Here is a 102,578-nt window from a genome sequence, read left to right on the forward strand (position 1 = left end):
CTATCTTGGCTAAAAGTTCTATGAGCTTTCTGTCCGACGACGCAACTACCCTTTGGTGGTTCATTAACTTGAACCCCGTAGTCCGTGCCGTAGCGGTTGAGCCCTATTTGCACCCAAGAACCCATCTTGTTATTAGCAGCGCTAGAGGCTACCGAACTGACCTTGGTATCAGTGTATGACCGAATGATTTGACATAGACTTGCGTATGTTGCACTGGTAGCACAGTTTACTCCAACAGCACTATTTAGGTCACTTCCGCCCGAATTTGGCGAAGATGTTACTGAGCCGCCACCGTTACGCATACCCTCACTATCATCGTGATTAGTCATAACTGGTGGTGTATAGACCGAGGTATAGATTTCATCGTAACTCTTAAGGTCATTGGTTGTGATGGATGTTGCTTTCTTCTCTATTTCTAAACCCAATTTATCATAGGTTTGGTCAAGTCCACCTAAAGTCACGGCTTGAGCTGTCACACTAATACCTAGACCCAAAGTAAAGTATGCTATTTTAGCTACGCTTGCACTGCGTGACATGTGAAACATGGTTTAATTCTCCAATAGTGTATTGAATTTATGAACTACTACGACAGTAAATATACATCATATTATTATGATTAACATTGACTTTATTGTAAAAGTTTTCATATTTTAGTTGTAGTCATACTTCAAATGCAACGAAAAGCCATCCTAATAATAGGATGGCCTAGTCAGTTGCATTAAAATTAAATATTGCAAGAACGCTATTTGATTTCACTCATAATCAGCTCAATGAACGTTTTCTTGGTATTCCAAGTGGATTTGTCATGACCAAAAGCTTCCAGAGCAGGGATATAACGTGCTCTATTGTTATAGATGTACGCAGAGATTGTTTCCACCGCTCGAACTTCGAGGAACTGCTCAAGAGTGAACTTATCGTCTACGGTTTCTGTCGTGTTGGTGTAGTGAATGGTCCTATGACCTTGCTTATCTCTTTCGAGATCTACCCTATCAATATTGGCGCAGATATTAGTTACTAATGTCGTTGAGCCCTGTATATCTTTTAGCACGTAGTCTTTAAGTGCGTTTCTATCCCTGTCGCACACCCATTCAGTACTATCCAAGTGAAAATCCAGTTTGAGCTTGTTGTGCAACTGCCCCCACTTTTTTTGAAAAACTTCAAGAGCCAGAGATGCCAAGTAATCGGAATCTAGCGATTCGCGTACTGCGTTATTTCTTCCGCGTGTTTCCTTTTGAGTATCAATGCGCACCTTTTCTCTAGTGCGTTTCTTCGGCTCAGTAGATTTCTGTTGTGACGAAGGCAATACGGCAAACTCGGGTTTAACCGTATCACACCACTCAAACCACTTAGCGACATGTGGTCTTCCTACCAATGGCTTGTTTTTACGAGATAGAGGTGACGTATTGATAAACGTGTCAAACTGCTGAAAACCGTAGCGCTGTTCGACATCGATAGTGTCTCTTTTCATTACAGTTTTAGTGTCAGTAACAGGGTCAATCAGCGTCCATTGGCATTCACTATTTAGTACTTCTAACGTCACATCGTCAAAAAGTGCAAATATCTCATGGATATCTTTCTTGTTTGTACTCAGAACATTGCAAATGTATACGTCATCAGCATCGCCAAACGTTAGCGCGTCGAATGGTGCAACCCCACCCTTTTTGAAAAACTGAGGGAACGCATTATTGGCTGTAATATTGGCCGCACAGAAATAGGTCCATTGCTCGTCGGTTTTGCTCTTGATGCGATAGTACGGCGTGGAAATGCGAACGTTACCTTTACTGGTAATCAAGTTTCCCCAAGGCTTACTCAAAGAGATGAGCAGACATTTCCCGTCAACCTCTACTAGCGACTTTCTAGGGCTTAATGTAAAAGCCGCGATTTGTTCTTGCGTTAATTCATTTTTGGCCACTATGTCAAACTGAAACTCGTGCTCTATCATCGTATCGATGAGCCAATTCAGGTAGTTAATGCTGTTCTTGTTGAAACGAATCTCTTTGTATTTGTCGTAGTTGGCGTGCGTAATCATCTCTGCTTGTGACAGATTGTGTAAAGTAGCCACTCCAATACCAAACACTGCATTAATGGCGTGCTGAGTCAGACCATTCGATAAGATTTTCGGATTGTAGTAAGTAATTTTGGATATCAGCTCTTGGTATTCTTGGTAATAGTAGTCTTGCTTTCTATCAGAGATGCTCACCCAATTCCCTGCGGATGGGTCAATACGCCATACCTGTAGGTCAGATTTGCTCTTAGTTCCAAGAAAGCGTTTTACTTCATTCAATGACTTTTGAGCATTTAGCAAAGCTTCTACTGCCGTATATTTGTTCTCAGTAAACAACACACCTTTGTTATTCTCGGTTACATGGTCACATTTATCTGTGACCATGTATAGGTAATCAACTGAGTTACGCTTAGCGTCCTTTTCAGGACTAAACTTTAATATCTGCATTCATCGACCTAATGATATAAATTATTCTGAAATTTCGTTGTCATTGCTGCTGGTTAGTTGGTCTACATCATCTAGAATGGTTTCATCGACCTTTAGGGTCATTCCCTTGGCTCTCATAACTGAGTAGATGTATGTTGCCGAATAGTCGCTAAGGCTATTAAATCCTAAGCTATCCAAACCAATCGCAATGTTGATTCGCATCAGCGTGTCGTTGTACAAAAACGAATTTTTCAATGTTTGGGCTCGTACGTATACACCAGTGGCCAAAGTCGTTTCATCACGAGTCCACGTCATGGCCTGAGTTAAACGATATGGAGCAAAGACCGCTAATCCGCACCCAGTAGCCAGCGCTTTAAATACATTCGCGTAGTTGCCATCTTCGTGGTTATGTTCATACGCCCTAACGATTGTCACTGCTTTGACAAGGGCATATAGAACAAGAAACACGCTTGCAATCCAAGTTACAGTTTGCCAACGGCTCATGTCAGAAAACCATTTACCCACGCTTAACCAAACCAAATCGGCGTGTAGTTTTTGAAGGTCAGTAACTGCCCAACCTAGAATATGATGCAACTCAATCCCAGCTGCCATAAAGTAAAGAAGCGGAGCCGCGACAATGGCAATTCGCAGTGCCTTTTTCGTTGTTGTCGTACTCATGATCGCCTCCTTACTGGCGGTTTTTCAGAAAAACGTTACGCAAATAATGCCATAAGCGCTGCTTTTTTGTTTTCCATCATATCGTTATTGAGCGGTGTAGCAACGCTGTGCTTCTTCAAATAGAGATTTCTGAGTGTATCACAGCGTGAGATATCAAGCGTCTTAATCGCACGGGTTAAGGCGACATATAGCAGGTTTACTTCCTGTAAACGTTCGTTATTTTTACTCTTACAAAAAATAGAATCAAAGTCATCAGCTAGTACCACATGATCGTGTTCTATACCTTTACAGGCATGAGCGGTAGTAAAGACTTTACCCGCATTGTCGATGGTGTGGTGTTGTGATTGTTCAAGTACTGTTTTCATCAGCTTGAACCCATAGGACTGAATTGCTCTATATAGGTTCTTCAAACTGCCACCCTGCGTGTTTACATAGTCAATGAACTCATTCCAACTATCAAAAGCCGAGAAGGTACCATGCATAACACGTTGTCCGTTGAATAAGCGCTCTGCATCGTTTAGCAGCATCAGTTGCTCTTTGGTTCCCTTTAACACTAAACACTTTTGTCCCTGCGAGTAATAGTCCATGACACTGGCCATAAGAGATGTATTGGTACGAAAGATATGCAGCTCTTGCTCGTGCTTAACATGACTTAGGTTGTCGCTGTAAATGACACTGCTTTTATTTGCATTGCCTTTGAACTCAGGGTTTTCATTGTAGTACTGCTCAATCAAATCGTTAGATAGTTCGGCAATCTCTTGGCCATAGCGATAGCACGTTGTTAGCCTTGCTGTTTTATGACCAGCACTGATTAGCGTTTGCATGACATTGATGGCACCGCGCCATTCGTAGATGGACTGAAATTTGTCGCCCACAGAGATTTTCTTTGCTTTCACATAGTCAAAAAACTGCTTTACCACAGGAGCACTGTCTTGAGCTTCATCAAGTACCAATACATCCAGATTGAGAGCCAATTGACCAGTAACTACCTTCAGAACAAATTCCTTCAGATATACATCATGCATCACTGGTAATGTCGAATGTCGGTCCGTCATTTCATCCCAAAGCAGCTTAGTATAGTGGACAAGCTGCAAGGTAATGGCGTCAGTGTGTCCTAGTTGTTCCACGTATGTCTCGATGCAGTTCTCATCAGAGATAGCGTAATCACTTAACGTTTGAAGGAGCATTGAGGCAAATTGGTTCGCACTCAGCCCAATAATACTCATAGGCAATTTCAGGACGCTAATAACAGCCTTTTTTGTTAATGGTCGCTCAAGGCGTGTCGATGAGTATGCAGGTAGCATAGAGCGAGCATACGCATGGCTGGTGGACACTAGCACGTTGCTAGGAAACTCATCGGCCATTTTTTTTGCAATAATGTTGTTGTACACAAGAACAAGCACGTTCTCATTCTTTGTGCAAAGACTGACAATCGCATTACTCGTAAACGTCTTTGCAGCCCCTGCCCCAGCATCAATGACCAGTGTCTCTTGCGGTCCCATGTCACGAAACAGACCTACAGTGGCTTTTTGTTCATTGCTTAGAATGCGTCCATTAAACAACATATCTCTATCCCCTACCTGCTACCACTTAACCTGAAAAAACTTCTGGATCTACGTTTGACACGACACTGTTGATGGTGTTGTAAATGTGCTGAACTTGACCAACTTGCGCTTTATTCAGATTCAAACTGCCCAGTGATTTTACTATGCTAATAATTTCCTGTTTTAGCTCTTCGATGCGATCTTTCCTGCCTAAAGATTGCGCTTCTATCATTTGGTCTTGGATGGACAAACACTTATCTATCACCTGCTTCCCTGTCATCTTTACCGCAGGCTCTATCAACGGTACGTCCAACTCCAAACCTTTTGTCGTCTCAACAGTGCTACTGAGCGGCTGTGTTTCTGATTTGTCGCTCTTAGAAACGGTGTTATTAGTCGTCGTTATTACACTGTGGGTCACGACACTTTTCTCGGCGAAAAGGTCTTCGTTATCCTGCATGTCCATACCATTGATGTAATGAAACAATTCGCCATAACACAAATCACGCAATGCGAGGTATTCCACTCGTTTGCTGGGCATTGTCACCCATGTAAAGTTCATGCGCTGCGTGTAGTCAATGTCAGAGAGCATGATTCGCTTTTCTAGTGGTGACTTTTCATTGTTAATGAAACTGACCGTAACTTTAATTCCTAAACCATCTTCTTGCTCTTTGGTCCACTTCGGCACGTACCATTTTGCACCATCGGATTGAGCGCGAGCATCACCGACGGGTGCCGTAGGTCCTGCGGCAATGGTGTATTGCCCATCAACCAATGACCAATCACCAATCTGCTTAATGGATAGTGAACGAATCTCATTGTGATTTTGCAAAATCAATTTGTAGAGTTTGCCAGTGTGAGCAAGCCCCCCAAACTGGTCTTTGAATGTGCTACCTAACACAGTGTCAGGGTGCACGCCCCACGCATCAGACTTCACGATAAGAGCTGTGATGGTAGCCTTATCACTGCGGATGTCTTCACTGACCAATTGGGAGTTATAAAACAGATTCGCTAAACGCTCCACATGGTCCATATACTCTTTATCGAACCACTTACTGCGATTTGCTGCATTCATTCTTGCGTCTCCTCAAGTAAAGATTCAAATGAAGGTAGCATCGATGCTTTGTCTTCAGATTGACTCTCAATAGCCGCTTGATTCATCTCTGCTTGAGCCTCTTGTACGCTGTATTTCGCATTTAAATTTGCTAGCAGCTGCAATTCGCTGGTGGCTTGGAAATACGCCAACCCTACCTCTTCCATGTCATCATCATCTTTGAAGATGCCTGTCTCTTCCCAGTGTTCGATATTGAGTAGCGCTGCATCCATAAGATCGCTGCCGCGGTCAATGTCATTTTCTCTAAGAGGGAAACATTTCACCTTAATTGGGCGTACTTCATCTTCACCCAACTTAGACGCGTTTTTTACTACAAAAATTAGGTAGAATTTAAGTAGCTCCTGAGCACCGCCTTCAGCGTTGGCCATGACCTTATTAAAACCGCGCTTTTGCATAGCGTTCTTAATGTGCAGTTTCTTGCGAGCTAATACGCTCGGCAATGAATCTAGTGTGTTTACAAAATGCACGCTCGTAATGATGTTTAGACTTAAGTTAACAATGTCCAATCGCTCTTTACATAAGATTTGATGTGAGCCATCACCTAACGATGGATGTTCTACCGTCTCATTCCAGTACATGTTTGCAAGGTAAATATTGCCCTGCGCAGTCAATAGTTTGCCAGCTTTTTCATGCTGCATTACGTGGTCAACAATTTGTTGAGCATGGTTATATTTTTTCTGCGAAACCATCTCTTTGCGATCTAAAAGCGCAGAGGCTTTCTCTTCTTCAATCAGAGCCGATTTTAGAATTGCAGACCCTTCATAAACGCTTTCTACCATTCTTAGTACATCAATGACGCTGTACGTGTCATCAGCACCTTTTTTATTGCCAACATTGCTGATTTTATTGAAGAAGCGTTCTGGTTTGACCGCAATTGCATCACTAAGCTGAGGTACGCGATGGTTTGCCTTTAACTCTTTATAGAGCTCTTCTGTTGATAGCTTAAGATCATAGGTGTAATGCTGGTTGTTGTCCTTCACGCTGTTCTTGTATTCTGTGATACAGCGGTTTTGCTCTGCTTTAGTCACGAACTCAATGATACGAGACGGACAGGTTTGTTTGATTGTGGCCAGACGCATATCGTCAGATAGCCCAAGAAACCCTACACGTAAAACGTCCATCACCGTATTCAAATGCTGAGCTTTTTTTGCGCTGTCTAACTTATAGAACGCATTCTTTTGTTTTTCGCCCTCAAAAAGTTTGTGCAATAAAGGACTAACCACATCCAGAATCTTGACGACTGTTTCCTTCAGAGTGGACGCTGGTAGCGCAGTATCTATCGGTTGAAAGTACGTGCTCATGAATTCTTCAACGAGCTTTTTCATGTTGCGGTCACTAATCTTCGCTGTTTGAAAATCACGAGGCAGGGTGCTGTAGGTGACATCCCCTGCGTCTTTGACTTCTGTTTTGGCTTCCGCATTTGCTTTTGTTGCCGCGTCTTTGAGTAGCTGCGCTAACAGCGTAACGTTCTTATTGTGCTCCACCACAAAGTCTTTTAACTGTGTAACGTCTTGGAAGTACAAAGGGTTCGCGTGGTGCAATGCATCAAAATCAGTTTCGACAACATATCGCTTATTATCCTGACCTTGCTCTAGCAGTAGATGGCGCAGCAACTTGTTGTCTTCTTTTTCCGTTGTAGGAGCGCTTTGACCTTTACCATTAACAGCGTAAAACTCAAAATCTTCGCCACCAGATAGAGCGGTGGTTACTTGGAAAAGATCTACCCCTTGAACTCGGTAATATTCACCATGCGATTGGCTGATTGCACCATGTGCATTGGCAACAATTGGGGTTGCCTGTAGTTCAAGTGCTGACACGGTTTGTCGATTGATGATAGTCATAACGATATCCTTGAATTTAATTAACTGACATAATCATAATAATTATATAATGAGATTTTGACAAGTAATTTGTTTTATTCTTGGTCGTTAACGATGTCGATGGTGTAGTAAACCTCTTGCCTGCATGGTTTTATGGGGGGATTTTTGTTGAATTATGGTGTTCGATTGATTAGATTGTAATATGCAGTAACCTGTTGTTTTATAATAATTATATTCCGGCGGGAAAGTAGATATTAATTAATAACATTCTTTGATTGTTTTATATTGTCAGAAGAATCGTTTTTGAGGTATTCAGGTTGTCAGTCACTCAATTTTCTAACAAACGTCGCGCTCAGCTTGAAGCTGAAGCTAGCTTAATTGCTCGGGTGGCTTGCCGTCTTGCTGAAGAGTATATGGGCATAAAGGCACACTCTTTTTCAGAAAAAGTACACGTTGAAAGCCTTTGGTCAGATGTGAGTGAGAGTGTGACGCGCTATTTTGATAATGGCCATGTCACCATATCTTTAGCTCTGCACGAGCTTTTTGCTTACGAGAAAGATGGGGAGTATTTCTATGCGGAGTCCATTAAAGGTGCTAGCGGTATGTTTCCAGCACAACACCTTCCCCCAGAGGGTGCTTATGCGCTCTCATCGCTCATGAAGTCTCTCATGGAGCAATCTTCTATGTCGCAAAAGGTGGTAAATCACTTGGAGATGCGCATGGAAAGCAGTGGTTAGAGTTGACTGCTTTTTTGAGAACGCAGCTGAATCTGGTTTTTAATTTCTCTGCAAGTCGCCACAAAGATAGCTTCATTTGCTCAAATCACGATGTGTTTAATTTCTCGTGGCCACTCGTTAGTTCGTACGTTACGCATTATTCCGCATTACTGCGATCCAAAGGCAAGCCCTTTACCTCGTTGGCAATATTTCAAATGTTTGAGCGGCTGGTGGAGGGGTTAATCAAAAACGATGCTTCGGAAGGCTTATTCTTACTATCGAGGTATATGTTCACGAAAAAAGCTAGCGAAAAAGGCGAAATCTAGAAAGGGGCAAGGCCGAATAACTAGGTTAATTCGGCCTTGCATGTGCGTTCGGTTTGATTCAAAGAATGTCAGTTAATTAAATCAAGGTTCACTTCATCAGGAGCAACAATAGGAGGCTCTTAGACAAATCCGAAACAACACATGCCAAGAACAATATTATAACTTTGTCATAAATTCAAACACATTTCCGCATTAGCTTCTTGAATGAGTAAAATCTAAACGATTCCTCTCATACCACAATGCGCCACACAGGTTAATCCAGTTGCTGTAACCAATCTTTGGAATGATGGTTTTTTAACGATTACTGTAGGGTGGTAAATTATGTTGCGCTATAATTAATGCGCATTTCTCGGGGTTTGACTACTATTTTGATGCTCACCTCTCTATGGTTGTAGTCAAATTGCGGAGGCTGCTTTAACGGTGTAGTGCTACAGCTGGATGCTGCACATAAAAAAGTTAGAGCACTCGCCCTAACTTTAATGATGCGTATCGCGTCCACTGAATCAGTGAGGTGCGTTAATGTCTGTATTCACAGAGTGTTCAACTTTCGGCTCATTTCGGCTCACCAATTTATCTAAAACTCGGCTCACCTGCGTCTGAAACTCAATAGAACTTGTGTCAACACCTTCTCTAGTCAGTGCGCTGTTTATCTTGCTGGTGGTTTGCAGCATAACGACCCCTTGTGAATTTTCTGTATCAATGCCTAGCGATTTTAGATTATCAACCGCCGTCATTAATGTCTCGAATTCATTGGGAATGGCCACATCATTTTTCAGAGCATCTGTTTTGATCGCGTTAAGCATCGGCATGTTAAATGTGTCGTTGCTCAACTCTGACTGATATCGCTCTAAGAACTGAGGGTTCTGTGTTGAAGTCATTAAGGCTTCTTGAAGTTTGACCAACCCTCCCATTGTCACCGCAATCTCATTTTGCAGCTGATTTTGCTGCTGAATTTGCTCAGTGACACGAGCAGCTAACAGCTCATTGAATTTAGGCGCATTTATTTCTGGCGTCCCTTCTTTCAATGTATAATCTACCATTGCAGAAGAAAGCGTCATGTTGACTGCGTTAGAAAGATCCCATTGCACTTGCTTCTGGATGTTTTCAGATGAAGGCGTGTTGAATACGGGATTGACTGCCAAATCCGTCAAGGATTGATGACAGCTCTTAGCGATATCTTCCACTCGCTTACTGAACTGTTCATTATTAAACGGATTATTATTGGCTATTACACCCAGTCCGTTTATTTGGTGTCCGAATTCATTTTCTTGCAGATTCTGATTGGTTGGGTTATTTAGCGAATCCAACACCAATTTCCTTGCTTCTTGAGCAATGAAATCCGAGTAAGAACCCACAACAAAACGGGTATCCTTTCGTGTGTCTACCATGTTAACTTGGTTCATTAACAACCTCTAATACCGCATACGAAAAATAGCGTATGCTCTTTGTTGCAATACTAACAATATTTACAATGTTATTATAGATCATGTGGCCTATTTAGCTGGTTTAAAACCATTAATCGCGTTCCAATTTGCCATATTTTTATCATTTAATAAGTTTTTCAGAAAAACTTTCAGCAGATACTACATCAGTACTCACTAAGTAAATAAGCATTTATTAGTGTTATCACTCTAGCATTGGCTTGGTTAAGTGCTGGTTAATTGTGATGTACTTACGTTATTTACAATCCAATGTTAACAAGAATATCATTTTTGCGTGTCACTGTTTTGTAAATTTCAGTAAATTCTGATAGGGCGAGAGGATAAGAATGCAAGTACCCTTGCTGAATATTACCTCCGATTTTAGCTAAGTATTCAGACTCTTGCTTCGTCTCCACCCCTTCCATGACGGCTTCAATTCCATGTCTTTTAGTAAACATTAGGAAATGTTGCACCATGTCTTGTTTCATTGGATCTTGATGTATCCGTTCAATAAATACTCTGTCTACTTTGATTTGCGAAATGGGTAATTCCAGTAAACGGCTCGCGTTCTGGTGGCCCACGCCATAGTCATCAAGTGATAGCTTTATTCCCATACGCTGAAGAGTGATGGCGTTGTCCAGAATTGCTCTTTTGCAATGCTGCGGGAATGGATCTTCTGTGATTTCCAGAGTAATTAAATGGGCTGGATAGCCCTTATCTTCAATTATTCGCTTTAGGAGCGGAATAGTGTCTTCATGCCCAAGTTGAACAGGAGACAGGTTAAAGTTTAATGGAAACAAAGGTGCACAATGCCCACAAGCTTGTTCAAGTACAGATAGGCTAATCTTATGCCCCACTTTTATTCGGTCTGCGTGCAGAAACATGTCATTTGCAGACATCTCTTTCCAGCGAGCGAGCACTTCCGCGCTATGAAGCTGGTTAGTGCGTACATCTATGATGGGCTGCACGACAGGATAGAACTGCTTATCCTCAATTGCGCTGTATATCCTGCTCACTAACGAGTTGTCTGTATTATCCATGTTTATTTGTGTTATATATAATCACGAAGATACAATAGAGAATATATTAAATAGTGGTGAATTTCTAGACAAAGGATATCTGTACGTTCATAATTTTCATCAATGAGACGCTATAACGTTTTCTAATGAGGGGAGTGCTAGCACATGAGTTTTAGTGTATTGGGTAAGTCAGTACCCTTTTTTCTGACATTTTCAGGCGGTTGCGCATTCTTAATTGCGTTCTTAGTGGCGTTGTTTTTTATTTACCACTACGCATTATCAGCAAAAGGTGCAATTTGCTTGAGTCTACTTACATGGGCAATATTAGTTGTACCTGATGGTCGGCTTCACATTTTAGAGTGGGCACAAAGCGGCTATATGATTTTTATGGGAACACTATTTGCTTTTACATTGCATGGATTCGCTGGAAGTCTACTTCGGAGCGCGGTATTTGGTATTGCTAAAGCATCGGGAGTCTTCCGCTGGATTTTTTCGTGAGAAACCTAAGCTCTACTCCCTTATTGCTTTTTTAGAAAAACACGGACGTTTATTTCTTCTTAGATTCCTGCAACCTAGCCACTAAATCGCGAGGACTTATCCCAGCCTCGTTCATTTCAGTTAGAATTTTCTCTACCTTTTTCTGTTTCTCTTCTTCTAATTTTGCCGCTTTTACTTCCGCGTTATAAATTTCTTGTCTCAGCACCGTTAAGTGTTGGATGGATTTATCAACCTCTGCGCTTGTAAACTGATGTATTTTCAGGTAATTGCGCAACATCGTGATACTAGTGAACAACTTCTTTGGTGCATGTTGCATGATTGATTTATGCCGTAAATAAAAGTTATTAATTAATAAGTCTTCATTTTGTTCCATTTTCCGATGAAAAATCAAACAGTATATGTGAGTTTGATTGACAGTTCTCAATTAATCTCTTTTTTGGATGCCCGTTTTACTTTTATAAACAATTCAGACATTTGTATTCGCTGTTTAAATATGTTCGGGTATAGTGATATTTTTTAACGATTATTACTTGATTACTGCACAAAATAATAATATTATAACCGTGTCAGTTAATTAATTGCGGTGAGTTGCTTATGCTAAATACCACTACCGCGTTCACTACGAATTGTTTGTAAAGGGAACACAATCATGAAAAAACTTGCAGTGGCTATGTTGTCTATTCTGGCTACCTCTCACTACGCCCACGCTGTACGATTAGGCAGCGCTGTATCAGATGCGAACTACAAAGATTATATTGTTCGTTTTGAAGTTAAAAGTACCGATGGTCTTACCTATACATGCGGTGGCTTGTTGCTTAAAGGGCAATATGTATTAACAGCTGGTCACTGTGTCGGGACTGAATACTCCACTACTACCACGCCTGACGGTTATACAACCACTGAATACCAAAAATGGATTGATAATGGTGCTAGTAACGCCATTACGCTCTATCAATCGGTTGATTATTACGGTAACGCAACCACAACAACATATAGCGTCATTGAGTTGGTGAATGATGGTTATAGCAAGGCACGTACTGAAGCCGTTGATGAGTTGGATTACGTACGATCACAATACAGCAGTGCGGATTGGTCTACCTACGCCACTACATCTGACCTGCAAAGTTTTGTTGGTGTTGGCCATCATGACCTTGCGCTCATCAAACTGAATACAGTGCTAAGTCAAAAGCACTCAGCTCGTTTAACGCCGATCTATGATACTGCGTCCAATACTTTCAATGTGAATTTAGGCGATAGTTTGACATTTCGTGGTTGGGGTGTAGACGAAACCGATACCTACCCAAGCGTTATGCAACAAACTACCTTGGCATTAAACTACTCAACGATGGAATATAACCCGCTATCGCCAACGAATACAGGTGATATGACTGCTTGTGAAAATAGTGCCTCTGATTTCTGTAATTATTCTCTAGCAGACTACTTTAAAATGTACCCTACCACTTTAACATCTCTTCCAGATAAAGGTGATTCGGGTACGCCTGTTGTGTCTTCATCAGATCAGGTTTTCTCTGTGGCGAAATCAGTAAACCGCCCTACTTACACCTATGCATCGTTCACAAATATTGGCTGGTATCTTCCTTACATTATTGACTCAATCGATTCATTAAGCGCACCTAAGAAAGTAACGCTTAATTCAGCGCACAAAACGACATCGTTTTGGATTCAGAACCTACGTGCTAGCTCAGAAACTATTAATCCAACAGTGGGTGATAATTCAGCGAACACTTTCAGCATTAGCGGCTGTGCCAGTGTCACTTTAGCGTCAATGGAATCATGTCAGGTTACTTTGACTTATTCGGGTAGTACAGAAGGTGAAACAGCGCGAATCTATTTGGCTGATTCACTATCTACCAATATTTCGTTGAGCTACTCTAACCCAAGCAGTTCTACTGGTGGTGGTGAAGGTGAAGGTGGCGGCGGCGGAGCTGTTGGTCCTTGGGGTATGCTTCTAATGATGGCATTTGCATTTATTCGCCGTCGTTACGCATAACAACCTGCTTATACTTTCCAAACGCCGCTTTAAGTGGCGTTTTTACTTTTTCAGAAAAACATCGTCCTTCAGATGTGCCTAAAGTGTCCTCTGCTTTCACTCAGACGTTTACTTATCAGTGCGTTTGTATTTATAATCCGATTTGTTTATATTTTTGTGAGTTAAAATCGGAGTTCTCATATTGAAACTAACAGACTACATTGACTCTCGGTATGGCACAGAACGAGGTGCCACTGCGGAATTTCTGCGAGATAACCCCCACATACGCCCTCAAACATTGACGCGATACAAGAAGTCTCACAAAATTAACCTAATAACGGGTGAGATATACGTACCAAGTGAAACGCTAAAGATCATCAAACTCGAAGCGCCTAGCAATTAATTGTACTTATAATCAAATATGTTTATAATCGCAAAATAGTAATGCACATGTCATATGTCGAGGTTAGTTTGATGGTGAAATACAGCGCTTTAATGATTAGGTTTGGTGGAGTGCTGCTCCTTGGTCTAATTACATCTCATTTTGTAAAAGATTCAATGGACCCTGCTGTTGTTCTTGGCTTGTTTACCAGTATTGCTGCTGGTTCAGTGGCTCATGGTATGGGAATTAGCGTAACGCTCGGTTTGAAACATCTTTTGCTGGTGGTTTTATTCTGTTTGCCGTTTGGTTTCATCGGTCTTCTATTGGGGCGACTTTTTTATACCCATCTAGCTATGTAACCTCATCCAACTGACTAGCGTCGTTTATTGCAGAGTGCTGAGACTTATGCGAATCGAAGTATCCCACCCATCCACTTGCCGAAAAGAACCTATGCCTATTACCGCGCTCATTCTTGATAAGTTGACCAGTGTTGGTGTTTCAGTTCCATTATTGGAAATTGACGGCAACGACGATAACCTGTTTATTACTGAAGATAATACGTCAGCCTACCGCCATGTTTACTTACGCATTCGCTTTGATGATGAATTCTATAACAATGACCCCGTTTATTTTGTTGAAGCGTTTATTCGCCAGCATAGCGGTGGTGACATTTCATATCAGGGTAATAGGTTGGAATTTCCCCCAGAAGATATCCCCAATGTCATTGGCATAATTGCACATCGTTTCATGGGTTATGTTGCGAATGCTTGCTAAATATGAACGTACGGTACAACTCCCGCTAAAGCGCAGCTGGTTAATACCGGCTATCGCAAATCTACTGTAATCTTGAGGTTAAAATGGAATTTAGGACCGCGCACGACAATATTACCCTTTCTACAGTCCAAGGTATCGTACTTGCACAATCGTCGAGTGATAACACTCATATGGCAGCTACATTCGTGGGTAATGGTTTTGCTGGTGGTACTCAGGTTTCTACTAAAACCATCAATCATCGCCAAGTCTGGATTAGAGCTAGCGATGGGCGTGAGGTGTGCTTTGACTTCATTAACTCTGATTTGAACTTTCACGTTGGACATGATTTAAAAGTATTGGTTGGGGTTGTTGGATCATCCGGTTATCAGTTTGTAGTAGGAGCAAAGAACGTGACTACTGGACAGGTTGCAAGTCTATGGGAAGTCTCGCAATACCCGTCTCACTCTCAGTTCAACAAGCCGTGGCTTGGCCTGCTTTCACTCGTTGTTATCGGAGGGGTTAGTGGCCAGCTTGTCACTTGGGCGGTAAATAAGATTGACATAGCGATTCCCTATGCGGAAGTTGTTAGCCTCTGTGGTTATGTTGTCCCTGTATGTCTCGCTCTGCTGCTGAATTTAAACCTCTACCGAAAAGCTACGCACTGCAAAACCTTTTTGCGAAACGCTGTAGTTTCAATTTAAGTCGTCATTAACTTTTTTAGAAAAATCGCTGCATTATTAAGTAGATTGCAATCACTTGAGGGAATACATCATGACCGATATTTTTATCAATTTGGATGAACCAGTGTTCGCGCCCACTATGGACATGACACTGCTAGAAATGTTTATTGCGGCTAACTATACGTGGTTCGATGATGTGACATGTATAACGCAAGAAAGTGATGGTGAGATTATTCACTGGACAGCAACAGCAGTGGAAGTTCAAGCAGCGCGATTAGCCGCCAATGTGGAGACGGGCTTAATACCTGTTGTGGGTTTTGAGTACACGGTGCACTCCGAGTACTATGATATTGAAGATGTCGCGTATGTGGCCAATGATTGGCGCACAGCGGTGGTCACTAAAGCGCAGTTTGAAAACGCGACGAAAGGGGGATCTAATGGTTCTAATGAATCATCTTCAATCTAATGGCGTGGATGGCTATGGTGGTTGGCGTTGGCGCGGCAATCGTATTGTTCACAACAAAGCGTGGTAACGAGCACGCTATTACGGAAGAAAATACTCGCATTTTGCTCACGTTTTTCTCATTATCTTGGGTGTTCTTGGTTCAGTCTATATCTTCTAAGTCATTACTCCGTAACCACCTGCTTGCTGATGCATTGGATAACCTTGGCCGTCGCAACGGCATCAGCATCCGCAGTGTGTGCTTGTCCTTCAAATTCAATCCCGCAATGATTCACTGTATTGGCAAGTGATATCGTCCCGTGTCGATTGGTCGATCCAAATACAGGCACGGCAATCTTCTTCATTACGCATGGCGCTTTTCTGTCCAGCCACTCTAACCATTGAGGCACGACGTTCTTTGCACTGTTTCTCATGCAGGCTTCATCAAAGTCTCGATTAAATGCCGTCCATTGTTTGTCTTTCATGATGTGCGAAATTTCTTTGGCCACAATGTCAAATGTCGGTGCGTCTTTCAAATCTTCATTCGTGATCCCGTGCTTTTCAAATGCACCTTCTGCGATAGGCTCATCGGTGTGGACCAATGAGTGATAAAGAACGGTCGCTGTCGTGGCATCAACTAAGGCTATTTCAATCACCGCCCCATAAAGGTCGGTTGTTTCTGTATCGATGACAACGCAGTGTGTCTCAACCATATCCTTGGCCAACAATGCAGCTTGGTTAGCTGGACTGCGCAATCGGGTTTGTTTTACAAGGGCTTCTGTCGCCGCGATTTGCGCTTTAGTGCGGGGTTTACCAGACAGGGCTTTCATCGGTGTACATTGCGCAATGGTGAAACACTCCACCTGACCTCGGCCATATGGATTCGGATACTTATAATGACTGATGCTGTCTTTGTGTGGTTTCATGCGGAACACTTCTTTCAGTGACGTTCTGGTGTGTTGCTTATCGGTCAAACCTTTCTGCTCGACAGCGCTTCGACGTTCTTCAAAGCTCATATCCTGAAATCCATCAATCTTGCTGCAATAAAACTCAAGTGTTGTTTCCATTTGACCGACCCTGCTGCTTTTTTCAATCTCAGAATGTGCCGCAATTACGCTTCATAACGACAATCATTCTATCCTACCAAGCTCAATATAACCTGTACAGATGCACACCTGTTGTTCACTATTAATACATTTACCATACATCACAAAATTAACATACTTATGACTTAACCGCTGGCATCCCAGCCCCCTTCGCACAATCCTCGTGCAAAGCTGCTTTTTTATTTTTTCTTTTTTTATTTTTTACGCGCCAGCGCGGGTCGAGTAGGAACCGAGGCGCGAAGCGCCGAGGGATGGTCGGATAGAATATTTTGTGATGTATGGTAAATCAGAGAGGTAAGGCAAAAAACCTCTCGGTTGGAGGTTTGGCTTGTTTGTGAATGATTGGGATTGACTCATGGATAACGAGACTTGGTTTCTGAAATACCGCAGATTTTCTTGATGGCGTTGTCTGCAATTTCACAGGCTTTGGCGCAATCCCATGATGGGTAATCTGGGTCGCACCATGTCGTAGTACCATAATTGATGATGCTGCCATCCGCTTTTTGGTATTCCTCACCATCAGGCGACAACAAGACTTTACCAAACCTTGCTGCTTTCAATCGGTTTTTGCTCATGCCATCACCTCACTTCCAACTGGACACCAACGATCGGGCTTCAGACTCGGATAGTTCAATAAATCCGATCAGTCCCACCATCAAAAAGTAGGTACCGCATTTTGATTGACTTAAGGTGACTTCATCGAAACTGCATTCAATGTCCATTCCTTGAGAACTAAAATGCACGCGGTTGTCTTTCAAGCGGTACATGCATACCCCGCTTTCCAGCTGCACCGCATTTTGTTGCTTTTGGGCAGTTGGCAGTAATGTTTTTAAAAAGTTATCCGCGATTTGATGCGATTCATTAAAACATTGGTTGATGTGAGAGAAGTATTCGCGTTCACTCATTTTTTCAACAAGTGGCGTCAGTTCATATGGGGTGTTTTCATCAGTCTTCACGCGACTTCCCCCATTCTTTCGTTAACCGCGTTAAGTACCGATTCATACCAATCTTGGGAATAGTCACCAGTGGTTAGTAACGTAATAAGCCCATCATGCAACGTTCTTCGACGAGCAAATAACAATACCCAATCCGTTAATGAATGCTTGTTTTCGAAGGTGTCATCAATGAAGTTCAAGTCTTCTGCCGTCAACTCGCGACCTTTAATCGTCAACTTACGCAATTGATTAATTTTTGCATCAAGGTACATGGCCAACGACTCAATATGCATGTTCGATTTATCACTGAGCCTAGTTAGGAAGTTGGATTTTTCATCATAGACTGAAAACTGCATCGGTGGACTATTTTCACCATCAACAAAAAAGTCTATGTGGTACTTGTTCACTGATAACGGAAAATCTAAATTGGTCGGCATCTTGCGCACCAATGATGATTGCAGAGCAAAAATAGGACTCAATGCGTCACTCAATTTGTTCTTCATGGTTGGAGCTCGTTGCTTCTCAGCTGTGATGTCACAACAGGCCAAGAACTCTTTTACATGCAAACGCACTTGAAGCTTATTGTCTCTTTCTGTCCACACGATGTGAAAACCATAGAGATTGAACAGAATTTCATGCTTGTTCTTGTCTATGTCTTTCAACACCGACTGACCATTTTGATACTTACGTGTGCTTTTTAGTTCGTTAACTAAACTGTTTCGGAACATCGCAAACGTTTCGTTGTTTCCCATTGACTGATGAAGCGTAGTCAATGCCAGTGAAAACTCTCTATATGGCACACTGGTATCACGAGGAATTTTGGCCAAACTGCGAAGTTTCAAATACAAACCAAACAAGATTGGTGGCAATCCTAAAACGCTACGTGGTAACACATACAAGGACCCGTCTTTCTTAAGAGAGTCAAACACATTTTCTTGGAGCTCAACGATGTAGATCGTTGCGTTTTCCCCAAAGTGAAGTTCGTCTCCGTCAATAACCGACTCTTCTGTTGTGAAAGGCGTAAGTTGATTAACCATTTTCGCCGTATTTTTTGTGAAGCCCATTGCTTCAACATCCATAATCTGTTCCATACCCGTATCGATGATTTCAAAAATAGTGTCACCGATGGCTTGGAATGCGCCGCGCACACGGCTACGGTCTTTACCAGAGAAGCGGAAATTCTTTCTATGTGGGTAGATTAGTTTCAGAACATCATCAATATGAAAAGGAGTTCTATTGATTGGTTCTTTGAGATCACTGTAATTTCTTACCACAATCTCGTGATAGTGATACACGAGTGTCACAACGGCACAATACACTTTGAAATCGTACATATCGGCTATTCTCGATGTCGATTTCACGAGAGCATTGACTTTTCGACCACTGAAACTGAATGTTTTGACTAGCTGTTTCTTTCTGGTGGTGCTGACATCGATCAGCTGTTCGATAATGTGATTATTGGTCGGCGTTACAATACGGAGTTCCGCGCCTTGCGGCATCGTGACATCATGAAATTCAGCTTTGAATTTCTCACTTGCTTTCATTAGACGCGCATCATAGCCAGTGGTTGTAGGTTTTACTTCCACGACTATCTCTTGGAAAATGGGTTTACTTAACGTGAGTTCCCACACTTTTACTTTACGGGTGACATTGCTATGGGCGTATTGAAATGGACGTGATTGGAGCAAACCCATATTCACAAGTGCTTTTATGCGTTGTTTCATCGTATCTTCAGATATATTGAGATGATCGCGCACTTCAGCGATGGTTATGGTCATTTCCTCATTCGCATGTTCACGACTTTCCAATATCCCCGTTAGAGTATGGATTTGCGCAGCAGTGAGAGTAAGTGAATTGGTGAAATCATTTAGGCTATACGGTTTCTTTGTTGGATCAAAGAAAACCATACTCCCTTCAGAGATGGTCCGTGTTTTTATGATCAACGGTTCTATTTCTTCTGTACCTAAATTCATTTGTTTTTTGAGATCTACTAGCCATTGGGCTCAAATCTACTACGGGTTTTTCTGAAAAACAAATAAAAAGATTTTTATTATTTTTGTTTGATCATTGCGAATGTGTTTTAGCGATCGAGCGCGTCAAATAGGTAATAAAGATCTTTTCTGTTATCTATATTATCTATTTATCTATGGAATAGCGTGTAATTGCAAATAGTTGTTTTTATTATATTTTTAACTTATACACCTTAAAGTGAAATCTCAGTTTTGCTTAAGTGAAACCTCACTAATCTCAAAGTGAAATCGCAAGATCCTTTAAGTGAAATCTCAGGTTGTTATTTGGTTATACACAGGTTAATAACAGGTTACTCCTGATCAATGTTGATAAATTGATTGATTTTTGACCCAAAAAATAATTCATCTTTTGAGATCTCGATCTCTTTAGATGCGACTACTTCGTTTCCGTTTTGAGTGCCACCCTTCCTCTAGCCACCATACTTACCGTTGTTCTGGCGAGTATTCTCGCTACTTTTTTAAACTCAGCGTGACGATAGTGTGATTTCTATTCAGCTTCCCAACCATGTTCTCAGTGTTTTTTCACATTTTGCTCTGGATCTTTATTTCATCAGGTACGTCTTATGGGTTCTTTTGAGAGTGTTGTTTTGTATGTCATTGTTTTTATTAACACTAACCTTAAGTGAAATCTCAGTTTCTCTTAAGTGAAGTGCTCATTCTACCTTTAGTTATCCTTACCAAAGAACGAACGTTTACCTATGTTATTGATTTTTATGGCATCTCTTTAAAGTGAAATCTCAGTTATTGCTTAAGTGAAGCCTTAATCGAAAGCTCGCCTCAGCATCCTAAACATTCGATTGAGACGCTAACATACAGCAGTTCGATTATCTATTTTATTATCTCATTGTTTATAAACACTATTTTCTAAAGTGAAATCTCAGTTTTCCTTAAGTGAAATCTCACTAAATAGTTGATCGTTGCTTGCTTGTGTTTTTAAATGGGTGCGATATGCTGTGCGCATATACAGTTCGTTTGCGTTTTGAGTGCTATGTTTTCAGGTGCCGTCCGTTTTAAATACCATAATTCCAGTAATACGATAGCCAGTGATGGTCGGGTATTGTCTGGGCGAGCAATTACACACAATTGCGTAGCTGCCTTATTGAAGGATGGTTCACGGCACTTGGCCCCTTTTGGCGGATTTCTATCTTATCCTCAGTTAAGAAAACTTCAGTTGGTTAAACTGGTTGATATCTTCCAATTTACCTTAGAAGACTTACCTGAACTGGCTAAATGGCAGGACATACCCATAGGATCTTTATGCTTAGGGGCTTATTTGAACGAGCATTACTATTTAATGCTAGATCAGAACTTCTCTCCCTTATTGATAGAGCCACCAGCTAAGGACGAATCTAAATCAAATGTGAACAATGTATTTGAATTAAAGCCTCTAAAATAACAAAACCCCATCGATTGACGGGGCTTGTAGGATTGCAGTAGTTGTCTACTTTTCGCTAGTCGTGTCGTTCTCTCGTGCCTTCTTTTTGATTGCCCTTTTTGCGCAACGCGTTAATGTTTCTCTTGCCCAATCACTGACCGAACCATGCTCTTGCGATGCTTCTGCCCACAGCTTCTTGTGGTCTGTTGAACACCGTATTTCTAGCTTTTCATCAAGCGGCTCATCCAGTGTAGGACGCCCTCGTTTGGTATTGTTTTTCTCTCTCATTCCTACATTTTCTGTCATGACAAAAAACATGTCAATAGATTGTACTCTCGCCTGATGTCTATTATAATTATTGTCATGACAATAAATGGATATTTTGTTGTGTGTATAACGTCCAACAGCCGATTGAATGCGAGGTTTTATGTCAGTAATAAATCATACTATGAATGCAAATGAACAAGCTTTCTTGAGTAAACATCCTTACCTCTCGATATTGCGTGGTGAGCAGATGCAAGCAGTGTTTGTGACTCTGCAAATTGAGGATGAAGAACACGTTACTGATTTCGTTATTCAAAACGTCGATGTGCATAGCCCGAATTTCGGTAACTGTGTATTGTTCGACAAGAGCGGCACCATAAACTATTACGTGCCTGAAATTGCGGAAGGGATTGTGCCAGCAACGCTATTAGAATGCTGTCAGCGCATCTCAGATAACGCGGATACTGTGGTAGCGGATTTATGGCCCAACGCTCATCGTAAGGTCAATTAAATGGTTATTGATGGTATTGATGTAGTTAAGGGCTTAATCATCAGACAACCGTGGCTAGAATTGATTTTATCTGGTGATAAAGTATGGGAAATGCGGTCCTATTGCGTATTCCGGTGATTCCGGACACCGGCTCCGGTTTAACCGGACGCCTCATATCCCTAACTTTTCTCTAACCCTATTTTTACTCTACCTGTCCGGATTGCGCCAGTTTTCTCATTGATTCTCCTCCGAGTTCTATTCGGTGACTGTTGTGGATTAACCTATCCAATAAGGCGTCAGCAACCGTGGCATTGCCTATCATGTTGTACCATTCTTTAACCGGAAGCTGGCTTATCATAATGGTGCTGCTGGTTTGATAACGATCCTCCAGAAGCTCCAGCAAGTGACCCGCATGATCCGGACTCAACTTTTCCATTCCCCAGTCATCCAAGATCAGAAGTTGTTTTCTCGACAGAGCCAGAAGTTGCTTTTGGTAAGTCCCGTCAAGGCGACCTGAACTCAGGTCATCAAGTAAACGGCTGAGCCTGTGATAACGGACACTGTAGAGCTGGTCGCAAGCTTGAGCTGCAAGCGCACAGGCAACGTAGGTTTTTCCTGCTCCCGTCGGTCCGGTGATCAGAACGTTTTGTTTTTTGTGCAAGTAGCTCCCGGTTAATAGCTCACTCATTTGAGTACGCTTAAGTCCTCGTCCTTCTTTGTAGATAATCTGACTTGGCAGAGCATCGACCCGGAGTTTAGCTTGCCACTTCAGGCGTTGGATTTTGGCCTGATTTCGTCCCAACACTTCGCTTTCAAGCAGTAGGCTTAACCGCTCTTCGAAGCTCAGCTCTGCATAGGTCGATAACTGCTCTTGTTGTTGCTCCAGAGCCGAGGCGGCATGGCTCAGACGCAGTGATTTGAGTTGTTCGCTTATTGTGTTCATCATTCTCTCCTAGTGATAACTGTTGGGTCCGCGCACATTGCTGTGTTGGATGTCAGGGGTGGATTCCGGAGTCGAAGACAACAGGCCTTCCCGGTGATTTTCAAGCAAGTTTCTGATGAACCTGAGATAGGGTTTGTTCACCATCAGAGCATCTTTACATGCCTGCTCTAAGCGAGCGTCACCGTATTTTTTCGTCAGGTTGAGAAGCCCAAGGCAACTGCGATTGGCTTGCGCAGGATGCGCTTTCGACATGAGTAATCGGTTGACCACTTCTTGTGTCGCTGCGCCGATCCGGCCTCCCCAGTTAAGTAACCGCTCTGGTGACCATTTTTGATATTGATGATTGCTGGGCATATGCTCCGGATAAGTACTGATCCCATGCTCTTTTTTACTGGCTGGGTGCTGAGAGATCAGATTACCCTGATGGTATATCTGTATCAGCCTGGAAGTGGCTTCAAGCTCAACGTATTGGCCCACTAACTGATGGGGAACAGAGTAATAATGCCTTTTGTATTCGATGTGATAATCCGGCCCCACTTTGGCGCGTTTGATTTCTGTGTAGAGATAACGTTGTACGGGGAGAGGTTTTAGTGCCGGCTTATCCAGAGTATCGAACAGCTCCTTTCGGCTGGCTCCCAGTTGTTTCATCTGTCTTTGGTTCAGTGAGTCCATTAACTCCCGGATAGAGAGGTTTAGCTCTTTGAAGGTATGGAAGGTTCGGTGACGAAGCCGCATCATGATCCAACGCTCAACGATAAGGACGGCATTCTCAGCCTTGGCTTTATCTTTGGGTTTATAAGGGCGTGCTGGCATAACGGCCGTGCGGTAATGGTACGCCAACTTGCGGTAACTATCGTTGAGCTTGGGTTCGTAGCGGTCCGTTTTGGTCACCGCGGATTTTAGGTTATCAGGTACAAGCAACGCCGGAACGCCGCCGAAGTGTTCAAAGGCATTGGCATGAGCTTCCAGCCAGTGCTCAAGTCGCTGGCTTTCACAGGCTTCAACATAGGTGTAGTTGGACGCACCTAACGTCGCCACGAAGATCTGAGCGTTGCGGATTTCTCCGGTTTCAGGGTTTACCACCGGGATGGTTGGTCCACAGTAGTCGATGAACAGTTTGTCACCGGCCAGGTGGCTCTGACGCATACTGCGTTTCTGCTTCTTTAACCAACGAGTGTAATGCTCGCAGAACTGGCTGTAACGATAAGCTCTCTCCTGATATTCAGCCAGATACTCTTCCCACAGCAGATGTTTGCTCATGCCCTTACGTTTCAGTTCGACAAAGCACTGGGCGAAGTCCGGCATCACCTTTGTGTCGCTGATTGTTTTGTCACGATAGAGAGTCTGAGCCAGTTCAGTATCAGAGCAGCTTTCAGGGAGAGGCCAACTCATTGCGCTTTGCTCAAAACGGGTCAGTATTTCTGAGATGGTTGAACGACTGACTTTCGTGCAGGAAGCGATCTTTCTGGTCGACAGATGGCACTCATATTTAAGGCGTAATACCTCTTTGATGTTTGTCATAGATGTTCTCTTTTTCGGCATTATCACTTCCTTGCTACGTTAATATGCATAACAAGAATAGTGAGTGATTGATTTAAAAGAGAAAAGAGGGATATTCCGGAGTAACCGGACAGGGTTTCCGCTTAACCGGACAGTGATTCCGGAGTTAGTGGAAAAATGGCTGGTTTATGCCGGAAATAGTGTCCGGATTAAAACGGAATGGGTGTCCGGGGAATCCCGGAAACGGTGGCTGGATTGCTCCGGAATACGCACCTATGAGGCTAAACATCGTGGACCGATAGCTCTGATACAGCAAGGTACCAATCTTATTGTAGGCGTGGCCAATATGACGGATGTACTGCCTCAGATGTCAATTGACGCACTCATGGCACTTAAAGACAAACACAAAATTGATTATCCCAATACGCCAGAGGCTGCTAAGTGGCTTACGCCTTGGGTCATTGAAGATGTGAAACGGATTACCCCAATCACTTACGATAGAAAGAGCGGTCCTGTTGTGTGGGTTTGCCTTTAGAAACTGCCTCTATCTTGCGCTCGCTAATTATATGGAAGAACAATGAACAAGTTGCCAATCAAAACATACAATCAACTCTCTCAACAATGTGAGCTCATTAATGGCCATAGAGCGGTTTGTCATTCGCTTGCCAGCGAACTTAGCGAACGCCTTACAAATGTGTTAGTCGAGTTCTTAGAAGAAAATAGTTCCACGTTACAAGACCTTGAAGAAAATATTCGTCTTGGTCACGAAGCGATGGTCGATATGATTGCACCAGCAATTGAGCAAACACAGGAGTACATTGATGCGAGGTCAGAACGCTGGCGTGATAGCGATAAAGCCGTAAAGGTCGAAGATTGGTTGTACGATTTGGGTTTATTCAAAGATGAATTAGAACGCGATTCTTACTTTGCTTTTGATGTAAACGTTAGCCTAAGTGATTTAAAGTTAGAACCTCTTGTATTACCTAAGCAAAGCTCTGACTAAGTGAAGAGGTCCACACTCTTCACTTCAGTGCAATCGGTTGTTTTCGCCCAGTTGATCTTTAGCTTCAAAGTTTCGGTATACTTTGTTATTCATAATAAACTGTATAACCCACTTTAATTGTTCCACCTCCATCACTTGGCATTGTTCTATTTCATTGTTATCAATTGCCATCGAAAAAACGGTTTTAAACAGCGCTAACTCCATTGGAAGGTATGAAGCATTTTCATGAGGTAGGTTTTTGACTCTTTCATCAAATTCCGCTAATTCTTGTGGTGTAGTCACGAACGTTACTCTTGTAATTTGTCTGCCATGTTTTCTAGACGTTGGGCTACTTTCTTGCACTCTTCAAGAAAGATTTCCCATTCTTCTTCGGTCATATCGTGATCTTCAAACCCTGAGCCTTCTTCGCCCATGCTGCCTATCATTTGCGCAGCCGTTTGGGGGCTAGAACTTAGTTTGATAATGAATGGCACCTAACCCATTGGTTTTCAGTAGCCAAAAATCAAACTTACTGAAATGTAGTTTCGCACGGACGCTTCGCTTGTTGTTCAACCAAGTCATATATTAAGTAAAGTTGTATACCGCGCAGGTAGAAAGCGTTAACTATTTATTAGAAAGCGCTATTTCAACTTGATACTTAACCATCTCAGCTTCTTGATCTGACATAAGCTTTTCCCCACAAAATGGACAGAATCTAAAACAGACCCCCCTAGAAAACTTTCCAGACTTTATATAAATCCTGTTCCCATAACTACCTTTCAAGTTTGAGGTAATCTGATTAAACAAGCCGAGTTCATTAGAATCGTTTTTGACATACTGACCAGCCACAGCAGCTCTCAACTCATCGCATAAATAGACAGCAGTATGAATGTCATTGTTGATATCTACCTTGCACTTCGTAGTGCTAGAAGCAGTGCTCCTAGCTGCTACAGCTACCTTTTGACTTGAGTTCATAGCCTTTATCCTTCAATCCAATCAATCATTTTTTCGCGATATCAAACCTATTACACAACACCGTTGTGATGGCTGCGATACGCATGTATCGCCTTAGTTCACTTATTATGGAAAGAAAGGGTTTTGAACCCAAGTTGCGATAATGGCACTCTGAGTTTGATCAAGAGTACGAACGGCAGTGATTAGATCAAATCCAAACTGGTTTTCATTGCGCCAAACACCAACTACAAAACGCGCCATTATTTGCTGACCATGTGATGCGACACCTAGATAACTTTCTAGAACATCCGGCTTATAAGCAGGCTTTGACCAATCGAAAATGTGCTCTAGATATGGCATTTTCTCGCTAACCCAAAGTGCAAACTTGGCCTGTTCAGGTGATAAATTCGAATTAATTTCCATGTTCTACACTACCTCTTAAATATCCAAATAGATTTCGCGGTCTGGTTCTACAACTTCAGGCACTATTCCAAATTCTTTACAAACAAATTCACCTATATGCCTTGGCACTGTTACTTGCTCCATGAATTGCTCCTTTGGGTTAGTGAATACCATAGTGCCGTTTGACAAAGACACTACTCGAATACCATCCAGTGATAAATTAGCTGTAGCCGAAGCATCTTCTTTGGCTTGGATGGAAAATAGAATCGAATCAACATAATCAATGCGCTGCTTAGTGCTATGCCACACAACTGAATGCTGCTTTTTAGACCCAAAGCGTATAGTCTTGATGTTTAGAATGTCATCTACTGTTAGTTCCATCAAATTCCCCCATTTAGGCTTATTTGCTAAATTGCTTGTTAAGTTTGTTTAACTCCTGACCGATCATTATGTAATGATCTCCTGTTAATTTGTCAGTCAGCTTAGGGAAGTAACAAAAAGGCGAAGAGGTTCCGTTTATTTGGTCAAAAGTACCAAAATTAGTGCCATTAACTACCACTTTGAATCCACCTATTTATCGTCTATCAGTTCTAAAATCATATACTCCTCTTTCTCGTTTCTTGTTGCCAGTGTTCATGACCGAACTTAACCCTAGAAGGTAAGTAGTCCAGTAACATCGACCAGTGCAAATACCCAAAGCCTTAGATCTGATTCTCTACTCTTTTTTGAATTCCGACTCAGAAAGTACTTTTCCTGTGAATGCACTATCAAGTTTCCCATGTTAAAGCTTGTATCTTCTCTCGAAAGCGATTAGTTCTTTGAGTGCCTTATCTCGATCATTTACGCAAGCCTTGTTTAACTCATTGTGTGTTTCAACAAACGAGGTGTAGGTGGTGCATTTTACGTACTCTCTCAACTCATGCTGCTGCATATCTGTCATCAGTGAGGTAAACCACATTGGTAAGGAATCAGCCCAACCAAACGAAGTAACATTCGTAAAGTGGACTCTACCATCTAATGGTTCGACATCATGTGCCAGTAGAATGTCTAAGATATATGGGTTTGAAATATAGAGGTGAAATAGGATGCTTTCGACAAGCGAACCGTTTTCAATGCCTTTATGCGGATCAAAAGCAGCCAATAAGTAGCTTAAAAGAAAAGCAGGATCAGTAAAAGATTGGTCGCTTTTCTTACAGTGCAGAATAAATCTTCTACAGTATTCCTCTGTCTTTTCAGGCTTTTTACCTAGTAAGTAAAGAGCGCCTATCCAAAAGCGTTTCCCTCCCCATCCCGCTCGCGCTTAACAAATGCCTCCCACTCTCTAGCGAGTGTTAGTGGTTCACTTGGCGGTCTATTTAGGCATATAGCTTCTGGCACAAAGCCTTCGTCTATCATCATTCGACAGCTTCTTTCTGCATTAGCTATATGTGCAGCATACATACTCGCATCAGTGGGATTTAGCCGGAAACGTTGACCTTGTATTCGGATCTCAACAGTGTCAGCATCTATCGCCTCAGCGTATGGGTTAGGTTCTTGTTGCGCCATTATCTGTTTCCCACATTAAGATTCACTGTAAATTTCAATAGTTCGCCCCTTGAACTTTGGCACGCTCTTAATACTTTTTACCATCTTTTCAAGGTCTGAGTAGTTAGTATTTTTGATGAGAATTTCCCACCGTTTAAACGACATCCTACGCCCTAGATTATTCAGCAAGTTTTCTGGATACAATGTGGTTGAATCGTAAAACCTGATAGAAATCTGGTTTCCATAGTTTGGCTGCATGTATTGATAAAGATGTAGCACAATATCGAAGCAGAATTTATCTGGAACCTCTTCGCCCATTTCAACGTAGGCGTAAGTACTTCCAATAGCTTCGTCAAAGTCATCCCAAATATTCATGCTCAGAGTTCCTATAGCATCAAAATCGAACTCGCTTTCCAATTTAGCTTGGTTCTGACTATATTCCTCATGCCATGATTTGATAAGGTCAGCGAAATTAAGCTGGGACTCTTTGGTTGCTTGTCTTTTGGCTTCTTCTGCTTTCTTCTTACTTATAAGCATTTGTATTTTCCTACGTTCGATTGTTAAGAAAAGACTCAAGCTTTGTTAAATTTTTTTCCCAACGTTCGAGCCTGATTTGTGCGTCTCTTGCTCTAGTTGGTGAACTTGATTGTATTTCTCGTGAGAGTTGAGCAATCGTAGAATTTACTAGGTGTTGATAGTCATTCAGTTCTTCACGCGATAGCTCATCAAGATTTTTTTCGTTATAGGTTGGCATTGTTCCCTCTTTTCCATTTGCCCGATGTGTCACTCAAAGAACGCTATGATCGCCAACTTTGCACGATACCAACGGGAAGGCTTGAGTCTATAATGAGCATTACATTCATCATCACAAGCGAGAGCATATAGGGCATTATCAAATCGTTTATGCAACATACTTCTTCCTCCTTCTCTTGCTTAGTAGATGTTTCCCGCAATAGTCGTTGTGTATGGTGAAGGAAGTTCATCGAAGATATTTCTTTCACTGGCTGAAGCAACAATTTGTTCAACAGTACGTGTTTTCCTATACATCTTACACTCTACTTATTAGGACCTTTTTTTAAAGCCAACCATATTGCGCCAGTAGCAAAGAATGCTGCTATATAGCCCCATAGGGATACATATACACTTCGCTCGTTAATGATGCCCAATTCATATATCACGCGAGCAACCATCATCAATGATATGAATGCTGCGAACGTAAAATAATTACTTCTACTAAACACGTTTATTTCCCTTTGGTTGTTTCATTTGTTCTCGATACAGTTTCATTGCAGCACGACCATTGACTGCATCTACACGCCATACATGTTTAGTAAATCCATAAGGAGCTTGGTCATCATGCACATGACTTGCAGGCACTGTCGCTTGAGTTGCAGTTAACTGACCATCGTCATTTGCCCAAACATCGATATCCATTTTTATTTCCTGTTGAAAGTTATTGCCACGACACTCTTCATCTATCAGTCACAACCTATGCATAAATGCGTATCGTGCCACCAGCTTTTTCTGAAAAAGTTGTAGACATTGATTGGCGTTATCGCTTCTCTAGATACGGTAGACCATGCAACATGTCTAAATGAGCTTGTGCCTTCTTGTGGTTTGTTTCTACTTCGACTGCTATTTGATGTATGCGCGTGGGTGTAACACTCCACCGCTTAGCAAGCGTTATTACAGTCCAACCGCGCTTGATGAACTCATCTTTGTATTGTTGTCTGTCCAACGTATATCACCTTGTTTTTTGACAGGTACTATGGGTGCATTAAAACTATCTTTAAGTAAATCTAATGGCCAACTTAAAGACATAGACCCAGCATGACTAATCGTAGCTTCAAACACGCTTCCTCGTCAATAGACGGTTGTTAAATATAGTTTATCATTGATGTAGTGTTTTGGTCTTGTTGATTAATAATAATATAGCGCGATTTTAGAACAATAATGAGTATTTATATCAGAATTTATCTAATGTAAGTCGATTTATTATTCTCTTCTTTCGCATGATTGATAGCTACTTTTTGATAAATATACTTTACTATTAATGCTGTTGTGCGTATTATTTTTTCAGGTCAATTATTTATCACTAATGTGGGTATTTCAGAGTGAGCAAGAATTTATCAACCGAGCGCGAGCCACAAACAGAACGCTTTGAACGTTTCGTTTCTCTAGAAGCTGGCGAATACTGGAAAGCTATTGCTGTAGACGATAGCAATAGTCTTATTGACGTTGGTGAGATTTTGCTAATCAGCAACATTGACTATGTTGATAACCAAGCCCACACAATTACAGTGAGAATACACCCTAGCAAACAATCCCGCTCATACTCTAAAACTGAGAAGTTTCGCGTTGACCGTTTTCTTACGAACTTTGAACATGTTGAACCTGTTGTTGCTGAAAAGGACCGCAAAGATTCTCTTGATGAAATTCAAGGGCGCGTTTCTGCGGCTCAACTAGAACTCACTCAAGCATCTTCTGACACAAACGTACTCGATGCCTTTGTTCTGCGAGATTCACCTAAAGAAGTCAATAGTACTCACCTTCCCATCATTCGCGAGGCGCTTCCCAATGGTGTGATAGGCGCAATTAAATCGCAGAAAGTTACCGCTTTAATGACCAAAGGCTTGACCGATACAGGCGTTGAACAAATCAAATCCGCTATGCAACACCAAGTAGAAGTGATTGATAAGAGAGCGAAGTGGTTAACAAACAAAACAGGCAAGCTTTCTTCAATCATTGGAGAGATGACCCCTTACTTTGAAGAGCAGGCGGCAGTGGCGTTGGCTGAAACCTCATCCATGCGTGACCATATTGATAAACTGATGAAAGGGATTGCTTCACTCGATCTGTATACGCTCAAGGACGTCGAGATATTCACTATCAAAGAAGGCCCAAGTGCGCCGTCAGATGTGAAGCTATCTATTACTCAATCAGTACTTTATATGGACGAAGAAATGGCGGTCTACGCTCCTGTCAGCGCTGATTTTGACTGCAACAATCGCCATGAGTTTTTTGACGCATTGGGTAAGTACCCTGATTTAGTTAACCAGATTTTCCCAACAGAGCGGTGTATTGTAGGTATCGCCACCACTCGCCATCAAAGAGACTACAGCGCTTATCATTACAAAGTTGCTGAGCGAATGAGAAGAGAAAACGAACTTGTATTCTTTGTTATCCGCGATGGCGATAACCTCTATGGGGTTGTGTCGAGCGAGGTCATGCACCAGTTTACCGATCGTTTGTTCCCCAGCTGGGATGAAATGCATAAGCCGTTTCGTGGCGTAAATGGTGAAGACATTACCTATGAGAGCATCCAGTACACGTCTTCTCTTAATGCGTTTGAATCCATGTCTCTTGCCTATAAGCGCATATTGATTTTGCTGTGTGGACTTGACCACAACCGTAAAATCTTTGGTGACTTCTATACCGAAAGTGCGTCACTCAATTTCGTCACGCAGGGTTTCCAAGAACGCTACATGAATTTCATCTATGACGAAGATGGAACAAACATGCTGCAAAAGGGTTCGGATAAGAAACCTACCATTGAGCAGTGGCTTGCTGACGTAAATACGACCATCACTTCGGGGTCACGCGTTCTCATCAAATGGAATGACTGTTTTACCACTGAAACCATTCCATCAGCTTATGAACGTGAATCACGTTGGCACTCACGCGATAACACGCGTCGTCTCTTGTATTAACCTGCCCACTCATCGAGAGCTGGATTTATTGAAGCCGTGGTCGAAATGGCCAATGGCGAAATGTTTGTGATGATCCCTTTACGGGGTCGCAACAATCGGTATGAGCAACGCGAGTTTAATGGTCGCTTATCTCTCGATCTTGCTCTTCATTGCATTGAGAATGACTTTTCTATCATCTGCCTTGATCGCGTCAATGTGGATGACCTTAAGTTCTACTTACACAATCGCAATGCGCGAACGTTGAATGTGCCAGCTATCAAAGCCATCAAAGAGGCTATTGCCATCAAAGAAGCTGAGTATGTGGAAGAGCTACCGATTCGAACACGATTGTACGCAGCTCTTCAGGCTGGAAATGTGGCTACTGGAACCGATGCGCTAAAACTCATATCAGATGCCGTGGCAGTGTTTCGCTGCGCTAATAAGGGCGCAAAACTCACTATCGTTAATGGTGATACGAACAAATACAATCAATTATTAGATCAGTTGTTTGTGCTTTCTGGTAAGGCTGGGGATGCGACGCAAGACGTGCGTTTAGCTGAAGAGCAATTAGGTAGGACTGTCATTCGAATTACCGTGGATACCAAAGGTGTGTATGTTGCCTACAGTACAGCATTAGCCCATGAGCGCGATGATCGCTTAACAAGCTTTAAATGGGTTGCCCGTACTCGCTATCGATTAGCTGCAAAGGGACCAAAGGCTCTGAAAACTACGTTTGCTAAGCTGCACGCTCGACCAGCGAACGAATCAATTCAATATGAAATCGATAACTACGATGACTACGTGTTTCCTGCGGATCACCCGTGGAATACTCCAAATGCGAAATCCAAGCAGTTTGAGTACCCCGTAACACCAAGTAAGCAACTCGCATCAATAGAAGACGCTAGAGCCAGTGACCAGACTTTTGAATCCTTACTCTCTAACTATTCTTGCGTTCGCGAGTCACATTCTCGTAGTCAGGTTGAAGAGCCTGTTTGTCTTATTCCGTTGGCGACGGTTCTTAGTAAAAACAGTTCATTAGGCACGCTTTGCCTTATTGTTCATTCAGTTCCATTGCTTACCTACCTCGCTAATGGTTGTGACCACCGATTAGCTCAGGCACGTCATGTGTACTCGGATTTCTATCAACAGTCAGTCCGTGCTAGTGAGAAATTTACTGAAGCCATTGAGAAGCATAAAAACATGTCTTTGGTTGAAATGTCCGAGTTAAGACTTGTCGATGATGCAAGCGTATTTACCTCTGATGGTCTTTGGGTTCCCAATGGTCATTGGCGTAGAGTTGAGAGATGTGAGGGAAAACTGTACTCCATTCAAGAAATTTTAGATAGAAGAACTCAAAGTTATAAGTTACTTGATGGCATTGATGGTTCCGTGGATCACTTCTTGAAGATCACTCCCCCAGCAGACTTTAGTCCATGTGCGATTAAGCACTTTGATGGATTTCGGTCTGAATGGAACGGCTATGCTTTGTTCGAACTTACCGACGATTTACTCAAAGCGGTTAACAGCAGAGAAGTCAGTATGAGCCACATCTTTGATACGCGTAGAGAGGCCGAGGATTTCATGGTTAATCACTTCGTGAAAGAAATGCGGCATGAGGGTTTTACTGAGGTTCCTTACGTTGAATCCACAACGCTACCTTCTGATATTACCATTCGCGGAGGCGCTAGTTTTAAACCAATCAAGGCTTGGCGGCAATCTAATAGAGACTAATCGTTTTTGTGAAAAAGCTGGTGCGCAATGAGTTTTTTTCATCCACCAGCTTACACTCATTTGCTCAATCTAATGCCTTAAGTGAAATCTCAGTTTTTGCTAAGTGAAAGTCTATTTTTAGGCGTTTACGCCCAAATAGGTGGTTTTTTATCCAGCTTTAGGCGGCGCGAGCCCTAAATTGACCGTTTTTACCGTCTTTTTTGCTCTTAAAAGTCATTTCGTTCGTAAATTGCGATTCCCAGTTTACCGTTCAGATAATTTTATATGGTCGTTTTAATCATACCCTACCAAGTTGTTCTCAGCAGGGTATGGATTACGTTTACTGATATGGGTAACGAGAATAGTGTTCTATGCGGGGGAATGGTTGCGCTTTTACTGGGCTACGTCATTGTGCGAGCTATTGATTCGATGTTGCTTGCTGCAAAGCTTCACAATAGCGACCTTCTTCTAGCAACACGTCGAGCTTCTTAAGTCTATTCTTAGCCTGTTGCTTTTGGGCTTCAGTTAATCCCATGTTTGTATCAGACAAAAACCGAATTGCATCCACTGCGGGTACGGCTTGACGCTTACATTCGCTTTGGTCTGATTGTGCGAGAGCTGGCCATGACAACACAACGCAACTTATTAGCATTACGATTTTTTTCATGTTCGTTTCCTTTTATTTAGATTACTTGAAAAACCACTGTCTTATTAAAGATATACGAATCTATCTTACTGGCTCTATTATCTCCAATATAGATGACTATCTGATGATTGGTTGACTAGAGTAGTTATGCATTTCGTCGAAAATTACCACAGGTTTTCCAGCTTCTTTACCGATAAAATATCGGCCCCTTGGTAGAGTGTCATTACGATTCAGTTTGTGTTGCCACTCTCTGAATGCAGCCGTTTTCAGTCTGCGCTTTTGTTCTCTTGTGATTCCGTCTTGAAGCTTTTCCAAATCAAAATCTTCAGGTAGTGATTGTGTTACTAACATTCGTATTCTCCATTAGTCTATCTAATCTTTCTATTCGCCTGAATCAACAGGCTCAAACATTTCACAGTTATCGTATGGATTCGGGTCTTCATCCACCGCGCAGGTACCATCGTTCTCAATAGAGAATCCATAGCAGCTATTTTTGTAATTAAGCTCCCCATGTTCTTCTTGCGAATACAGAGTGCAACAATCACACTGATCTTTGTAAATACAAGCCATATTTTCCCTATATTTTACTTTTCAGCGTTTTGACCATCTTGGTTAACGTTTGCGAATGCGAGGGTGAATTGCCTAATGAATTGCTCTGCACTTTCGCAATCTGCATCATGCCAATTTATAGAGTCAAACAGTTTAAAAAATTCTTCATCGGTAGATATGCTATTTTCATGGCAGAACTGAACAATAGCGCTGATTACTGGCGGTACATTTTGGTTATACATATGTTTTCTACTCTAACTCAAGCTGTTGGCTTTCGAGCGTTTGACCGACCCTATTACAATAATGAATAGCCTTAATTTGGTGCATAGATTCAAGCAAGCCTAGTTCTTTGAGCGTTTCTAACACATCGGATTTAGACTCAGCATGTATCGTCGCAAAGCACAGTTTTAATTTGCTTTTTTCAAGGCATTCTAAGGCCATGTCTCTATTGCGCAATTCCTCATAAAGAGCTGCTTCGGTATTAAATTGCTTCATAGTCGTTTGTGCTAATGTAAGCTTGCCGCTGGCAACACCTCCAGCGAAAATAAATAATCCCGTTTGTGGGGCGTTGTCTTCGATACTTGAAGGAAAAGATAGAGAGAGTGATACCCCATTTTCTTTAGATTTTATGCGTATTTCATTCATTCGATATCTCCAATGTTGGTTATCTGTGGGTTATAGCTGCTCCTAGCGATTTGCCACCCTCTAATCGTGCAACGACACGATTTAAGCCTGTGGCTTGCAAGAACTTGCACCGTCCCTCGGCTTAAGGTATGGCAATGTATTTAAATGACTTCAGACCTAAACGCTTGGCGTTTTCTCGCGCCGCAACTTTGCTCTCGAACGGATAGACTCCATGCACTTCAAGTCGGCTTAACGCCTCTTCCACCGAGTCCACCAGCCACACATTGTCTACACATGGTGGTGTACCACTCACTTGTACATGGTTAAGTTGACCTTGTTCATCAATGGATGAAATCGTCTTGCTTTCGGCGTAATTAAGATCCAGCTGAACAATCGAACCATCTGATTTGTAGAAATGTGGATATTTGTGCACCGTTGTAAGTAGGTATCTCATCATGCTCGCTCCATTACTTCACTTTGTAGGTTTTGGGTTTAGCCTCTCCATCTTTGCTACCGCCTACAATCTGCGGAGCGATGTACAATGGCTTATGGTGAACATTATCGCCAGAACCATACTGCTGATTGCGCAAGTGGCCACGTCTGAAGTGTCTGGATTTTGTTCTCGCAGCGCCTTCATTTGAATAGCCGGATTGAGAAAACTCACGGATGTTGCTCGCAATGGTGATCACGTCAGCTTTGCCGTGCACTTTCTTCATGGCCTTGCTTTGATTCGCTGGAATTTTAGCCTTTGCGATACTTTCAGCCACGCTACGCACCTTCGTCTCTGTCCTGCGAAACTCTGCGAAATTCAAATATGATAGAAAGTTTACGGCAGTACGTACCAACTGCATGTTGTGTGCAACGTCTACCTTAGAAGTGTCTACCAAGTTGCTGGTAACATCGTACTCCTTCAGGTCGTCGGTATTATCATTAAACTCCCCGTTGTACCACTTAAGCGTATTGTTAATCACGTCATCAATGGTAATTCCGTCTTGGAGGTACAACTCAATACGATACAACGTGTCATTTAGTACTCTATCTTTCGGTTTGCCAACAAACACTAACGTCATAAGACGCATTGGTTTGCTGTCATCCAATTTCATGCTTTTAAGGGCTGTGACAGACAGTGTGCGTTGTGTTTCCGTTACTTCAGAGACATAGAAACCGTCTAACTCATGCAATCCGCTTTCAGGATCGTGCACAGTGATGTCGCTTTTAGCTAGGTCAAAGTACGACAGCTCACATGGAGCGCGAAGGTAGGTCGAGTCAATGCCTTTTGCGATATCGAGTTGATAGGCTTCCTCACAGGCGCTCTCTTGCATGTGAAAAATAGGCGCTTTACGCAATATAGTGGCTAGCGGAATGTACTGGGTGAAAAATGAAGCGATACCTATATTGTCTAGCAGCTCGGCAAACGGAGCCCCTTGTTCTGGGTGAAAGCGTTTAATGAACACAATCACGTCTTCAATGTCGGTCACAGAGTATCGCTTAGGATCAGCTAACATACCAAACATGGAGGCTGCATAATTGTCACTCATCATTGCCATTGACAACGCTAGGTTGTAGTAATCAAACAACCTGACAGGATGTGGTACATCCAATTCGTTTTTGGAGAGAGCAACTGTTGCTACGACATTTCTATCGTTGCGCTGTAGCATCTTTTCCCATAGCGCTTCACTGGATGGAAGATAGCCCTGCACTGCCCACTGTTGAATGATTTGGTTGCCTTTTTCTACAACAGACGGACTGATGCTTTCCATGTATTTGCTAAGCGTGTGTGCTTTGTTCTCTATGTAGACGTATTTAGACATTTTCACCTTCTTGTTTTGGCTCTTTCTCGAACAGCCCATATTCTTCAATGATTGGGGTGCGTTGGGCAGTCTTTGCACCTACTGTTTTTCTCACGACTCCCCGATAATCATTGAGTTCGGGATACCGCCGCCTTGGGGATGGTTCAATCATCAACAGCGGGATTGATGCGCGAATAGAGGTCCTTTCACCGCTAAGATATACAAGCTCCATATTGGGATTGAGTTTGGTTGGGCGAATCCAATAGAGCTTGTTTTTGTTGGCACATTTCAGCCTTTCGGTGTCCATGCGGAGTAAATCATCCATTTTCAGTCTCGGGTTCTTCCTGACTTTCGCATCGACACGAGTACGCACCAGACTTAAGGCTGTCTCGTATTCGATTTTATCTTCGCTGTAGCCATTTTTTACCCAACTAAAGGACACGCGTTGCAAAGGTTCCACCGCTATCGGAATTTGACGGAACACACTTAACATGAGGTATCCACTAAAGTGTTGTTGATAGAACTTCGCCCTTTCGTAATAGTCAGGGATCGCATCAACGATATTCTTCTCCAATGCTTTCTTGGCTGCATTAATTTCAAGGACTTTGTTTAAGATTTCCTGACCGCGTTCTTGCGTCACGGCAAGGTGAATAATGCCTACTGTTCGACGACCCGCTTTATTGGAATAGTCGAAAGATTTTGAATGCAGTTCAATGGCATCAAGGTACTGATTGATAGCTTCGTGTTCCTCGTATCGCTGAAGCTCCCAGTACTCAATATCATCAAATACTGTGTCATGCCCATCTTTTTGGACTTCAGCAATTGGCAGTTTGGCCACTGATGCATGATAGAAAGAGCTGCTACTCACCAGTGCGGCCAGTTCTTTAATGCCATCTTTAATTTCGTCAAACAAATCCAAAGATTGCTCACTCAGCTTATCATTCACGTAGTTACCCCTCTGCGCTGTATGTAAAGTTGATTGCAGTGCTTTCACACCATTTCATCCAGTAGTAATGCCCACACTCCGCTCTAAATGACAGGTGCATTGGATGCATGGGGTGCAGCAAGTAATGCCCAAATGATTCGCGCCCATACTTCCTTTTAGCCAGAGTTACTTTGGCTCTGTGTGCATCGGTAATGGAATAGACATCTTTTGGGGTTACGTCTATATCAGATTCACCCGCTATAAAAGAACCAATCAATGACATGTTGTGCGTCGTTAAGTCGAAGGGCTTCCACTCTCCTTGAACGGTTAAACCTTCAATCTCTAGTGCTCTTATTGTTTTGATGGCTTCTGCATTCGCTATCACGTCCTTACGTTCGCCAAACAGCTGCGCAAGCACTGGCTTTTTGCCTTCCGCTTCTTGTAGCTGCTTATACACTTTGCCTAATGTCTCAGGGAACGCTAGAGCCAGAACTTCTGCTAAGCCGTAGCTTGTTGGCATCGACTTATGAGTAAAGTACACCCAATCATTATTCACTTTGGCACGCAGCAATGGATCTTTAATATTCACGCCATTGTGACCCGCTCGGGCTGGCTCGGTGGTTTGTTGTCTGCGTTTGGCATTGTGGCGAAGAATGTAATCGCTCTTTTTCGTAATGTATGAATGACCTCTTTGCTCGACGTTAATGCGCTCAACACTAAAACCACCAGCGTCAATATGATCCTTGCCCACTTTGGCATAAGCATCATCGAGAGGCGGGACAGGGTTTTCATGCGTACTAATGGTGTACATGCCATTACAATAGTCATTACACACATTGGTTAGGTACGCGATGGAAGCTGCATTGTATTTGGTCGCGGATTTCTTTGTTCCCTTCGTTTTGGTTGGGTTGCTGTTGATATAACGAATATTGAATGGTGCCACGCCAACAATGCCTGCCAAACATTCACCGTGAGCGGTCACATTTGCCCATGCAAACTTTTTCTGAAAAAGCTCTCTGAGCTCTGCGTGCTCTTTGGTGTAGTAGTCATTGTTTAGCGTTTCGTTATATTGCATCCACACTGGGCGGTGTGCCTTTCGAGATTCAATGCAATCAATCAACCATACTGATGATTTTTCTGATGCAAGGTGCTTCTGTGCTGTTTCTGTTCTACCAATTTCCAAGGCCATACTAGCGTTAATGCAGGTAGCAAAGACCGCAAATTTTGCCTTGTCTGGATGCGTATCTCTTGCAGTGATTAGGTAGACTTTTGTCAGTCTATTGTCCTTTTGGTCAGGAAATGCGCCTAAACCTTTTACGTCTGCTATTAGGATGTTCATCGGTTTACCGTCTCTAATTCGAATAGCTTAATTATAGCGCAAACAGACAGCATTGGCAAAATTTGTTAGTGAGTTTTCTCTATAATTAGTACTTGGTGAAATTGCTTTTAAGCAGGATTATGGTGAGAGCTATTTAGAGTGTGCGCGAACTTCTTATTCCTTGTTGCAAGGAGTAAGAATGGTGCTCTTATTCGTTGGTGTTAGGCAGCTTCAGGCTGAATATGGAAACCGTTGAGCGATAGTCGGCTGAATCCAGCTCAATTCTCTCAAACTTATTGATTTCTCGTACAGCACGTTGTGATAGCTTTGGGGTTCTTGCCCTCGCCCACCGATCACATTCCTTTGATTGGCTCAGTAGTTGGATACATTTTCCGTTGTCCATAAATCGATCTGTTGCCGTGATTTCGTAAGTTGCACGACCAATTTTAAGCTGAATGTAGGAGTCCGTCATTTTCGTGGTCCCGTTCCTTAAATGTCTTTTCTTCCATTACGCGATTTGATTTATAACGCCAAGCTTTCTGAGGTTAAAAGTCGATGCCATAACGAATTATCATTGACCTTATCTATATATGATTTTGCATCCATACTTCGCTCACCGTCAGTGATTTCAAAGATCCCGTTACGCAAAGCAAGTAAAAGAGGATGTATGTCATACTCGTTTGAAGCATTAATTCTTGTGTAGCGTTTTAAAAATCCCTTTTTCACCAGTTTTGTAACAAGTGCGGATATTGTTCTCTTATTCATACCCATTTGGACAGATAGTTGACGAAGAGTTACATTTAAAATTGGCTTATTGCTGTACATATGTCTCATCAGGTTAAAGATCAAAAAAAGTTCAGATTGTGTTATTCCTAAGTCACTCTGCCTATCTAAAAGCATGTTAGGAATGATAGTTGAACCAAAAATAGACAGAGAATCCCCATACCTGCATCCAATTTCTTTTCTTATTTCACAGTCACCGTCCGAGGGGTAACTTTCCAATACGCTCATTGGTTTTGCAATCTTTTCTAGATATGTAATCAATGGTGAAAGGTTATATTGATTAGTCATATTACTTCCGTTGGTGCAGCGTCTTTCTATACGTTCAATAAACCCTAGTTCATGTAACTTTGCTGTATACCAATTTACAGTTCTAGGCCGAAAGCCTGTAGACTTAGATATGACTCTATTTGAAGGACACGGTAACGTGTTAGGATTTGTCCAATGACGCCAAATGTTAATATATACAACAAGCTCTGATGGTGTTAGCCCCAAAGTCGAATAGTGATCAAACAAGGCATTTGGCAAGAACGTTACCCCATCGCCAAAATTAAACAAATCGAGTTCTATTGTTGTCTGTTTCATAATTTCAATCGGGTTAATCATTCCTTTTTCAAACACACCCTATTTCAGATGCCACTTTTTTACAAAGTTGGATGAGGGACCAATGTCGTTATTACAATACACTTGCTTTAGTTGAGTGGCTGACTATTTGAAAGTCTTTCAAAAAATATACCTATTGAATTATTTCCAACCACTCAACGAAAACATTGACATTGATGAAGGGAGAGAATGGCGCTTTGTGGTTGTTAATGTCAGTTAGCAAGTCACAGTTCACACGAGAGTCACGAGTACACATGATGCGCCATTCTCTGTTCACATATTGTATATTGGTTATAGAGCAAGACCAAAATTTTCGCACTTTTTTAGCTTAGTGTTTTCGCCTATTTTTTATAACTCTATTTGTTTACTATTAGTGCACAGTATGTATTTTTTATCAATACTTAATTCGTTGTTTTTGTAATCACATGTAATTATAATAAATACCACTGTTATTAGTTTGGAGTCACGACGATGGAAGAAGAAAAGAAACAATTGTTAGAGCAGTTTGTCGCAGGGTGTCAGGCATTGAATCTGTCTATGGAAGAGTGTGTTCAGTTGGCCGCTCACAACCTGATAGGCGCAGTTTCAGCTTATGGTCAAACCTACGCCAAGGTAGAGATTCCAGATGTGGGTGTTGTAGAGGTACAGTGCTAATCTTGCCGCACCATTTGACCACCAGCTAAAGAATTGAAACCCAATTCGTTCACGGTGGTTTTAATCCACATTATTGAAAGGACCTTGGAATGAAAACAGGTGAATTTGAGCAAGCTTTGGCGAATGATGCGGCGACATCATTTTGGTTTCGAGAGCAGGTTGAGAACACTAAGCAACGCGATCCAATTGACGCCTTAAGAGATGCTGAGACTTTGGTTTCAGTGTTGAAGGAGCGAGTCAGGTTACTCGTTGGCGACCAAGCTATGAATTCTTCTGAGCATGAAGTACGCTCTTAACGCTACCATCATGAGAGGAAGTTGCATTGCATGTCTATTGTCACTCGCCATCAGTAAGCATTGGCTGATTTGAAGTATATTGAGCAGCATTATGGATTCATGAATGACAAAGATGACGCCCTCAAGGATGAACTCGATTACCTTGTCGCTAACCCGAGTCGTAGTAATGCGTTCAATATCATTTATGCTCAGCTTATCAATTTGTATAAGTTAGGCTATGTAGCATCGGTCGGTACACTTGGTCGTGTTGTTATTAAACCTTTACCACTTACGGACCCAAAAATCATCGAGATTCAAGACCGTTGGGATTTGCCACAACCTAACCACACTAGCCCATAGTCATTCTTAAGGACAGATTTTGAACCTTGCAGATTTGAAAGAGTATTTGATTGAAAACGGTTGGTCTGAAATGCCATCATTTGCCGATCATTTTGCAAAAGAGTCAACAAAAGGAATCGTTGCCATTGACTTTGTGGCCAATCAAGCCTTTACCCTAGAATATGTAGGATCTATTCCTTGGTGTCTAATCTCTAGCATCGAACAGTTCGAGTGTGACTTGGCTCATTTGCAGCACGAAAGCCTTACTTTTCACTAGACTTAGACTGTTACTAATGCATTACTCGCATTGAGCTCTGCCAGTACAACATTTAGTGTGTAGTGCTGATTACCGGCACACAAGATAGGCGATTGTACCTTCAGTTTAAATAGCACTGCGTGCTAGTGTTGTCGCGTTAAGAAAGATGCATATCAATAGTACTTTTTCGGAAAAACCTTCCCTTTAAAGTGTTCTTTCAATGCTGCGTTAAGCAGGTTGTGGGCGTTCACCTCTTCTTCAGTTTTCGCAAGGCTAAACCCCTCTACAGGTTCACATTCGATTGCTAACGTATCAGCGAAAATACCTCGCTCTTTGTAGTCATCAGTCGTCGCTATTGCGATGAACTGTTCATCTAGGAATGAGTGCCCTGTCTTTCTAAACTCGGCTCTGCTTGACCAACTGACTACTTGGAGTTGATCAGCGTCGTTCTTCACAATTGCAAATATTTTGGCCATTTACGTCACTTCTTTTATAGCGAAATCATCAAATATTGTTTTACCCAAACCCTATCGGTTTCTTTGTTTTCCCAATGGTTCACCTTAGTTTTATTGTGATGCTTGTCGCATTTCAAAACATCAGTTTTATCATTACAGATACGTAAGATAAATATGATACACATGAGACAAAAATCAGCTAGAACGCCCGAATTTACTGGGTTTATTCTGTTGTTTAGTCATGCTTATACTAACGCAAATCTTCAGTATCTAAGAGCAATGTATGAGCACTGTTATTTCCCAAACCAGACGCGTAGGGCGACCTCGTAAAGACCCAGCACCATCAGAGCACTCAGTGCTGGCACAGAATATAGAACTGCGCATGACGGAGTTAGGTATTACTAGCCTTGTAGCTCTGTCTAATGAAAGCACAGTCTCACGCACTGTGCTGACCAATATTTTTAAGCAGCCTAAAAAATCTATCACCGTGATGTCAGGCATAAAACTCGCGTCAGCGCTAAATTGTCGCGTTGAGTGGCTAGTGACAGGCAACGGGGTTGTATCTGACGGTGGTAGAGCTCACGCCCCTGTCCTTGATTTAAAGACGATTGATTCACCTAGTTTAGCCGAACATATTGATGCTGAGCGAAAACGTGCAGACACGGTGTTTCAACCTAGTCCAATCGGTCTTAGCCCTTATTGTTTTGCGCTAACGGTTGTTGGTAACTTTAGACCAGAGCGTTGTCGTCGATTCGACTTTATGCAAAGTGGTGGATTTGTTTTCTTCGATTGTCATGCGGTCCCATCATCTGGTTCTATTGTCATTGTGTGCTCACCTGACAGGCAGTATCGAGTGGTCGAATTCATCGAGACACCCGTGGGAAAATTTACAAAAGAGCTGGATGACTCGATACCTAATGATTATGCGTTTATGCCGATTTGGGAGGATGCAGTTGTGGCAAGTTGTGTTGGCTACACATCGTTGAACGTCTGAGTGTAGCCTGTGTTATACCGTCAAAGAGATATGACTGAAGCTTATGCAATGTCCTTTAGCTGTCCCAGATTACTCAGCTAAAGAATCGTTCATTTTAGTTGCTATAGCCGTCTACTTCTACCAGCAATAATGCAATTGCTAGTGTTATAGCGGGATTTTAGTATGCCCTACGCTGAAAGTTTATCGACTACATAGTGCCACGTAGGTGAGTTGAACCAGTTGACTGGATCAATTGCTCTTTCAGGGGTCAACCAATGTTCACCATCTTCTAATGCGTCTTCACTTAACGCATACATGTTGCTGGCTAAATCCTTTTCAAAATTTGAAAGAAGTTCAGTAACGGAGCTTGCAAGCTTTAATGCCACATTGTTTTCTTGATCAACAAGAATCACTTGTCCGTAATCACCTTCTTCTGAAGGACCTAAATCAACGCAAATTAGACATGTTCCGAAATCATCAGCAATAGGAACTCGCTTTTTACCAAGCGTATAAGACTTATCTATCCCTACATCGGCATATCGCAATTCATTTCCATCACCTGCCTCGGTGTAGCTCTCTACAAGATCTGTCGTCTGTGAGATAGTGATCCAAGTGACGCCGTATGCAAAATTAGCAACCTTGTTTGGATCTTGCCCTTTCGACGATTTATACAGCTCAATCAGTGGTTGTGGCAGTTCTCCCACCACATTTAGACTCAGTAGCTGAACTTCCTCTGCTGTTGCTGGCTCTAAGAATGCAGTTGCAATTTTAGGCGCTTTAACCATCAGTTGTTTTATGATTTCTTCTAGCATGACATTCCCTTCACCACGATTACTCAGAGCCCAACTTACTTATACTTACAATCTGATTCTTTAAGGCTTCTTGTGTCATATAAAAAACAGCTTCATTGATACCAGACTCATCATAGACAGCGCCATTAAATCTTTGCCCATGTAACTGAGCAAGGACTTCCTCTTCGCTTGAGGCATAAACAAGTAGAGTTGGCTCGTTTTCTATTTTTACCTGATATTTAGAGTTTTTGGTCAGTAATAGATGAACGTAGCGTTCATTGTAGGAAAGAGAAACTTTCTCGCTTAAAGGGAGTCTTATTGATTTAATGATTCGCGGCCCCGCCCAACCACCCTCGCTTGTTTTGGTTAGGGAAGATAAATCTACTCTATACGTAGATTTATCTTCAGAACCTTTACGCAACAAGGCATCAATCATTTCGTTCTCAACAGTATAGGCAGCACTAAAACCATCAAGCCCGCTATCGCTTTCAAAGTTAAAGTAGCGAGTTATTGAGCTTCCATTTAGAGTTTCTGATTCGATTTCTAGCGTTACTTTTGCCATGACTAAATTGGGCAAAGCCAATGCAATAGCAGCAATTATTCCAACTGTTTTCATATAAAATTCCTATACTAAGCTGTCCCAATCAAAATCCAAATATTGCACATCTTTGGAAGGGGTTATTGTAAAATTTTGGCCTACTCTAATACCCAACAAGTCGTACATTGTTGATACGTGTGCATCATCAAAAGCTTCCGACCATTTAATGTTATGTTCGAGCTGAATGTTACGGATAATGTCCTTTTCTACTTTACCTGAAGCGATCAACCTATTCATTTCTATAGGGCTAATAATTGCGTTAGTATCTAATGAAATTAGATTTTGCACTTCAGCTTCACCCAGTTCATTCTCCAACTCGTATAATGCATAACCATACTGATGTTGACCAAGCCATGCTTGGGCAATTTCCAATGGCTCTGCGCACACTTTATCAATTAAAGCGTTCGGGCTCTTTACGGAAATCCGTTGGTAACACGTATCAAAATCGGGGTCGTAAGCTCTGATTTCTGTTCTGAAGCAATCATCAGGATTGAGGTTTTGCAACTGACGATTTAAAAGACGTAGAAAATCCTCACCAGCATAGTCAGAGTAGATATTGTGACTCACGATGTAATCTTGACTTACTACAGACAAGTAAGGATAGACTTGGACATCATCTGAATCACGAAAGCGACTACGTGCACCTATACTTTCATCTAAGTACGGTTCAAGGTTCTGCTTCATTCTCTTTATATACGGTGCCAAATCTCTCCTCGCATCAATGGCTAGAGTGTTCCCGTTCGGCACATCATAGTATTCCAGTAGCTTAGGCATAATGCTCCCATGTTGCGTTTGAAAATCCTTTTTAAGCGCAACTGGATGAAGCGATTTGATATCCCGTTTGTCTTCTTCCGACATTTCAGACATCCAGAGGCTAGGGTGATTACGCTCCATTAAAAATTGTCCAAGCCGTTTTGAACCCCACACGCTTACTTGAATGAACATATTGTATTAATTCCCTTATGCTTATGCTTATGTTTTTCTGAAAAACGTGTTAGCTGTATCGTCGTGCTATTTCTGCAATGACGGGGCTAATCACTAGGTGCACACCCGCTGCTGATATTTCAATTAGGTCTTTTTTTACCAGTGAATCAACAGATCTTTTGATTGAGCTAGGCGCTAAATCCATCGCCTTACAAGCGTCCTTAGACGTGATTTTTTCAGTCACACCTCTTGCGATTGCCGATAGAACTTTCTTGTCATTAGTACTTAAACTCAAAATGAGATTTTTTTCCTCGCGCTCAGCCATGTCTACCACTTCCTTCCAAACAGCATTCACATCGTCTAGGTTAGGTAAACTTTCGTTCAACCATAAATCGCTGCAAATGACATTGGTGTAGTAAGGATGGCATTCAGAGTACTCAAGTATTTTATTGATCACTTGGTCATCCAGCGTACTACCCCACTCACTTTGCGCGAGTCGATTGAAATGTTTTTTGTAGTGTTCAGGGGCAATTCTACTCAAAGGGAACATTTTCGTGTGATTGTAAAGTGGTCTTTTTGCATCGGTCATCGATTGGTGCATAAGCGCACGTTCTGACCCACAGAAAACAAAAGTGATGGCCTTCGCTTTCTCCAATCGATCTCGAATAGCTGATTCTATTTCTATACCGCCCTCCGCTTTGGAGCACTCTTGGAATTCATCGATGATGAACACTACTCTGACATCGGATTCTTCCGCGTATTCGTCTAGTTGTTCCAACGCTTCTCGCAAAGCATCCAGACTGAGGTGGCTGTCGTTTTTGTCAAATGTTATGCTCGGTAGGCCACGCTCTAACCGCACGTTCAAATTGCGCTTGCTGAACTTTTCTTTGATGTAGTTCAGTATCGTGTCTGCGGTTGTGTGACCACTTTTTTTGCTTGCTGGCTAGCTATGTCACCCATCAAGCGAGCTGCTGATTTAAGCAGTTGCTTAATAATGCTTTCACTACCACTGTTAAACAACACATGACAGCGCTCAAGCGCAACATCATACCCCTCAGATTTAAGGTCTTCGCCGACTTGCTCAAGTAAACTGCTTTTCCCGTGTCGTCTATGTGCTTGCAACCAAATATGAGTTCCACGAAGTACAAGCTTACTAAGCTTCTTTCGCTCTGTTTCACGGTTACAAAACCCGAGCCCAGTAACGATTCGACGAGGAAATGGATCACTTTTCATTTTTCTATCCTTTTGTGTTGCAATCCGTGCATATTATCACGCATACTGTGAAACGCAACTTGTGAAACGCAATCTGTGAAACGCATGTTATGAAGCAAAGGTTATTTAAGGTGAATAAGATGGAACAATTAACAGATGATGAACGTAAGTGGCTTGAGTCATTACAACGCTGTCTCAAAAAGAAACCTGATTCCGTAGAGGTTTTAGTGCATGAAATGAGCAATACAGACAGCGGTTGTCAGTCACAATTTCACCTGTTTAAAAAAGGAGTCATCCACGAATCACAACGCGAGTGTGACGATTTGATGGCTTACACCCCGTCAGATTACTCATTGACTTACATTACTGCTAAGGACGTTGCGGCAAACAACCACGGCTACTAACTTGCGATAAAGAGCATGGTTTCATGTCGCTAGCAAAAGAAAAAAAGCCCGTGCAATGCATGGGCTTAATTGTTTCAGCAACGTCTATCTTGCGTAGGAATAAAGTACTTCTACTAGTTCCGATAGGTTTGGTACTTCTTCCTTATTTATTTTGTCTCGAACTGACAGATACTTGTGGTAGTTACTGTAATTCTGAATGAGATAGCTATCCAATAGCAGCAACTCAAACGGGCGTCCTTCGTTAGAACATTCCGCAGTTTTTTCTACTTTGGCTTGGACATACTCGTAAAGCGTTTGTCCTCTACCGTCATCGTGTTGCTTAGGTCGAGCCACCAGCAAGGCATCCGTTACATTCGCAAACCCCTCACTCTCTATCGTACTAATGCCTATGGCGCTTCCACATTCTTTCTCAAGCACATTCTTGTACCAGTTAACTTGCTGTGCTAATTCTGGTGACTGCGAATCCGTACTGATAATATAGCCGTCTACAGCAGGGTCATTGGCCACAGCTTTCATAGATATAGACAATGCCACCAGCATTATCATACGGTTTAGCTTCATGTACATGGCTTCCTATTTTTCTGAAAAACATTGGTTGATTGCTTATTAGCTCAGTTCTGGGCTAAATCCCAAATTTGCTAGTGCATACTCAAAAGATTTCACGGATGTTTTCTTAGTGAACGATGCATTCACTAGCGACGAAGGAAATGTTTCGATTGAGGTATTGTGCACCGCCACATTGCTATTGAACATGCGAATCGCTGCCGCCACATTTTCCTCTTGTTCAGCAATTTCGTTCGCCAGCTGTAGATACATGGTGTTTGCTTTAAGCTCTGGATACGCTTCAACCGCCACCTTTAGACCTTTGCTCAACGCGTCAGAGGCAGTGTGAATATTATGGATCTTGTCCACATCGCCTTCTTTGCCCTTACCTGCCACGTCAATAGCTTCACGAAGCTTTGTTACTTTTTGAAGTAAATCTTGCTCAAACTCCTTGTACTCTTTTGCTAGTTGCTCAACCTTTGGAATGATGTTTGTTTTAGCACGCTCTTGCGTCAACACATCAGCCCAAGCCTGCTTCACTCGGTTATAGTTCTTAATGATACCGTTGTGGATTGCTACTGCAATCAGGCCAACGAATGCGAGAACGGCTAACAGGATGTAAAAATTGTTCATTGTGCTATTTCCTTTTCTAAAGATTGATCTGTTTTTGGTGCTTTAAAGTTGTTGTCTGAATGACGTGTGAGTGTTTTGTAAAAATGGAGTACCGCTGTCAGTTTTGGCAGCTTGTTTGTCCCTTGAAGTTCTTCAAAGAACAGCGCAGGTTTGTTTAATCGGTGCTGAGTTTTCGGCGTAACAATGTCTTGGTCGCCAAAGCTGATACACATTAGCCCATCGGCATTAATTTCAACGTTTAGGCTTTGAAGCGTATTTTTGAAGTCAATGAAAGCTTCAACCACCGCAGGTTTCAAGAATCGACTTAGTTGCGTATCATCGGCGCAGCGCATTTTGAACAATCGGTTAAATTCAATCGACGCAGGTTCGTATTGCGCTTTTCTGCCGCCAGATACCAGCGCCCTACCGATGGCTATGCTTTTGTAATAGTCAAACTGCAACATAAGGCCATAGCGATAATACGTTGTGTAAACAGTTTTTGTCTGTGTTCTACCTTTTGAATCCGTGGTCACTTCTGTGCGCTTATCGACATACTCAAACGTATAGACAGTAAATGGCTGCTCAGCGTGAGCGTTAGTTTTGTAGGCTTTGGTGAAACGGCGAGAGTGGTTTCCTCGGCTAAACTCGCGAAAGGACTTTTGCACGCTCTTGAGTTCCGATAAACCCGCGCCGCTCGGGTCAATATTGTGGTCCAGCAATGCATCTGCTTTTGCTATCTTGTTTGACACACGGCTCATCAATCCGTGGCGAAAGAGAATAAGCAAAGGAATGAAAACGGTGATTATTGCTGTGACCATACCCACGTAAGACATTGGATCTTCAACATGATAGTTTGCGCCATAACCATAGATTTCATCGCGAGCATCAGGCGACCAGTATGTAAACCAGACATAGAAGGTAAATAGACTTGTCGCGAGTAAAATTTGCCACTCAGTTTTGTGTTTGTAGTTGAAGTCATTCCCCATGTCGAACGCTGGGCGCATCGCTTCCACGAGTTCAGGGTGACTCGTAGCAGCTTCCGTTTTCTTCTCAATATCTTTCAAGATTTGACTGATTTTCTGGTTGTGCTTCATTGCCTGTCCTTGATTTTTCTGAAAAACCTGAGTGTTGTCGGCTGCTTGGAAGGAGACTAACCCACTCGTTGTTTATAATAATGAATTCACTATGGAAAGTATTGGATTTTGTGCGTTCTCATTGAGCCTCGCAGGAATTCTTTCGACATGCGCTTTAGATGCTCTAGAGGGCTGTCTTTGTTTTCAGGGTGATAGTGCAGCACTAACTCGCAAACGGCGGCATCACGCGTCTTGTGCTTTCCAAATTCCACTACAGGAATCGCCACCAGCGGATATTCACCTGTCGTCGGGTGCTTGGGTTGAGTTCGGTCTGCCCTCAGCTGACAAACTACCCACATTTTTGTACTCTCAAAGTAATCTGATTAGGCGCGTTCTCAAGGTCATCCTCATCAAACAAGGGGCTTGCTTGCCAATGTGACATTACGCGTTCAGGGATAGAGATTGCTTGCTCCAAACTCAATGACATGTTCGGATATTCTGCATTGAGTACCGCAGCTATGTGGTCTTGCAACGCAGGCTCGATACTTACGATTTTCACTTCTCTTTTGTCGGAAGCATTGAACAACGCCAACATTTTACGGGTTCTTGTCATTGCACTTGGGCAACGATGAAACTCTAGATTAAACTCATCCATCGCTATATATCCTTCGAAGGTTGAACGCGAATTCGACGACATAGCGTGCGAGCCAAAATTTTCTCTGAGCCGCGAACCATTTTGAATTTAACGGTACCCTTCTCATCATCCACCACTTTCGTTACCGCACCCGCATCTAGCCACACCTTGTCAGTCATGTCATACAGGGGCAATTTATTCAGTGCTTCTATTTTTGAAAAGTCGATGAGCACATTCTTGGCATTGAACTCTATCCCTTGGTCTTCAGCATCCATGAGCGCTTCATCCACGGCTTGCTCTACTATTGACTTAGCGACCCAAGCCACAGCTTTAGCGAAAATAAACTTGGTAAACATCGCATCGTCTTTGTTGACCTTCGCTATATGCTCCATTGGACAAAGGTTAAAGAAGCTTTCCACTACAGGTCCGTAACGCTCAAATAGCTCATGCTCTAAATCTGGTTGTTTCTTCAATAGTTTGTTGATGGTCGCAGCGGTCTTCCCTAGTGCTGTACCAATAAAGTCCAGTAGCTGATTGAGCATCAAAATGCTTTCTGGTTTCGCTTTACCAGTGGTACTGATGAAGCTGCGCACAGTTGTGCCATGTGTCTCGATATTTAAGAATCGATCCAACATCTTTCTGTACGGTTGGCTCGAATCAAAATAGAGATTCAATGACGTCGTTGGCTTAGCGAGATTAAAGTGCAGATCACTAAAGGTTTGCTTAGCTAATGTTCCATGAGCTTCTAAACTGACATCATCCACGCAAACAAATTTCACATTCACTGTTTCCTCTGCACGCCAAGGCTGTTGATTTATGATGTGAGCATAGAGATTTCGGCGATTTTGGCCATCACCAATCAATCTGTCGGCATCGTGTGGTAGCTCGGCCACCACCATTTTTCGGTTGCCTACCATGATTTCTTCTTCATGCGTAAGGTGTGAGACAAAGATGATAAGCGAAGGCAGAATCGTGTCTTCACGGTCTTCAAAGTATTTAATGAGCTTAGTAGCTCTCGTCTTTTCCAGATCGCGTTGTCTCTTCATATAGTCAGGATACAAGCTTGACGGTTTTTCAATGTCAAAGTATTCAGCCAGTTCTCGCCCTGTTAGCACCCCTTCGAACACTCGGGCACCAGTTTTGACGATCCCTTCATTACCCACAAACAATGTTAAAGGAAGTGATTTTTCGTTTGGTGCATGAATCGGTTGATAGTTTTCCATTGTTAAAGCTCCGTTCAAATTTCTTATTAATACATTAACCTTGTCAGTCTATTGAGTCAAACATTTTAAACATATTTCTACGATATGTTTATTTTTCTATTATGTATATTGCTCTTTTTGTACTGATAGTGCACACTACTAACAGGTAAATATAAGGAACAGAGTTATGGACGCAGTTCAGGTAATAGAAGTGAATGACATTGTTGAATCAGAAATCTATCAGCAGCATAAGCGCGTAATTGATGGGTTTTGGTCAATGGTGGCTGAGTTCCAATCATTGCTATTGGCTGATGAACGTTGTGTGTGTTTTATCCCTATTTCATTTGGGAAAGATTCAAAACTTGTGTCTTTGGCTGGGCTAGAAGCTTACCGCTCTCTTATTGCATCTGGGCAATTAGAAGCAAGCAGACCGCTGATTATGATCACGGTTGATACCGTGGCAGAGTCACTGCCTATGATAATGTACCCTCATTATTGTGCTCCTCGCCTGAAAGACTACGCTCGACGCCACAACATCAATCTGCACCACCAAATTATTTCCCCGTCATTTTATGATGAGTACGCCAATCGTTATCTTGGCGCTCAAAAGATAGTCCCGAACGCAAAAATGTCTGGAGATTGCTCTGCCATTTTAAAGGTGGACAACACCACCAAATTCATCCGTAACTTGCGCCACTTTTTCAGAAAAAGTTCAGATCTTCTTGAGTATGCTGACTCCCCTATTATTTGTGCGACAGGTCAGCGAATTGATGAAGGGGCTCGACGATCAGCAAACATGGCCAAACAAAATGTCAGCAAGAAATCACTCGCTGATTTGAAAGCAGAGTTGCAAGTGAGTGAGTCGAGCGCCAACACCGCCAGCATGTTTAATTTTGCTCCTATCAGAGATTGGTCTACAGATGATGTATTTTTGGCTAACGAATTAGCAGGCGAGCGCCCATTAACACGCAATCTTCTAGGCATTCATAATGCCATCCCTAGTTTTTTGAATGATCACGCATTGCAACTTGCTATCTATGGTAATGCCGCACTCGAACAGTGCGAGATTGCTGTAGGCAGTACCGCCGCGCAAGGTTGTAATGCAAAGAGTCGTTATGGTTGCAGCATTTGTACAATGATTGGTGCTAAGGATAAAACACAGTCTTCATTAGCCACGCTAGAGCGTTGGAATTTCCTTGGCCAACAGGAGCTTTTGCGCTTACGGGATTTTATGTACCGCTTGTCTATTGATACTAACAATGCGCGAGCACTCCATGCTAAGGCGGTGGATGGTGTCACCTACAACCGCATTGCGTTGCAAAACAACATACTAAAGCCTGTTTATCTTGAACAATTGATTAGGCTGTTTTCACAAGTTACCGTGTTGTCACAAGAGCGTGCTGCCGCGTTTAATCAGGCAGTAAAGGACGGTACTGTGGATTCTCACCCTGCCATTCTCTGTATTACTAATGACCCCACTCTTAACGCGAAAGCAAGACGCGCATTTATTGCTATGTATAAAGAGCAAGCTACGAAACCCTTGATTAAGCTCTTTAGTGAGCGTCATGGTGCGTATCTATCATTTCGTTGGAGCCTTGACGGTATTCAAGCCCTACCTTATGCACCACTTGCTATTTGGAATGAGACGGTTAATGACCGCAGTACATGGATTGAGTGGCCTCAAACTAATGAAGAGTATCAGTCTAATCATGGTTCATTACTAACAAATGACCGCGGCAACGTGCTCAAAGACGCGATAATGATGCCGCTACTGGATAACTTCTATGAGCATCCACAACGCTATCTGGCTAACCCTGAGTTACACAGCATCTCAAATTTGTGGTCCCGTGAAAGGAACGCCTATGATACTGCTCATGATAAAGATGCAAATTGTACCGTTGCTGATTACCCCATTCATGTCACCCCTATGACAGTCCACGCTAGGGTAAAGGTTGCTTGTTCTGAGGAAGGTTATCCAATCAAAGTGACTATCTCTGGTGATTATGCATCCACTGTGCTTACGCATCTTACCATTGAACACAAAGAGCTATTGAAAGTTATGGTTAATGGGCGCGTGGCCAACTCTGTCTTTTCTGGGCACATCGAGAGCACGCAGTTTGACCAGCTTTGTGCTGAGCAACTGCTGACCTTTTCTACGGAACTGGGTGAGTCTTTGTCAAAGGCTCGGTTTAGCACGCCAGAAGAGGCTTTAAATGCCGTTCAGTTTGCTATTGATCAGCGTTTCAAACCATCTGGCGTAGTCAAGATGAAAGCGTTTCTGAAAAATTATGAGATAGCTACACTCACGACTGCCTATAAAGCAAATGCAAGAATGGTATCCCCTTCGCGACATTTTACTCAGCGTCGCCTACGTAAAGTCTCTGGACGTATTGAGAAGACGACAACGCGATTGAACTTTTACCCATTAGTGACAGATTGCCGATTGGCGCTTGCGCATGGTGACAATGTAGTATTGTTGCGTCCTAACTATACCGTTGAGCAACGCCCAATCCTACCGACAGAGCAAGACGTGTTCTTCACGGAGGATGAATTGTTCTCTTCTCAGAACTTACGTATCACTGACACCATGATTGACCAATGGCGTGATGTAGACGGTGTTAAACGAGCGCTAGACGCCTACTACACGCAAAAGGCGTGGCTGAATGTAGACGCTACCGATGACAGCGGTATGCACCGTCATTCGACTGCTGCTCGCCAGTACCTCGGCACAAACGTCGCAGATAGTATGATCGTTGAAGGGGTTATCGCCATTGATAAGCCATACATGCCTGTGTATCAACAATTTAAAAAGCGTACAGACCTCTTCAACAGTATTGGGGCATTTGATGTTCAGTCTATGTCGTATGACGATATCGCAGCCCTACCGTGGGCAGTGTCCATGCAACAACATAGGAAAGACAAAGCACTGGTATTAACTGAACTGCGTAAAATGCGCAATGCGCAACGGGCTTATGTTCGTTCTCATCTAGAGATGGATGCATCTAGCTTAGACGTTGCTGTGTCTTTATTTGGTGAACTGACCGCGACCACCAGCTGTGATTACATTCACTATGGAATGTCACATGCGTTCAAGAGCACGTTCAATACGCAAAGTGTTTCTTTGGATGAGCGCTGTCAGACTTCGCTGCTTTGGCTTAAGTACTACTTTAAACCTCTGAGTGACGTGCAGGAGCTTATCAAAAGCCTATTCCCATCCGATGAAAGTAAGCAGTATGCAGAATGTCTTGATTCGGGCGTGCGTGTGGGCACCTTAGTAACCAAAACGTTTAAGCAAGTCGCCGACCAAATTCGCCAAGCGCAGCAAGCTTGGACTCCATTAGCTGAAGGACTGTCATCACTTATCGTTAAGCATCAGAAGCAAGTGGACCGACTTGGACTTAAGACGGTAGGACGCGACGACTATGCGACCTTTATGGATTACCACAATGCAACAACCCACTTCGAGGGCGAGCAGTTTGACGAATTACGTTCTGCATTGTTGTCTGAGTTCAAATTATTGGTACAAGACCTTCACCCACATGTGGGGGTATCGATGTTTGAACCCAATTGTGACTATTGGAAACCCAATGTGTGTATATTGTGGAGCGAGCTATTATCAATGCTTCAGGCGTGGGATGAAATAAGCACAGAGGTGCACCTTCTGTTGTCATCACTTGACCGATTGGTACAATCCGCAGGGACTCAATACAACTCAGGTGCATTAGAGCAACAGCTTACATTCTTGTCAGGGTGTAAGGTAGTGGCCTCCGCGAAACCGTCGGTTGCTTGCCCTCCCCCAGCCAAATCGCGAGATGTTTCTAAATCTAAGGTTACGATGGCTCGCGTAAAGGGCCATAGAAAGATAGACCACACAGCTTTATTACTAGGACTGTAAATTATGTTTCATCCAATACACGTTTTTCAATCGGACACCGCCGCGCTATCAGAGCGCTTTGGTATCAGCGTTTCTCAGCTCAATCGCTGGGCTAAAAACGCCCCTCTCAAGGCTAAGATGTTTGACTTAGCTTTTGTATCCTTGGAGAAAGGTGTTCCAGAGGCGAGCAATGTTTTTGAGAAAAAGTTTGGTACGAGCCATTCTGACCTGTCTAAGCTGGTTGGCTTCAATGACAACATTTTCTACATGGATGGAATTATCCCTGTTATCGGTACAACGCTGAGAACATGGAGTACTCAGGAAGACAAGTGGCCACTGTTTTGCGCCGCCATTGTCGGTACTCACAGTATGATCTTCGAAAAGATACAAGAGCAACTAACGAACAACCTTACAGAGCTGCTTGAGGTTGCTCGCATTACTCGCGCAGATATCGTGTCTTTGTTCCTGACTCGCCCTGACGCCACGCTATCACTTCTTAAAGCGCTGGACACCATTGAGGCCAGTCATTTACACACCAAACAACAGCAAGGCTGAACCAATGTTTTATTCAAAAAGAGAACGCTTATTGAAACGTGTGCAGCTGGCTATTAAGCTCGGCGCATCTCAATCTCAAGAGTATGTCATTCGCCGCAATCATGGTCGCCAGCTTTGCTTACAGAAGCTATTAGACAAGTGAAGTGGGTTAGATAGGACTCCCTTGGCAAACTAAAGAGTTATCAAATAATGAGGTTAATATGGCTAATAATCAAACTTTCGACTCCGATGAACTGATTGCCTTGCTAAAAGTGAACAACAGCAAGCTTGAGTTCGAGAATCACCCGCTTGGTTTCTCTTTTCCTTGCTGTATCTGCGTTCATCAGGATAAAGAGCAAACATGTGAGCCGTGTGCTCAATGTGGTCACATTAACTGAGGTCATTTCGTCAGCCGCTTTTGCAAAGCGTAAGCGGCTATTACTGTGCAGCTCACTGATTGGAAACAGTATGGATTTAAAGATGAACGATATAGATCTAAGTGTGGATAGTATGGCCAACTACCCCAATTATGAGCAAGCAAAGGCTCGGGGGCTGGTCGAGGCAGGAATCGTTCCTTTGTGTGATGTGTTGGCGTCTTTGGGGGCTAAGCCATTGGCTTCTTGTGAAGGACATGCAAACACCCTAGATAAACCCAAACTGTTTAACATGCTTTTTGGACCCACGGTTCACTGGCTTCGACCTTACGTGGTATTTACCGCGCCTTATGTGTTTGCATCCCAATTGAGTCGAGCAATAGTGAATAATCCTAACCTATTCTTTAACTGGCATGTGCTGGGAAAATTTGCGGTTAACAATGAATTTGTCTGGTTAATCGAACCCAATGACTACCGCATTAAAGGTGGTTCAGATTGGATCGAACGGTCTGTGGCAGATTCTGAAGGTTTGGTTAGAAGAGATGTTTGCAGATTGTCTCAAATTATACTCGCAAGCCAGTTAGTTGAAAAAGAACAGGCAGCACTTGTAGACAACTAATATGGTTTCGGCCAGTTTTTGTTAGCATCCATCTGATTACTCATGTGATGCTTTAAGAATGCGCTACTCCTTTTTAAACGCCTTCCAGTTAGGACTTACTCGATCATGAGATTCCCCGAAGAAATAGTACTCCACCAAGTGGAAAAAGATTGGCTCGATGCATTCACACTTACAATGCTTAAGATGCCAAAGGCACTTACGTTACGGATTAATTCACTTGGTGATGGTAGTGTTGAGGTTTTTTCAGCGAAGGGTAAGGATTTTACGCCAGCGCAATTGCGTTGGGTTCAGGCTGTCGAATCCCTTTTGGCCACGTTTCCAAAATCGCCAGAGTTTTGGTCCCTATCTAACATTGATGGTTTCCACGTAGGTAAAGGTATACCAAGCACATTCAGCGGCACTGGTTATTCAGCTTGGGGAGCAATGTCTACTTACAGCGACAACTATAGCGACTTTTACTTGGTGTCCTTTCCCGTAGACTATCTTGAGTTTGCTGATGGCGAGCGGAACGACTACGATGTTGTGTGCCTGCGTTCATGCAATGGTGATTTGAAAGTATGGAATGTTACTGAAACGGGTCGTAGTCTGTCTTAACACACTACGCGCCCTAATGGATCTCATATCTACTTTACGCTCCCCACAAATCCCTCACCGATCTCTCTAGATTTAATTTGTTACCTTGTCACCTATTGAGCAGTTTTTCTAGAAAACCTTTACTCGGCGTTTTTCACTTTGCTTTTCCAAAATGGCTGTTTGCTTTGCCGCAATAAACACAAGCATTGACATCAATTTAAAAGCTTTGGCATCTAGGTTATACAGACTCAATGGAATCGGTGATTTTTCTTTGAGCGCTTGCATGACCTTATTGCTTAACGCGTAGTTATTCTTTGCCTTTGATGTGATATTGAACTTAATTGCTTCTATTGCTACAAATAGCTCCCAACCCCACCAGTCGCATTGTTGTGGCTTGAGTTGAGCACACAGCAGTTCAGTGATTGGCATTGCTTCATTTGAACCTAAATTGTTCCACACGTCGCACCACATGTAGTTGACCTTTCCTATCTTCTCTATCACATCCAATGGTAGCGGTTTAGTACAATCCGCTTGCACAATGTTCAAGCGACCTGACGCCACTGCACCCTTCCAAATCTCTTGTTCTTGTTCGGCTAGGATATCGGGATACAGCGAGATGATCGCCTCATCAATTTCCAAAACAGTCACTTTTGTCACTGACTTTTTCTTAAGTAGCGACATGGTAATCATCGCTAACCCCAGCCCCGCTATCACTACTCTGCCCTTTGCACTGTACTGCGCCATGACGTGCGATTCTACCTCTAATGGTGTCGTGCTCATTATGGTGGTTTTACCTGCTTTCAGGACGGTCCCTTTACTTTGCATATCATGTGAAGCTGACCAGTATCCTGCTACAGCTGGCAAATCAAAGCTCTCGACGCGGTATTGACCTGATTCGACCTTGCCATTGCTGATGATGTACTCGGGTGGAGTTGGTAAAGCAAGCGTCTTTTGTACATCGCGAATAAGTCTATCTGGTGAAGTCTTTTTGGTGATCATGTGGAATCCCAATTGTTGTGCTGATAATGGTTTTGTTGCTATAAATACTATATCATAATTCTCTGCTATCCCAGTAATAACAGCGTTCTACGCGTGTTTAGTTTCAATTGGGGCTAACTCGATTTGAACGTAGGAATAATGAAATGCAAGGTATTTTTAATATTCAGTATCGCGTGATTCGGACAGAGCAAGGTCATCAGTTGCTCTGTGATTTTGTTGACCTGATTAAAGCGTCTGTTTCAGGAACTGCTGATTCGTGTAAGTATCGTTTAGTGCACAATGATGCCTCTCTCGCCGCAGAAATGTGGCGTCTACCAGCACTACCGCAACTTAGTGTCGTCGGCCATTTTTCTGTGCTCACTTTTCCCAAAATACTGGTGTCCGATTATTGTTTTCCTATCGTCATTGGTACGCTCTCTCATCTTGTAGATAAATACTATGATTCACCCCATAAGGCGCAGTTTCTATCTGCGATTGAGGCGCGAACCAATTACGCTGATCCATTCTTGGATGCAGACAATCGGGAGCAACGTTCTGATGATGAATTGGAGTATGTATTCAACACAATATCCGCAGTATTGACTCAGTGTTTAGCGCATGTCAGCGAAATACTAGCCATTAGGCATGTTCAACCTGTTAAGATATCAATGATAAACAGTTTGCGTCACAAAGTGCTTTTCTATTTTGACCGTTCTTCCTCGGATGGTTGGAACGTCATTGTCAATGTGGGAGTTCATCGCCGTTCGATAACGAAGGAATACTTACTAACCAAGCGATTTGAGTTTAAGCCAAAGTATGCTCGAACCACTTCTGCTTGTTTGCAGGGCTCCGCGATTGATGAGCTTGTCCATAATGAAATTATGCAGGCAGCGTTAAGATTGTCTGTACAAGCACTAGGTCTATCATTGACTCGCTCTGAAGAGCAGAAAAAGCTAGATGTATGCTTGTCTACTTGGTCATTTGATGTACTTCAGTACCGCTCTAAGTATGTGGGGTAAAGTCTATGATGAACGAACCCGAATTCGGTGAACTGATTGAGCTATACACGAATACCGCCGTTATCCAAGCTCAGCGCGTTCCAGTAATGAAGCAAAAGAGGCGTTGGGAGTTGATTAACATCACTGTCGCACCACTCATTGAGAATAGTTCTGAGGGTACTCGCTACCCTGACTTTTCTGCAAAGATTGCGATGCAGCTTGATGAGTCTGCGATGGCAGCTGTTTGTGCAGGGCTTATGGGGCTTAAAGGGAATATTAGAGTGGATGGTACTCGTGCGCCAACGTCCACAGAGGCGAAGGTGCTCTATCTAAACAATAACCCTGATTCAACGACAAACATTAATATGGCAGCAGACAATGGCCGAGCGAAGAGGACGCAAAGCATTACGTTTTCATATCAAGACCGCTATCCACTATTGCGGTTGATTGCTTCGCAATTGGCTAAGAACTCGCTGGGGTATGAACAAACAATCGCAGATACACTCAATCTTATTAAGGCCAGTTACTTACGTTAGTTTCTCTTAAGTACGCTACAGTTGATGTGGCGTTCATCTTCCCATGCATCTCGCCCCTAGCTTTTCACAAAAATGTCCCTTCGAGGGATTGTTTTGTATTTTCATTATATTTCAGTAGGTTAGCGTTATTTGCGTTTTGCCTGTTTTCCCTAATTATCAATCTCTCTTGTTGGGGTTGTCTTGGCAATGTGTGATCTCATGCGAAATTACATGCTGCACTTTTATTTTTATGTAGTGCTTTTGGTTTACATGATGCCTTTTGTGTTGCATGATAATCAAATCACCCTATACAAAGGATATAGAAATAATGAATGCCAATGATACACTCGATTTAATGGAATCTTTGGGTAGTACTGCGCTTGATGTACTGCAACGACGCAGACAGCTTCGTAATAAGCTGCCTCGTAGCTTTAATCGCACAGAAGCGGGTCGCTATCTAAAATGCGATGAACGTACGATTGAGAAAGTTGCTAGTGAGTTAGGAATCGATTGGAAACAAGATAAAGATCTTGGCATTCCTTGGAACTTATACATTAACCAAATGTACGCGATTCGTGACGCTCTCCCTCCAAGCACCATCTTGAAGGTCAACCATAAAAAATTTGTACGTTCTCCTGAGCAAAAGCTGCAAGTCATTACAGTGCAAAACCAGAAAGGCGGCGTGGGCAAAACAATGTCTGTTGTTACACTGTCTACTGGCCTAGCTGTCGAATACCACCAGCAATACCGCATCCTCATCATCGATATGGATGGCCAAAGTACGCTATCCAGCTACCACCCTTCACTTGACAATGTTGAACGTAAAACGATTGGTGAATTAATCAGTATGAACCCTAACGACCCTGAGTTCGTTAAAAGCGTTCGTAATTCCATCTGTGACACCATTACGCCAAACCTGAAGATTATCCGCTCTGATCAAGTTGACAGAAATATTGAGTCCGTCTTTCATTCATTGAATGCCAAAGGTCAGTTACAAGACCCCTACACTCGTTTGTCTCGCGTCATTGATGCAATCGCGGATGACTTCGACATTGTATTTATTGATACTCCACCGAGTTTTGGCTTTGGTTCTATTAACGCTTACATGGCTGGTACGAGTGTTTTATTCCCGCTAGGCGCAAATGAGAACGACACCGATGCGACGTATCAGTATATGACATTCATTCCCGACATGTACGCAAGCCTTATGGGTGCTGGTCATCAAGGCTATGATTTTGTGAAAATGCTGATCACTAACAACACTAACAGTGATACTGCGTTAGAGTATATTGGCGAGCTACAAAATCATTTTGGTCCGTTGCTTATGGCGAACAAATTCAACCATTCTGAGGCTGTTCGTCGTTGTTCCTCAGATAAATACAGCATCTATGAAGTGTCAGCGTCCAGTTATAAAGGTCCAAGAAAAACCTTTGACCAAGCTAAACTGAATGCGGATGCATTTGTTGGCGAATTACATGCGCACATTCAACAGGTATGGAATAAGGGGTAGTAACAGTGTCTTCAAAAGATCGTGCTTTGAAACTACAACAGGCAGCAAAACTGCGAGAGCAACAGCCAAATAGTGACACCACTTTTGTCGCACCTGTAGCGCCATCTATGCCTACTGGTGTTGATACCGACTCAGGCGCGGCACTTTTGCGAGCAAAAGGATTTGGTAATAAGTTAGCGGAGCAGGTCGCTCGTAGTGGGTTAGACATGGTTGATTTCCTAACCATGCATATGGGTATTTCTTTACCAACAGGTGGCTCATCATCGAGAACGATCAAGACACCTAGCGGCAATCAATACGTCGTAGTTTGTACTGACCTTAGCCATGAAGAGCTGAAAACCAAATGCGTCGTTGATAAAGAAAACGTTCGTCACGAATCTGAACGCACGCGTGAAGCTCTTGAGTGGTTGATTGATGAAATTTCCAACGAACACCAAGCTCAACCTGCATTGGCTTACATCGATGACGATGACAAAATTTCGTTTGTAGACGGTTCACTTCGACTCACCGCTGCTATCTTTGGTGGAGCTGGCCTTAAGGTCGATATTCTGGATAGTAAGCCCACCGATGAAGATATCCAGTGGTTGGTTGGTACCTCTGATAAGAAAAAGGTCTTTTCTTATTACGACAAAGGTAAGCTTTACTCAAACATAATGTCTAATCGCGGATGGTCACAAGCAGAGCTTTGTCGCCATCGTAAGTACAGTACATCAGATGTTAGTCGAGCAGTTAAGTTCTACCGCGATACGCCAGAGAGCATTAAATCTTTGTTGCTGTTAAAGGATTGCTCAAGCAGTAATGTCGATACGATTAACTCAACCGTGTCAGTGATTGCAAGCTACAAAAAAGTAGATGAGTTCGTTGAGGCGCTTGACAGTAGTGCTGTTGGTGACAACGTTTCGGTAATCACTGAACTCAAGAGCTTCGCCGCAAACTTAAAGAATCCGAAGTCTCGCGTTAAACAGCAAAGCAAGCCAGTTCCTGTTTACCAAAACGGCAAAATCAATATTGAAATGGTTTCCGTCACCAAAAACAAAGCACGCTTTGAGCTTTCTCATGTGCCCGAAGAAGAAAGGGCAAGTATTATGAACCTCATTAATGAGTATTGTCAGAGTAAGGGTTTGTAAAAATCCCTTCGAGGGACACCTTGTTTTTGTTTATTATTTTCAACACCTTATGTGCGTTTGTGTTTTTCAGAAAAACCACGTTCACTATACTTCTTGTTCAATAGTGCGCACTATGTTAAGTTGTAATTAACGGGTATGGCAGTAGTACAAGCTTACTCTGCCATGTGCTACTTACACGACTTTTGGAGATTTATCTATGTCTGATTGGGAAGGCTCTCGCCAACAACGAAACCAAAAAAAATATGATGCTACGAGAGCAAAAAAACCTCGCTTGAGTGGCTATTTGGAATTTCATCATGATGCGTTGCTGACTGAAACCATGTCGCTCTACGCGAAATCGCTAGGTCAAGAAGAGACAACGAAGAAGGATACTATCGTAGCAGCGATCGAAGTACTCTTTACTCAGTTGGGTGGTGATGTTCAAGAGTTTTACGCTACTTTTGAGGCGAATGCTAACGTTGGTAAATAACACTAGCAGTCTCTGTTCTATGGTTTGTAATGAAGTGGTGCGTTGTCTCTAATTGCTATCACGCACTTATCGTTGACCAAAGCCCCCACAACGATATCACCAGCGGGTATGTAGTAGGGCACGGATTGCCCTTGTTCGTCCCAATAGAAACGCTGTACATTCATGACTTTTAATCGTCGATATTTTCCAAGCTCACTTTCATCGATTACGCCACCAAATTGCATATAAAACAGCTCTGTCTCTTTTTTGTTGGTTCTGAGCACGCCTACAGTGTTGACCGCTCGTGTTCGTGATGGGATGTTCAGTACCTTTCTTTCATTCATTAGTACTTCCTTGCCATTGTGTAGGATCAGAATGGATACAGACATGCGCTCTACTACTTTTTTATTGAATATGTGTAGAACTATAATATAAAATTAATTGGCGTTTTGTTAGTCTATCTTCATTTCATTATGCTCGATATCACTAGGATTAAATGGCTCAGTTTACTCCTTGGTTTAACGACTCGCTTTACTGTACGCACAACCTTACGTTAATCCCCGTGTGTTTGTCGCCGCGGGGATTATTTTTCAACAAGGGTTTCATGTGGGGGATGTATGAAGGGACAATGGTTAAATGTCAAAGGTGGTCTGATTAAGAATGGTGAGCTTACTGCCGATGGTTCTGTTGATGAGTACATTTCCAATTTTCAATTAAAATACCCGCGGATGGCTGTGCTAGTTCGCAGTAGCCACTTTGTGCTGCTGGGTGACTCTACTGCGAAACCCAAACGACTGCTGCTGTGGGATGATTAGTCACGGCTCTACGCTGTTTATGATTCGACTTATCAATCAGTTTGATTACACTCTCCATTACACTTGCATGTTATAAGGTTTATAAGAAATGAATGAAAACAAGTCGAATAATGGCCTGTCAGGTGCGCCTAAAACACCCATCGATCCCTTAGCTCTACTGGATGAATATCTTCGCAATACAACACCTGAAGAACTGTACGCTGAGCTAAGCAGCTACGAGGCCGTTGGCCCCAAGGCGATTGACTTTTTACCTAATATCCACGCGGAGAATGATTGACCTAAGTTCGTGGCCACTGAATGAAACAAAGTATCATAATTGCTATGATCGAGTGGTAGGGGATAGTAGGGACCTATTCGGTTGCTGTGTAGCAATCTTCTCTAGTTCATTTCCAGAGTTTTACAAAAATAAACGAACAAGCCCTATAAGCCTATTCGTTATATGCAAGTCTAGCCGTGAGTTCAATGGCTTGTTCGACACTAAGATTTACGTGCTGCGTCCCTTTTTCAAGTGGCGCGAAGCCGACATGCTTCTTACCATCGTGTAGCAATCTTTCCCAATGGCCCATCGTGTCTTTGTACACCACATATTTTGATAGTGAGCCATAGTGCTGCCTTATGGCTTCGATAACGCTCTCTGCGGCGTTCGTGACGCTTGTGTATGCTTCTTTCGACGTACTTGTGGTGTCTACCACAGCTGTGTAATCTGAATGTCGCTCCACACTAAACTGCGTCTTTCTATTCCCTCCGATTGAAACCAATAATTCACTGTTGTCTAACACTTCGACCATCACGTTCATTTCATTTCCCTCTTACAAATATTGTTTGATGGGTTTTCGCAACCCTGTTGACCACTTTTGTCCCAATCGAATGAGGACTGTTCAGCATCCAAAAAAGTGATCTTACCTTTGTGCCCATCTGCATGTGCAATGTATGAACCACCAGCGATGCAAGCACCTGCAATGGTCGCTAACAATATCATCCTAATGTCGTTGTAGATACTCATCTCATCCCCAAACGGCTCTCTGTCGTTTAACAAGCGAAATATTAGCAAATTTACTTATTAATTTCTAAATTTATATTTACCACATAAATATATATTGCGCAATAGTGCGCACTATTGTAATGTATCTAAAAATTACATTAAGAGTATTTGCATATGCATAATAAGAAAATAAATAAAACTGATTACTCTGACCTGTCAGAGTCAATTATTTCTGATTTTAAAGTTAGTGCAAAAACCAGTATTTATAGAAAATCAGAAAGTGTTCCTTTGCGCCAATTATTGAAATGTGGCTGCATTAAGGGTTCTGTGCTTAATTTTGGGAAAGGAAAGTACGACACGGATTCAGCTCGCATTCGAGCGGAAGTGGGTAACTGTACGGATTATGACTACACCTATGCACCGTTATCGTTAGAGTTGTTTGGCCATCATTTCGTTACCGCAATCGCTATCTATGTGGTAAATACGTTGCCTTTACGTGCTCGTACCATTGTCTATCAGCAGATGGCAGACGCTACGCGTAAAGATGGTCGAGCTTACTTCGCCGTACGCAGCGACAAAGATACAGGGATTCGCGGCGTTGCTCACTATGAAACTGATGAGTCTGGGAATATCTATCAAGATGGTGTTATGACTACGCGAGGCACGTACCAAATTGGTTTCAGTCCAGAGCAAATTAAGAAAGAGACTTCGGGATACTTTCAGTTTTCGCGCATCATTAGTTATAAGAGCGGCTATTTGATTATTGAGTGTTCTCACTCTGCAATATCTAATGGGTAAGGCTTTTGATTTACCTACTTATTTTGATTTACCTACTTAGTTCATCTATTTGATTGGTAATGGCAAAATGCAGATGCCTTAATCTAAAGTAATGTAGTTGACATTAATATTTTGTTTTTTAGAAAAACCTGTGAATATTAATCAATATTGCACTATTTAAAATTATTTACATGGACATTATTAAATTTTATACAAAATGGGATAATTATTAATTGCATAATAGTGCGCACTATTGTATATTATATCTTAATTTAATAATGTTGAGTTGCCACTATGAAGTATTTAATTCAGATTGATGAGAAACCATTCCACGGATCAATATCGCCTATCCGCGATTTATCAGCTTTATTCAAGAAGGTATATGACCGTGTTTATGCGCTTGATATGATGAATGATGACAAGGGCAAATTGCGTCCTGTTGAATCCTTTACTGAGTGTGAATTGTTAGGCATTCTCCGTGCTATTGCTCGTTTTGATATCATTGAACTGTGTGACTCATTAGAGGATGCTCGTGCGCTGTCTACTGTAGCAAAGTATCAATCACTATGTGATAGCTTTGAACTTCCAGAACCTATCGTAAATTAAAGGTCGTTAATCGTTGCAATCTATCTAGTCAGCCTGCATAGGCTTGTATTATGAGGACCTGCTACTAAGGTCCCTAAACTCACTTTTTCTCAGACAATTCAGTTTTGGCAGTACGTACCATGACAAAAAGCAATCTCATAACAAACACAGGGCATCGGTTTATATCTAAAGGAAAAACAGCTTACAAGATACATATCCACACACCCGACGATAGCGTGTTGCACCGCTCTGTAGGTTATATTCGTATAGGCGATTCAAAGGGGTTAAATAAGGCGGTTAAACTGAGAAACGAATTGGGCAAAGAAATGTGGGGTCCACACTGGCGACGCATTTTAAAAGACCCGTATCTGATGACGCGTTTACCTCATAGCTTAGAGCCAAAAATCATCTACAAGCCGCGCCCTACAATCGATGACCCCGATAGCCGAGACGCTTGCTATATTGCCTCTTGGCGTGAATACGACAATGAAGGCAAATGCACCTTTAGGAGCGTCGTCTGCTCTATCAACAAACACGGTAAATTAGCCGCGTATACAAAAACAAAGAAAGCGTTACTAGAGGCCCATAAAGACTGTTTCGATATTCTTATTTATATGGGGCGCGTTGTGTCAATTGACCTAAAATAGCCACCTTTATTGAAAAAACGTGTAATTGCAGTGAGTGGTATGCTCACCCAAGGTCCACGGATGAATTTCGCAGATTCAACGCGTTATTTCAGCAGAAATATAGTGCGCACTATTTTTGTTTGTGATATATTAGCTAGGTCAGTTAATAATGAGTCACAACACGGAGACGCACCATGATAGAGTCTATTTTGGATTACATACCGAACTCACAAAATGGCCACCGTTTGCAGCATTGGCAGTATAACAATGACTATACGAAGGTCCTTGCGTTTTATGGCTACGGGGTCAAACAGTTTCGCGTGCAAATCACAGTACCAGAGTTAATGCGCTAATGAATGATGACGATCTACTATTTGCCGACTTACTGGAACGTCTTATAAAAGGGGCTATTCGTGCCTATGACACGCACGGGACCGTCTATGGTCCTCTGATGACCACTATAAAATTGGTGGCGGGTAGGGACGGAGCACTTTTGGCATTTTCACAGTATCATGCTGAACCTCACTATGATTGGTCCCCAGTGCGTAACCTTCATCAACTCACTGAGTTTATTGTCTCTCAGCTGCGTACCGCTTAAATAACCGTTAGCGGTACTGGTATGGCCCCACATACGACAGTCGCGTTGGCCACTTTTTCAGAAAAAGTTCCAGCGCGATTTTTCTAAATAAGACTTTTTTTCTTAAAAGCGTGGCGCTCCTTTGCCATTTTGTCTACTGATATAATTTCCACCTCACATAGATTATAGTGCGCACTATTGCTCTAGTTTTGTTATAATTACTCTATAAAATCAATATGTTATCAATTATAGAGGAACTGGTTATGTCTCATGTTTACAATGAATCTGTAGCACAACAAAGCAATGTTCAGATTGAACCAAAGAAACAAATGTATTTCGTGTCCGTAAAAATAATCTTAGGTGATTACGAGAAACACGTAACGTCGTTTCGAATGGCAGAAAGTGAAGAGGATGCGCAGTATGATGCGTTGTGTGGCGAATGTCACAACGAGCCTTTATCTCGTGAGGCGTACGATAATCACGAAGAGTTTTGGGACGACTACATGGTGCTAACTCCCGATTTCGCAAGACTCGTACCTGACGAGCTAGCCCAGCATTTGCATGAATTCCATAAGCAACAATATATCGTTTTTCAATAAGCAAGTGGCGACGTGTCCCTTTTCATTTCCTAGTGTCATTACTCGCAAAAAAATGCATTGTAATCGCAGAACAATAGTGCGCACTATTATTAATTGCGATATAATTGCTACAGTCAGTTAATTAAAGAGGGTTACTATTTATGTCAATTATCACTTTTGAGCAGCGTAAGGCTAAAATTCTCACACTAGAAGACTTGGAGCATCAAATCAGTTGTGCGCGCAAATATGTTAAGCGATTGAGATGCAAAGCCAAAAAACAGGACACGCTTGCAGCTAAGTTGCTCATCAATGATGACGTGAAAGCCGCAGAAAAGGTATTTCGTGACTTGCGCCTCGCTTCGTTTGATATCGAAGATGAAATCAAAGCGAAGACCTTCACAGCTTCATCTAACGTCAATGAGCAAGGGTAGGAGATCAGCCAATGTCTATCATCACGGCACGTCTTGAAGTCGCTAAGCATTATAAGAAAACGCCTCCTCAGTTGAACCTAGGTCGCGGATGGTTCGGGCAATCTCGCCAAGGGGAATCCATTTCACTCAATGGTGGCAAGGTTGTTGCGGTAGAGTTTGGTGCGCTCATCTTTAGTAAATCTGAAGACGAAGTGAACACCGAAGCTTTTTTGCAGCGTAACGCCTACTGGCGCACTGTAGCCCCGAGTAAGGGGATTGATGCCTATGCAATTACATTAAGCTTTTCAAGTCATGAGGACGCGGAGAACGCGTTTAAATGCCCAGTTTACGAACTAGCAAGCGGTGTTCTTTTGCACCTGTCTGGACTTAATAGCTGTATGCACACCAGTTTTAAAAATGTTCCACCTGCATCGTATGATGTTCGCGACTACGCTAATCGGAAGGCGTGAGTATGTTTGAAGTCACTGTGTATAAAACCAAAAAGTCGTTTGATATTAACAGACCGACCGATGTCTTTTACGAAAAAGATGAGCAGGTTGCCGATGAGTTACACACTGAGCACGAAGATAAAAACGCGTACTTGGTGACGACCACCGACGAGAATGGCAAACTTATCCGATAACTCGTACCGCCTAGCGTTAGGCGGTAGTTTGAACAAATACAAGGTAAAAAAACCAATGAGTAAACTGTTTAGTCTCAAGCGCAACGGTATTAGCTACAAGGAGGTGACAGCGACGAGTAGCCGTGACCCTGCACTGTTAGCCACTCTGAAGAAGGATTCTACGTTGTTCAGTGCTAAGATTAGCTGCGATGAAATAGGGATGTATTTCGTAGCGAACAACCTCCCTCGGTTAATTCGCTATTCAAAACTGGTACATAACACCAAAGATGAGATCCGTTCTTTAAAACAGACAATGGTGACATGTTTGATGTCGGGTGACTTTAGCAATGACAATATGACTTTTTTCATGCTTGAGCGTGGACTGGTCACTGAATCGCGCAATGAGCTGACAATCAAAGGAAACGAGATTGTGCGTTTGCTGTCTGCCATTGATTGTCTTTAAGGGCATATAGCGTTACTCGATAGACTAATCGAACACAAAGACTCAAACGTTTTTTTGAAAAACCTGATAATAAAAACAAGATAGGTATACATCATGAATATTTCTTTCAATTTGGATACGGCACTCATTGTGGCAATCGTTAGCGTTATTTTTACTATTGCCACCTACATCGTTACAAAGCGCGGCGTTTATTGGAGTGAGCGCAGAGGCAAGCAAACAGATTTAGATGATGCTGAAGCAAAGCGAGTTAAATTCCATGCAACGGTTAATTTGACTGAAATAAGAGAGGGGCAGCTGCACACTGCGCTGTCTTTGCGGTATTTAGGTAAGCTACCTTTTTTGGTTCGCGCTATAACGTTAAACGTTGACTGTCATACGCTGTCTAGTAGTCACTATGTTGGCGTGGGATTAAAGAGATTTGAAAACGGTCAACCACTTACCGACGGGGAATGGTTAAACCTAAAGATACCTGTAACATTAGGTGTTGGGAAAATTACCGAAATCGGCACAATAAAAGTGATTATTGAAGGTTGTCAGTCTGCTGGCGAGGAAGGAAATTGGTCGCTTGATTCAGAAGTGGTAGGCCGAGAAATGATACTTTCTTAAATCCCCCTTCACACTTAAACCTTCACACTTAAAGCTGCTTTCTCGATGAGAGCAGTCTTTAATTCACCGCAAAAAAAGATAGTGCACACTACTGTATTTTGTAATACAATCACCTTGTCAGTTATTTATATTACAAGGTTCAATTATGCTCTATTCTCAAACCCTATTTTGCAACGCTTCTTTGCAGGAACAACCGCGTCCTACTCAGTGGTACCAAACGAAAAGAATCAGTAATCTTACAAAATTCAGTTGGTTAAATCCTAGTCCTATTCATTTTGAAAGTAGCTATCATTCGGCACATGATCCACTGAATCTAGACTATGATACAGACGCTGGAAAGCGCATCATGGAAAACAACCGAAGTGTTCTACCGCTTGGTGTCATGTCCTTTCTGTCAGAAAACAAAGCATATTGGCGTAACTGCGCAATCAACTATCTGATTGACTACAACTATCACTTGTACGTACGCACTGAATACCAAACGCTTATTAATAATTGGCGAGGTGAAGCCGACCAAGTGCCAAAACACTGGCTGTCAGAAGTCAAATCGAGCAATTTAGACATGCTCGAAGCAAAAGCGAAGTTCAAAACATGCCGAGCGTATGAAAAGTCGCACGTAGGCTACATCGAGCACCATCGTTTACCTGAATCTATTCAAAAAGAAGTTTCGGCAGTTAAGCGCTTATTGCAATACATTGACCATATCCCGCACAACCGAGCCTTAGCGCTCGACTGCATTCAATCGTTCTTAACCGAAGGGTTTAATAAACAAGTGGGGTTCTTTGCAATCACAGAAGAAGCGGGGCAGGCTTTGCTAGATAGCAGCTTAGCCACGCAGCTCAATACTCTAGTTGCTCTTTTGCAAGAGCGTATTACTGAAGCGCATTTTCTTTTCGATGATCGTCGCCATGTAACAGGCGTTAAGCTAAGAGTTAATAGCGATCAGGCTATGCATTATTTCTTGTCGTTTACAAGTCGCGTTTATGGGAGCATGAGTCATCTAGACGGTTTTAAACTGTTACGCGAGAAATACGGCGACATTCAAGATGTGTCAACGTGGTTCCATCAAGACAATTTATACTTTAACTAGACATGTTGATAGGGGATAGCCAAAAGGCTGTCCCTTGCTAGTTTTTTAATTAAACCCCAATGATAGACCCATTGTTTAGTCACCTTATATTGATTCCTTTCTCATAGTGACCTGATTATATAATTGATAAATAAACTAGTGCGCACTATTGCAAATTGCGCTATAATTGAACTCGTCAGTTAATTTAATCTTCGGAGTTCACCATGCAATCTCGGTCTTCAATTTTCAACGCGCCTTTTGTTCCTCAAACCCGCGCTCAAACACTATCAATCGTCGCTGAGCTAAAAAGCTCAGACAGTGACTATGAGTACTATCCGAGCACACCAGAACAATTGCTCACCATTGCTAAAGACTTAGAAGTAATTCTAGAGTCTCACGAGTTTATTAGTAATGACATCAAACTATTGGATGTCGGTGCAGGGTGCGGCTCTACTCTAGTTTCTCTTCATCACTATCTCAAAGAGTTAGGCTATACGTCCGATATGTATGCCATTGAAAAAGCGCTTGCTCACAGCCGAACGTATGCAGCGAAAAACATCACTTTGCTGGGTTCAGAATTCTTTGAGACTAACTTCGTAAGCAAAAGCGCGGATTTAGCATTCACTAACGCGCCTTATTCCATGTTTGAACGCTGGATGGTCACGCTCCTCTCGGAGCTAAATTTCAATCTATTTTATGCAATCATGCCTGCTCGTTGGCAAGAATCGACTGAAATAGCACAAGCCATAGAATCGCGAGGGATCACTGAAGTCAAAATTATTGCTGAGTCTGATTTTATTGGGGCTCATCGCGAGGCTCGCGGGAAAGTACATATAGTGCGATTTGCTTTTAATAACTTTGAACAAGAGGCGAAAACCCATTCTGAAAAGGGCTATTACCCTCCTATTGGTATGTATAAAAATGACTCCTTCGGTACTTTTTTAAAAAAACTTGGCATCAAAGATAATTATGGATCAAGTACTCGTATTTTTTATGAAAATTCAGAGGTTAAGCGCATTACCAATGCACTCAAAGATGAAGAGTCAGACAGTTATCAGTTGGTCGAATCAAAAGGTGTTCTTGCCGCGCTTCTGCAAGGCTACGAACGCGATATTAATCATGTAATTGAGCAATATCGCACGCTGGGCAATTTGGATGCTAGCTTACTTGCTGAGCTGGGTGTTGACTCATCCACACTAAAAAATGGCATCAAAGATAAATTGTATGGATTTCGCTCTGTGTACTGGCAAAGTATGTTCAATCACTTGGATGTGCTCAAAGAACGCCTGATAGATACACACGAGACTGAAATGCTAAACCGCCTGAAAGCGCAGCAATTGGATTTCACCTACTTAAACGCGCTGTATATCATTGATTACGCAGTATCGATGGCTAACAACATGGTGTCAGACAGCTTGACCAGCGTATTTAAAAAACTGACCAGTGAGAAGTCTATCCTACGTACTTATAAATCGAACCAGCATGTTTATAGTGATGAATGGCGGCACAATTCCGCTGAGTCTAAGCGCGGCTATTTGCTGGACTATCGATTCATCTATTCAGCGACGGTCAACATCAATCAAGAGAAAGGTGTCGGCTTGGTGAAAGATGCAATCACTTTTATTGACAACTTAAAGGTGGTTATGCGTCTTCTTGGTTACAGTGAATTAGCAATGGACAAATGCTATGCCGAAGTAGAAATGGGCGGCACGCTGACCGTTTCAGGCTCAAAACCTGATTGTGACCCTGAACCACTGGCTATCATTCGCTTTTTCAAAAACGGTTCGCGCCACATCCAATTCTCGCAAGAATTCATGTTGCGCTTCAATGTTACTTGTAGCCGTCTTTTGGGCTGGGTGCGCACGAAAGAAGAGTTCGAGTATGAAGCGGATGTGCAAGAGCCTATATCGAGCGAGATTTGGCACACATGCGACTCATTGAAGATTTGCGGCTCAAAAGTTCTTCAATTGACGAATTCACCAGCGCAATTGAGTTTAGTTACTCAATAAGTAGGATTAGTACTTGATAGCAATTAGCCCCGTTTAGGGGCTTTTTCATTGTTGAGGGCGCATCAAAACAAATCAAAAAAATAGTGTGCACTATTGTGTTTGTGTGTTATATTAAACGCGTCAGTTAAATAAAACATTCACAGGATGCACTCATGAACATTCAAGAAGTTATTGCGTACTACACCGATACCGCTCAGGCTCAAGCGATAGATGAGCGCTATGCTACACTATTAAATCACTTAGACAGTTTCTCTCAAGCGCCCGTTATCAAATCTGAGCAAGATTACTTCACTGCACAGAAGGCCAAAAAGCTATTGTGTGCGTTGTCCGTCTACACCAGTAACACCAAACACCCAGATAATCAGCGTGTTTGGCACTTAGAGAACGTCTATGGTGAAGCAATGGAGAAATACAACCGCTCCATCTTAATCAAAGATAAAGATACTAAATTAGTAGCTCGATACCTCGCTTGGACTCGCTATTTCACTACAGATGTTGACCACATTAAAGTATTGCACACTGCGGCAGATTTGGGCGTGTTGCGTAAAACAGTGTCAAAATTAGACGATGGCGGCGAGCGCATCCGTCTTTTTGTAGTGGGGCTTAAACACAAGGTAGGTGACAATACATTTACACCAGACCGTCTAGGGCGCGAGCACCGCAATTATGTTGAAACCATCGGACGCCAAGCTATCCCCGTGACCGTACCTACTGAAGCATTCATCGCGTTTACTCAGGATAAAGCGGCATTGGCTAAGATAGAAACGCTTCACGATTCTTACTACGTAACCAATGTGTGTGACCGTAAAGGCTGTATTCGCGCAATTCCGTTTGGAAATCAGGCTCGGTTAGATGTGTGTGCTCGTTTCGGCTATTAAGGGGGATGCACTATGACAACGAATTTTCAGGCAGTCCCAAACATGTTAGACACATGGATCAGTCATATTACTAAACGCGACAATGATGCCGCTCTACTTTATGTTCTGTACATGGACTGCGAACAGTATAGAGCGTCGCAGTATGGTGTTTATTTAAAAAGTGTGGAGCAAATGCAAGCACTCCACGTTACGGAGCGAAAGGCAAGGGCTTTATGCCATCTTATCAAGCGAGCCACTGAGCGTGAATGTCACTCTACTGCGCTACGCTACGCTAAGCAGCTCAATGAGTTGGTCAGGCTAAACGCTCTGACCCTCGCGAACCAATTACGAGACGAGCAATCGTCATCACCGAAGATGCATTAAAAAAATCGAAATAAATGCAATTTAAATAGTGCACACTATCTTTAGTTGCGATATAATTAGCACATCAAGACAACGAACATTGCTGGGGCATTTTATGGATTCTTTGGGTACCCAATACAACGATGCAACGACGACTAACCACTGTCACGTTCGTTACAGTGTTCGTAAAATGTCCGTTAATTCGGCTCGAATCGCACCAGTGCGAGGCCACCGATTTACCGATGATGAGCTAGTCACCATTCTAGCTGCGTTAGCCGCTGGAAAGCTGAATGCTCAGGTTGGATTGAACTACATTCACGTTGTTGATACGCATGATGCGGGTGACATAGTTGAGCTGATAGAGGCGTTGTTGCCTACTGTATCTATGCTCACGAGTGTCATTTGTGCTCAATCTTCTTTATCTCGTACTATCGCTAAGCTTGAGGTTGATACTATCAACCGAAGCACGATAGAAGACAATGTGGACACGTTTAAATGGATTAAAGCCCGTTTGGGTGAAATGAACGAATCTAATGCAGCGGAGCTAATCCGTTATCTAACGGGGCAATCCCCTCGTTTTAACGGAACATTGAACTCGTATGAGTGTGAGGCAATGAGACAACTCGGCTGTATCAAGCGTGAAGGGGAGAGCATACTGCCGAACTTCGCTTGCTTGAAGAACCTTTTTAATGGAGCGTGCTGATCTTGTGTGAAGCTAACTGACAATGGCGCTTGCTCCATGCGCCACCCCATTCAAGCCACCTATCGCTGTTCCACTCCTGACAGCTTTAGGTGGTTTTTTCATTTTTGGGTTATACATTGGATCTCTTAAAATAGCCCATTTGATAGCCAAACCATTTTAAACGCTACGCCCTAATTTCGGGTTATACATAGATTACTTAAAATAGTGTGGAAACGTATTTCCTCACTTACGTTATTTAAGGGGCTTACAGCCTGTTCCTGCCACACTTGCGCCATTAATGATGCTGACGGATTTCATGGTTTCGGGTTATACATTGGATCTCTTAAAATAGCCCATTTGGTTGCGCCAGCTTCTTAAAGGCTGCACATCAATTTCGGGTTATACATAGATTACTTAAAATGTGTGACAACGTATTGTTCCAACTTACTTTGGTTAGAGTATTTGCAGTCAGTTCCTGCCTCACTTGCGCCATTACAGATGCTGACGTACTTCTTGGTTTCGGGTTATACATTAGATCTCTTAAAATAGACCATTTGGTTGCGCCAGCTTCTTAAAGGCTGCACATCAATTTCGAGTTATACATAGATTACTTAAAATGTGTGACAACATATTGTTCCCACTCACTTTAGCTAAGGCATTTACAGCCAGTTCCCACCTCACTTGCTCGAATGCTGCTTCTGACATAACTCAAATTTTGGGGTTATACATAGGATCACTTAAAATTGACGTTTTTCTGAAAAACCAATGTGCTAAAACATCTATTTGACGAGCTATATCAGCAAATTACGTGTGCTGTTGGCATTCGTTTGTAAATAGAAAAAACATCAATGTCCCATTGTTCTTATATTTCTCTGATCTTAGATCTTTTATTACTACATATATATAGAGATCTCTTAACTGGTGCTTGCCTTTGCAATTACACTAAATGAAGGCAACTCATTGTTTATTAAGACTGTTATTACTACGAGTTGTAGCCCTACCATGTATAATGCCAAGCGCTTTCATGTATCATTCAAAGTGAGCACATTAACAATTCCAAGTTCCACCATGTAGAGCCGAAAACGCCACCAGCAATCACGTTAAGTGTTTCCATGTATGATTCGAAGCTCTATTTTAAGTAATTTCATGCATGGTATATCCCGCCTGTTGATGTCTCATTTTAAGTAATCTATGCATCATTCGAAGCGTTACATGTACTATTCGAAGTGTTTTATGTGACATTCGAAGTGCTTCATGTAGTATTGCTGCCTATATTTTAAGAGTTTCATGTATCATTCGAAGTGATTTATGTATAAACCGACTCTAACAAAGGATCGTGACGAGATGAGTGTACCTGCCAATCTGAATGAAAATGCCCCTATTAACGGGGAACTGGTTGAGCGTTCAGCTACGGATTTGGTTGATTCAACAAGGAAGTATAAGCATCATTTTGTTAAAGAGTCGGGCACGCACTACCGCATATCCAACAATGTCATTTCCAACCTTCTACAGATGTCGAACGATGCATGGCGCGTATTTGAGAGCATTACGAAGGAGTTAGACATCTACCCTGACGAACTGGTGAATGACGGCGCGTTCTTGGAGATGTTTTACCGTGGCGAAGCTCATATCCCCCTTAAATACCGTACAGTGAAGCTCTTTGCTAAAGACTATATTAAGGCTTACAGTCTGACTGAAACGAATGGCTATCGGGACTTTACTCTGAATTCACTTGCTTTGTTTGAAGAGCCGATTAAGCACTTTTCCTTTTCGAAAAGTAATACGCTTGATATTACCATCACGCATCCAGTGTCAAAAATCACTTTTCATACACAAGTGCGCAACGATGAAGGGGAGCGCGTAACGCGGGTTGTATCTTCAGAAAGTATTCGACGTAATGGCGATACTACGTCCGTTGGTAAGATTTGGAGCGCACATAGTATTACTTTCGTATTGGATGAAGAATTGATTCTACATATGCTTCTGCTTCGTAATTTCTTCACTCGTATAGAACGAAAAAGCGCGGAGAGACTATCAAAAGCGTGTGTGAAGCTGTACACGCTTCTTTTAATGCACAAGGGAAGCTCAAAGCCAGTAGACGGCGCTTGGATGATTCAGCTTGATTTAAATCAGTGCAACGCTCTTACTTCAACCAACTATCAATCAATAGTGGCATATGCCAATAACTTCCGTTTGGCGGATGAATTGAATCGAAAAACGGAACTTGAAGTGCACATTGATAAGGACAACCGAACTAAAGAGGGAAAGAAATTCACCCATCTCAATATCTTTTTCTCTGAAAAATCGGCGAAAGTAATGGCTGAAATTGGTATTGAGAAGAAAATTACCCGCAAATTGAAAATGCGTCCTCGCTGCTTAGTTGGAAGTGATGCCGAAGGACGTTGGGCACGAGAGAATATTAAAATCTTGCTTGATTATAAAGCCAAGCTTCAAGAAGTTGGACGCGTCTTGCCAAAGGCAGATAGAGATCGTCTAGATACTTATTACAGTATTATCGGTCAAAAGTAGGGGGAAACTGCATGGCTTTTGAGTACTACGATGAGTGCGTAGCAGCAGGACTAGATCCTAAAGAAGTGAAGCGAATTGCTAACGGTCTGTCTCGGTATGCAAAGCAAGCTGAAGAACTTGGAATAACAGTTTTTTCCGGTACAGGTACCGGTTCATTACGTTTCAATGATGGTGGTAATGGCAAACTCATTATTGCTGAACTGGATGGTGATTACGATGGTGGTGACGGAGCCGATTCAGAAGATGCTAATGGGCTGCGTCGTGGCGAATGGTAACGAGAGGGAATATACGTGACAACTTTATCTACAGAAGGACTCAAAAGAGTCATGGACGCTCAAAGAGACGCAATTGCTGAACAATTTGATGTTTCTCCTTTTTGGGTAGATTTTTGGGGCACTACTTTAACGTGTGTTGCTATTTCATAGTGCTAGCGTTAGCTATGTGTGTTGTTCATGTACTGTTTCGGTTTTTCTTTCCCGAAAAAACGAGTTGTAAGGGGTAGAAGTATCCGACAAAGCAGCAACCATATTGGTTTTTCTAAAAAACCAAGTTCCCTAGCTTACCCGCTTGTTCCTAGTAGGCTATCCGTCACAGCGAACGGGGAATTTCGTATTGCAATGTTGGCATGTGTGGTCAAAACTGGCACCTGAATGACAGTCATCATCAGGTAGCTGAACGGTTTCTTCACACTGAGGACATTCACATTCAAAAATCGTAACTTTGTATGCCTTAACTTCAGTGGCTGCTGTATTGCTATCTGTCATTGTCCAAGTTTCCTAATTGGCTTTTTTGCTTTTTCGAGGAGTCGGCCAAGCAGGTTTGCTCTTGTCTTCACCCGACAGAGGAATAGATGAAGCATTGGTTTTACGGCCAACTTTCATCAACCTTTCAGACTCTTTTGCTACAAGTTTTCTGTGCTCTTTTTCGGCTAAATCCATGTTCATGTTTCCAATATCAGTTATGTTTGTAGTTACGGCTACATTTACACGCTAATTCATAGTAAATTACCGCATCCAGATCAGCAATTTCTGCACCTTTCTTTTCGATGGCTCCATCCCGAATGCACAAGCAACCACCTTCAAAATACTCGCGGTTTTGTTTGATGCGTTCACGTTCTTTTTTCCACAAATCTTGATTCTCAGTGCTAGCGCAAATGGAGTTCCAGCCCATTGTCTCTATGTTTTGAGTCTCATTGAAGCCACATTCATCTTGAACCCTAAGTGGTCCTGTTGCGCCTACTAGAGCAGCTTTGGCTGCGTTCACGCCGCGCTCAAATGCTTCTTTTTGTTCATTTTCTGTCATACGAATTTTCCAATGTCAATTATTGCTTGGGGCGAACTCTTCCATAATCGCGATATAGTATTGAAATTTACCATCGTCATTTACAAAATAAGCTTTAGCATTCATTACCGAAGCCACCAGCGAAACTATCGCTTTTAGAGAGTAGATACTTTCAATTTCATCAAATTCATTTCGATAGACCTGCATGGGAACCTTTGAACGCTGTGCGACAGCTTCACTTCTGGCTTGCGGGGTTATCGAAAAGGTTCCCTCTGTTAGCTCAGGAATTACTAATTTTCGTCCAAATTGTTCCAGTTTTTCAAAAAAAGTTTTTTGTTCATCGGTCAACACTATATGCGGTAAATGATGTGCAAAGCGAAAAAACTCACCTTCGACCGAGTAGACTCCAATTAAGCAACCTTTAACTGTCTTTAGGTCGTGGGTTTGAGCTATCAGTTGGACATTGAAATCCTTGTCATGTGAGTGGAACTGCATGTTGGCTCTTTGCAAGCACTCACTAAAACTCTTTGACTTAGCAGCCATTTCATCTATAGCAGCCTTCATAATGTTAGGTCTGGCTATATTTGGATTGCTTTCAATCATCATTACTCATTAGTTGTTGGTCTGGAAGAAGTCTTGAAAGCCTTTCAGAGCAAGGCCACCAGCCAGTTTCCAGAGAATTACAAATACCGAACCGATTAGCTCAATTCGCTGTGGAAAGTCTTGGTTTTATCGCTGACTTTCCAGAGAGAACTAGCGCCCTATCGGTTACTTAAACCGCTGATAACGAGAGCAAACGCCGATATCGTCACCAACGATTTCCAGACTATGAAAATCTACAGTTTAGTTTTCCATAAAAAGATCTACATAGTACTTCGAAGTTTCCTAATTGGCTTTTTTGCTTTTTCGAGGAGTCGGCCAAGCAGGTTTGCTCTTGTCTTCACCCGACAGAGGAATAGATGAAGCATTGGTTTTACGGCCAACTTTCATCAACCTTTCAGACTCTTTTGCTACAAGTTTTCTGTGCTCTTTTTCGGCTAAATCCATGTTCATGTTTCCTATATCAACGCTTCTCCAACAGTGGACGCATTACTTTATTCCTGAAATCTCGCTTAGTGCCACCAGAACGTTTAAAAACCTCTAAATGCGCCGCATCTGCGCGAGCTAATAGAACTGGGTCGTTGAGGTAATGCTTAATAAGAAACGCAAAGCTCCTCTTTTTAATTGCATCTAAGTAGATAGTAGGCAGTGAATAAACCAGTGCTATCAGTGCTAATATTTGCATTACATTTGATACGCCAATACTTTCCATGATGTTTCCCATTAGGCTGATGTTAAGGTCACTTGACCGAAATCGTACTCGGCTAGGGTATCTACCACACCCTCAATGCGACTTCCCAACTCTTGGTAGTTGTTATTGTCCCACACAAGAACGGTAGATATGTTTTCATCTAGATCTTTAAGATACTCCAAATCTTCGAGGGAGCTAATTGGCTGTCGATCTTCAATGCCATCTTCAACTGAACGAACCTCGAAAGTACACTTTTCACTTAACTGTTCATGATAAGAAAGGAAGTGAACCAGCACTTGATTGCTAAAATTACCTGCTGGCGTGTAGTTGCCCTTTCCTAATCGGAACAAAGCCACAGCTTCACCAGTTTGAGGGCAGAATAAATCCTTGCTAGTACTCATACGAAGTTTCCTACTTCATTTTTAGTCGGTATTTAGCGCTACAGGTATCGCAAACAAATAACTGCTCACCTGACTTTGGAGGATGGACTTTTCCTGTACATTCTGGTTTTGGGCAATCTGGTAAATGACGTTTTTCCCTGATAATTGGCTCAACCTGTTCGTTAACCTCTTTCTGCATCCTGTCCATCACTGGCTGCATCATTTGAAAAACATCACCAACCGAACAGTCCATTTCTTCCGCAACTTTCTGCGAAGAACCGTATTTTTCGAAAAGCTTGAAAGCTTTTTCACACTGTTCAATACCGTATTTATCTATCGCACTCACTTGCCACTTCCTACTCATTAAAGAATCTTGTATCAAATGTATTGACCGAAAACTCTGCCAAAGCGTGGCTCATGTTTTGGCCGATTAGTACGGGTAAGCGACCATCAAAGTGCTCTTTATTCAACTCGACAAGCGACGCTGCAAACTCTTTCCCTTTCCCTTTTAAAAAATACGATTCTATTTGGAAGAGTAGCAGTGTGGAGTCACTCCATTCATCTGATTCAAATGCTTTACTACCGTTGACGGCTATCATTCTTGATAGTGAACCTATCGCAAGGGCATACCAGTACTCGTTATACGGTGTTGAGCATAGCTTGATACGAGTGCGAGTATAGGCTAGTAACCTTGGATCATCGTCTGGTGGAGGTTGATTACCTCCAAATTGAAGTGCTTGTTTAGCGTCATTCATCCAAACAGCCTTATTTCCTTCTTCAATAATCTTACTGAGCAGTGTATTAAATTGTGGATTTTTAAGCCCTTTTGCAAAACCATTAGCCCACAATCTGTGTGATGGAAGTGGCGTGTCTCGAACAGGATTCTTTGAGCTACAGTAAGTGGGTATGATGTTCTTGTGCAGAATTAGCTCTGCTGCCAATTCAATTCCTTTCTTCATACGATGTTTCCCATTTAATTAAATGTCCAACGTCTAACTTGTTCGAGACGTTTTATTTTTTGCTTCTGCGCTCTATCCCGACCTTTGAAGTAGTCAGTTAGTGGTGCGTACTGTTCAAGCCCCATTACGGCAATGTTTTTGACATTTGCAGTGCTCATACCAGAAAGGAGTGCAATATCTTCAAGTGCCCATCGTGTTTTAATTGCCTCAGTCACAAACGTCCTGATTAATGACAGTCTCGTTATTCCCACGGCATCAAGATTGGCATTACTAATCAAAGTATCTAAATGTCTATTTAACTCGTGTGGGACAATTCTTGCTCTCGATGTTAGTTGCCCTCGGCTTTGCGTCTTGTAAGGGCGTAACTCAGCGTTAACGACGAATGCAGCATTAGGGTCGAAGCCACAGTAAGCAGTGTGGGGCATCTGATTGACTCCAAACTTCTTTAGAATGCCAATGTATTCCTCAATGTCACTTTGCAGCTCAGGGTTTAGTAGAATTGGCCTCTCTTTACCATTGTGAGCGATCTCACTTGGCAGAACGAATATCTCATTCAAGTTACCCGTCTGAGTGACAATTGCACTAATCGGTAACAAAGTGATTTCAATTTCTCTAAGACTAGCCATCAACGAAAGTTTCAATGGTAATAACTTCAATATATTTAACTCAGAATCTCTTGGCGAATTACGCTTCAAGAGGGTTTTCCATTCTGATTTTTCTAGCGGTCTACCTTTCATGATGTGCGCACATATTTTATTTGTGCGCAAATCTTAGCATAATTGTTTAAATAAGCAACAGGTAGATAGCTAACTGTATGATGATCAATAAGAAGTGAGCCACATAGGAAACTCGCGCTGGTGGTTTTTCAGAAAAACCGTTTTCCAATTATTTTCCCAATCATCGAAATATCGTCTATGCTGTTTGAGTAGAGCACCGCTTTTCAAAAGTGTTGATGACGTGGAAATAAGTGACTAGCTCTGCTCACTCCACATTGAGGGGCATACTCGTACAATGTGCAATTCCGCCGAATAGGCGGGGCGTGATTTCATGGCTTAGTTGCTTGCATCGCTAGGAGTCACAAAAATGTGATCTGTCAGATTTCCGCCGAATAGGCGGCTCAACTACTACCGAATAGGTAGCTGACATAAACACGATCACATGTAAAACTACCGCCGAATAGGCAGAGAAGTAATAGAAGCCCGTCTTTTTTGACGGGTTTTCTATATCTAAACCTATCAATTCGCGTTTTCCCCCAAAGTCTTATGTTCTGGTGTGTTATCATCACTAACACGCTTAAAAAGCGGATGTGTGTTTTTCTCCCAATACAAGGAAAATGCACATATGCATAAAGCAAAAGCAAAAGCAAAAGCAAAAGCTCGTAGCCTCTCTCCAAATGAGATCAACAAATTTGTAAACGTTGCCTATTAATGTCCAACCCTCAACTAAAACGGGCGGCATTGGCTTTGTCCTTTTCCACACTTCGGGTATCCGAACTGGCACAGATAACTATTGCTGATGTACTTGCACCAACAGGCGAAATTAAAACTGAACTAGCTTTGAGGGCTGCATTGTGCAAAAGACGTAAACCTCGTGTTATCTGGTTAAGTAATCAAGCTAAAACACTCCTGCAAGAATGGTTCGATTTCCGTAAATCCAAACAATGGGCTACTACGCTCGTTACTGAGTACCAAGGACTAAATCCAAAATCTAAGGTACTGCTAAACCAGTCAGGGCGTTCGTACTCGATGAAGCAAAAAAATAGAGTCAATCAACAGGGCGAAACGGTCACTTATATTGCCTGTGATTCGTTGGAATTGTTGATTCGTAACACGTTTGCTAGGTGCGGCTTGAAAGGGGCTTCTTCGCATTCTGGTAGACGGAGCTATGGCACGAACATGAATGCGTTAGGTGTTGAATTGTCAGCGATACAAAGAGCTTTAGGTCACGCTGAACCGTCTATGTCATTAGAGTATATAGACGTATCTGGTGAGCAACTTTCAAGGGCAGCGAATCTAGCATTTTGAGTTAGGAACGAAAAAGCCCCGACACGAATGTCGAGGCTTTCCGAAACTTGCCTTGCGGCTAAAATTTAAACTTGCCTTGCGGCTGTACCGTAATATTAGGGATATTTAGCTCAAACGTCAATAGCACTATTGGATCAGGTCTCTCATACCAATAGAAATGATCACGCCTTTTCTAATTTTTTCTAACGTTTCGTCAGAGACTCTTTGAGCTGGAACATGTGTTTTTTGTTCTGCATGGTAAAGGTCTTGAAGGCGTCCTCCGTCAATCGTGGTAACGAGATTGCATAACGCCCAACGTTCTACACCATAAGGGTATCGAGGGGTCGTAGGCATATCCGTAGGAGTAAGTTTTACGTGAAAGCCTTGAGACTCAGGCTCTTTTTCTTTCTTCTTGGCTTCTTCTTTAGTTGCACTGATAGGAACGACGATATAAGCCCCTCTATGCTTTCCGATTACAACAACAAGTCTGCACTTAATAATTTCATTTGGTATGCGATAGTTGTAATCGAGTTCAGCCTCATTTCTTGAAACGGTAGTACCGCCAGAAGTGGATTTGAACATGCCAAAATTGCAGTCATAAACGTAGCCAATACGGACATTTCCGTTAATTCTAAGTTGTGCCATCTTTTTTTACAGTCCTTTTCGCGCTACGAGTAAGGACTTCTCTAGCCCAATCGCTTACGGAATCATGATTTTTAGCTGCAAGTTTCCACAGTGCCTTATCTTCGTCAGAGCACCGTATTTCTTGTTTTTTATCAAGAGTATCGTCTTGCTTAGGACGACCTCTAGTGCGTTTTTCTTTAGTCATAAGGTTTATTTTCTGTCATGACATATATTAAGTCAAGATGTTTGCTTTTCACACTGCGGTATGTATAATTATTGTCATGACAATTAATTGCTTTTATATGAACATGAAAACTATTGAGTCAAAGGCTGAATATGAAGCCAAGTTGTCCAGAGTCGGAGAGTTGATGGACAAACAAACCTTGAGTGAATCAGAAGAACGTGAGCTTCAAGAGTTAGCTGACATTATTGAAGCATATGAGAATATTCACTACCCAATCTAACGAGGCAAATACATGGATCTACATAAATTAGCAAAAATGAGTGAGTCGGAAATCGCTGAATGGGTTCGTAGCAACACTGATAAATTTACGTTATTGCCTGACAGCGAGTTAGAAACCATTATTATTGCTCGTGACCGTTGGGAAGAGAGAGCAACGGAGTTAGCCAGCGATGTTGGCACACTACTCAACATTGAAGTTGGTGAGCACAGTAACGCGAATTGTCCTGTCCAGAATGCCCTTGATGCGGTTTATCAGGCAACACAAGCTAACCTGCGCCATAAGGCATTAAAAGAGCGTTTAGGTAACGTTCTTGACGGTAACAAACTTAACTAGGGGAATTTATGTTTGAAAAAGTCATGAAATTTTATGCAGTCAACGCAACAGTGATAGTGGATGATAGAAGGAAAGTTTTTATAGATACGAATGCAGCTGATGCATTAGACAGGATTCAGCAAGTATATGATTTCCGGCTTAATATGGCGGACGAAAACTGCGGGTACAATCTAGATAATGGTATGATTTTCACGAATGGACATCATTACGTAGCCTATGAGATGTATCCTGGCCCCGAAGCAGGAAGTGTTTTAGTTCTTACCTCACGATGTTCTGATCTAAACCTTGATGACGAAACAAGTAAAGCTTGGGTTGCTAAAGGTATCCTAAAAGCAAGAAAGCAAAAAGATAAAATATTAAACAAAATTCCGCACTAGGGGAAAATCAGGCTTATGAACGAAGCGGAATTTGATTATGGAAAGCTGTTCCATTCTCATGAGGAAAAGCCGGATTATAAGGACAAGAAGAACCCATTTTCTGAATTTGAAATGGGGTTCAGAAAAGTTCGCGTGAATAAATCTGGTGCAGGTTTCGTCAAAGCTGGAACTGTAAAATACTCTAGAAGTGGTCTAGAAAAGCACATTGGTAAATGGGTGTTTGTTTGGGTAGATCACTATTATGGGGTTACTGCTAAAGTAGGTTGTGATTGGCTTAATCAAGACCTATCTAATCGAATTACTGGTGTCACCTGTAATAAATTGCAAGAGGGATAGATATGCCGACCATCTACGTTAGTGAATCTGAAATGGAAGCCTTTCGTTACTTCGAGGGTATCGTTCATGCGCTTAGTGAATCGAATGTAACGGAAGAGTGGCTCAAAGAATACGATGAAAAAAACGCCATATTTTACAGTTTCGAACGTAAGTTTAGGGCGGCTCAAGAGTCAGAGGATAAAAAGCGATTGGTCGCTTCTACTCTCAAGAAAATTAAACAATTACACAAGTAGGGAAATGTAGTGAACACAGAATCCGTTCAAAACGATAATTTGTCTATAAGCGTTATCGTATATCTATTGGTTGCAGTATTCAACGTATCTAGTTTAGGGCTGAATATTTGCTTGCAGCTTTTTAGTAACGTTTTGAGTCTTGGTTTTGTTGGGGGGCTGACTGTTTTGGGGCTTTTGGCTGTTCTGAAGTATTTACCACATCGAATCGGCCTGTTTTCATGCATATTGATTACCGCATTTGTCAGCTTTATATCCACAGGTGTCGGAATTTTTATAGCGTTTTTATTTGTATAGGGTAATTACATGGCAGGTTTAACTATTTATAGCATTCGGCCAGAACCTAAAGAGGCGGTATGTATCGGCTGTGGGTGCAGTGATACCAATGCCTGTTTTGAAAACAACCAGGCATGTTATTGGTTAAAAGTGGATAGAGAAAAGCAGCAAGGCGTTTGCTCAAGCTGTCCTGAATTCTTAGCTCAATTTAAGTAGGGAATATATGTCTCGGTATGACTTTCAAGGTGAATTGCAAAATGAGCTTACAGAAAAGCTTGAAATAGCAATAGAAAATGTCACTAAGAGCACTCGTAAAATGCTTGCACAAGATGTATATGATTTACTCTCAATTTCAGTACATAGCACTGGTTTAACCAGTGAAGAAAAATGGGAGCTAATCAATAGCAGGATGGGGCAATATTTGAACAACTACGTAGATAGTGAAGAAAAGTTTTCCGAGCACGTAATGAAAGAGCTTGATGTGGTTCGCAAGCCTTTAATTGAAGAGTAGAGGGAAAATCGTTCGTGCTTTTATCAAATGATGAACAAAAACTCTATCAAGAAGCCTCTAAAATTGGCGGTGTTCTTAGAAAATTAATGGATTCTGACGAACGAAAACTCGCAAATAAAATGGTAAAAGATGGCTCTTTGAGCAAGGGCACGTCAGACGATAAACAGCGAAGTGTTTGCTATTTCGCTAACTGAAACGAGATTTGGGGAAAATGAAATGAAATACGCACAAGGTGAAGTGTCATTTGAGTTTAAGGCACTTGTGAAAGAAGCGGTAAAAAGTGCCGATTCAGACGAGAAATTAAATGCTTTCATGAACGTTCTGCACGATGCAGTTCTTACTGCTAAAAACGACCCTGACGGGCTACGTGCTGCTGTTAAATTCTTGAAAAGCTCAAAGCAGGGGTAAATCGTGAAAAATTGTACTTGTGGTGTAGAGGTGATCATCGAGCATGAGGGTAGCAAATATTTTGCTTGTTGCATTGAATGCACTTACCAAACTAAAGAAACTTTTTTCGAACTAAGCGAAGCTGAAACCGCTTGGGACAATGGCGAAATTGAAAAACTCTACTAACGGGGAAATTGGCAACACCCTTTAGATCGACCACTGGAAAAGTATCTTAAGATTTCTATTTTTCTGGAAAACCTACGGAAAGTTGGCCTAGCTTACGTTTCCAGTTAATTTCCAGATAGGGATATAAATGGTATGAACAGCAACATAGTCCAACACTACGGAACGTGGTTAAAAAAGGACTGCAAGGAATTAGGGCGCGGAAGAATCAACACATTGTCACTAAATGGCTTTAAGGGAACACCGCACACCCTCATTAAGCTTGAGGATGGCAGCCCTATACAACGAGCTAGAGAGTTAGCCGACAAAATGATGCAGTCTTACGAGTTTGACTGCAAAGCGATTCACCTTGTTTTGTTGGATTGTAAAAGCATGGACAACCTAACGGGTTACGTTGTTTATCGAAAGCTGATTAAGTGAGGAAATAATGGCTAAAAAAATTACGGGTGACACTTGCCCTCATTGTGGCGGCAAGTCTGGTTACTACAAAAACACTATCTTTCGCGTTAGGCAGGAATTCCCGTTTGATAATCCAGTTAATCCTCTCGCCTATTACACGCAACTTAGCGGCGGCATTCGAATGCAGTGTATTGATTGCAACAAAGACGTTTCTACAGAGTGAGTCGGCAGCATGAAGTTTGAAAAAGGTCAGGAAGTTGATTGGCTACACGGTGACAACTATCGCTTTGCTACCATCATTGACGTTGAGCCTAATCGAGTGAAGTTACAAGGCATAACTCGCACGTATTGGATGAGCAAGGAAGCGCTAGCTAATCGAATTCGTTTAACTTACCGCCCTAAAAGCACAGGCTTTTAGATAAGGACGAACAATGACAACAATCACATTAGAACTTAGACAGGCTACCCAAGAATTCAAAAGCCGAATCAATGGCTACAACCACGTTATCAACTACGTAGAGCCTCCTTTTCCTATCGGCTCGATAGAGAGCTACAAGGCACAACTCGACCTTGCTAACGAGTACCTAGCCAAGCACCCTGAACTCAATAATGATGATTTTAATCAAGTTGGTATGCCGCTTTACGTCAAAAAGGATATGACACAACGATTAGTTAGAGAGCACTTGCTAAGCAACCCCGAAGCTTTACGCAACAAGAAACGAAAGCCAAACCTAAGCGAACTACTTTGGGACGCATACATGGTGCTTGACCACGGCGACCACGACGAACGGCTAGAAATGTTAGATAAACTTGAAAAACATTTTGATAAGTTCGGAAGACCGACTACCAGAAGCTGACGAGGGAAATTTATTATGGCTAGATGGCACAAAGAAACTAAGCTTCTCGGACTGCGTATCTACGTTGGCACAACATGAGCATACTAGATAATTTGATCAATCGAATGGGTGTGTTCGCTTTCTCTACAGAAGAAAAACGATTCAAGCAGGAATTAACCGAATCGAATTGGAAATCGCGAATTGATTATAAACGCGCCATCCGTGTTGCTCGAAAGGTAAGATAGAGTTCGTTGTTTCAAAAAGTGTCTTTTTTAATTAAATAGTAGTGCGCACTACCATTTGTTGTGTTATCATAGCCCTGTCAGTTAATTTTAGCCGCAGAGGGCTTTTCATGTTCATGATCAATCGTAATCTTCATCCATCCGTTCGTTACAGCTTTCAAACGGAAACGTCAGGCTCAACCAAACCTATGTTGGTATCAGAGTTTTTAAGCCTTCCGCAGTCTAAAGAGAAATTAATCGCCGTCTTTGATGCTTCAAAGCAAGTGTCTACGCACGTATGGTCTGTGCTGAAAGGCTGGAACCCTAACGCGTACAGTGATTTAGTCTGCAAGTTTGTAGGGTTTATCGATAAGCAATCCCGCATTTCTGAGAACAGTGGGTTCATCGATGCCGCGATTGATGATGAAATCACGGTTATGGATGCGGTCTACTCTTGGTTTTGTGACGAGCCTGTTAAGGTCAGTCAGTTTTCACTCTATCTTGATGGCACGCGTGAACTGGTAGACGTTGATTTGGAAGGTTTAGGTAGTATTCGTCGCGTAGTGCTACCGATGAATATTAAACGTGGGGATATGTTCAATGTCTACTACGGTGAAAGCTCGAAAGGGGGCGCGTTTTGGGAAGGTGACTTAATCACAACGCTAACCACTTTTTTAGAAAAACAAGCGGCTTGACGTTCGGTATGGAGGGCTAACAATGAGTGCAACAATGGTTGAATTTGTTAAGAATGAATCGGCAACCTCTGAGTTGGAACGCAATTTCCAAAGTTGGTGTAATGAGGTTGCAAAGCAAATGGGCACCTTGATTGATAACGATTGGGCGTTCGATTTGTTTGCAGATGGATGTAGCGTAGAAGATGCCGTGGTTGAAATGACACCCAAATAAGTAACGTAATCGGCTTCGTATGACAAAGCGTATTCATTGAATGCGCTCTTTTGAGTGGTTAGAAACCCCTGAAATCGCCGCAAAGTCGGCTTAGGAAAATTAATGACTAATTTGATACGACTTAGAAGTAACGGCGCACCAATGCGATTTAAAACAAAAGCTATCATGTGTATTAAGGTTTTACCTTTTTGGTTAGCTGTTGCCTATTTCGGCAATAATGAACAATATGAATGGATTCCTTCATTCGTATTAGGGATATTACTTTTTCTAGCGTTGTTCGTTACTGTGGCAATTGTCACCAGTTGTAAAACTAGACACGCAGTAGAGCTATATGAAGAGCAGTTGAAGCAACTAAATAAAGCTACCCTAATCAAATACTCTCAATCCTCTGAACTGGACTACGTTGAACGCGAATCAGCAATTAATGTATTAAACAAATGGCATTCTGGATGGTCTGTTTCGAATTAACAGGTCAAATCGTTGGTGCTTTAAACTTAGACGGAAACTAATCACATGAAAGAAAGTTTTACACTGAAAGAGTTAATCGAAAAATATGGTAAAGAGCCTGATTTGATGATCACTACCGATGCAGACGCCCTAGAACGTAGCAGCGTGACCGATGACATTGCCGATATGTATGCCATTTTTTTTCATGAAAAGGCGACAGGCGGGTGTATAGTCTATGGTAAATACGGCTATGCAGACAAAACATGGTCAATTGATCCTCATCTTCGATATGTGGTTCATCATCTCGCTAAACTGCAAATACAACGTAATGCAGATGCGCTTTCAATGCCTTTATCTGATGCTGAACAGCGCTTATTAAAAGAAGCTTCAAGCACAGGCGGTGTTTTGCGAAAACTGCTTGATGCTGAAGAGAGGCAGCTTGCCAACGAGATGGTTTCCAGAGAGCGTTTTCTATTTCGCTATATAGCTAAAAGGCACTTTTCTTGAAAAACGTGTAAGGAGTTTTATGCAAGCTTACTCAAATTCAGTCAAAATGGGTGAGTGTTCGGTGGATGTTTACGCACCTGAAATCGACACTGAATCACAGATGTATTTAGGCAAGCTGCATTTAACTAGAGCAAACTCTGTGGACACCTTTTGTGGCACTCAGGCAACGCTGTGGCTGATAAACGCAGGCGATTTTGAGTGGGTTACACAGGCTGACCCTGAAGGGCAACTATGCCAACGCTGCAAAAGAGCAGCAATTAAATACCTTAAATCTGAACAGGCGAAGCATGACACTACACCTAGCGCTTGAGTCTCTTTTGCTGATATCTCTTATCTAATTGTTTTTCAATTAATATTTATTCACCATGTGATGTAAAAAATGTGATGTTAAGCATGTTTTAATAGTGTGCACTATCGTTATTTGCGATATAATTAGCCTTGTCGGTTAAGGAAATTACTACGAGGTTTTTCACATGAGCACAGTTACTACTTTTAATCCTACAATCACACCAATTACTAACTTCGAAGGCCAAATCATCGTTGGTCAGTGGGTTACTTGTTCACTTTACGGTTTGGGCTTAGGTGTTATCTACGCCATCGATGACAACGTGAATCGCGGTATGGTCACTTGCACTAAAGGTGCTGTGACAACAATGCGTGATGGTGGCAATGTGTTTGTTGCTTTCCTTACAGGGCGCAAGTCTACACTGAGTGAAGTGTTACTGCGTAAAGGTATTCAGTTTGCGCTGGTGGACAAAGGTCTTGCATCCCAAGACACTATTGACTCTCTAGTGACGCAAAGCCAAGAGCTAGATGCCAAACTTGCGGCAGATAAAGCGCTTTCTGAGAAAATGTACAAAGAAGAAGTGAGCGCATTGCGTTCTGATGCTTCACTTAGTTATCTAGTGAAATTTGATGAGCGCTACCCAAGCGCAAGCAAAGTGGCAAAGAACCTACGCGCTGAACTAAAAATCGCATTCAAGGGTATTAAATTTAAGGTTACAGCTTCAGGCCGACGTGCAACGGTTACATGGACGGATGGTGCAAGCCAACAACAAGTTCGTCAGTTACTTGATCGCTACATCACCGATCGTCTTGATGAGTCTCAACAACAACGCATACACACATTTACACCGTTTAACGAAGTGTATGGCTCTGTTGATAGCATCAACTTTGACCGTAACTACTCTGATGAAATGGTAGAACAGGCGCTCTCTATCGTTTGTGATGAGCACCAAACCGCAACCTATAGCGTTGAGCAATACCGTGATGGTCGTTTGTTCAATGTTCGTTTTGATGACTGTCAGGCGTACAGCGTCTATCACTTAGTGAAATTTCACCTTATCAATCACGCAGTGATCTAATGGTCTTGGCGGGTAGCTCCCGCCATGCTTCGAATCTTTGTTTGGGATTAATTTCAGGAACGTTTTAATTATGTACGAATGTTACTCATCATGCCCTCATTGCGGCAAAGTGGCGCTGTCACGCTCAAACCCTAAAACCTACGCTCTGTCTTTTGATGCTTGTCCTCACTGCATGTTTTTGCGTTGGGAGTCGGCAGTCAGTTGTGATTCAATGCATCGCGTTGAAATATGGCAAGGGATTTTAAAAGAGCGTGGATTGACGCTTGCGCAGCTACGCAGCGAGCTTTCTAGCGTTACGGCTGACGAATTAGGTGATACTGCTTTTCGCTATGATACGAGCCGCAAAGCCAATACAGCCCCTTACACAAAGTTAGGAGGCTTGTCTTTGTATTGCATGGATTCGCGTTGGTATCGCAAAAACTATCTCATGTATTACCCAACAGTGCGCCATATCGCACGCTCAGCGATTAATTCTCTTAATAGTTGGCTGCAAGGCTCTGCAAAACCAGTAGAGCGCCCAACGCCCACCAGCTACATAGATTGGATTGTGCACTCAACAGACCAAGCGGTGTGTTCTGATAACTTCCCTTTTTAGTTGTATTGATTGGATCTAACATGGGCTACTTTTTCAGGAAAACTGCTCACAATTATTGTTAAGAGAATAAAAATGAAAACAGCGACAATCACACAGATAGCAAAAACGATGTTTTATAGTCACGAAGCCTATATTCAACAGCCGAACGTTGGGCAATGCCGCTTGGTTGCTATTCACAATTACGATGATAGCACCGCAAAGAAATATGAAGGTTACAACGACTCTACACTTGTTTCGTTGAGGCCAGTAACAGGCGGTAATCAGTTTCAGGTAATGATAGACAACGATTCACTTTTTGACGTTGTAGAAGTCAAGTAGGGAGTTAACCATATGTCGAAAATTCAAAAACTCATGCTGCAAGCGTCAGGCGTTCAATTGACTATTGAGAAGAATATCGAAGGAGCGATTTTTGTAACAGTAGGGCAAGGTCTTATTTTTCAGGCGGTGGAACTGTCCGACATTTCATTGCGCCATGTTGTAGCACAAAGCGTCTTAGAGTCCGATAGTTATTCGATGCAGGTAGGGACGAATAACTATCATCTTACATTCGAAAACCTAAATAAGATTAGTGCGTTTTTGAATTGCGCCATTGAAAACATCACTTAGGCTACATTGTTTGACAGAGACAGAAATGCAACTACCTGATTGGACACCGCCGAAATGCCCGAAATGCGGAGCTGATGCAATGTATCATCGATTAGTGAGCCATGTTCCCACGACTGAAGCATTTAGAACTAAAAACGGTTGGTATTGCGCCGAATGTAATGCAGGCGCTTTCCAGTTGGGTGGTTATTCTGAAAACGATGCTGCGCAATTTGCTCTCGCTCTTGTCAACAAAACAACTGGCTAGTTATGCCATGTCTGCAAGCTGACTTTTCCATTAATGTTTTTCTGAAAAACCACCAGCGCTGCTGTTGATCGCTGGCATTCTTATTTAAAATTGACTACTTACATTTGCCACAAATAATCACCGACAAATAGAATTTAATAGTGCGCACTACTGATATTTGTGTTACATTATTTGTGTCAGTTAATTATCTCTGGCGCGTTCTTTAACAATCAGACGAACTATCAAATTCCTACCGTAAGGCGTTCAACGTTATTTCAACCGCTGGAGGAAATCATGAATAGCGCATCGTCTGAAGAGTACACATCCCAAACAAATTGCGGTCAGACCTTGATACTTGAGGTCTTTGGTGAGGTCGGTTCTGTCAGTAAAATGACATTAGGAAATCGATTTTTCATAGCCGTGAAATGTTATCCGCTGAATAGCGATAATCCCGATCTAGTCAATTGGTTTTTTGACTACTACAACAACTATGCGTGGTTATTGGATTGGCATGAGTTGAAAGCGGGTTGGTTATGCTATCAAAAGGCGCAGAAACAACGCTGTGATAGTGTTCCTAATGCCTTTTGGCATTACTATTCAGGTAAGCGGATTAAAATAGCTGGCCGAAAGGGAGCTGTTTTTAGCTGGGTGTGAGGTTTGGAGCGGAGAAATCCGCTCCCATTACCACTAGAGGGAATTTAAGGCTATGGCTGAGTTCGACCTAAACAAGATGAATGAGGCGCTTTATAAGCTGAAAGACAGTCCTAAAGCGCAACGGACTGCGGAAGCTGCGTTTAACCAGATGCACCGATTTTCTAACGATCATTTACATGTTCAAGGTGCCAGTGTAGCAGCTCAAAAAAGTGAAGTTCTCTCGATGCTCATTGATGATATGAGCGCCGAAATTTTAAATGAACCAGCGTAAGTGGGGAAAATAGTGTCTTTAACTACCAAAGCCTTTTTAATCGCAGTGCCTATTGCGGTTCTTCTACAGTCGATGGTATTGATTATCGGCTTTGCCATTTACCGTGAAAACTTCTATGTGCCAGTAACAAACATCATTGGTATTTGTTCTGGCTTACTGGCCTTCTTTCAAGTGAAAAAGTACTTGGAACGTAAACAATCCAAATAGTGGAGAATTTCGTGGCTAAAACAATCTGCGAACACTGCAAAAAACCAACCAATACAGCAGTAATTGACCACAACCAAGACGGTAAGTGTTTAGCCACTTTTGATAGTGTATCGAAGTCTTACAATAAAGGTTGTGGCTATGAATCAGCGGACGAACTAGACCAAAAATCCGCTGATGAAATCATCAATCAAGATTAGTAGGGAATAATAACATGTTGCTAACAATATCAAATCAAGAGCTATCTCACACTGGAAAGGTTGTACAGATACGCCAGTATTTGAAACGCTGTAGCGGAAAGGTAACAACCTATAGCTTTACCGTTGACAGCAATACTTTGTCAGTGCTACCACCATTTAAGTCTTTCTTTCAATGGCGGTTTTGTTGACTTATGGCCATCAACTGGCAAATGGAGCGTAAACGGCGATAAATCCGCGCAAGGTTTGGATGCATTATTTCAGTTCTTAGAAAACAAACGATTAGGCGACTAGCTATCAGGCAATAGGTAGCAAGCAGCACTTTGTTTGAAGATACAATAGGGCGGGTGTTTGTTTTTCTAAATGGGTAAGTTTCGATAAAAACAGATTTTAAGTACAAAAATAGTGCGCACTATTATTTGTTGTGTTATATTGGTTGTGTCAGTTAATTTTAAGGAAGCACAATCATGCACGAGTTATTACCTAGTGAGCAACAGGCTTATGACTTTGTAAAAAGAATTGGGCTAGAACGCGCTCAGCGCATTTTAGCCAGCATTTGTAGACGCTTTGACCGCCGCTACGACAAAGCGTGTGACTCAAACTTAGTGCCCATCAACCGCGAATGGATTCGACGTACTGAACTCGAAGTTGAGTTAACACATCGACTCAAAATCGGCATGACTTTGGTGGATGACTCAAACACGCCAGAGGCGGCACATCAGCGCATACTTGAACGAATTGAGGCACGCAAAGCAAGAAGAGCAGGGCGAGCAATTGCCGCTCAATCTGCACACAATTGATTTCTGGCAGCGCGTATAGGTTACGTGCTGCATTCAGCTTTGAATGGCACAACTTTTTCTGAAAAATAGCGAGCGACAAAATCAATGAAGCTATCCATTACGTTTGATCAAAATACGTTTGAGGTGTTTGCCTCACTCCAAGAGAGTGTGGACACGCGCACACAGGTGAACATGAATTCAAAAGCGCTGAGTGCTCTAGATTACAAATGCGCCCATTTTTACTATGACCGCGGGGCATTTAATCAGACCCCGACGGAACGCCAAGTAATCACATTTTTACGCGGCTTACTTAAAAATATCGGGCTAAAGCTGAGTAAAGAGCTTTTGCGAAATATCACCATTACCGCCTGTGATGCCGAGTACTTGGTGTTGCAATTGGCAGACCCCCAGCAAAATAAATAATACATAAATGCTCTGTGAACTGTAGATCGTTAACTGACTTTTCAATTTACTCATTGCTCCACTAACTGACCTTCGCCCCTGCTAGACAGGGGCTTTTTTTCATTCAATCGAGTAAAACATAGTGCGCACTATTTTTGTTTGTGTTAATATATTTGTGTCAGTTAATTAATTTGTTTCACATTTTAAAGGGGCAATATAATGGATAAGTTAACCAATATCACCGATGCAGAAGTAACTCTATTTGTTCAAACTCATTACAAGCATGAACGCCTATTTGGTCGCAATGCTCAAAACGGTTGGGATGACAATTATGGCTCTGATGTCGTCAAAGGTTACGCAAGCCAATTGCAAGATTTGGAGTTGGAAAACCCTAGCCTATTAATTTCTCGACATGAGTCAGTGACCAATCAAATCATTACATTCAATCGCGTGAGTGTTTTACGTTGGAACTATGAACAGCTCAATGAAATGCAGCTTCGTGAAGAGTTGCAAGCGATTGATGCAGCTCGTGAGCCACTTATGGGCGACAAAGACAAATATAAAAGCGACACCACTCGCCGCGAGTGGTCTTTGCTCAATACACGACTAACGCTGGTTAAAGAGATGCTAAGAAAAGCCGCGCAACCAGTACGCGCCCGACCTATCAATCTTGGTTTTCACATGGCAGCAAGCTGCTAACCTTCAAAGCCCTTGCTGGTGGCAGGGGCTGACATCATTTTTCAGGAGAACACGAGCATGATGCACACACACGGAATTTTAGCAATCTCGCCGTAAACCCTCAACCGACCTGAGGGCGGGGATATAAGGCGAAAGTGCGATAGCACTTTAAGATAGACAGTGGTTACTTGATGAGTATAATACTGTATATTAATACAGTATGGTGATTTAAGTGTTAAGAGCAACAAAAGTACGCATTTACCCAACATCTGAACAAGCTGAGTATTTAATCGCTCAGTTTGGAGCTGTTCGTTTTGCGTATAACAAGGCACTGCACATCAAGTCTCACATGTACCGCAAGCATGGTACATCGTTAAGCCCTAAAAAGGATTTAAAGCCCTTGCTTGCTGTGGCGAAAAAATCCCGTAAATATGATTGGTTGAAGCAATACGATTCAATCGCTTTGCAGCAATCAGTGATCAATCTTCATCAAGCCTTTGATAACTTCTTTAACCCAAAGTTAAAAGCCAAGTATCCACAATTCAAACGCAGACATGGCAAGCAATCGAGCTACCACTGTGTAGGTGTAAAGGTACTTGATGGTTCAATCAAGCTCCCGAAAATGAAGCCTGTAGAGGCAAAAATGCACCGAGAGATTGTCGGCACAGTTAAAAGTATCACTGTCAGTCTGAGCAAAACAGGCAAGTTCTACGCCTCCATTCTTGTTGATGATGGTGTGGTAATATCTAATTCACTCGACACAGTGAGTAAAGTAACAGGTATCGATCTAGGCTTATCTCATTTTGCTATTCAATCGAATGGCAAAAAGATAGCAAACCCTCGATTTGTAAAACGAGCTGAGAAAAATCTCAGACGCAAACAACGCCAGTTATCAAGAAAGAAAAAGGCAGTGCAAACAGGACTAAAGCCCGTTTGCTGGTAGCCAAGTGTCACGAAAAAGTAGCGAATGCTCGCGCTGATTTTCACCATAAACTCAGTCGAACCCTTGTTGACGAAAACCAAGCAATAATCGTAGAGACATTGAAATCAGCCAATATGATGAAAAACCACAAACTGGCAAAGCATATTGCCGATGCAAGCTGGAACAGCTTTGTTAATAAGTTGGAATACAAAGCAAAAGAGAAAGGCAAGCATCTGATTAAAATAGATCAGTGGTATGCCAGTTCTAAAACTTGTCATTGCTGCGGTCATAAAATGGAAGAAATGCCCTTATCGGTTCGCAAATGGGATTGCCCCAACTGTGGCACTACGGATATAGATCGAGACTTAAATGCCGCTCTTAATATCCGCGATAAAGGCATTCTGGAATTAAAAGCGGCTGGACAGTCGTTTCTGCTTATGGAAGCTGCGTAAGTCTCGATACTATCGAGCAACGGCTAACGAAATAAGAAGCATCGCCTGATAAGGCGGTGAGTAGTCACAGCAGGAAGTACAATCAAACCGCGGCTCTTTTGATTACGGCAAGTTCAAAGAGCGTGTGATCGATGTTACTGAGGTAGGTGGTCGCATTCATCCCAAGTCATTGGGGCGACTTGCTAAAACGCTTGGTGCAACAGATCAAGGTGATGAGTTAATCAGAAAACTAACGTTCACTTTCAACGCTGGTAATTCGCGCTTAATGCGTCGTCGTAGTAAAGAATTCGGCGGTTATGAATACGAACGTTTAGCGGATAAAGCGTAGCCTTACACTTTTTCTGGAAAACCTAATAAGGACAAACCATGAAGTTAAGATAACGCGATCCGCAATTCGCTCAGAGAAAAGGGCATTACCATTCGTTAGCTCAGTATATTGCGCTCAAACGCCAGTTCGAAAAACACCATCAACCGATCAAAGGTGGCAGGTTTCACCAACTGGCTAAGAAATTTGAATCAACCATTCCTCGCGGTCTACGTACGGCTGGTGGACTGCTAACCACAGAACTTCTGTTAGAAATCATCAATGAGGAAAAGCTAGAAGAGCAGGAGCGAAAACGCCGACTTAAGGCGTATCCAAATACAGAAAAATAATCCTATCGCCTTGCAAACAGCAGGGCGTGGTTTCAACTCACTCTCGCCTTAACGCACTGGCCACCTTTATTTAAAGAAGACATCTCTTTTAGAAATGGTGCGGTCGGTCCTCGCTAAAGTCAACGCAATTACTTGCCCAAAAATGAATATTTAATAGTGCGCACCCTTCCTTGGAATGCGATATAATTAGCCTTGTCAGTTAAGCAAACCGTTTTCACTTTTTAGGAGCGCTCACTATGGTCATGAAACCACTTGTACTAGAAGGTTTACTCACTATTCACCCATTCACTTTTCATAGCTTGCTCAAGAAGAAGCACGGCAAGAATCCTGACTTCTTTAATGAGTACTTAGAGAAACATGGTGAGATGGCCATGTTTAACACTTCAGAAGTGCCTCAACCGACCGCATTTGACTGCTACAGCACTTCATTTCCTACAGATGAAACCTTAGTCATTTTGGACAAAGCAACCAAGCTTCGTTTTGTGGATGTAGAGGGATGGGATGGTTATTACACGGTTACTTTTGTTAAGCCTCTTCAGTCAGTAGAAGAAGGGCTAGAACTTCTCAAAATGGCGTACAGCATCCTTGATGCGGGTTACGCGGTTGGTGTGGAGCGAGGTGTGCAAAAACGGACTCTCGAAATTCAACACTTTCTCAACGCGTAGTCACTGCATTACCAAGTCGCCAACGAGGCGGCTTGGTTGTTTTAAGGTTCTTAGGGTTTATCTCAAGAAGACTTTTTCTTTATTGAAAACTGTCGGGATTGCGCTACCCAAAATCAAGTGATTTATATTCATAAAATGTCAAAAAAGTAGTGCGCACTATCATTACTTGCGATATAATCAGTCTTGTCAGTTAATCAATCATATGGAGTTCACTATCATGGCATACACAGCAAGTCTGGACGCAATTTCACGCGCAGAATTAAAAACAATCAGTTGCTTTAAATACATTAACCCAGAGGTACAGGAAAGCGATTTGCAGAAGCTTGATAGCCTCTTTGTGCAAGACAAAGCTAAACCACAGGTGTTTAGCCGTTCTAAAAAAGGCATGGTCACTTTTTTTGCTGAAGCTAAAGGCCGTGAAGATGTTCAACTTGATTGGCGCGTGTATCGCACATGGTGCAACACCTTCCACTATCGCTACCGCGCAATTATTACCGCTTGCGGGTTTCGCCCAGAGCAGCGCTTTTTCTCTCCCGAGGCTGACTGGGCGATTGCAACTCGATTGGAAACCGAAAAACTTACACCACTGACGTTAGCGGATGCATTAGCTCAATTTTCGGAGGCCATCCCATGTTAAGCACCCACATTCAAGCCGATGGCAATGATTTGGTTATTGGTTCCCTACGGGTTGTCGTGTTCGACGCGACAGGCTCCCACGGAGCAGAGAACGCGCTGGCAGCGATGACGCACCAACAGCGTGATCTCTCGACTAATGAAGCGGCATTGAATTCACTTAAGCAATTGTGTCGCGATACACGAGGGCAATATCAGGTGATGTCTCAAGAGGTCATTGCCTAAGTGCTACCACGGGTAAAACTCCAATACCGGTTGTTTTACCCGAACCCCGATCAACTACGAATCATTCGATACATGTAAGGATACGTTATGACCAAGAAAAGACCGCCACGCACCGCCAAGAAGAAGGCTGTGCAAGTAAAAGAAGAAGGCGTTTTCATTAATGGTGTGACCGTTTTAGCTCGACGCAAGTCACGCAGTGCTGTTCTTAGAAAGGTTGAACTTTCTTTAGAACGCTCGCGCATTGATGGTCTGTACACCAATGAGCTTGAAATCCGTCGTACCATTCGAAATAACCTTAACCAAATGGGCTTGGATGGTATCTATACTGTTCAGTCATGGCGCGATTGTGTTTAGCCCTGTTGTGTAAGTCGTGTTAATCGACAGGCACGGCTTACACATTGGATGGATTTAAAAACTATGATCACTTTTCAATTTACAAGCAATCTAAATGCGCTTGCCTTTCAAGCTGCTATTACTCCTGAAAAGCTCACTCACGTTTGTGCAGTGCCACTCAGTGAGAGTGGTTTACGCATCCCAAAGCAAGTGCCACTTCAATGCTATGACAACGCGCTGAGAGTGTTAATGGTCAACCCACATGCAACGGATTTACGTTTGTGTTTGGGCTTGCAACAATCCATCAGTGAGCCGATGAAAATTGTTGAGCATTGCTGGATAGAGTTCAACGGCAAATGGTTTGATTCGTCTTCTGAATTGTTGGACTCACGCTATATGAAGTATTGCAGCCTGACTCTTCACGAAGTGACCACGATTTGCAGAAAGTACCACTGGGACTATTTACCCAACATCATTACCATCGAAAACGCTTTGCGCAGTGTTGGCGCATAACTTTTTCTGAAAAACCAAGCAGTATCAAATCTGCATTAGTTAACGATGTAACACTTGTTGAGGCTAACCAGCTCTTAGAAAGCGCATTGACATTTTAAAGCGGATTAATCTCAATTCACAAAATAAAGGTACTCAGTATGCAGCGTGGCGCGAAACGCATTTCGAACTCATCGAGAAGAGAAATTGACAACATCAAGAGCAATATTCGTAGTGCAGTGCGCCCCTTTGATGGTGACGGACATCCATTTAGACAAGCTTTAAAAGAACTTAGAAATGAAGGCATGATCATCAAATATGTTCGTGTTAAGTGCCATTATGTTAAGTGTTAATCATCACAAAAGCGTGTTGAAATTGTCAAAAGAATAGTGCGCACTATCATAATTTACGCTATAATTACACCTGTCAGTTAAGTTAATTTCACAGGAGTATTTATTATGTTCAATTTCCCTCAGACATTTAACCACAAGCCCCACGCTGAAAAGTGGTTTGAGACTCGTAGCCTTGAAGAGTTACATGAAGTGCTCGCCATTTTTGAAGGTCTGATGAATATCGCGTTTGCCAGTAAAAAGACGCAAAGCAGCATCTTTATCACCCGTCTAACTCGTTATGCTTATGATATGGAACGGTCAAACGCGGTGCTAGACCGCAACTACAGCCGCGATCTATCTCGAATGGATTCTAAGCTCAAATACATTTTGCAAGATCAAGAAGGCTTGCACGCACGCTACTTTGAATGGAAACAGAGCCTTGCGACGTATTTGCAGAGCATTGACCATAAACTGTCAATGAAGAAGCGCACCACGTTACAAAGAACCATTAATGTTGAGCAGTACCGACTCTATGATGATTTTCGCTTTTCATTCGCGCTTTCATTACCCGATGCAAACAATCTCTTTGATATGAAATACCTTGTAATGGACTTTTGTCACCACCTTATGCTCATTCATACACTAGAGAACGGTTTCGAGAGCATCCGTCTGGACAAAATTGCGAAAGAGCAAGTATTTACTCAACCGATCGCATTCTTTGAAGGCTCGTTTCCGCTTGATTTCTTCGCACATGATCCAACGTACCTAAGATCTCACCCAGCGGTAAAATATTGGGTTTGTTACAAAAAGTACTTGTCTACAAAGTTGTTCGAGACGATGGAAGAAGCCAAACGTCACATGGAAGATGGTGTGCACTTCGTTGTTGCACTGTAACGAATTAACCTGTGCGCCTACGGGCGCACATTCTGAGATCAACACAAAAGGATTAGTTAT

155 protein-coding genes and 1 pseudogene (2 of these 156 cut by a window edge) are annotated in these 102,578 nt (G+C 42.3%); 91 read left to right on the plus strand and 65 right to left on the minus strand.

What is annotated here, in order from left to right:
- The 6 genes from P4S58_RS22635 to P4S58_RS22660 all read right to left on the minus strand — a co-directional run.
- A protein-coding gene (locus P4S58_RS22635) for a hypothetical protein (RefSeq protein WP_337165956.1) crosses the window boundary here: on the minus strand, positions 1–545 show its 5' portion. Its footprint begins 49 nt before the window's first position; the window shows 545 of its 594 coding nt (coding positions 1–545); the start codon lies at positions 543–545; its stop codon lies beyond the left edge, outside the window.
- Positions 546–742: 197 nt separating this feature from the next.
- Positions 743–2,452, minus strand: coding sequence for a hypothetical protein (locus tag P4S58_RS22640; protein ID WP_337165958.1), 1,710 nt, complete (start codon positions 2,450–2,452; stop codon positions 743–745).
- 21 nt (positions 2,453–2,473) lie between these two features.
- The gene (locus P4S58_RS22645; protein ID WP_337165959.1) at positions 2,474–3,109 is read right to left on the minus strand and encodes a hypothetical protein; all 636 of its coding nucleotides are present in this window, start codon (positions 3,107–3,109) and stop codon (positions 2,474–2,476) included.
- A gap of 35 nt (positions 3,110–3,144) precedes the next feature.
- A complete protein-coding gene (locus P4S58_RS22650; RefSeq protein WP_337165960.1) occupies positions 3,145–4,674 on the minus strand; it encodes a 3'-5' exonuclease in 1,530 nt (509 codons plus the stop codon).
- Between the two features lie 25 nt (positions 4,675–4,699).
- Entirely contained in the window at positions 4,700–5,725 is a 1,026-nt protein-coding gene (locus P4S58_RS22655) for a hypothetical protein (RefSeq protein ID WP_337165961.1), read from the minus strand.
- A complete protein-coding gene (locus P4S58_RS22660; RefSeq protein ID WP_337165962.1) occupies positions 5,722–7,605 on the minus strand; it encodes a hypothetical protein in 1,884 nt (627 codons plus the stop codon). The genes P4S58_RS22655 and P4S58_RS22660 overlap by 4 nt, the downstream gene beginning before the upstream one ends.
- Before the next feature lie 296 nt (positions 7,606–7,901).
- Here P4S58_RS22660 and P4S58_RS22665 point away from each other — a divergent pair, with 296 nt between their 5' ends.
- Positions 7,902–8,321, plus strand: a complete 420-nt coding sequence (locus P4S58_RS22665) for a hypothetical protein (protein WP_337165963.1) — start codon at positions 7,902–7,904, stop codon at positions 8,319–8,321.
- 808 nt (positions 8,322–9,129) lie between these two features.
- On the opposite strand, the gene P4S58_RS22670 is transcribed toward P4S58_RS22665, so the two are convergent.
- Complete coding sequence (locus tag P4S58_RS22670; protein ID WP_337165964.1) at positions 9,130–10,029, minus strand: hypothetical protein; 900 nt, start codon at positions 10,027–10,029, stop codon at positions 9,130–9,132.
- 278 nt (positions 10,030–10,307) lie between these two features.
- Positions 10,308–11,087 carry an EAL domain-containing protein gene (locus tag P4S58_RS22675; protein WP_337165965.1) on the minus strand — a complete coding sequence of 260 codons (780 nt, stop codon included), beginning with the start codon at positions 11,085–11,087 and terminating at the stop codon, positions 10,308–10,310.
- A gap of 144 nt (positions 11,088–11,231) precedes the next feature.
- On the opposite strand from P4S58_RS22675, the gene P4S58_RS22680 reads away from it, so the two are divergent.
- The gene (locus P4S58_RS22680) at positions 11,232–11,564 is read left to right on the plus strand and encodes a hypothetical protein (RefSeq protein ID WP_337165966.1); all 333 of its coding nucleotides are present in this window, start codon (positions 11,232–11,234) and stop codon (positions 11,562–11,564) included.
- A 49-nt stretch (positions 11,565–11,613) separates the two neighbouring features.
- Here P4S58_RS22680 and P4S58_RS22685 read toward each other — a convergent pair whose 3' ends face one another.
- Positions 11,614–11,937, minus strand: coding sequence for an H-NS family histone-like protein (locus P4S58_RS22685; protein ID WP_337165967.1), 324 nt, complete (start codon positions 11,935–11,937; stop codon positions 11,614–11,616).
- A gap of 276 nt (positions 11,938–12,213) precedes the next feature.
- On the opposite strand from P4S58_RS22685, the gene P4S58_RS22690 reads away from it, so the two are divergent.
- From P4S58_RS22690 to P4S58_RS22710, 5 genes are all read left to right on the plus strand, one after another.
- Complete coding sequence (locus tag P4S58_RS22690; RefSeq protein ID WP_337165969.1) at positions 12,214–13,575, plus strand: trypsin-like serine protease; 1,362 nt, start codon at positions 12,214–12,216, stop codon at positions 13,573–13,575.
- Positions 13,576–14,004: 429 nt separating this feature from the next.
- On the plus strand, positions 14,005–14,295 hold the full coding sequence (locus P4S58_RS22695; RefSeq protein WP_337165970.1) for a hypothetical protein: 291 nt from the start codon (positions 14,005–14,007) through the stop codon (positions 14,293–14,295).
- Positions 14,296–14,341: 46 nt separating this feature from the next.
- Positions 14,342–14,710 carry a hypothetical protein gene (locus P4S58_RS22700; protein ID WP_337165972.1) on the plus strand — a complete coding sequence of 123 codons (369 nt, stop codon included), beginning with the start codon at positions 14,342–14,344 and terminating at the stop codon, positions 14,708–14,710.
- 83 nt (positions 14,711–14,793) lie between these two features.
- Entirely contained in the window at positions 14,794–15,390 is a 597-nt protein-coding gene (locus P4S58_RS22705; RefSeq protein WP_337165973.1) for a hypothetical protein, read from the plus strand.
- Between the two features lie 70 nt (positions 15,391–15,460).
- Positions 15,461–15,835, plus strand: a complete 375-nt coding sequence (locus P4S58_RS22710) for a hypothetical protein (protein WP_337165974.1) — start codon at positions 15,461–15,463, stop codon at positions 15,833–15,835.
- Positions 15,836–15,996: 161 nt separating this feature from the next.
- Here P4S58_RS22710 and P4S58_RS22715 read toward each other — a convergent pair whose 3' ends face one another.
- The 4 genes from P4S58_RS22715 to P4S58_RS22730 all read right to left on the minus strand — a co-directional run bounded on the left by P4S58_RS22715 (position 15,997) and on the right by P4S58_RS22730 (position 19,825).
- Positions 15,997–16,878: a 3'-5' exonuclease gene (locus P4S58_RS22715; protein ID WP_337165975.1), complete on the minus strand. Its 882-nt coding sequence runs from the start codon at positions 16,876–16,878 to the stop codon at positions 15,997–15,999.
- A gap of 392 nt (positions 16,879–17,270) precedes the next feature.
- On the minus strand, positions 17,271–17,492 hold the full coding sequence (locus P4S58_RS22720; protein WP_337165977.1) for a hypothetical protein: 222 nt from the start codon (positions 17,490–17,492) through the stop codon (positions 17,271–17,273).
- A 9-nt stretch (positions 17,493–17,501) separates the two neighbouring features.
- Positions 17,502–17,873 (minus strand): hypothetical protein, encoded by a 372-nt coding sequence (locus P4S58_RS22725; protein ID WP_337165979.1) that lies wholly within the window; start codon positions 17,871–17,873, stop codon positions 17,502–17,504.
- Positions 17,870–19,825, minus strand: coding sequence for a replication initiator protein RctB domain-containing protein (locus tag P4S58_RS22730; RefSeq protein WP_337165981.1), 1,956 nt, complete (start codon positions 19,823–19,825; stop codon positions 17,870–17,872). Before P4S58_RS22730 ends, P4S58_RS22725 begins: the two co-directional genes overlap by 4 nt.
- Positions 19,826–20,870: 1,045 nt before the next feature.
- Here P4S58_RS22730 and P4S58_RS22735 point away from each other — a divergent pair.
- Complete coding sequence (locus P4S58_RS22735; protein WP_337165983.1) at positions 20,871–21,278, plus strand: hypothetical protein; 408 nt, start codon at positions 20,871–20,873, stop codon at positions 21,276–21,278.
- Between the two features lie 45 nt (positions 21,279–21,323).
- Here the strand turns inward: P4S58_RS22735 and P4S58_RS22740 are convergent, their stop codons facing one another.
- Positions 21,324–21,563: a hypothetical protein gene (locus tag P4S58_RS22740; protein ID WP_337165985.1), complete on the minus strand. Its 240-nt coding sequence runs from the start codon at positions 21,561–21,563 to the stop codon at positions 21,324–21,326.
- A 121-nt stretch (positions 21,564–21,684) separates the two neighbouring features.
- Here P4S58_RS22740 and P4S58_RS22745 point away from each other — a divergent pair, with 121 nt between their 5' ends.
- Positions 21,685–22,032 carry a hypothetical protein gene (locus P4S58_RS22745; RefSeq protein ID WP_337165986.1) on the plus strand — a complete coding sequence of 116 codons (348 nt, stop codon included), beginning with the start codon at positions 21,685–21,687 and terminating at the stop codon, positions 22,030–22,032.
- Between the two features lie 181 nt (positions 22,033–22,213).
- Here the strand turns inward: P4S58_RS22745 and istB are convergent, their stop codons facing one another.
- Positions 22,214–22,954, minus strand: a complete 741-nt coding sequence (gene istB / locus P4S58_RS22750) for an IS21-like element helper ATPase IstB (RefSeq protein ID WP_337165987.1) — start codon at positions 22,952–22,954, stop codon at positions 22,214–22,216.
- 9 nt (positions 22,955–22,963) lie between these two features.
- Positions 22,964–24,496 carry an IS21 family transposase gene (gene istA, locus P4S58_RS22755; RefSeq protein WP_337165989.1) on the minus strand — a complete coding sequence of 511 codons (1,533 nt, stop codon included), beginning with the start codon at positions 24,494–24,496 and terminating at the stop codon, positions 22,964–22,966.
- A gap of 304 nt (positions 24,497–24,800) precedes the next feature.
- Between istA and P4S58_RS22760 the strand changes: the two genes are divergently transcribed.
- A complete protein-coding gene (locus P4S58_RS22760; RefSeq protein WP_337165991.1) occupies positions 24,801–24,989 on the plus strand; it encodes a hypothetical protein in 189 nt (62 codons plus the stop codon).
- A gap of 42 nt (positions 24,990–25,031) precedes the next feature.
- Positions 25,032–25,457 carry a hypothetical protein gene (locus P4S58_RS22765; protein ID WP_337165993.1) on the plus strand — a complete coding sequence of 142 codons (426 nt, stop codon included), beginning with the start codon at positions 25,032–25,034 and terminating at the stop codon, positions 25,455–25,457.
- Between the two features lie 24 nt (positions 25,458–25,481).
- On the opposite strand, the gene P4S58_RS22770 is transcribed toward P4S58_RS22765, so the two are convergent.
- From P4S58_RS22770 to P4S58_RS22815, 10 genes are all read right to left on the minus strand, one after another.
- Entirely contained in the window at positions 25,482–25,739 is a 258-nt protein-coding gene (locus P4S58_RS22770; protein ID WP_337165995.1) for a hypothetical protein, read from the minus strand.
- Positions 25,740–25,744: 5 nt separating this feature from the next.
- The gene (locus tag P4S58_RS22775) at positions 25,745–25,882 is read right to left on the minus strand and encodes a hypothetical protein (RefSeq protein WP_337165997.1); all 138 of its coding nucleotides are present in this window, start codon (positions 25,880–25,882) and stop codon (positions 25,745–25,747) included.
- Positions 25,883–26,060: 178 nt separating this feature from the next.
- Entirely contained in the window at positions 26,061–26,411 is a 351-nt protein-coding gene (locus tag P4S58_RS22780) for a hypothetical protein (protein WP_337165999.1), read from the minus strand.
- 105 nt (positions 26,412–26,516) lie between these two features.
- Positions 26,517–26,813, minus strand: a complete 297-nt coding sequence (locus tag P4S58_RS22785; protein WP_337166001.1) for a hypothetical protein — start codon at positions 26,811–26,813, stop codon at positions 26,517–26,519.
- A 15-nt stretch (positions 26,814–26,828) separates the two neighbouring features.
- A complete protein-coding gene (locus P4S58_RS22790) occupies positions 26,829–27,173 on the minus strand; it encodes a hypothetical protein (protein ID WP_337166002.1) in 345 nt (114 codons plus the stop codon).
- A gap of 400 nt (positions 27,174–27,573) precedes the next feature.
- Positions 27,574–27,933, minus strand: coding sequence for a hypothetical protein (locus P4S58_RS22795; RefSeq protein ID WP_337166003.1), 360 nt, complete (start codon positions 27,931–27,933; stop codon positions 27,574–27,576).
- A 122-nt stretch (positions 27,934–28,055) separates the two neighbouring features.
- Complete coding sequence (locus tag P4S58_RS22800) at positions 28,056–28,337, minus strand: hypothetical protein (protein ID WP_337166004.1); 282 nt, start codon at positions 28,335–28,337, stop codon at positions 28,056–28,058.
- Positions 28,338–28,352: 15 nt separating this feature from the next.
- The gene (locus tag P4S58_RS22805) at positions 28,353–28,853 is read right to left on the minus strand and encodes a hypothetical protein (protein WP_337166005.1); all 501 of its coding nucleotides are present in this window, start codon (positions 28,851–28,853) and stop codon (positions 28,353–28,355) included.
- A 696-nt stretch (positions 28,854–29,549) separates the two neighbouring features.
- The gene (locus P4S58_RS22810; RefSeq protein WP_337166008.1) at positions 29,550–29,750 is read right to left on the minus strand and encodes a hypothetical protein; all 201 of its coding nucleotides are present in this window, start codon (positions 29,748–29,750) and stop codon (positions 29,550–29,552) included.
- A 118-nt stretch (positions 29,751–29,868) separates the two neighbouring features.
- Positions 29,869–30,054, minus strand: a complete 186-nt coding sequence (locus tag P4S58_RS22815; protein ID WP_337166010.1) for a hypothetical protein — start codon at positions 30,052–30,054, stop codon at positions 29,869–29,871.
- Positions 30,055–30,430: 376 nt separating this feature from the next.
- On the opposite strand from P4S58_RS22815, the gene P4S58_RS22820 reads away from it, so the two are divergent.
- Entirely contained in the window at positions 30,431–32,026 is a 1,596-nt protein-coding gene (locus P4S58_RS22820; RefSeq protein WP_337166012.1) for a hypothetical protein, read from the plus strand.
- 45 nt (positions 32,027–32,071) lie between these two features.
- Positions 32,072–33,736, plus strand: a complete 1,665-nt coding sequence (locus P4S58_RS22825; RefSeq protein ID WP_337166014.1) for a hypothetical protein — start codon at positions 32,072–32,074, stop codon at positions 33,734–33,736.
- A gap of 397 nt (positions 33,737–34,133) precedes the next feature.
- On the opposite strand, the gene P4S58_RS22830 is transcribed toward P4S58_RS22825, so the two are convergent.
- The 11 genes from P4S58_RS22830 to P4S58_RS22880 form a co-directional block, all read right to left on the minus strand.
- A complete protein-coding gene (locus P4S58_RS22830) occupies positions 34,134–34,382 on the minus strand; it encodes a hypothetical protein (RefSeq protein ID WP_337166016.1) in 249 nt (82 codons plus the stop codon).
- A 96-nt stretch (positions 34,383–34,478) separates the two neighbouring features.
- The gene (locus P4S58_RS22835) at positions 34,479–34,712 is read right to left on the minus strand and encodes a hypothetical protein (RefSeq protein ID WP_337166020.1); all 234 of its coding nucleotides are present in this window, start codon (positions 34,710–34,712) and stop codon (positions 34,479–34,481) included.
- 30 nt (positions 34,713–34,742) lie between these two features.
- Entirely contained in the window at positions 34,743–34,931 is a 189-nt protein-coding gene (locus tag P4S58_RS22840; RefSeq protein WP_337166024.1) for a hypothetical protein, read from the minus strand.
- 14 nt (positions 34,932–34,945) lie between these two features.
- Positions 34,946–35,152 (minus strand): hypothetical protein, encoded by a 207-nt coding sequence (locus tag P4S58_RS22845; protein ID WP_337166025.1) that lies wholly within the window; start codon positions 35,150–35,152, stop codon positions 34,946–34,948.
- 7 nt (positions 35,153–35,159) lie between these two features.
- Positions 35,160–35,555 carry a hypothetical protein gene (locus P4S58_RS22850; protein ID WP_337166027.1) on the minus strand — a complete coding sequence of 132 codons (396 nt, stop codon included), beginning with the start codon at positions 35,553–35,555 and terminating at the stop codon, positions 35,160–35,162.
- A 121-nt stretch (positions 35,556–35,676) separates the two neighbouring features.
- Positions 35,677–35,991 carry a hypothetical protein gene (locus P4S58_RS22855; protein ID WP_337166028.1) on the minus strand — a complete coding sequence of 105 codons (315 nt, stop codon included), beginning with the start codon at positions 35,989–35,991 and terminating at the stop codon, positions 35,677–35,679.
- 10 nt (positions 35,992–36,001) lie between these two features.
- Positions 36,002–37,345 carry a hypothetical protein gene (locus tag P4S58_RS22860; RefSeq protein WP_337166029.1) on the minus strand — a complete coding sequence of 448 codons (1,344 nt, stop codon included), beginning with the start codon at positions 37,343–37,345 and terminating at the stop codon, positions 36,002–36,004.
- Positions 37,338–38,270 (minus strand): DNA replication terminus site-binding protein, encoded by a 933-nt coding sequence (locus P4S58_RS22865; RefSeq protein WP_337166031.1) that lies wholly within the window; start codon positions 38,268–38,270, stop codon positions 37,338–37,340. Before P4S58_RS22865 ends, P4S58_RS22860 begins: the two co-directional genes overlap by 8 nt.
- A gap of 4 nt (positions 38,271–38,274) precedes the next feature.
- Positions 38,275–39,588, minus strand: a complete 1,314-nt coding sequence (locus tag P4S58_RS22870; protein WP_337166033.1) for a hypothetical protein — start codon at positions 39,586–39,588, stop codon at positions 38,275–38,277.
- 187 nt (positions 39,589–39,775) lie between these two features.
- A complete protein-coding gene (locus tag P4S58_RS22875) occupies positions 39,776–40,039 on the minus strand; it encodes a hypothetical protein (protein ID WP_337166035.1) in 264 nt (87 codons plus the stop codon).
- A 50-nt stretch (positions 40,040–40,089) separates the two neighbouring features.
- Positions 40,090–40,968, minus strand: coding sequence for a helix-turn-helix domain-containing protein (locus tag P4S58_RS22880; RefSeq protein WP_337166037.1), 879 nt, complete (start codon positions 40,966–40,968; stop codon positions 40,090–40,092).
- 453 nt (positions 40,969–41,421) lie between these two features.
- Here P4S58_RS22880 and P4S58_RS22885 point away from each other — a divergent pair, with 453 nt between their 5' ends.
- From P4S58_RS22885 to P4S58_RS22900, 4 genes are all read left to right on the plus strand, one after another.
- Positions 41,422–41,604 (plus strand): hypothetical protein, encoded by a 183-nt coding sequence (locus P4S58_RS22885; RefSeq protein ID WP_337166039.1) that lies wholly within the window; start codon positions 41,422–41,424, stop codon positions 41,602–41,604.
- A gap of 89 nt (positions 41,605–41,693) precedes the next feature.
- Positions 41,694–41,900, plus strand: coding sequence for a hypothetical protein (locus tag P4S58_RS22890; protein ID WP_337166041.1), 207 nt, complete (start codon positions 41,694–41,696; stop codon positions 41,898–41,900).
- Positions 41,901–41,999: 99 nt separating this feature from the next.
- Positions 42,000–42,239 carry a hypothetical protein gene (locus P4S58_RS22895; protein ID WP_337166043.1) on the plus strand — a complete coding sequence of 80 codons (240 nt, stop codon included), beginning with the start codon at positions 42,000–42,002 and terminating at the stop codon, positions 42,237–42,239.
- A 19-nt stretch (positions 42,240–42,258) separates the two neighbouring features.
- The gene (locus tag P4S58_RS22900) at positions 42,259–42,495 is read left to right on the plus strand and encodes a hypothetical protein (RefSeq protein WP_337166045.1); all 237 of its coding nucleotides are present in this window, start codon (positions 42,259–42,261) and stop codon (positions 42,493–42,495) included.
- Between the two features lie 152 nt (positions 42,496–42,647).
- On the opposite strand, the gene P4S58_RS22905 is transcribed toward P4S58_RS22900, so the two are convergent.
- A complete protein-coding gene (locus P4S58_RS22905) occupies positions 42,648–42,950 on the minus strand; it encodes a hypothetical protein (protein ID WP_337166047.1) in 303 nt (100 codons plus the stop codon).
- Positions 42,951–43,212: 262 nt separating this feature from the next.
- Here P4S58_RS22905 and P4S58_RS22910 point away from each other — a divergent pair, with 262 nt between their 5' ends.
- The gene (locus P4S58_RS22910; protein WP_337166049.1) at positions 43,213–43,923 is read left to right on the plus strand and encodes a hypothetical protein; all 711 of its coding nucleotides are present in this window, start codon (positions 43,213–43,215) and stop codon (positions 43,921–43,923) included.
- A 167-nt stretch (positions 43,924–44,090) separates the two neighbouring features.
- On the opposite strand, the gene P4S58_RS22915 is transcribed toward P4S58_RS22910, so the two are convergent.
- The 5 genes from P4S58_RS22915 to P4S58_RS22935 are packed head-to-tail and all read right to left on the minus strand — an operon-like array spanning position 44,091 to position 47,448.
- Complete coding sequence (locus P4S58_RS22915; protein ID WP_337166051.1) at positions 44,091–44,714, minus strand: SMI1/KNR4 family protein; 624 nt, start codon at positions 44,712–44,714, stop codon at positions 44,091–44,093.
- 19 nt (positions 44,715–44,733) lie between these two features.
- A complete protein-coding gene (locus P4S58_RS22920) occupies positions 44,734–45,309 on the minus strand; it encodes a hypothetical protein (RefSeq protein ID WP_337166052.1) in 576 nt (191 codons plus the stop codon).
- A gap of 9 nt (positions 45,310–45,318) precedes the next feature.
- Complete coding sequence (locus tag P4S58_RS22925; RefSeq protein WP_337166053.1) at positions 45,319–46,236, minus strand: hypothetical protein; 918 nt, start codon at positions 46,234–46,236, stop codon at positions 45,319–45,321.
- A gap of 49 nt (positions 46,237–46,285) precedes the next feature.
- Positions 46,286–47,080 (minus strand): AAA family ATPase, encoded by a 795-nt coding sequence (locus P4S58_RS22930; RefSeq protein ID WP_337166054.1) that lies wholly within the window; start codon positions 47,078–47,080, stop codon positions 46,286–46,288.
- Positions 47,081–47,112: 32 nt separating this feature from the next.
- Positions 47,113–47,448, minus strand: a complete 336-nt coding sequence (locus tag P4S58_RS22935) for a hypothetical protein (protein WP_337166055.1) — start codon at positions 47,446–47,448, stop codon at positions 47,113–47,115.
- Between the two features lie 119 nt (positions 47,449–47,567).
- Between P4S58_RS22935 and P4S58_RS22940 the strand changes: the two genes are divergently transcribed.
- A complete protein-coding gene (locus P4S58_RS22940) occupies positions 47,568–47,831 on the plus strand; it encodes a hypothetical protein (RefSeq protein WP_337166056.1) in 264 nt (87 codons plus the stop codon).
- A gap of 84 nt (positions 47,832–47,915) precedes the next feature.
- Here P4S58_RS22940 and P4S58_RS22945 read toward each other — a convergent pair whose 3' ends face one another.
- From P4S58_RS22945 to P4S58_RS22970, 6 genes are all read right to left on the minus strand, one after another.
- Positions 47,916–48,392: a hypothetical protein gene (locus P4S58_RS22945; RefSeq protein WP_337166057.1), complete on the minus strand. Its 477-nt coding sequence runs from the start codon at positions 48,390–48,392 to the stop codon at positions 47,916–47,918.
- A gap of 45 nt (positions 48,393–48,437) precedes the next feature.
- On the minus strand, positions 48,438–49,007 hold the full coding sequence (locus P4S58_RS22950) for a LemA family protein (RefSeq protein WP_337166058.1): 570 nt from the start codon (positions 49,005–49,007) through the stop codon (positions 48,438–48,440).
- Positions 49,004–50,080, minus strand: a complete 1,077-nt coding sequence (locus P4S58_RS22955; protein ID WP_337166059.1) for a hypothetical protein — start codon at positions 50,078–50,080, stop codon at positions 49,004–49,006. The genes P4S58_RS22950 and P4S58_RS22955 overlap by 4 nt, the downstream gene beginning before the upstream one ends.
- Positions 50,081–50,169: 89 nt before the next feature.
- Positions 50,170–50,418, minus strand: coding sequence for a hypothetical protein (locus P4S58_RS22960; RefSeq protein WP_337166060.1), 249 nt, complete (start codon positions 50,416–50,418; stop codon positions 50,170–50,172).
- Complete coding sequence (locus P4S58_RS22965) at positions 50,409–50,714, minus strand: hypothetical protein (RefSeq protein ID WP_337166061.1); 306 nt, start codon at positions 50,712–50,714, stop codon at positions 50,409–50,411. The genes P4S58_RS22960 and P4S58_RS22965 overlap by 10 nt, the downstream gene beginning before the upstream one ends.
- Positions 50,715–50,716: 2 nt before the next feature.
- Positions 50,717–51,916 carry a DGQHR domain-containing protein gene (locus tag P4S58_RS22970; RefSeq protein ID WP_337166063.1) on the minus strand — a complete coding sequence of 400 codons (1,200 nt, stop codon included), beginning with the start codon at positions 51,914–51,916 and terminating at the stop codon, positions 50,717–50,719.
- Positions 51,917–52,082: 166 nt separating this feature from the next.
- Here P4S58_RS22970 and P4S58_RS22975 point away from each other — a divergent pair, with 166 nt between their 5' ends.
- The 6 genes from P4S58_RS22975 (at position 52,083) to P4S58_RS23000 (ending at position 57,890) form a co-directional block, all read left to right on the plus strand.
- Positions 52,083–55,790 (plus strand): hypothetical protein, encoded by a 3,708-nt coding sequence (locus P4S58_RS22975; RefSeq protein WP_337166065.1) that lies wholly within the window; start codon positions 52,083–52,085, stop codon positions 55,788–55,790.
- A 3-nt stretch (positions 55,791–55,793) separates the two neighbouring features.
- Positions 55,794–56,324 carry a hypothetical protein gene (locus P4S58_RS22980; protein ID WP_337166067.1) on the plus strand — a complete coding sequence of 177 codons (531 nt, stop codon included), beginning with the start codon at positions 55,794–55,796 and terminating at the stop codon, positions 56,322–56,324.
- Between the two features lie 4 nt (positions 56,325–56,328).
- Positions 56,329–56,466, plus strand: a complete 138-nt coding sequence (locus P4S58_RS22985) for a hypothetical protein (protein WP_337166069.1) — start codon at positions 56,329–56,331, stop codon at positions 56,464–56,466.
- Between the two features lie 58 nt (positions 56,467–56,524).
- A complete protein-coding gene (locus P4S58_RS22990) occupies positions 56,525–56,701 on the plus strand; it encodes a hypothetical protein (protein WP_337166071.1) in 177 nt (58 codons plus the stop codon).
- An 82-nt stretch (positions 56,702–56,783) separates the two neighbouring features.
- Entirely contained in the window at positions 56,784–57,296 is a 513-nt protein-coding gene (locus P4S58_RS22995) for a hypothetical protein (protein ID WP_337166073.1), read from the plus strand.
- 105 nt (positions 57,297–57,401) lie between these two features.
- On the plus strand, positions 57,402–57,890 hold the full coding sequence (locus P4S58_RS23000; RefSeq protein WP_337166075.1) for a hypothetical protein: 489 nt from the start codon (positions 57,402–57,404) through the stop codon (positions 57,888–57,890).
- Between the two features lie 108 nt (positions 57,891–57,998).
- Here P4S58_RS23000 and P4S58_RS23005 read toward each other — a convergent pair whose 3' ends face one another.
- A complete protein-coding gene (locus tag P4S58_RS23005; protein WP_337166077.1) occupies positions 57,999–58,868 on the minus strand; it encodes a hypothetical protein in 870 nt (289 codons plus the stop codon).
- A 143-nt stretch (positions 58,869–59,011) separates the two neighbouring features.
- On the opposite strand from P4S58_RS23005, the gene P4S58_RS23010 reads away from it, so the two are divergent.
- The 5 genes from P4S58_RS23010 (at position 59,012) to P4S58_RS23030 (ending at position 63,466) form a co-directional block, all read left to right on the plus strand.
- Entirely contained in the window at positions 59,012–59,866 is an 855-nt protein-coding gene (locus tag P4S58_RS23010; RefSeq protein WP_337166079.1) for a hypothetical protein, read from the plus strand.
- Positions 59,867–59,871: 5 nt separating this feature from the next.
- On the plus strand, positions 59,872–60,381 hold the full coding sequence (locus tag P4S58_RS23015) for a hypothetical protein (protein WP_337166081.1): 510 nt from the start codon (positions 59,872–59,874) through the stop codon (positions 60,379–60,381).
- Positions 60,382–60,688: 307 nt separating this feature from the next.
- Positions 60,689–61,870, plus strand: a complete 1,182-nt coding sequence (locus P4S58_RS23020; protein ID WP_337166083.1) for a ParA family protein — start codon at positions 60,689–60,691, stop codon at positions 61,868–61,870.
- Positions 61,871–61,875: 5 nt separating this feature from the next.
- Entirely contained in the window at positions 61,876–62,997 is a 1,122-nt protein-coding gene (locus P4S58_RS23025; protein ID WP_337166086.1) for a hypothetical protein, read from the plus strand.
- 196 nt (positions 62,998–63,193) lie between these two features.
- A complete protein-coding gene (locus tag P4S58_RS23030; RefSeq protein WP_337166088.1) occupies positions 63,194–63,466 on the plus strand; it encodes a hypothetical protein in 273 nt (90 codons plus the stop codon).
- Between the two features lie 17 nt (positions 63,467–63,483).
- On the opposite strand, the gene P4S58_RS23035 is transcribed toward P4S58_RS23030, so the two are convergent.
- Positions 63,484–63,789, minus strand: a complete 306-nt coding sequence (locus P4S58_RS23035) for a hypothetical protein (RefSeq protein ID WP_337166090.1) — start codon at positions 63,787–63,789, stop codon at positions 63,484–63,486.
- A 273-nt stretch (positions 63,790–64,062) separates the two neighbouring features.
- Here P4S58_RS23035 and P4S58_RS23040 point away from each other — a divergent pair, with 273 nt between their 5' ends.
- Both P4S58_RS23040 and P4S58_RS23045 read left to right on the plus strand, forming a co-directional pair.
- Positions 64,063–64,260, plus strand: a complete 198-nt coding sequence (locus tag P4S58_RS23040) for a hypothetical protein (RefSeq protein WP_337166092.1) — start codon at positions 64,063–64,065, stop codon at positions 64,258–64,260.
- 88 nt (positions 64,261–64,348) lie between these two features.
- Entirely contained in the window at positions 64,349–64,537 is a 189-nt protein-coding gene (locus P4S58_RS23045; protein WP_337166094.1) for a hypothetical protein, read from the plus strand.
- 151 nt (positions 64,538–64,688) lie between these two features.
- On the opposite strand, the gene P4S58_RS23050 is transcribed toward P4S58_RS23045, so the two are convergent.
- Both P4S58_RS23050 and P4S58_RS23055 read right to left on the minus strand, forming a co-directional pair.
- A complete protein-coding gene (locus P4S58_RS23050) occupies positions 64,689–65,057 on the minus strand; it encodes a hypothetical protein (RefSeq protein ID WP_337166095.1) in 369 nt (122 codons plus the stop codon).
- Positions 65,054–65,263, minus strand: coding sequence for a hypothetical protein (locus tag P4S58_RS23055; protein WP_337166097.1), 210 nt, complete (start codon positions 65,261–65,263; stop codon positions 65,054–65,056). The genes P4S58_RS23050 and P4S58_RS23055 overlap by 4 nt, the downstream gene beginning before the upstream one ends.
- 153 nt (positions 65,264–65,416) lie before the next feature.
- Between P4S58_RS23055 and P4S58_RS23060 the strand changes: the two genes are divergently transcribed.
- From P4S58_RS23060 to P4S58_RS23135, 16 genes are all read left to right on the plus strand, one after another.
- The gene (locus P4S58_RS23060) at positions 65,417–66,040 is read left to right on the plus strand and encodes a hypothetical protein (protein WP_337166098.1); all 624 of its coding nucleotides are present in this window, start codon (positions 65,417–65,419) and stop codon (positions 66,038–66,040) included.
- Between the two features lie 273 nt (positions 66,041–66,313).
- Positions 66,314–66,625: a hypothetical protein gene (locus P4S58_RS23065; protein ID WP_337166099.1), complete on the plus strand. Its 312-nt coding sequence runs from the start codon at positions 66,314–66,316 to the stop codon at positions 66,623–66,625.
- Between the two features lie 119 nt (positions 66,626–66,744).
- Positions 66,745–67,251 (plus strand): Fe3+-citrate ABC transporter substrate-binding protein, encoded by a 507-nt coding sequence (locus P4S58_RS23070; RefSeq protein WP_337166100.1) that lies wholly within the window; start codon positions 66,745–66,747, stop codon positions 67,249–67,251.
- A gap of 819 nt (positions 67,252–68,070) precedes the next feature.
- On the plus strand, positions 68,071–68,406 hold the full coding sequence (locus P4S58_RS23075; protein WP_337166102.1) for a hypothetical protein: 336 nt from the start codon (positions 68,071–68,073) through the stop codon (positions 68,404–68,406).
- 140 nt (positions 68,407–68,546) lie between these two features.
- On the plus strand, positions 68,547–68,816 hold the full coding sequence (locus P4S58_RS23080; RefSeq protein WP_337166104.1) for a hypothetical protein: 270 nt from the start codon (positions 68,547–68,549) through the stop codon (positions 68,814–68,816).
- 11 nt (positions 68,817–68,827) lie between these two features.
- Positions 68,828–69,265 carry a hypothetical protein gene (locus P4S58_RS23085; RefSeq protein ID WP_337166108.1) on the plus strand — a complete coding sequence of 146 codons (438 nt, stop codon included), beginning with the start codon at positions 68,828–68,830 and terminating at the stop codon, positions 69,263–69,265.
- 2 nt (positions 69,266–69,267) lie between these two features.
- Positions 69,268–69,438 (plus strand): hypothetical protein, encoded by a 171-nt coding sequence (locus P4S58_RS23090; protein WP_337166110.1) that lies wholly within the window; start codon positions 69,268–69,270, stop codon positions 69,436–69,438.
- 55 nt (positions 69,439–69,493) lie between these two features.
- Entirely contained in the window at positions 69,494–69,880 is a 387-nt protein-coding gene (locus tag P4S58_RS23095) for a hypothetical protein (RefSeq protein ID WP_337166111.1), read from the plus strand.
- A 93-nt stretch (positions 69,881–69,973) separates the two neighbouring features.
- Positions 69,974–70,486, plus strand: coding sequence for a hypothetical protein (locus tag P4S58_RS23100; protein WP_337166112.1), 513 nt, complete (start codon positions 69,974–69,976; stop codon positions 70,484–70,486).
- A gap of 145 nt (positions 70,487–70,631) precedes the next feature.
- Positions 70,632–71,576, plus strand: coding sequence for a hypothetical protein (locus P4S58_RS23105; protein WP_337166113.1), 945 nt, complete (start codon positions 70,632–70,634; stop codon positions 71,574–71,576).
- Positions 71,577–71,779: 203 nt separating this feature from the next.
- A complete protein-coding gene (locus P4S58_RS23110; protein WP_337166114.1) occupies positions 71,780–73,564 on the plus strand; it encodes a DUF4942 domain-containing protein in 1,785 nt (594 codons plus the stop codon).
- A gap of 152 nt (positions 73,565–73,716) precedes the next feature.
- Positions 73,717–74,442, plus strand: coding sequence for a hypothetical protein (locus P4S58_RS23115; RefSeq protein WP_337166115.1), 726 nt, complete (start codon positions 73,717–73,719; stop codon positions 74,440–74,442).
- A 12-nt stretch (positions 74,443–74,454) separates the two neighbouring features.
- A complete protein-coding gene (locus P4S58_RS23120) occupies positions 74,455–74,805 on the plus strand; it encodes a hypothetical protein (RefSeq protein WP_337166116.1) in 351 nt (116 codons plus the stop codon).
- A 94-nt stretch (positions 74,806–74,899) separates the two neighbouring features.
- Complete coding sequence (locus P4S58_RS23125) at positions 74,900–75,487, plus strand: hypothetical protein (RefSeq protein ID WP_337166118.1); 588 nt, start codon at positions 74,900–74,902, stop codon at positions 75,485–75,487.
- Between the two features lie 1,323 nt (positions 75,488–76,810).
- On the plus strand, positions 76,811–77,995 hold the full coding sequence (locus P4S58_RS23130; protein ID WP_337166120.1) for a hypothetical protein: 1,185 nt from the start codon (positions 76,811–76,813) through the stop codon (positions 77,993–77,995).
- An 11-nt stretch (positions 77,996–78,006) separates the two neighbouring features.
- Positions 78,007–78,270, plus strand: a complete 264-nt coding sequence (locus tag P4S58_RS23135; protein ID WP_337166122.1) for a hypothetical protein — start codon at positions 78,007–78,009, stop codon at positions 78,268–78,270.
- A gap of 306 nt (positions 78,271–78,576) precedes the next feature.
- On the opposite strand, the gene P4S58_RS23140 is transcribed toward P4S58_RS23135, so the two are convergent.
- The 10 genes from P4S58_RS23140 to P4S58_RS23185 all read right to left on the minus strand — a co-directional run bounded on the left by P4S58_RS23140 (position 78,577) and on the right by P4S58_RS23185 (position 82,601).
- Positions 78,577–78,759 (minus strand): hypothetical protein, encoded by a 183-nt coding sequence (locus tag P4S58_RS23140; RefSeq protein WP_337166124.1) that lies wholly within the window; start codon positions 78,757–78,759, stop codon positions 78,577–78,579.
- A gap of 12 nt (positions 78,760–78,771) precedes the next feature.
- A complete protein-coding gene (locus tag P4S58_RS23145) occupies positions 78,772–78,933 on the minus strand; it encodes a hypothetical protein (protein ID WP_337166127.1) in 162 nt (53 codons plus the stop codon).
- 16 nt (positions 78,934–78,949) lie between these two features.
- Complete coding sequence (locus P4S58_RS23150; protein ID WP_337166129.1) at positions 78,950–79,297, minus strand: hypothetical protein; 348 nt, start codon at positions 79,295–79,297, stop codon at positions 78,950–78,952.
- Positions 79,298–79,312: 15 nt separating this feature from the next.
- The gene (locus P4S58_RS23155) at positions 79,313–79,879 is read right to left on the minus strand and encodes a DUF6882 domain-containing protein (protein ID WP_337166132.1); all 567 of its coding nucleotides are present in this window, start codon (positions 79,877–79,879) and stop codon (positions 79,313–79,315) included.
- Positions 79,880–80,161: 282 nt separating this feature from the next.
- Positions 80,162–80,323, minus strand: coding sequence for a hypothetical protein (locus P4S58_RS23160; protein ID WP_337166127.1), 162 nt, complete (start codon positions 80,321–80,323; stop codon positions 80,162–80,164).
- A 16-nt stretch (positions 80,324–80,339) separates the two neighbouring features.
- Positions 80,340–80,588 carry a hypothetical protein gene (locus tag P4S58_RS23165; protein WP_337166134.1) on the minus strand — a complete coding sequence of 83 codons (249 nt, stop codon included), beginning with the start codon at positions 80,586–80,588 and terminating at the stop codon, positions 80,340–80,342.
- A gap of 11 nt (positions 80,589–80,599) precedes the next feature.
- Complete coding sequence (locus tag P4S58_RS23170; protein ID WP_337166136.1) at positions 80,600–80,968, minus strand: hypothetical protein; 369 nt, start codon at positions 80,966–80,968, stop codon at positions 80,600–80,602.
- 10 nt (positions 80,969–80,978) lie between these two features.
- Entirely contained in the window at positions 80,979–81,311 is a 333-nt protein-coding gene (locus P4S58_RS23175; protein WP_337166138.1) for a hypothetical protein, read from the minus strand.
- Positions 81,304–81,906, minus strand: coding sequence for a hypothetical protein (locus P4S58_RS23180; protein WP_337166140.1), 603 nt, complete (start codon positions 81,904–81,906; stop codon positions 81,304–81,306). The genes P4S58_RS23175 and P4S58_RS23180 overlap by 8 nt, the downstream gene beginning before the upstream one ends.
- Before the next feature lie 14 nt (positions 81,907–81,920).
- The gene (locus tag P4S58_RS23185; protein ID WP_337166142.1) at positions 81,921–82,601 is read right to left on the minus strand and encodes a hypothetical protein; all 681 of its coding nucleotides are present in this window, start codon (positions 82,599–82,601) and stop codon (positions 81,921–81,923) included.
- A gap of 732 nt (positions 82,602–83,333) precedes the next feature.
- On the opposite strand from P4S58_RS23185, the gene P4S58_RS23190 reads away from it, so the two are divergent.
- Positions 83,334–83,930: a tyrosine-type recombinase/integrase gene (locus P4S58_RS23190; protein ID WP_337166146.1), complete on the plus strand. Its 597-nt coding sequence runs from the start codon at positions 83,334–83,336 to the stop codon at positions 83,928–83,930.
- Positions 83,931–84,056: 126 nt separating this feature from the next.
- On the opposite strand, the gene P4S58_RS23195 is transcribed toward P4S58_RS23190, so the two are convergent.
- Together P4S58_RS23195 and P4S58_RS23200 are read right to left on the minus strand one after the other, a co-directional pair.
- Positions 84,057–84,554, minus strand: a complete 498-nt coding sequence (locus tag P4S58_RS23195; protein ID WP_337166148.1) for a type II toxin-antitoxin system PemK/MazF family toxin — start codon at positions 84,552–84,554, stop codon at positions 84,057–84,059.
- Positions 84,541–84,738 (minus strand): hypothetical protein, encoded by a 198-nt coding sequence (locus P4S58_RS23200; protein ID WP_337166149.1) that lies wholly within the window; start codon positions 84,736–84,738, stop codon positions 84,541–84,543. Before P4S58_RS23200 ends, P4S58_RS23195 begins: the two co-directional genes overlap by 14 nt.
- Positions 84,739–84,835: 97 nt before the next feature.
- On the opposite strand from P4S58_RS23200, the gene P4S58_RS23205 reads away from it, so the two are divergent.
- The 42 genes and pseudogenes from P4S58_RS23205 to P4S58_RS23410 all read left to right on the plus strand — a co-directional run.
- Positions 84,836–84,997, plus strand: a complete 162-nt coding sequence (locus tag P4S58_RS23205) for a hypothetical protein (protein ID WP_337166150.1) — start codon at positions 84,836–84,838, stop codon at positions 84,995–84,997.
- 12 nt (positions 84,998–85,009) lie between these two features.
- Positions 85,010–85,330, plus strand: coding sequence for a hypothetical protein (locus tag P4S58_RS23210; protein WP_337166151.1), 321 nt, complete (start codon positions 85,010–85,012; stop codon positions 85,328–85,330).
- Between the two features lie 8 nt (positions 85,331–85,338).
- The gene (locus tag P4S58_RS23215; protein ID WP_337166152.1) at positions 85,339–85,707 is read left to right on the plus strand and encodes a hypothetical protein; all 369 of its coding nucleotides are present in this window, start codon (positions 85,339–85,341) and stop codon (positions 85,705–85,707) included.
- 15 nt (positions 85,708–85,722) lie between these two features.
- Entirely contained in the window at positions 85,723–86,043 is a 321-nt protein-coding gene (locus tag P4S58_RS23220) for a hypothetical protein (RefSeq protein WP_337166153.1), read from the plus strand.
- Positions 86,044–86,045: 2 nt separating this feature from the next.
- Positions 86,046–86,276: a hypothetical protein gene (locus tag P4S58_RS23225; RefSeq protein ID WP_337166154.1), complete on the plus strand. Its 231-nt coding sequence runs from the start codon at positions 86,046–86,048 to the stop codon at positions 86,274–86,276.
- Positions 86,277–86,285: 9 nt separating this feature from the next.
- Positions 86,286–86,570: a hypothetical protein gene (locus tag P4S58_RS23230; protein WP_337166156.1), complete on the plus strand. Its 285-nt coding sequence runs from the start codon at positions 86,286–86,288 to the stop codon at positions 86,568–86,570.
- Between the two features lie 9 nt (positions 86,571–86,579).
- Entirely contained in the window at positions 86,580–86,765 is a 186-nt protein-coding gene (locus P4S58_RS23235) for a hypothetical protein (RefSeq protein ID WP_337166158.1), read from the plus strand.
- Positions 86,766–86,772: 7 nt separating this feature from the next.
- Positions 86,773–87,060 carry a hypothetical protein gene (locus P4S58_RS23240; protein ID WP_337166160.1) on the plus strand — a complete coding sequence of 96 codons (288 nt, stop codon included), beginning with the start codon at positions 86,773–86,775 and terminating at the stop codon, positions 87,058–87,060.
- A gap of 14 nt (positions 87,061–87,074) precedes the next feature.
- Positions 87,075–87,254 (plus strand): hypothetical protein, encoded by a 180-nt coding sequence (locus tag P4S58_RS23245; RefSeq protein ID WP_337166161.1) that lies wholly within the window; start codon positions 87,075–87,077, stop codon positions 87,252–87,254.
- Between the two features lie 22 nt (positions 87,255–87,276).
- Entirely contained in the window at positions 87,277–87,468 is a 192-nt protein-coding gene (locus P4S58_RS23250) for a hypothetical protein (RefSeq protein ID WP_154715458.1), read from the plus strand.
- 3 nt (positions 87,469–87,471) lie between these two features.
- A complete protein-coding gene (locus P4S58_RS23255; protein ID WP_337166164.1) occupies positions 87,472–87,633 on the plus strand; it encodes a hypothetical protein in 162 nt (53 codons plus the stop codon).
- 132 nt (positions 87,634–87,765) lie between these two features.
- The gene (locus P4S58_RS23260; RefSeq protein WP_337166166.1) at positions 87,766–88,050 is read left to right on the plus strand and encodes a hypothetical protein; all 285 of its coding nucleotides are present in this window, start codon (positions 87,766–87,768) and stop codon (positions 88,048–88,050) included.
- Positions 88,051–88,057: 7 nt separating this feature from the next.
- Entirely contained in the window at positions 88,058–88,252 is a 195-nt protein-coding gene (locus P4S58_RS23265) for a hypothetical protein (RefSeq protein ID WP_337166167.1), read from the plus strand.
- A 9-nt stretch (positions 88,253–88,261) separates the two neighbouring features.
- A complete protein-coding gene (locus P4S58_RS23270) occupies positions 88,262–88,447 on the plus strand; it encodes a hypothetical protein (RefSeq protein WP_337166169.1) in 186 nt (61 codons plus the stop codon).
- 13 nt (positions 88,448–88,460) lie between these two features.
- Positions 88,461–88,886 (plus strand): hypothetical protein, encoded by a 426-nt coding sequence (locus P4S58_RS23275; protein ID WP_337166170.1) that lies wholly within the window; start codon positions 88,461–88,463, stop codon positions 88,884–88,886.
- A 331-nt stretch (positions 88,887–89,217) separates the two neighbouring features.
- Positions 89,218–89,781 carry a hypothetical protein gene (locus P4S58_RS23280; protein ID WP_337166171.1) on the plus strand — a complete coding sequence of 188 codons (564 nt, stop codon included), beginning with the start codon at positions 89,218–89,220 and terminating at the stop codon, positions 89,779–89,781.
- Positions 89,782–89,803: 22 nt separating this feature from the next.
- Positions 89,804–89,992, plus strand: coding sequence for a hypothetical protein (locus P4S58_RS23285; RefSeq protein ID WP_337166173.1), 189 nt, complete (start codon positions 89,804–89,806; stop codon positions 89,990–89,992).
- Positions 89,993–90,094: 102 nt separating this feature from the next.
- Positions 90,095–90,460 carry a hypothetical protein gene (locus tag P4S58_RS23290; protein WP_337166174.1) on the plus strand — a complete coding sequence of 122 codons (366 nt, stop codon included), beginning with the start codon at positions 90,095–90,097 and terminating at the stop codon, positions 90,458–90,460.
- A 45-nt stretch (positions 90,461–90,505) separates the two neighbouring features.
- A complete protein-coding gene (locus P4S58_RS23295) occupies positions 90,506–90,946 on the plus strand; it encodes a hypothetical protein (protein ID WP_337166175.1) in 441 nt (146 codons plus the stop codon).
- Positions 90,947–90,965: 19 nt separating this feature from the next.
- Positions 90,966–91,256, plus strand: a complete 291-nt coding sequence (locus tag P4S58_RS23300) for a hypothetical protein (RefSeq protein ID WP_337166177.1) — start codon at positions 90,966–90,968, stop codon at positions 91,254–91,256.
- A 163-nt stretch (positions 91,257–91,419) separates the two neighbouring features.
- Positions 91,420–92,310, plus strand: coding sequence for an LPD29 domain-containing protein (locus P4S58_RS23305; protein WP_337166179.1), 891 nt, complete (start codon positions 91,420–91,422; stop codon positions 92,308–92,310).
- Positions 92,311–92,380: 70 nt separating this feature from the next.
- Positions 92,381–92,905: a hypothetical protein gene (locus P4S58_RS23310; RefSeq protein ID WP_337166181.1), complete on the plus strand. Its 525-nt coding sequence runs from the start codon at positions 92,381–92,383 to the stop codon at positions 92,903–92,905.
- Between the two features lie 72 nt (positions 92,906–92,977).
- Complete coding sequence (locus P4S58_RS23315) at positions 92,978–93,223, plus strand: hypothetical protein (protein WP_337166183.1); 246 nt, start codon at positions 92,978–92,980, stop codon at positions 93,221–93,223.
- Positions 93,224–93,235: 12 nt separating this feature from the next.
- The gene (locus P4S58_RS23320; protein WP_337166185.1) at positions 93,236–93,511 is read left to right on the plus strand and encodes a hypothetical protein; all 276 of its coding nucleotides are present in this window, start codon (positions 93,236–93,238) and stop codon (positions 93,509–93,511) included.
- A 25-nt stretch (positions 93,512–93,536) separates the two neighbouring features.
- The gene (locus tag P4S58_RS23325; protein ID WP_337166187.1) at positions 93,537–93,755 is read left to right on the plus strand and encodes a hypothetical protein; all 219 of its coding nucleotides are present in this window, start codon (positions 93,537–93,539) and stop codon (positions 93,753–93,755) included.
- Positions 93,756–94,028: 273 nt separating this feature from the next.
- Complete coding sequence (locus P4S58_RS23330; RefSeq protein WP_337166189.1) at positions 94,029–94,388, plus strand: hypothetical protein; 360 nt, start codon at positions 94,029–94,031, stop codon at positions 94,386–94,388.
- 52 nt (positions 94,389–94,440) lie between these two features.
- Entirely contained in the window at positions 94,441–94,659 is a 219-nt protein-coding gene (locus P4S58_RS23335; RefSeq protein ID WP_119564959.1) for a hypothetical protein, read from the plus strand.
- 12 nt (positions 94,660–94,671) lie between these two features.
- On the plus strand, positions 94,672–94,866 hold the full coding sequence (locus tag P4S58_RS23340) for a hypothetical protein (protein WP_337166191.1): 195 nt from the start codon (positions 94,672–94,674) through the stop codon (positions 94,864–94,866).
- An 11-nt stretch (positions 94,867–94,877) separates the two neighbouring features.
- Positions 94,878–95,063 carry a hypothetical protein gene (locus P4S58_RS23345; RefSeq protein WP_337166192.1) on the plus strand — a complete coding sequence of 62 codons (186 nt, stop codon included), beginning with the start codon at positions 94,878–94,880 and terminating at the stop codon, positions 95,061–95,063.
- A gap of 464 nt (positions 95,064–95,527) precedes the next feature.
- Positions 95,528–95,860 (plus strand): hypothetical protein, encoded by a 333-nt coding sequence (locus tag P4S58_RS23350; RefSeq protein WP_337166194.1) that lies wholly within the window; start codon positions 95,528–95,530, stop codon positions 95,858–95,860.
- Positions 95,861–95,944: 84 nt separating this feature from the next.
- On the plus strand, positions 95,945–96,262 hold the full coding sequence (locus tag P4S58_RS23355; RefSeq protein ID WP_337166195.1) for a hypothetical protein: 318 nt from the start codon (positions 95,945–95,947) through the stop codon (positions 96,260–96,262).
- Positions 96,263–96,460: 198 nt separating this feature from the next.
- The gene (locus tag P4S58_RS23360) at positions 96,461–96,940 is read left to right on the plus strand and encodes a hypothetical protein (protein WP_337166197.1); all 480 of its coding nucleotides are present in this window, start codon (positions 96,461–96,463) and stop codon (positions 96,938–96,940) included.
- Positions 96,941–97,163: 223 nt separating this feature from the next.
- Positions 97,164–98,293 (plus strand): annotated as a pseudogene (locus P4S58_RS23365) (RNA-guided endonuclease InsQ/TnpB family protein); the annotation flags it as partial.
- 124 nt (positions 98,294–98,417) lie between these two features.
- On the plus strand, positions 98,418–98,621 hold the full coding sequence (locus P4S58_RS23370; RefSeq protein WP_337166198.1) for a hypothetical protein: 204 nt from the start codon (positions 98,418–98,420) through the stop codon (positions 98,619–98,621).
- Between the two features lie 568 nt (positions 98,622–99,189).
- Positions 99,190–99,612, plus strand: a complete 423-nt coding sequence (locus tag P4S58_RS23375) for a hypothetical protein (protein WP_337166200.1) — start codon at positions 99,190–99,192, stop codon at positions 99,610–99,612.
- A 217-nt stretch (positions 99,613–99,829) separates the two neighbouring features.
- Positions 99,830–100,249, plus strand: coding sequence for a hypothetical protein (locus P4S58_RS23380; RefSeq protein ID WP_337166202.1), 420 nt, complete (start codon positions 99,830–99,832; stop codon positions 100,247–100,249).
- Complete coding sequence (locus P4S58_RS23385) at positions 100,243–100,470, plus strand: hypothetical protein (protein ID WP_337166204.1); 228 nt, start codon at positions 100,243–100,245, stop codon at positions 100,468–100,470. The genes P4S58_RS23380 and P4S58_RS23385 overlap by 7 nt, the downstream gene beginning before the upstream one ends.
- Positions 100,471–100,557: 87 nt before the next feature.
- Positions 100,558–100,824, plus strand: a complete 267-nt coding sequence (locus P4S58_RS23390) for a hypothetical protein (protein ID WP_337166206.1) — start codon at positions 100,558–100,560, stop codon at positions 100,822–100,824.
- 63 nt (positions 100,825–100,887) lie between these two features.
- Positions 100,888–101,316 (plus strand): hypothetical protein, encoded by a 429-nt coding sequence (locus tag P4S58_RS23395; RefSeq protein WP_337166208.1) that lies wholly within the window; start codon positions 100,888–100,890, stop codon positions 101,314–101,316.
- 137 nt (positions 101,317–101,453) lie between these two features.
- Entirely contained in the window at positions 101,454–101,645 is a 192-nt protein-coding gene (locus P4S58_RS23400) for a hypothetical protein (protein ID WP_337166210.1), read from the plus strand.
- A 105-nt stretch (positions 101,646–101,750) separates the two neighbouring features.
- Positions 101,751–102,518 carry a hypothetical protein gene (locus P4S58_RS23405; RefSeq protein ID WP_337166212.1) on the plus strand — a complete coding sequence of 256 codons (768 nt, stop codon included), beginning with the start codon at positions 101,751–101,753 and terminating at the stop codon, positions 102,516–102,518.
- A gap of 58 nt (positions 102,519–102,576) precedes the next feature.
- Positions 102,577–102,578: a 2-nt sliver of a hypothetical protein gene (locus P4S58_RS23410; RefSeq protein WP_337166216.1), read on the plus strand. It continues 214 nt past the right edge of the window; a 2-nt sliver of its 216-nt coding sequence is all that appears in the window; the start codon is cut by the window's right edge — 2 of its three bases fall inside, at positions 102,577–102,578; its stop codon lies off the right edge, out of view.

The sequence above is a fragment of the Vibrio sp. Hal054 genome, from assembly GCF_037162405.1.
GTDB classification, from domain to species: Bacteria; Pseudomonadota; Gammaproteobacteria; order Enterobacterales; family Vibrionaceae; genus Vibrio; species Vibrio diazotrophicus.

What these genes read in the sequence shown, in the direction of transcription:
- P4S58_RS23240 (WP_337166160.1), top strand. Translation starts at nt 86,773, where the DNA reads ATGTCTCGGTATGACTTTCAAGGTGAATTGCAAAATGAGCTTACAGAA.
- P4S58_RS22730 (WP_337165981.1), bottom strand. Translation starts at nt 19,825, where the DNA reads ATGAATTTAGGTACAGAAGAAATAGAACCGTTGATCATAAAAACACGG.
- P4S58_RS22950 (WP_337166058.1), bottom strand. Translation starts at nt 49,007, where the DNA reads ATGAACAATTTTTACATCCTGTTAGCCGTTCTCGCATTCGTTGGCCTG.
- P4S58_RS22925 (WP_337166053.1), bottom strand. Translation starts at nt 46,236, where the DNA reads ATGTTCATTCAAGTAAGCGTGTGGGGTTCAAAACGGCTTGGACAATTT.
- P4S58_RS23375 (WP_337166200.1), top strand. Translation starts at nt 99,190, where the DNA reads ATGAAACCACTTGTACTAGAAGGTTTACTCACTATTCACCCATTCACT.
- P4S58_RS23335 (WP_119564959.1), top strand. Translation starts at nt 94,441, where the DNA reads ATGGCTGAGTTCGACCTAAACAAGATGAATGAGGCGCTTTATAAGCTG.
- P4S58_RS23400 (WP_337166210.1), top strand. Translation starts at nt 101,454, where the DNA reads ATGCAGCGTGGCGCGAAACGCATTTCGAACTCATCGAGAAGAGAAATT.
- P4S58_RS22940 (WP_337166056.1), top strand. Translation starts at nt 47,568, where the DNA reads ATGGAACAATTAACAGATGATGAACGTAAGTGGCTTGAGTCATTACAA.
- P4S58_RS22800 (WP_337166004.1), bottom strand. Translation starts at nt 28,337, where the DNA reads ATGGCGCAACAAGAACCTAACCCATACGCTGAGGCGATAGATGCTGAC.
- P4S58_RS22655 (WP_337165961.1), bottom strand. Translation starts at nt 5,725, where the DNA reads ATGAATGCAGCAAATCGCAGTAAGTGGTTCGATAAAGAGTATATGGAC.
- P4S58_RS23390 (WP_337166206.1), top strand. Translation starts at nt 100,558, where the DNA reads ATGACCAAGAAAAGACCGCCACGCACCGCCAAGAAGAAGGCTGTGCAA.
- P4S58_RS23130 (WP_337166120.1), top strand. Translation starts at nt 76,811, where the DNA reads ATGAGTGTACCTGCCAATCTGAATGAAAATGCCCCTATTAACGGGGAA.
- P4S58_RS22910 (WP_337166049.1), top strand. Translation starts at nt 43,213, where the DNA reads ATGAGCACTGTTATTTCCCAAACCAGACGCGTAGGGCGACCTCGTAAA.
- P4S58_RS22685 (WP_337165967.1), bottom strand. Translation starts at nt 11,937, where the DNA reads ATGGAACAAAATGAAGACTTATTAATTAATAACTTTTATTTACGGCAT.
- P4S58_RS23140 (WP_337166124.1), bottom strand. Translation starts at nt 78,759, where the DNA reads ATGACAGATAGCAATACAGCAGCCACTGAAGTTAAGGCATACAAAGTT.
- P4S58_RS23300 (WP_337166177.1), top strand. Translation starts at nt 90,966, where the DNA reads ATGCAAGCTTACTCAAATTCAGTCAAAATGGGTGAGTGTTCGGTGGAT.
- P4S58_RS23095 (WP_337166111.1), top strand. Translation starts at nt 69,494, where the DNA reads ATGAGTAAACTGTTTAGTCTCAAGCGCAACGGTATTAGCTACAAGGAG.
- P4S58_RS23145 (WP_337166127.1), bottom strand. Translation starts at nt 78,933, where the DNA reads ATGGATTTAGCCGAAAAAGAGCACAGAAAACTTGTAGCAAAAGAGTCT.
- P4S58_RS22710 (WP_337165974.1), top strand. Translation starts at nt 15,461, where the DNA reads ATGACCGATATTTTTATCAATTTGGATGAACCAGTGTTCGCGCCCACT.
- istA (WP_337165989.1), bottom strand. Translation starts at nt 24,496, where the DNA reads ATGCCGAAAAAGAGAACATCTATGACAAACATCAAAGAGGTATTACGC.
- P4S58_RS23155 (WP_337166132.1), bottom strand. Translation starts at nt 79,879, where the DNA reads ATGATTGAAAGCAATCCAAATATAGCCAGACCTAACATTATGAAGGCT.
- P4S58_RS23060 (WP_337166098.1), top strand. Translation starts at nt 65,417, where the DNA reads ATGCATAATAAGAAAATAAATAAAACTGATTACTCTGACCTGTCAGAG.
- P4S58_RS23225 (WP_337166154.1), top strand. Translation starts at nt 86,046, where the DNA reads ATGCCGACCATCTACGTTAGTGAATCTGAAATGGAAGCCTTTCGTTAC.
- P4S58_RS22935 (WP_337166055.1), bottom strand. Translation starts at nt 47,448, where the DNA reads ATGAAAAGTGATCCATTTCCTCGTCGAATCGTTACTGGGCTCGGGTTT.
- P4S58_RS22955 (WP_337166059.1), bottom strand. Translation starts at nt 50,080, where the DNA reads ATGAAGCACAACCAGAAAATCAGTCAAATCTTGAAAGATATTGAGAAG.
- P4S58_RS22965 (WP_337166061.1), bottom strand. Translation starts at nt 50,714, where the DNA reads ATGGATGAGTTTAATCTAGAGTTTCATCGTTGCCCAAGTGCAATGACA.
- P4S58_RS22670 (WP_337165964.1), bottom strand. Translation starts at nt 10,029, where the DNA reads ATGAACCAAGTTAACATGGTAGACACACGAAAGGATACCCGTTTTGTT.
- P4S58_RS23090 (WP_337166110.1), top strand. Translation starts at nt 69,268, where the DNA reads ATGTTTGAAGTCACTGTGTATAAAACCAAAAAGTCGTTTGATATTAAC.
- P4S58_RS22970 (WP_337166063.1), bottom strand. Translation starts at nt 51,916, where the DNA reads ATGGAAAACTATCAACCGATTCATGCACCAAACGAAAAATCACTTCCT.
- P4S58_RS23380 (WP_337166202.1), top strand. Translation starts at nt 99,830, where the DNA reads ATGGCATACACAGCAAGTCTGGACGCAATTTCACGCGCAGAATTAAAA.
- P4S58_RS23150 (WP_337166129.1), bottom strand. Translation starts at nt 79,297, where the DNA reads ATGACAGAAAATGAACAAAAAGAAGCATTTGAGCGCGGCGTGAACGCA.
- P4S58_RS23020 (WP_337166083.1), top strand. Translation starts at nt 60,689, where the DNA reads ATGAATGCCAATGATACACTCGATTTAATGGAATCTTTGGGTAGTACT.
- P4S58_RS22895 (WP_337166043.1), top strand. Translation starts at nt 42,000, where the DNA reads ATGAATGACAAAGATGACGCCCTCAAGGATGAACTCGATTACCTTGTC.
- P4S58_RS23080 (WP_337166104.1), top strand. Translation starts at nt 68,547, where the DNA reads ATGTCAATTATCACTTTTGAGCAGCGTAAGGCTAAAATTCTCACACTA.
- P4S58_RS23030 (WP_337166088.1), top strand. Translation starts at nt 63,194, where the DNA reads ATGTCTGATTGGGAAGGCTCTCGCCAACAACGAAACCAAAAAAAATAT.
- P4S58_RS23200 (WP_337166149.1), bottom strand. Translation starts at nt 84,738, where the DNA reads ATGACTAAAGAAAAACGCACTAGAGGTCGTCCTAAGCAAGACGATACT.
- P4S58_RS23285 (WP_337166173.1), top strand. Translation starts at nt 89,804, where the DNA reads ATGAGTGCAACAATGGTTGAATTTGTTAAGAATGAATCGGCAACCTCT.
- P4S58_RS22855 (WP_337166028.1), bottom strand. Translation starts at nt 35,991, where the DNA reads ATGATGAGATACCTACTTACAACGGTGCACAAATATCCACATTTCTAC.
- P4S58_RS22885 (WP_337166039.1), top strand. Translation starts at nt 41,422, where the DNA reads ATGGAAGAAGAAAAGAAACAATTGTTAGAGCAGTTTGTCGCAGGGTGT.
- P4S58_RS23290 (WP_337166174.1), top strand. Translation starts at nt 90,095, where the DNA reads ATGACTAATTTGATACGACTTAGAAGTAACGGCGCACCAATGCGATTT.
- P4S58_RS23330 (WP_337166189.1), top strand. Translation starts at nt 94,029, where the DNA reads ATGAATAGCGCATCGTCTGAAGAGTACACATCCCAAACAAATTGCGGT.
- P4S58_RS22695 (WP_337165970.1), top strand. Translation starts at nt 14,005, where the DNA reads ATGTCATATGTCGAGGTTAGTTTGATGGTGAAATACAGCGCTTTAATG.
- P4S58_RS23120 (WP_337166116.1), top strand. Translation starts at nt 74,455, where the DNA reads ATGACAACGAATTTTCAGGCAGTCCCAAACATGTTAGACACATGGATC.
- P4S58_RS23310 (WP_337166181.1), top strand. Translation starts at nt 92,381, where the DNA reads ATGTACGAATGTTACTCATCATGCCCTCATTGCGGCAAAGTGGCGCTG.
- P4S58_RS23355 (WP_337166195.1), top strand. Translation starts at nt 95,945, where the DNA reads ATGAAGCTATCCATTACGTTTGATCAAAATACGTTTGAGGTGTTTGCC.
- P4S58_RS23050 (WP_337166095.1), bottom strand. Translation starts at nt 65,057, where the DNA reads ATGAACGTGATGGTCGAAGTGTTAGACAACAGTGAATTATTGGTTTCA.
- P4S58_RS23265 (WP_337166167.1), top strand. Translation starts at nt 88,058, where the DNA reads ATGGCTAAAAAAATTACGGGTGACACTTGCCCTCATTGTGGCGGCAAG.
- P4S58_RS23115 (WP_337166115.1), top strand. Translation starts at nt 73,717, where the DNA reads ATGAACATTCAAGAAGTTATTGCGTACTACACCGATACCGCTCAGGCT.
- P4S58_RS23180 (WP_337166140.1), bottom strand. Translation starts at nt 81,906, where the DNA reads ATGAAGAAAGGAATTGAATTGGCAGCAGAGCTAATTCTGCACAAGAAC.
- P4S58_RS23160 (WP_337166127.1), bottom strand. Translation starts at nt 80,323, where the DNA reads ATGGATTTAGCCGAAAAAGAGCACAGAAAACTTGTAGCAAAAGAGTCT.
- P4S58_RS23385 (WP_337166204.1), top strand. Translation starts at nt 100,243, where the DNA reads ATGTTAAGCACCCACATTCAAGCCGATGGCAATGATTTGGTTATTGGT.
- P4S58_RS23085 (WP_337166108.1), top strand. Translation starts at nt 68,828, where the DNA reads ATGTCTATCATCACGGCACGTCTTGAAGTCGCTAAGCATTATAAGAAA.
- P4S58_RS23040 (WP_337166092.1), top strand. Translation starts at nt 64,063, where the DNA reads ATGAAGGGACAATGGTTAAATGTCAAAGGTGGTCTGATTAAGAATGGT.
- P4S58_RS23315 (WP_337166183.1), top strand. Translation starts at nt 92,978, where the DNA reads ATGAAAACAGCGACAATCACACAGATAGCAAAAACGATGTTTTATAGT.
- P4S58_RS22660 (WP_337165962.1), bottom strand. Translation starts at nt 7,605, where the DNA reads ATGACTATCATCAATCGACAAACCGTGTCAGCACTTGAACTACAGGCA.
- P4S58_RS22740 (WP_337165985.1), bottom strand. Translation starts at nt 21,563, where the DNA reads ATGACAGAAAATGTAGGAATGAGAGAGAAAAACAATACCAAACGAGGG.
- P4S58_RS23015 (WP_337166081.1), top strand. Translation starts at nt 59,872, where the DNA reads ATGATGAACGAACCCGAATTCGGTGAACTGATTGAGCTATACACGAAT.
- P4S58_RS23105 (WP_337166113.1), top strand. Translation starts at nt 70,632, where the DNA reads ATGCTCTATTCTCAAACCCTATTTTGCAACGCTTCTTTGCAGGAACAA.
- P4S58_RS22835 (WP_337166020.1), bottom strand. Translation starts at nt 34,712, where the DNA reads ATGTTAGTAACACAATCACTACCTGAAGATTTTGATTTGGAAAAGCTT.
- P4S58_RS22810 (WP_337166008.1), bottom strand. Translation starts at nt 29,750, where the DNA reads ATGGATATCGATGTTTGGGCAAATGACGATGGTCAGTTAACTGCAACT.
- P4S58_RS23280 (WP_337166171.1), top strand. Translation starts at nt 89,218, where the DNA reads ATGTTCATGATCAATCGTAATCTTCATCCATCCGTTCGTTACAGCTTT.
- P4S58_RS22745 (WP_337165986.1), top strand. Translation starts at nt 21,685, where the DNA reads ATGTCAGTAATAAATCATACTATGAATGCAAATGAACAAGCTTTCTTG.
- P4S58_RS22690 (WP_337165969.1), top strand. Translation starts at nt 12,214, where the DNA reads ATGAAAAAACTTGCAGTGGCTATGTTGTCTATTCTGGCTACCTCTCAC.
- P4S58_RS23070 (WP_337166100.1), top strand. Translation starts at nt 66,745, where the DNA reads ATGACAAAAAGCAATCTCATAACAAACACAGGGCATCGGTTTATATCT.
- P4S58_RS23235 (WP_337166158.1), top strand. Translation starts at nt 86,580, where the DNA reads ATGGCAGGTTTAACTATTTATAGCATTCGGCCAGAACCTAAAGAGGCG.
- P4S58_RS23275 (WP_337166170.1), top strand. Translation starts at nt 88,461, where the DNA reads ATGACAACAATCACATTAGAACTTAGACAGGCTACCCAAGAATTCAAA.
- P4S58_RS22860 (WP_337166029.1), bottom strand. Translation starts at nt 37,345, where the DNA reads ATGTCTAAATACGTCTACATAGAGAACAAAGCACACACGCTTAGCAAA.
- P4S58_RS23295 (WP_337166175.1), top strand. Translation starts at nt 90,506, where the DNA reads ATGAAAGAAAGTTTTACACTGAAAGAGTTAATCGAAAAATATGGTAAA.
- P4S58_RS22920 (WP_337166052.1), bottom strand. Translation starts at nt 45,309, where the DNA reads ATGAAAACAGTTGGAATAATTGCTGCTATTGCATTGGCTTTGCCCAAT.
- P4S58_RS23075 (WP_337166102.1), top strand. Translation starts at nt 68,071, where the DNA reads ATGTCTCATGTTTACAATGAATCTGTAGCACAACAAAGCAATGTTCAG.
- P4S58_RS22645 (WP_337165959.1), bottom strand. Translation starts at nt 3,109, where the DNA reads ATGAGTACGACAACAACGAAAAAGGCACTGCGAATTGCCATTGTCGCG.
- P4S58_RS22780 (WP_337165999.1), bottom strand. Translation starts at nt 26,411, where the DNA reads ATGAACTCAAGTCAAAAGGTAGCTGTAGCAGCTAGGAGCACTGCTTCT.
- P4S58_RS23055 (WP_337166097.1), bottom strand. Translation starts at nt 65,263, where the DNA reads ATGAGTATCTACAACGACATTAGGATGATATTGTTAGCGACCATTGCA.
- P4S58_RS22720 (WP_337165977.1), bottom strand. Translation starts at nt 17,492, where the DNA reads ATGAGCAAAAACCGATTGAAAGCAGCAAGGTTTGGTAAAGTCTTGTTG.
- P4S58_RS22765 (WP_337165993.1), top strand. Translation starts at nt 25,032, where the DNA reads ATGAACAAGTTGCCAATCAAAACATACAATCAACTCTCTCAACAATGT.
- P4S58_RS22680 (WP_337165966.1), top strand. Translation starts at nt 11,232, where the DNA reads ATGAGTTTTAGTGTATTGGGTAAGTCAGTACCCTTTTTTCTGACATTT.
- P4S58_RS23125 (WP_337166118.1), top strand. Translation starts at nt 74,900, where the DNA reads ATGGATTCTTTGGGTACCCAATACAACGATGCAACGACGACTAACCAC.
- P4S58_RS23190 (WP_337166146.1), top strand. Translation starts at nt 83,334, where the DNA reads ATGTCCAACCCTCAACTAAAACGGGCGGCATTGGCTTTGTCCTTTTCC.
- P4S58_RS23405 (WP_337166212.1), top strand. Translation starts at nt 101,751, where the DNA reads ATGTTCAATTTCCCTCAGACATTTAACCACAAGCCCCACGCTGAAAAG.
- P4S58_RS22735 (WP_337165983.1), top strand. Translation starts at nt 20,871, where the DNA reads ATGTTTTCAGGTGCCGTCCGTTTTAAATACCATAATTCCAGTAATACG.
- P4S58_RS22785 (WP_337166001.1), bottom strand. Translation starts at nt 26,813, where the DNA reads ATGGAAATTAATTCGAATTTATCACCTGAACAGGCCAAGTTTGCACTT.
- P4S58_RS23000 (WP_337166075.1), top strand. Translation starts at nt 57,402, where the DNA reads ATGAGATTCCCCGAAGAAATAGTACTCCACCAAGTGGAAAAAGATTGG.
- P4S58_RS22875 (WP_337166035.1), bottom strand. Translation starts at nt 40,039, where the DNA reads ATGACGGACTCCTACATTCAGCTTAAAATTGGTCGTGCAACTTACGAA.
- P4S58_RS23170 (WP_337166136.1), bottom strand. Translation starts at nt 80,968, where the DNA reads ATGAGTACTAGCAAGGATTTATTCTGCCCTCAAACTGGTGAAGCTGTG.
- P4S58_RS22650 (WP_337165960.1), bottom strand. Translation starts at nt 4,674, where the DNA reads ATGTTGTTTAATGGACGCATTCTAAGCAATGAACAAAAAGCCACTGTA.
- P4S58_RS22705 (WP_337165973.1), top strand. Translation starts at nt 14,794, where the DNA reads ATGGAATTTAGGACCGCGCACGACAATATTACCCTTTCTACAGTCCAA.
- P4S58_RS23320 (WP_337166185.1), top strand. Translation starts at nt 93,236, where the DNA reads ATGTCGAAAATTCAAAAACTCATGCTGCAAGCGTCAGGCGTTCAATTG.
- P4S58_RS23205 (WP_337166150.1), top strand. Translation starts at nt 84,836, where the DNA reads ATGAACATGAAAACTATTGAGTCAAAGGCTGAATATGAAGCCAAGTTG.
- P4S58_RS23250 (WP_154715458.1), top strand. Translation starts at nt 87,277, where the DNA reads ATGAAATACGCACAAGGTGAAGTGTCATTTGAGTTTAAGGCACTTGTG.
- P4S58_RS22945 (WP_337166057.1), bottom strand. Translation starts at nt 48,392, where the DNA reads ATGAAGCTAAACCGTATGATAATGCTGGTGGCATTGTCTATATCTATG.
- P4S58_RS22640 (WP_337165958.1), bottom strand. Translation starts at nt 2,452, where the DNA reads ATGCAGATATTAAAGTTTAGTCCTGAAAAGGACGCTAAGCGTAACTCA.
- P4S58_RS22975 (WP_337166065.1), top strand. Translation starts at nt 52,083, where the DNA reads ATGGACGCAGTTCAGGTAATAGAAGTGAATGACATTGTTGAATCAGAA.
- P4S58_RS23135 (WP_337166122.1), top strand. Translation starts at nt 78,007, where the DNA reads ATGGCTTTTGAGTACTACGATGAGTGCGTAGCAGCAGGACTAGATCCT.
- P4S58_RS23215 (WP_337166152.1), top strand. Translation starts at nt 85,339, where the DNA reads ATGTTTGAAAAAGTCATGAAATTTTATGCAGTCAACGCAACAGTGATA.
- P4S58_RS23175 (WP_337166138.1), bottom strand. Translation starts at nt 81,311, where the DNA reads ATGAGTAGGAAGTGGCAAGTGAGTGCGATAGATAAATACGGTATTGAA.
- P4S58_RS23165 (WP_337166134.1), bottom strand. Translation starts at nt 80,588, where the DNA reads ATGGAAAGTATTGGCGTATCAAATGTAATGCAAATATTAGCACTGATA.
- P4S58_RS23045 (WP_337166094.1), top strand. Translation starts at nt 64,349, where the DNA reads ATGAATGAAAACAAGTCGAATAATGGCCTGTCAGGTGCGCCTAAAACA.
- P4S58_RS22715 (WP_337165975.1), bottom strand. Translation starts at nt 16,878, where the DNA reads ATGGAAACAACACTTGAGTTTTATTGCAGCAAGATTGATGGATTTCAG.
- P4S58_RS22775 (WP_337165997.1), bottom strand. Translation starts at nt 25,882, where the DNA reads ATGATAGGCAGCATGGGCGAAGAAGGCTCAGGGTTTGAAGATCACGAT.
- P4S58_RS22870 (WP_337166033.1), bottom strand. Translation starts at nt 39,588, where the DNA reads ATGAACATCCTAATAGCAGACGTAAAAGGTTTAGGCGCATTTCCTGAC.
- P4S58_RS22995 (WP_337166073.1), top strand. Translation starts at nt 56,784, where the DNA reads ATGAACGATATAGATCTAAGTGTGGATAGTATGGCCAACTACCCCAAT.
- P4S58_RS23270 (WP_337166169.1), top strand. Translation starts at nt 88,262, where the DNA reads ATGAAGTTTGAAAAAGGTCAGGAAGTTGATTGGCTACACGGTGACAAC.
- P4S58_RS22805 (WP_337166005.1), bottom strand. Translation starts at nt 28,853, where the DNA reads ATGCTTATAAGTAAGAAGAAAGCAGAAGAAGCCAAAAGACAAGCAACC.
- P4S58_RS23350 (WP_337166194.1), top strand. Translation starts at nt 95,528, where the DNA reads ATGCACGAGTTATTACCTAGTGAGCAACAGGCTTATGACTTTGTAAAA.
- P4S58_RS22915 (WP_337166051.1), bottom strand. Translation starts at nt 44,714, where the DNA reads ATGCTAGAAGAAATCATAAAACAACTGATGGTTAAAGCGCCTAAAATT.
- P4S58_RS22980 (WP_337166067.1), top strand. Translation starts at nt 55,794, where the DNA reads ATGTTTCATCCAATACACGTTTTTCAATCGGACACCGCCGCGCTATCA.
- P4S58_RS22840 (WP_337166024.1), bottom strand. Translation starts at nt 34,931, where the DNA reads ATGGCTTGTATTTACAAAGATCAGTGTGATTGTTGCACTCTGTATTCG.
- P4S58_RS23305 (WP_337166179.1), top strand. Translation starts at nt 91,420, where the DNA reads ATGAGCACAGTTACTACTTTTAATCCTACAATCACACCAATTACTAAC.
- P4S58_RS22850 (WP_337166027.1), bottom strand. Translation starts at nt 35,555, where the DNA reads ATGAATGAAATACGCATAAAATCTAAAGAAAATGGGGTATCACTCTCT.
- P4S58_RS23100 (WP_337166112.1), top strand. Translation starts at nt 69,974, where the DNA reads ATGAATATTTCTTTCAATTTGGATACGGCACTCATTGTGGCAATCGTT.
- P4S58_RS23110 (WP_337166114.1), top strand. Translation starts at nt 71,780, where the DNA reads ATGCAATCTCGGTCTTCAATTTTCAACGCGCCTTTTGTTCCTCAAACC.
- P4S58_RS23220 (WP_337166153.1), top strand. Translation starts at nt 85,723, where the DNA reads ATGAACGAAGCGGAATTTGATTATGGAAAGCTGTTCCATTCTCATGAG.
- P4S58_RS22985 (WP_337166069.1), top strand. Translation starts at nt 56,329, where the DNA reads ATGTTTTATTCAAAAAGAGAACGCTTATTGAAACGTGTGCAGCTGGCT.
- P4S58_RS22990 (WP_337166071.1), top strand. Translation starts at nt 56,525, where the DNA reads ATGGCTAATAATCAAACTTTCGACTCCGATGAACTGATTGCCTTGCTA.
- P4S58_RS23210 (WP_337166151.1), top strand. Translation starts at nt 85,010, where the DNA reads ATGGATCTACATAAATTAGCAAAAATGAGTGAGTCGGAAATCGCTGAA.
- P4S58_RS22905 (WP_337166047.1), bottom strand. Translation starts at nt 42,950, where the DNA reads ATGGCCAAAATATTTGCAATTGTGAAGAACGACGCTGATCAACTCCAA.
- P4S58_RS23195 (WP_337166148.1), bottom strand. Translation starts at nt 84,554, where the DNA reads ATGGCACAACTTAGAATTAACGGAAATGTCCGTATTGGCTACGTTTAT.
- P4S58_RS23035 (WP_337166090.1), bottom strand. Translation starts at nt 63,789, where the DNA reads ATGAATGAAAGAAAGGTACTGAACATCCCATCACGAACACGAGCGGTC.
- P4S58_RS22845 (WP_337166025.1), bottom strand. Translation starts at nt 35,152, where the DNA reads ATGTATAACCAAAATGTACCGCCAGTAATCAGCGCTATTGTTCAGTTC.
- P4S58_RS22830 (WP_337166016.1), bottom strand. Translation starts at nt 34,382, where the DNA reads ATGAAAAAAATCGTAATGCTAATAAGTTGCGTTGTGTTGTCATGGCCA.
- P4S58_RS22960 (WP_337166060.1), bottom strand. Translation starts at nt 50,418, where the DNA reads ATGTGGGTAGTTTGTCAGCTGAGGGCAGACCGAACTCAACCCAAGCAC.
- P4S58_RS22790 (WP_337166002.1), bottom strand. Translation starts at nt 27,173, where the DNA reads ATGGAACTAACAGTAGATGACATTCTAAACATCAAGACTATACGCTTT.
- P4S58_RS23395 (WP_337166208.1), top strand. Translation starts at nt 100,888, where the DNA reads ATGATCACTTTTCAATTTACAAGCAATCTAAATGCGCTTGCCTTTCAA.
- P4S58_RS23010 (WP_337166079.1), top strand. Translation starts at nt 59,012, where the DNA reads ATGCAAGGTATTTTTAATATTCAGTATCGCGTGATTCGGACAGAGCAA.
- P4S58_RS23325 (WP_337166187.1), top strand. Translation starts at nt 93,537, where the DNA reads ATGCAACTACCTGATTGGACACCGCCGAAATGCCCGAAATGCGGAGCT.
- P4S58_RS23065 (WP_337166099.1), top strand. Translation starts at nt 66,314, where the DNA reads ATGAAGTATTTAATTCAGATTGATGAGAAACCATTCCACGGATCAATA.
- P4S58_RS23260 (WP_337166166.1), top strand. Translation starts at nt 87,766, where the DNA reads ATGAACAGCAACATAGTCCAACACTACGGAACGTGGTTAAAAAAGGAC.
- istB (WP_337165987.1), bottom strand. Translation starts at nt 22,954, where the DNA reads ATGAACACAATAAGCGAACAACTCAAATCACTGCGTCTGAGCCATGCC.
- P4S58_RS22890 (WP_337166041.1), top strand. Translation starts at nt 41,694, where the DNA reads ATGAAAACAGGTGAATTTGAGCAAGCTTTGGCGAATGATGCGGCGACA.
- P4S58_RS23360 (WP_337166197.1), top strand. Translation starts at nt 96,461, where the DNA reads ATGGATAAGTTAACCAATATCACCGATGCAGAAGTAACTCTATTTGTT.
- P4S58_RS23005 (WP_337166077.1), bottom strand. Translation starts at nt 58,868, where the DNA reads ATGATCACCAAAAAGACTTCACCAGATAGACTTATTCGCGATGTACAA.
- P4S58_RS22760 (WP_337165991.1), top strand. Translation starts at nt 24,801, where the DNA reads ATGACGGATGTACTGCCTCAGATGTCAATTGACGCACTCATGGCACTT.
- P4S58_RS22675 (WP_337165965.1), bottom strand. Translation starts at nt 11,087, where the DNA reads ATGGATAATACAGACAACTCGTTAGTGAGCAGGATATACAGCGCAATT.
- P4S58_RS22700 (WP_337165972.1), top strand. Translation starts at nt 14,342, where the DNA reads ATGCGAATCGAAGTATCCCACCCATCCACTTGCCGAAAAGAACCTATG.
- P4S58_RS22825 (WP_337166014.1), top strand. Translation starts at nt 32,072, where the DNA reads ATGGCCAATGGCGAAATGTTTGTGATGATCCCTTTACGGGGTCGCAAC.